Source organism: Sorangium sp. So ce834 (assembly GCF_051521425.1).
Classification (GTDB): domain Bacteria; phylum Myxococcota_A; class Polyangia; order Polyangiales; family Polyangiaceae; genus Sorangium; species Sorangium cellulosum_D.
This window is the reverse complement of sequence record NZ_CP150351.1, coordinates 4426029-4541371: the sequence shown is the minus strand read 5'-3', so window position 1 is coordinate 4541371 and position 115343 is coordinate 4426029. Positions and strand designations below refer to the sequence as shown.

The following is a 115343-nucleotide window of genomic DNA, read 5'->3' as shown; positions in this document are numbered from 1 at the left end:
ACGATGGACTCGGACGCCGTCGGCGAGGAGTTCGAGCTGCGCGACGTCCCCTACGTGCAGTACTTCGAGGAGGGGTACGCGCTGCACGGCGCCTATTGGCACGACAAGTTCGGCCGGCCCAAGAGCCACGGCTGCATCAACCTGTCTCCGGAGGACGCCCGCCGCCTCTTCTTCTGGACCGAGCCGGCCGTCCCGCCGGGATGGCACGGCGCGGCGCGCTCGCTGACCGGAACGGTGGTGTTCGTGCACCCCTGAGCCACGCGCCCCTCGAGCGTCGAGCGCGCGGTCGCGCGCGCGCCCGAGCGTAGGCTCTGCCCTCGGAGGGACGCGCTCGAGGAGCGCGGCTGGCGAGGCCCGCGCCCGGCCCCGCCGCGGGCGCGGGCCTGAGGAGCGGGACCGATCGATCCGGGATCACACTTCGGGCTCCTCCTGGCTCGAACAGCCGCAGAGTCGTGGTAGCGTCCCGCGCATGCAGCTTGCGGTCGTGGGAACAGGGTATGTCGGCCTCGTGGCCGGCGCAGGCTTCGCGGACTTCGGGAACGACGTCGCGTGCGTCGACGTGTCCGCCGCCAAGATCGAGATGCTGAAGCGCGGAGAGATGCCGATCTACGAGCCCGGCCTCGACGTGCTCATCGCCAAGAACACGCGGGACGGCAGGCTCCGGTTCTCCACCGACGTCGCCGGCGCCATCCGCGACGCGGAGATCGTCTTCATCGCCGTCGGGACGCCGCAGGCCGACGACGGCTCCGCCGACCTCTCCGCCGTCGAGGCCGTCGGCGAGACGATCGGCAAGAACCTGAACAACTTCAAGGTGATCGCCACGAAGAGCACGGTCCCGGTCGGGACCGCGGATCGGCTCAAGCAGATCATCGGCGGGCTCACCACCCAGGCGTTCGCCGTCGCGTCGAACCCGGAGTTCCTCAAGGAGGGCGACGCGGTGAACGACTTCATGAAGCCCGACCGCGTGATCATCGGCTCGGACGACCCGAAGGCGCGCGAGATCCTGCGCCACCTCTACAACCCGTTCGTGCGGGCGAGCGACCGCATCCAGCTCATGGACGCCCGCTCGGCCGAGCTCACCAAGTACGCCGCCAACTCCCTGCTCGCGTCGCGCATCTCGTTCATGAACGACCTGGCGGTGCTCGCGGAGAAGCTCGGCGCGGACATCGAGCTCGTGCGCAAGGGCGTCGGGGCCGACCCGCGCATCGGCACGAAGTTCCTCTTCGCGGGCCCGGGGTTCGGCGGGTCGTGCTTCCCCAAGGATCTCTCGGCCATCCTCTACACCGCGAGCGCGGTGGGGCACGACCTGGAGATCGTCCGGGCGACGGAGCGGATCAACGCGCGGCAGAAGCGGCTGCTCGGGAGCAAGGTGAGCGCCCACTTCGACGGCGCGCTCAAGGGCAAGACGATCGCGGTCTGGGGGCTCGCGTTCAAGCCGCAGACCGACGACATCCGCGAGGCGCCCGCGCTCACGCTGATCGACCAGCTGCTCGAGGCGGGCGCGACGGTCCAGGCGCACGATCCGCAGGCGATGCCGAACGTGCGCGCCATCTACGGCAACCGCATCCTCCTGAGCGACGGCATGTACGGCGCGGCCGAGGGCGCGGACGCGCTGGTCGTCGTCACCGAGTGGCACGAGTACCGGCGCCCCGACTTCCACCGGCTGAAGCGCATCCTGAGCTCCCCGACGCTCTTCGACGGGCGCAACGTCTGGGAGCCCGACGAGCTCCGCGGCATGGGGTTCGTCTACACCGGCATCGGCAGGAAGTAGCGCGCCGCCCGGCGCGGCTCAGCCGTCGCCAGCGCCGCCCGGGCGCGGCTCAGCCGTCGCCCGCATCCGACGACGGCAGCGAGAGCCGCCGGCTGCTCGGCGGCTCCTCGCCCAGGTACCGCGGCGCGTTCGCGGGCGAGAGGCGCCGGCTGCTCGGCGGCTCCTCGCCGAGGTACCGCGGCGCGTTCACGGGCGTGACCCGCCGGCTGCTCGGCGGCTCCTCGCCGGTGTGCCGGTCCCAGCGCCGCTCGAGCATCTTCCGATCGACGCCGATGAGCCGCGCCGCGGCCGCCTTGTTGCCGCCGCAGCTCTCGATCGCGTGGTGCAGCACCGCGCGCTCGATCACGCGGAGCTTCGACCCGAGCCGCTCGGGCAGCGCGAGCAGCGCGCGCGCCAGCCGGTCGATCTCCGCCGTGGCGTCCACGATCGGCCGCTCGCGCGCGAGCTCCTCGAGCGTCGGGACGTCGATGAGATCGTCGTCCGCGAGCAGCCCCAGCCGCTCGACGACGTTCCGGAGCTCCCGCACGTTGCCGGGCCAGGGCCGCCGGACGAGCCACGCGATCGCGTCGTCGGTGTAGCGGAGCTTGCGCGGGAGCTCCGCGCTGAAGGCGAGCAAGAGCTCGATGAGATCCGCGTCGCGCTCGGCGAGCGACGGGACGTGCACCGTGACGACGTTGAGCCGGTAGAAGAGATCCTCGCGGAAGCGCCCCTCGCTGATGCGCTTCTCCAGGTCGACGTGGGTCGCCGCGAGGACGCGGGCGCGCAGCGGGATCTCCGACTCGGCGCCGAGCGGGCGGAAGCGGCGATCCTCGAGCACGCGGAGGAGCTTCGCCTGGAGCTCGCCGGGCATCTCGGCGATCTCGTCGAGCAGGATCGTGCCCGCGCCCGCGAGCTCGAGCTGGCCGCGGATGCGCTTCTCGGCGCCGGTGAAGGCGCCGCGCTCGTGCCCGAAGATGAGCGACTCGATGAGCGTCCCCGGCAGCGCCGAGCAGTTGACGGCCACGAACGGCTCGCCGCGGCGCGAGCTCATCTCGTGCAGCGCGCGGGCGACCATCTCCTTGCCGCTGCCGGTCTCGCCGCGGATGAGCACGGTCTTGCTCGACTCGGCGACCCGCTCGACGATCCGCCGCACGCGCTCCATCGCCGCGGACGAGCCGAGCAGCGCCTTCGTCCCGAACGTGCGATCGACCCGCTCGCGCAGCCGCACCACCTCGCCCTTGAGGAGCAGCCGCTCGCGCTGCCCCTCGATGATCGGCAGGAGCATCTCCGGGCAGAGCTCGTCCTTCAGCACGTAGTCCTGCGCGCCGAGCCGCATGGCCTCCCGGATCTCGGACAGCTCGCTGACCGAGGTGACCATCACCGCCGGCGTGCTCCGCCCCGAGGCGCGCACCCGCCGCAGGATCTCCAGGCCGCCGCGGTCGCGCGGATCGTCCGAGAGGCGCACGTCGAGGAGCAGGAGGTCCGGCGCGCTCCGCTCCACCGCCGCCATCGCGTCGTCGAGGCCGACCGCCTCCAACACCTCGACCTCGTCGAGCGCGGCCAGGATCTGCCGGAGCGTGCGGCGGCCGCTCCGCTGATCATCGACGACCAGGATCTTCACGCGACCTCGTCCTCTGCAGTCATGGTGACGTCGGCGGCCGGGATCGCGATCACGAACCGCGTCCTGCCGTCGCGCCGCTCCGGGTTGATCGACCACCCGTGGGCGCGGACGATGCGGTGCGTGATGGCGAGCCCGAGCCCGGTCCCGCGCGGCTTCGTCGTGTACCAGGGCGCGAAGATCCGCGAAGCGTCTCCGGCGAAGCCCGGCCCCGTGTCCCACACGACGAGCTCGGCGCCGCCCTCCGAGGGCTCCCAGGTGACCCCGACCGTCCCCTTGTCGCCGGCGGCGTCGAGGCCGTTCGAGAGGAGGTTGACGAGCACCTGCGTGGCCTGATCCGGGTCGCAGCTGAGCCGCGGCGCCGCGCTCACGCGCGCCTCGATCCGCCGCTTGCCGAGCTGATCGCGCAGGAGCATCTCCGCCCGGCTCACGAGCTCCTCGACCGCGAGGCGGCGGCGCTCGAGCTTCCTGTGCGTCACCCGGCGCAGGCCCATCACGAGCCGCTCGAGGCGCTCGACCTCCTCGCAGCCGATCTCGACCTCCTCGGCGTCCAGGCTCTGGTTGCTCGAGCCGCGCTTGAACACCGAGCGGAAGAAGTTGATCGGGTAGCGCACCTCGTGGGTGATCTCGGCCGCGAGCGTCTCGATGAGCGCCGCGCGCTCGTCCCGCCAGGCCGCGGCCTGCTCGCGCCGCCGCCGCTCCAGCTCGGCGTAGCTGTGCGCGTGCGCGAGGGCGAGCGCGGCCTGGTTGCCGATGGTGCGGAGCAGATCGAGGTCTTCGCTCGTGAACAGGGCGCCGCCGCGCTTCTTGCCCACCTCGAGGACGCCGAGCAGCCGGCCGCGGAACATGACCGTGAGCGAGAGCTCGCTCGCGCTCGCCGGCGGCGGATCGATCCCGATGAGCCGCTCGCCGCTCGCCTCGGCGCCGCGCGGCTCCTGCTCGCCGGGGGCGTCGGCGGCGTCGACCGCGATGCGGCGGAAGGTGACGCGCTCGCAGGACAGCCAGCGCGCCACCGTGCGCTCGACCGCGTCGGCGACCTCGTCGGGACCGGCGACGAGGGTCAGCTCCTCGCTGAGCTGCTCGACGGTGGGCTTGTACTCGGCGCGCGCCGGGAAGAGCTTCCGGTCGCCGGCGCCGAGCGCGAACACGACCAGCGCGGCGCTGACGATCGCGGCGGGCGCGGCGACCTTGATCGCGCCGAGCAGCGGGAGGCCGGCGTACCCCGCGCAGGCGGAGCAGACGATCACCGTGAGCGCGACCATCATGCCCGCGATGATGACCCGCGTGAGCGGGCGCGACAGGAGCGCGCGGCTGCCCCAGAGGTCGTAGCGGATGAACGCGACCACGCTGGAGACGGGCGTGAGGGCGAGCGCCGGGATCGCGAACCACGCGAGCGCCGACCCCGCGACCCCGAGCATGGCCAAGAGGAACCCGACCGCGATCACGACGTGCGGCGGCGCCATGGCGAGGAGCAGCGCGCGCAGCGTGCGGCGGCGGTCCCCCTCCGCCGCGGCGAAGCGGAGGATCAGCGTGATCGCGAAGAAGAGGAACGAGGCGACGACCAGGGTCGCGCAGACGCCCCGGAGCCCGACGGTGGTCCAGCCCATGGCGTGCGAGGCGAGCATGCCGGCGGCGAGCAGGCCGCCGAGCCCATGCGCGATCCGCGCGCAGGCGGGGTAGCGCGCGATGAGCGCGACGTCGTCCGGCAGCCGCAGCGCCAGGGTGAAGAAGCTCATCGGGACGAGCGCGTAGGCGACGTGGAAGAACGGGACGAGGTCGCGCGAGCTGTGGTAGTCGAAGATCGAGAACTGGAAGAGCGCGGTGAACAGCGCGGCCGTCGCGAACGCGCCCGCGAGCTTGCCGCGCGGGCTCGCGCTGAGGGCGATGAGCGCGGCGCCCACGTAGAGCGAGGCGACGACCATCAGCCCGCCGGCGTAGAACCACCACGCGAGCGGATCGAAGGGGACGAGGGAGAGCTCGACGTCGCGCACCCCCTCGCCCGTCTCGACGCGGGCGCGCACCGAGCGCTGCCCCTCGCGCGCCGCCTGCTCGATCGCGGCGTCCCAGGTGCTGGCGCGGTAGCGCCCCTCCGTGCTCTCGAGGTGCCAGCCGTTGACCTCGACGACGCGATCGGGGAACCGGAGGCCCTTCTGGAAGCCCTCCCAGGAAGGCAGGCCCAGGCTCGAGACCACGCCGTCCGGGTCGACGAGGACGCCCGGGAACGGGCGCTCGTACCAGCTCACGGCGCTCCTGATCCCGGAGCCGCCCAGTACGAGCGCCGCGAAGACGACCGCCGCAAGGAGCCAACGCCGATTCTCGATAGCTGGCATCGGGAGACTCGACGGCGCGTAAATTGCGCCACGAGCCACCCACGATACGCTGGAACCCCGGGTGAACCAACGGGGCTCACGCGCCGGACGGCACACCGCGCGGCGATCGCCCGCGCCCCCGGCGGGCCCGGCGGCGCCGTTACGCGATTTTCATTACGTTTTCACGCGTCGATGAGAGGGGGATCACGCCGCGCCGCGGGTGCGGGAGCGCGCTCAGGCCGCGCCCTGGCGCGCGCGGCGCTCCGCGGCGTCCGCGAACACGGCGTCGGCCAGCTCGCCGAAGCGCGACTCGACGGCCTGGACCGCGGCGGCGTCGGTCGCCGAGCGCTCGAGGTCGTCGAGCAGGGCCGCGACCTCGTCGCGCACGCGCGGCGGCGCCTGGCGGCTCGCGGCGAGGCCGCGGACGAGGACCGAGAGCTGCCGCAGCACGACGCCCGCGCCGTGGGCGCGCCGGCGGGCGTCGTCGCCCGCGGTGAGGCGGGCGTGGCGCGCGAGCGCGCAGACGCCGTGGCAGAGGCTCGGGTCGGCGAGCAGCGCCCGGACGGCCCAGCGCGCGAGGCGGCGCGAGTACAGGCCGCGGGCGAGCGGGCCCGCGGCGCGGGCGTCGTGCCAGGCGCGCGCGGCGCGGTCCTCGCCGATGAGCACCAGCGCGAGCGCGACGGGGTCGCCGGCGGCGAGGCAGGCGCGGCCCGCGTCGATGCGGCCGTAGCCGTGCTTGGCGTTGTGGCTGTCGCGATCGCGCCCGTCGGGGAAGAGGTCCCACGGGTCGGCGATCGGCTCGGCCGACGCGGGCGCCGCGGGGGGCACCGGCGCGAGCGTGCGCAGGACCAGGGCGTCGAGCTCGGGCAGGCGCAGCGCGGGGTTGCGCGACAGGACGAGGAGCAGGACGCCCGCGGCGAGGGCCGAGGCCCCGCTCGACTCGGCGTGGCAGAGCCGCTCGGACAGCGGCGCGGCGCCGGATTCGGGCGCGGCGCCGGAGGCGCCGGAGGCGGGCGCCGCGCCGGAGGCGCCGGAGGCGGGCGCCGCGCCGGAGGCGCCGGAGGCGGGCGACGCGCCGGATTCGGGCGCCGCGCCGGAGGCGCTGGAGGCGGGCGCCGCGCCGGATTCGGGCGCCGCGCCGGAGGCGGGCGCCGCGCCGGACGCCGGCGGCAGCGGGCAGGTGAGATCGTCGCCGGGCGCGAGCCATCGCACCGCCGGGCCGCGGTTGGCGAAGGGGCGGCTGCGCCCCCGGCGATCCCGCCAGAGGAACCACCCCTCGCCGCGGGCGCCCGGGCCGACGCAGAACACCCGCGGGTCGCTCGCGGGCTCGCCGAACCCGAGCGAGAAGCTCGCGTGCAGCGACGCGGGGGGGCTCGAGGCCTCGCGACCGGTGGGGAACACGACCGGGCAGCCCCGGCCGCGGCGCCCGAGGCGGGCGGCGAACTCGAGCGCGTCGTCCAGCATGGGCGTCGTCGAGCCCTCGACGTACGCGGCGCAGACCACGACGTCGGCGCCGTCGCTGACGGCCTGGACGATCGCGACCGGGAGGGCCAGGACGCACGAGCCCGGCTTCGGGATCAGGTAGAGCCGCGGCGACGCGTCCGGCGCGACGCCGCGGAAGCCGCCGGGGCGGCGGGATCCGACGGCCCAGGCGACCATGAACGAGCCGTGCGCCTGGCTGCGCGGCGGGTGCTCGAGCATGACGAGCACCTCGCGGTCGAGGCCGAGCTCGTCGGCCGCCCAGGCGTCGTCGTCGATGACCCCGAGGCGCATCCCCGCGCCGCTCCCGCAGCGGCGGCGGTCGACCCCGATCCCGCCCTCCTCGTCGCGGAGGAACCAGCGGCCGGGCGTGACGGGATCCTCCTCGAACGACGCGCCGCGGGCGGTCCACCCGTCGGGGCGCGCCGCGGCGCCCGCGGCCGCGTCGAAGCGCGGCGCCACGGCGGCGCTCGGGCGCCGGGCCGACGCGACGTAGCGCACCGGGAGCGCCGCGGCCGAGAGCGCGGCGGCGACCTCGGCGCGCCGCCCGCGCTCGGGCGACCGGACGCGGACCCAGAAGATGGGCGGCCGCTCGATGACCCGCTCGATCTCGACCGCGGACCAGCGCGCCGAGAGCGCCGCGGCCACGTCGCCGGAGGCCGCGGCGCAGCGCAGGGCCACGACGAGGTCGAGGGGACCGCCGTCGTCGTCGCCCGCGGCGGTGGGCACCGGGGCGTAGCCGAAGTCCCACGGCGGGCGCGGCGGGCGCGCCCTGGGCGAGGCGGTCGACGCGGGGGGCGGCGCGCTCGGGCGGCCGCGCGCCGGGCGAGCGCGCGCGGGCCCCTCCTCCGGAGCGCCCGCTCCCCCCCGCGAGGCCGCGCCGCGGCCCCGGCTCATGCCAGCACGGCCTTGGCCCAGGCGTTGAGCGCGTGGGCGCGGTTGGCGAAGCCCGGGCTCTCGGCCTCGCAGCGCGCGAGTTCCTGCGCGTGCGTCTCCCTCGCCGCCGCCCAGGCGGCGACGCGGCGGGCGCCGAGGGCGGCGGCGCGCCGGCGCGCGGCGCGGAAGCACCGGCGCTCGCCGTCGAGCATCGCCGCGAGCACGCCCGACTCGAGGACCATGCGGCGCACGGGGACGAGCGACGAGGCCGCGCTGGAGGCCGGCGGCTCGCTCTTCGCCCGCGGCGTCGCGGCGATGCCCCAGGGCGGCGTGCCGAGCGGCCCGTACGCGATCGCGCCGCGGTGGTACGACCCGGACGCGCGGTCCTGATCGCGCGCGCCCGTGGACGTCGCGTCGGGCTCCCCCTCCGCCCGCGATCGGAGCTCCGAGGCCAGGACGACGGCCCAGGCGCCGCCTCGCTGGTGGTCGTCCTGCCAGTCCATGACGTCGTCGTGGAGCTGCAGGCCGAGCCACACCGACGAGAGCAGCCGCGCGAGCACCTCGCGCTGCGCGGCGGTCCAGCCCGCGGCGTGCGCCAGGGCGATCGACGCCGGGAAGCCGACGCTCTGCTTGCCGAGGGAGAGCGCGTAGTAGCGGCTGAAGCCGGTGGGCTCGCCGCTCGCGAGGAGGCTGCGCTCGGTCTCGATGGCGAGCAGCGTCGCCTCGTCGGCGCGGGCGAAGTCGATGGCCGGGTCTTCGACGCCGGGCGCGACGCGGCGCAGCGCCTCGTCGCGCGCCCGCCGCGCGTGGGCCAGGATGGCCTCGAGCTGCCAGGTCGGCCGGACCTGCGCGTCCTGGATGCGGTCGGTGCCGAACGCCTCGATGACGGCGAGGAGGTGCGCGAGGAGGGCGTCCTGCACGGTGGCCCCGCGGACCCCGGGCATGGCCTCGGCGAGCAGCGCGGGCGCGGCCAGGGTGATCTCGTTGCGGAACACGGCGCTCCAGGGCACGTCGCGCGACGGGGCCAGGCCGAGCGTGTAGGCCAGCCCCTGCGCCTCGGCGTGGAGCATCCCCGGGAGGGTCCGCCAGAACGCCGTGTAGAGCTCGTCCACCCAGAGCGCTTCATCCATGGGCGGGCACCTCCGTGGCCGGGCGCCGCGCGCGCGGCCCGGCGCTCGCGGCCGAGGCGCGGCGCGAGCGCCGGGCGCCGGGAGATGGGACCGGGGCGGAGCCCCGCCGGTGGGACGTACGCCGATGGCGGTGCAACCCCGCCTGTCGCCTGCGCCGCAGCATCAATAAATGTTCGACTCCTTCCAGGGCGACAGGCACACGTTGATGCGCTCCTCGACCACGATCGCGCGCCACTGGAGCACCTGGGCGGCGCTCAGCCCGTCGAAGAAGCCGCCGATCCAGGAGCGGATGCGGCTGTTGAGCTGCGCGCGGACCCTTGCGGCGTCCACCGGCTCCTCGTCGGCCTCGGGCGTGACGACGTAGAGGGAGAGCAGCTGCTTGAACTCGTCGAAGTGCTCCTGGTTCCGGAGCAGGGAGATGTACAGCGCACGCAGCTGTGCGTGCGGGTCGACCGAATTCACGGTTTGCATGGGCCTCCGTCACCGGTCCGCGCCGGCTTCGGACGGCACATTGCACGTCATGGGCCGCCGCAGGCCAGCGTGTAAACCATTGAAATCATTCGATCGCGGGGAGCGGCCGGAGGCGACCGATACCCGAAACTGACCATCACCTGCCCGGATTCGACCGTTTCCTACGACGTGAGGCCGCTCTCTCCGCGGTGGTGGACATAGAGATGTCCAGCCCCGTGCGCGCCCGATTCGGCACCACCCGGGACCCTGCCATTCCCGACCCCGCGACGGCCCTTAATTCAGATTCAGCCGAATCTGGCAGTAAAGCTGGATCACTTCCCGCCCCCGAAGCTCGGGCTGCCTCCCCCGGTCGGAACGAAGATGACGCCGCCGCCGCCCCCACCACAGTCGCTGAGCGCGATGAGGATGAGGAGGACGATGATCAGGACGACGACGAGGACGATCACCGAGCCGGCGCTCAGGCCCGTCCCGCCGCCGAGCCCGGGTTTCGGCGGGGGCGGCAGGTGGAAGGCGGCGGCGAGCTCCGGGCCAGGCAACGGTGAGCAGAACGACACGCTGACCTCGGTCGGGGCCTGCTCGATGCTGATCTTGCCGCCTTCGCCCTGGTACTCGGTGGCTTGCACCCCCTCGCCGATCTCCACCTTCCAGTAGAATTCGCCGATGACGTATTCCACCTCGGCGTGGACGCTCTGTTTGAGCGCGTACGTCCTCCCCTGGTAGCTCGCGGTCGATCCCATCGGCTGGACCTCGCCGGGCGACAGCGGCGTCACGAGCTGCCAGGCGCCGTCCTCTTCCATCAGCCACAGGTAGCCGACGCTCGGGCCGCCGTAGAGCAGGTACTCCCGCCAGCGGTAACGCTCGCCTTCCACCGTGCAGCCGCGGATGACGAAGCCGATGCAGAGCACGCGCATGCCGCGGAGCTGGCCCTCGGCGCCGAGCGGGACGTACGGCTCCATGGGCGGCCGGGGCACCTGGCCGAGGGCGACGAGGGCGCCGTTCGTCAGGTCGCTCGCCGTGCCGCAGTAGCGGCAGACGATGCGCTCCGCGGTCCCCGGGGCGGCGAGCGGGAGGTTGCCGCCGCAGTTCGGGCAGGCGAGGGCCGTCACCTGCGCGGCGGGCCGCTCCACGGGCGCGCCGGCGTCGAGCTGCATCACGGCCGGGTCGATCTGCCGGCCGAGGTAGAGCTTCGGCGGGAGGGTCCGCCCGTCGCCGTAGTCGAGGGTCCCGAACTCGCCCCGCGGCCCGGCGATGTCGACGAAGCCGGTCACCACCCCCGGCGCGGCGACGTACGGCATCTCCCCCTCGGCCGAGATCACCCGCCGGCGGCCGACCTCGACGACGGTGAACACGCCGTGCCCCTCGAGGTGGACGCGGCCGCCGGGCTGGAGAGAGGCCCACGGGGGCAGCCCGTTCAGCGGGAGCGGCGCCTCGGTGGTCGCGTACCAGCGCCCCTGGGCATAGGCGACCCACGTCCAGCGGCCGCTGGCCGGGAAGGCGATGAAGATCTCCTGCCAGGGCGCGCCCGGCGCGCCGGCGCGATCGAGCTGCACGCGGCCGTCGACCACGAACGGCTCGTTGCCCCAGCGCCCCGTGACCCCGACCTGGAGGGGCGTCGGGATCTCGACGAGGTCCGCGACGCGCCCGACGGCCCGGAGATCCCGGTCGGTGCGGGCGACCACGAACTTGCAGTGCTTGCACACCTGCGCCATCGCGCCCGCGAAGCGAAACGTGATCGGCGCGCCGCACGAGGGGCACGCGGCTGCTCGGTCGAAGGGCGTGCTCACGCGAGCACCATACTAGAAGCGCCGGCCAGGGAAGAGGAAGCGTTTCAAGGCCGCCTCCGCGCCGCGCGCGCGTCGATTCAATCCGCGCGCGAGCCGGCTGTGATCCCGCACGAGCGGTGGTAGGACCGCGCCGATGCCGGCCACCGAGGAGAGCTCGACGAGCGCGCTGGGCGCCCCGCGCGAGGACGCCGGGGCGAGCTCCACTGCGGCGCAGCCCCTGCGCCCCTCTGCGGCGCAGCCGCTGCCCCGCCTCGTGCACCCCGCGCTCCTCGCGAGCGTGTTCGTCATCGCCACGTCGGGGCTCATCTACGAGCTCATCACCGGCACGCTCGCGAGCTACGTCCTCGGCGACTCGGTGACGCAGTTCAGCTTCGTCATCGGCCTCTACCTGTTCGCGATGGGGATCGGCTCGTACCTCTCGCAGTACATCGAGGGCCGCCTCCTCGAGCGCTTCGTCGAGATCGAGCTCGGCCTCGCGCTCGTCGGCGGGCTCTCCGCGCCGATGCTCTTCCGCGTGTACACCGCGCTCGGGGCGTTCCGCGCGCTGCTCTACGCGCTCGTGCTGCTCATCGGCGTGCTCGTCGGCCTCGAGATCCCGCTGCTCATCCGGCTGCTCAACTTCTCCCTGGATCTCAAGCGGCTCGTCGCGCGCGTGCTCACGCTCGATTACATCGGCGCCCTCGCCGCGAGCCTGCTCTTCCCGTCGCTCCTCCTGCCGCGCCTCGGGATCCACCAGACGAGCCTGTTCTTCGGCCTGCTCAACGCGGCGGTCGCGCTCACGAGCACGTTCCTCTTCCCGCTGGAGCGCTCGGTCGTCGTCCGGCTGCGGGCGCTCTGCGTGGTCGTGATGGCGGGGCTCGGCGTCGCCTTCGCGCTCGTCTCGCGGTTCGTCGAGCGCGCGGAGGCGCTCTACTTCGGCGCGCCCATCGTCTACGCGGCGCAGTCGCCGTACCAGCGCCTCGTCATCACGCGGAGCCCGCGCACGACGCGCCTCTTCCTGAACGGCAACCTCCAGTTCTCGTCCGACGACGAGCACCGGTACCACGAGGTGCTCGTGCACCCGGCCGTCGCCGCCCTGGGCCGCGATCCGCGGCGCGCGCTGATCCTCGGCGGCGGCGACGGCCTCGCCGCGCGCGAGCTGCTCCGCTACCCGTCGATCGAGCAGATCCTGCTCGTCGACCTCGACGCCGCCGTCACCGGCGCCTTCCGCGACCTGCCGCTCGCCGCCGAGCTGAACGGGGGCGCGCTCCGCGATCCGCGCGTCGCCGTCCGCAACGAGGACGCGTTCAAGTACCTCGAGGAGTCGACCGAGTCGTTCGATCTCGCGGTCGTCGACTTCCCCGATCCGGGCAACTACGCCGTCGGCAAGCTCTACACCGACGCCTTCTACCACCTGCTCCGGCAGCGGATCTCGGTGCGCGGGCTCGCCGTGATCCAGGCGACGTCGCCGCACTACGCGCGCGAGTCGTTCTGGTGCGTCGTGACGACGCTCGAGGCGGCCGGCTTCAAGGCCGCGCCGCTGCACGTCTACGTGCCGAGCTTCGGCGAGTGGGGGTTCATCCTGGCGGGCGGCGAGGGGCTCGCCGCGCCCGGCGCCCTGCGGATCGACGCGTCGAAGCTCCGCTACCTCGACTCGAGCGGCCTGCCGGAGCTCTTCCGGTTCCCGCGCGATCTCGGCCGCGTCGAGGCGCCGGTCAACCGGCTGAACGACCAGAAGCTCGTCTCCGTGTACACGCGCGAGTGGGCGGAGTGGACGCGGTGATCCGGTGAACCGCCGCGGCTTCCTCAGCTCCGTGGCCGCCGGCTGGCTCGTGCACACGGCCGCGCCGGGGCGGGCGCCGCTCGCCGGCGAGATCGTCGGCGCGGCCCACGGCGCGGGCCACCTGCTCCGCGGCGGCGCGCCGCGCGCCTCGCCGTCCGGCCCGGCCGAGCGCGCGGACGTCGTCATCGTCGGCGGCGGCGTGAGCGGCCTGTCGGCCGCGTGGCGGCTCGCCGACGCCGGGCTCGATCTGCGGGTCCTCGAGCTCGAGCCGCGGCCCGGCGGCACGAGCGCGTGGGGCGAGGACGGCGTCGTGCCCTACCCGTGGGGCGCGCACTACCTCGCCGCGCCGAACGTCGAGGCGCGGGCGACGCTGCGGCTGCTCGAGCAGATGGGCGTCGTCACCGGGTGGGACGCGGCCGGCCGCCCCACGTTCGATCCGCGGCGGCTCTGCCACGCGCCGGGCGAGCGGCTGTTCTACGAGGGCGCCTGGCACGCCGGCCTCGCGCCGGTCGACGCGCTGCCGGCCGACGCGCTCGAGGAGCTCGAGCGGTTCCACGCGCTCGAGGAGGAGCTCACCGAGCTCCGCGGCAGCGACGGGCGCGCGGCGTTCCAGATCCCGCTCGATCGCTCGTCGCGCGATCCGGAGCTGCTCGCGCTCGACCGGATGAGCATGGCGGCCTGGCTCGATCGCGAGGGGTACCGCACGCCGTTTTTGCGCTGGTACGTGCGCTACGCGATGCTCGACGACTTCGGCGGCGAGCCCGAGGAGATCTCGGCCTGGGCGGGGCTGCACTACTTCGCGGGGCGCAAGGTGCGCACCCCGGAGCTCGCGGGCAGCCACTACCTGATCTGGCCCGAGGGCAACGGGCGCCTCGTGAAGGCGCTGCTCGAGCGCGCGGCGCCGCGCGTGTCGCTGGGCGCGCTCGTCACGTCGGTGCGCCCGCGGCCGGGCGGCCGCGTGGAGGTCGACTACGTCGACGTGCAGCGCGGCGAGGCCCGCCGCGTCGAGGCGCGCGCCGCGATCCTCGCGGCGCCGGCGTTCGTCGCGCGCCGCATCTTCGCGGGGGGCGCGGCGGGCGAGCTGCCGGCGCGCGCCGCGTCGGCGTGGCTCGTCGCGAACCTGCACGTCGAGCGGCCCCTCGATCCCAATCACGCGTGGGATTCCGTCCTCTACGGCGCGGAGGGGCTCGGCTACGTGGACGCGCGCCACCAGCTCACCGATCTCGCCGCGGGCGCGACGCAGCGCTCGCGCCTGGAGGCGCCGATGCAGCGCACGGTGCTGACCTACTACCGCGCGTACGGCGGGCCCGACGTCGCCGGCGCGCGCGCGGCGCTGCTCGGCGCGCCGTGGGCGTCGCTCGCCGAGGGCGTGCTGCGCGATCTCGCGCCGGCGCACCCGCACCTGCGCGACGACGTGAGCCGGATGGACGTCATGATCTGGGGCCACGCGATGCCGCGCCCGCGCCCGGGCTTCCTCGGCCCGCGGCCGTTCGAGCCGGTCTGCGCGCTCGACGAGCGCGTCGCCTGGGCGCACGTCGATCAGCCCGGGATGGCGCTCTTCGAGGAGGCGCATGCGTCCGGCGTGCGCGCCGCCGAGACGATCGCGGCCGCGCTCGGGCTCGCGATCGGCGAGAGCTGGCTCTGAGCTCGCGCGCCTGAGCGAAAGCGCGCGGCGCGGGCGCGCTTTGGCGCGCTTTCGCGGCGAGCGGCGCCGCTCGGCGGGGAACCCCACGTCCCCTCTCATCTTTCAAGAGCAAAGTGCGTCCGGCGGGCGGGCGCCTCCGGGAGGGTCCGCCGCCCCCGCCGCCGGCCGCTTCTGCCCCGCGTGGAGCCGCCGCGGTGGGAGATCCGGCCCAGGATTTCAGCTTTGCCCTCGCCTTGAACTTGCGCTGCCCCCCGGCTCCGCGTCTACTCTCTGCCCATGTTGCGGACCCGGTTTGCCGGGATGACGGATACCGGGCTCCTCCGGGACCACAATGAGGACAACCTCCTCGTCAGCGAGGAGTACCGTGTCGTGGCCGTGGCGGATGGAATGGGCGGACACCGCTCGGGCGACGTCGCGAGCCAGCTTGCTGTGAGCACCCTCTCGGACTTCCTGTCCGTGACGGTGGGGAGGGACGCCACCTGGCCGTTCCCCGCCGATCCGAACCTCACCGAGGAGGAGAACTACGTCGTCACCGGCCTCCGGCTGGCGAACCGACGCATCTTCGATCGCTCGCTGAAGACGCTCGCCGACTTCGGCATGGGCACGACGATCGTGGCGGCGATGTTCTCCAAGGACGCCGAGCACGTGACCGTGGGCCACGTGGGCGACAGCCGCTGCTATCGCCTGCGCGACAGCCAGATCACGCAGCTCACCCGCGATCACTCGCTCGTCAGCGACGCGGCGCACATGGCGCCGTGGATGACCGAGGAGGAGGTCCGGCAGCTGCCCGCCAACGTCATCACGCGCGCGCTCGGCATCCGCGAGGACGTCCTCGTCGATCTCGTGACGGACGAGACACGCCACGGTGACGTCTACCTCCTCTGCTCCGACGGCCTGTCCGGCCTCGTGAGCGACGATCAGATCCTCGAGCTCGTGATGTCGAGCGGCTCGCTGGACGCGGCGTGCAAGGCGCTCATCGATCGGGCGAACTACTTCGGCGGCACCGACAACATCACGGTCGTCCTCGCCCGCGTCGAGGAGGTCCCCGACGGCAAGCGCGCCTTCGTCGACGAGCCCACCCAGGAGAGCCGCTAGCCCCTCGCCGATCGCCCGCCCCCTGCTCCAGGAGAGCCCGGGACGGCGAGCGCGGGCGACGCGGCGCAGGCCCACGGCGCCCGGTGGCAGGCGCGCCAGGTAGCGCCTGGCGCGCCGGCGCTAGCCGACGGTAGCCGCGCCAGTTAGCGCCTGGCGCGCGCGCCGGCGCTAGCGGGCGGCTGGCGCGCCGCTACAGGACGAAGTGATCCATGAGCTGAAGGACCTCCAGGTTCAGCCCCTTCAGCGCGGCGCACTCTCGCTCCACCTCGGCCTGGAAGACGGGCTTGATGTGGTAGAGCATCGTCGGCAGATCCTTCGGCGCGCGGAACTTCTGGAGCTCGACGGCGAGCGTCTGCGGCGTGTGGTGGCCGCTCACGGTCGCGAGCCGCTGCTCCCGATCGGGGAAGCTGACCTCCATCAGCAGCGCGCGGAGGTCTTGCTGCTGGTTCAGCACCTCCCAGAGCCGCTCGGTCGGCCCGGTGTCGCCGCTGTACGCGATCGCGCCGCCGCTCCCCTCGATCACGAACGCCGACGCGTCGATCGTGTGCGTCACGTGGACCGCGCGCACGAGCCGCCCGGCGACCATCGTGGGGCGCTCCGGCTTGAGCTCGAGGTACTCGATGGTCGGCTGCGCGGCGGTCGGGATCGCCGCGAAATCGGGCCACAGCACGTTGTTGAAGAAATGCTTCTTCAGCGTGCGCAGCGTCTCGCGCGTGCCCGCGATCACGAGCGGCGGGCACCCGAGCTGGCAGCGGTTGTCCGCGATCGTGGCCAGATCGCGGATGTGGTCGAGGTGCGCGTGGCTCACGAGGCACGCCTCGATCTTCGCCTGCTCCTTCACCTCGAGCCCGCTGGTCAGCGAGCCCGCGTCGATCGCGAGGACGTCGTCCACGACGAACGCGCACGTGCGATGCCGGGGGGTCTCCCCGCCGTGGCAGCCGATGACACGCAGCTCCACTGGCTCAGCTCGCTCCGCCGAACTTCTGCGGCGTCCCCAGGAATTCTATAAAATCCTGAAACTTCCGCATGTCGGTCACCATGATCGCCTCACGCGCAGGGGGCCCTTCCGCGAGGAGCTTCAGCCGGCGGAGCCGCGCCATCACCTCGTCCACCATTCCTTGCTCGACGTCGACCTCGCGCGCGATGTCCGCGGGGGTGGCGCGGAGGCGTATCCCTTCCGGCGTCTCTTCCCCGAACGCCTCGGCGTGGCGGGCGAGCGCGAGCATCACCCGCGCCTTCGGGTCCCGGTGCATGAGGATCTCGACGAGCGCGTCCGCCGCGTCGAGCCGCTTCGCGAGCTTCTTGATGAGCCGGAACGCGATCTCGGTGTCCCGCTGCAGCATGGCCTTGAGCTTTCGCGCGTCGACCACGAGGCAGCGGGACGGCTCGCTGACGGTGGCCGTCGCGTTGCGCGGCTTGCCGTTCAGGATCGCCATCTCGCCGACGAACTCGCCGGGCCCGAGCACGGCGAGCACCTTGTCCTCGCCCTCGACCGATTTGGTGATCCGCACAGCGCCGGACTGGATGACGAACATGACGTCGCCGGGGTCGCCCTCGCGAAACAGGACGTCGCCCGGCACGTACTCGCGGCCATAGCGGGCGAACGACGACTCCGACATTGCCCGAGAGTCTAGCGCCGTGCGTGACCGCGGGTCAAAAACCCAGGCAAAGGCTCTCGGCCTCACAAAACGCGAGGGGCCCTCCAAGCCAGCATGCTTTGGAGGACCCCTCGGCCCGCTTCGTCGGGAGCGGCGCGCGCCACGTCGACCGCCCGGCGTTGCCGGAGAGCGGCGACGACCGGCGCGCGGCCGGACAGGCGATCAACCCATGTCGAAGTCGCCCATGCCGCCCATGCCGCCCATGCCGCCCATGCCGCCCATACCCCCCATGCCGCCCATGCCGCCGGGGGCGCCGCCGGCCGCCGGCTTCTCCTTCTTGGGCTTCTCGGCGACGAGGGCCTCGGTCGTGAGCATCAGGCTCGCGACGCTGGCCGCGTTGGAGAGCGCGTGCCGCACGACCTTGGCCGGGTCGATGACGCCGCCGGCGAGCAGGTCCTCGTACGCGTCGGTCGCGGCGTTGTAGCCGAACGTGGCCGCGCCCGACCGGACCTTCTCCACGACCACCGTCCCGTCGACGCCCGCGTTCTGGGCGATCTGGCGGAGCGGCGCCTCGACGGCGCGGCGCACGAGCCGCACGCCGACGTCGCGCTCGTCGTTGAACTTGAGCTGCTCCAGGGCCGAGGCCGCCCGGAGGAGGGCCACGCCGCCGCCGACCACGATGCCTTCCTCGACGGCCGCGCGGGTCGCGTGCAGCGCGTCCTCGACGCGGGCCTTCTTCTCCTTCATCTCCGTCTCGGTCGCCGCGCCGACCTTCACCACCGCGACGCCGCCGGCGAGCTTCGCCAGCCGCTCCTGGAGCTTCTCGCGATCGTAGTCGCTCGCCGTGTCCGCGATCTGCTTGCGGATCGCCTCGATGCGGCCCTTGATCGCCGCCTTGTCGCCCAGGCCGTCGACGATGACCGTGTTGTCCTTGTCGATCTCGACGCGCTTGGCCGACCCGAGGTCGCGCACCGTGGCGCTCTCGAGCTTCTGGCCGAGGTCCTCCATGAACGCGGTCGCGCCCGTGAGGATCGCGATGTCCTTCAGCATCTCCTTGCGGCGATCGCCGAAGCCGGGCGCCTTCACGGCGGCGACCTTGATGGTGCCGCGCAGCTTGTTCACGACGAGCGTGGCGAGCGCCTCGCCCTCGATGTCCTCGGAGAGGATGAGCAGCTCGCGGCCCTGCTTCACCACCTGCTCGAGCAGCGGCAAGAGGTCGGCCATGGCCGAGATCTTCTTCTCGTGGACGAGGATGAGCGGGTTCGAGAGGACCGCCGTCATCTTCTCGGGATCGGTCACGAAGTAGGGCGAGAGGTAGCCGCGGTCGAACTGCATGCCGTCGACGGTCTCGAGCTCCGTCGTCATGCGCTTGTTCTCCTCGACCGTGATCACGCCCTCCTTGCCGACCTTCTCCATGGCGTCGGCGAGGATCTGGCCGATCTCCTTGTCGCCGTTCGCGCTGACGGTGGCGACCTGGGCGATCTGGTCCTTGTCCTTGGTCGGCTTGGCGGCCTGCTGCACGGACTCGATGACCTTCGCGACGGCCGCGTCGATGCCGCGCTTCAGGTTCATCGGGTTGTGCCCGGCCTCGACGAGCTTGAGGCCCTCGCCGAAGATCGCCTGGGCCAGCACCGTCGCCGTCGTCGTGCCGTCGCCGGCCTTGTCGCTGGTCTTCGAGGCGACCTCGCGGACCATCTGGGCGCCCATGTTCTCGAGCTTGCCGGCGAGCTCGACCTCCTTGGCGACCGTGACGCCGTCCTTCGTGACGACCGGCGCGCCCCAGCTCTTCTCGATGACGACGTTCCGCCCCTTGGGGCCGAGGGTCACCTTGACCGCATCGGCGAGCGTGTTCACGCCCTTCAGGATCGCGGCGCGGGCGCCGCGGCTATAAACGATCTGCTTCGCAGCCATCTCTCAATCCCCTCGCGGCCACACGGCCGCGTCTGCTAGCGCTTGGGTTCGGTTGCCCTCGATCCGGGTCAGGAGGCGGACTCGGTCACGGCGAGCACGTCGTCCTCGCGGATGAGCACGTGCTCCTCGCCGTCGAGCTTCACCTCGGTGCCGCTGTACTTGCCGAACAGCACCTTGTCGCCGACCTTCACCTCGAGCGGGCGCACCTTACCGTCCTTCAGGACCTTGCCGTTGCCCACCGCAACGACGCGCCCCTCGATCGGCTTCTCCTTCGCGGTGTCGGGGATGATGATGCCCCCCTTGGTCTTCGTCTCGCTCTCGACGCGCTTGACGACAATCCGATCCTGCAGCGGCCTGATTTTCATGGTGGCTCCCTCGTCCTCGGCTGGTTGACTGACCATCGGCTCGCCGGAGGTCCCGTTCGCCCCCCCGCAGGGGCCTTCCGCCCACACGACGAGAGCTAAGTGCCCAGGATCACAGTCGCTTGGCACTCTCCTAGGCCGGTGGCTAAACCGCGGCCGAAAGTAAATCAGTCGCCCGGCACGTCAAGGGCGCGCAGCAGACAGTCGCGACTTTTCCGGGGCCGTCGCCCGCACGGAACGGAAAAGGAGTTCCTGGAGACAGCGCCCGGGCAACCGCCGCAATGCCGTGGAGGCCCCCTCCGGAGAGCGGCGGTCGAGGGGGTGAGGGTGAGCGATAACGCTACGGACGGACGGCTGGCGGACGGCTGGCGGGCGGCTGCGAGAGAAGCGGCGGGCTCGCGTGGGGCCGAGGGGGCGGAGCGAACCGCTCGAAACACCGGGCATTTTCGGCCCGGTGACGTTTTCTCGGTCGGGTCCGATTTTGATCGCTTGACAACCCCACCGGTCCGAGTAGATTCCGCGGCCCGTGGCGCTGATGAACACAGCGCTGACCCCTTGGGGGATCGTCTAACGGCAGGACGCAAGATTCTGGCTCTTGCTATCAAGGTTCGAATCCTTGTCCCCCAGCCAGGTCGATCAGCTCTGCTATCGGCCTTCTCGACAGTACAAGGTCCCATCGTCTAGCGGTTAGGACATCGGCCTCTCACGCCGGTAACGCGGGTTCGATTCCCGCTGGGATCGCCAGCATCACCTCACCTCTCCTGGCTACCGGGAGCTGCTCCACGACGCGGTGCGGCTGTGGTTCGCGAGGCCGCTGCGCCCGCGATGCCGCACTGCTGCGCCGCCCGTCTGCACGTCGATGGCGGCGCAGCGACGCTGCTGGAGCAGCGCGTCGCCGGGTGCGTCAACGTCGTCGCCCGGCGCGTCTGCATCATGCTTGATGAAGCACGGCTTCGTCGAGGAGCACGCGGGTAGCAACGGCGCCGCTCCGTTCGACTTGCGCTACCCTCCGGGCCCATGGCGGCGCAGGACGGGGACGAGCTGTTCGACATCTTCGATCGCAGCGGCAAGCCGCTCGGCGTGCGCAAGGCGCGCAAGCTCGTTCACCGCGACGGCGACTGGCACCGGAGCGTCCACGTGTGGGTGGTCCTCGAGCGCGAGCCCGACGGCCGCCGGAGCAGCGCGGAGCCCTGGGTGCTCTTCCAGCAGCGCAGCCCGGACAAGGACACCTGGCCCGGCGCGTTCGAGGTCGCCGTGTCGGGGCACTACCGCGCCGGCGAGGATCTCGCGGAGGCGCTGCGCGAGGCCGAGGAGGAGATCGGCCTGCCGCTCGCGCCGGGCGACGTGATCCGGCTCGGCACGTGCCGCCACATGGACGACCACGCGCCCGGCATCATCGACTGCGAGCTGGTGGACGTGCTGCTCGCGACCACCCGCCGCACGCTCGCGGCGTTCCGCCCCGATCCGGCCGAGGTCACCGCGCTGCTGTCGCTCCCGCTCCACGCGGCGCTGCGCCTCGTCCGGGGCGAGGTGCCCAGCGTGACCGGCCTGATGCGGCAAGCGCCGGACGAGAGCGGCGCCGTGACGATCGCGCCGCGCGACGTGCAGCTCGACGAGTTCGTGGCCGCGCGCGACGGCTATTACGAGTGCGCGCTCGAGAGCATCCGCCGCCGCGCCGCGGGCGAGACGCCGGCCCCGTGGACGCTCGGCTAGCGCTCCAGCCGAGCTCGTCCTGGCGCCGGGCGCGCGGGCGCCGATTTCTTGGGCATCCGCGCCGGGCGGGGCAGAGTCGCGGCCGGAGGCACCCGATGAACCGACAGAAGACTCCGAGCGCTGTCCCTCGAGATGCCGTGGGGCGCTATCTGGCGAAGGCCACGCAGGGGAGCGGCGTGCGCGCCGTCGCCCTCGCCGGCGAGGAGGGCGCGCTCCTCGGCGGCGCGCGCTCCGCGGGCGCCGCGGCGAGCGACGACGATCTCGCGCTGCTCGCCGCGCTGGGCGCCGGCTGCGCCGACAGGATCGCCGGCTACGCCGAGCTCGACGAGCTCGTCGATGCGGTCGCCGGCGACGACGACTTCTACGCGACGCGGCTCACGGTGTGCGAACGGACGCTCTACCTCGCGTCGATCGGCGCGCGCGTCCCGCAGCAGAAGAAGATCGCCGCGGAGCTCGGCCAGCTCCTCGCGCCCGTGCTCTCCGCCTGAGACGGCGCCCGCCACCGGATCCCCGCGCCGGAGCTGTCCGCCCGAGGCGCGGCGCGCTCGGCCAGGTCCTCGCGCCCGTGCGGTCAGCCCGAGGCGCGGCGCCCCGCCGCCGGCCGCCGTGCCCTCTCGGCGGGGCCCGCCGTCGCGACGAGGAACCCCTCGGCCCGGTGCGGGGCGAGGCCGCAGCGCGCGTCCATGCGCTTCGCGATCTCGTCGCCGGCCCGGACGAGCGCGTAGAACCACCGGATCCCGAAGCGATCGTGCCCCTCCCGGAGCGCCGCGGCCTGGAGCGGGGCGCCGAGCCCGCGGCCGCGATACTCCTCGCGCAGGCAGGTGCAGATCGGCATGCCCGTCCACGAGGGCGCCTCGCCGACGTCGGAGATCCAGAGCGGCGGGGCGCCCAGGAGCCCGAGCTGGGAGAGCGCCCTGGGCCCGCCGTCCTCGGCGGCCTCGGGCCGCGTCAGGACGCACAGGGTCGTGCAGCCGATCAGCGCGCCCCGGCCGTCGCGCAGCGCGAGGGTCACGGAGCGCCCCTCGGCGCCGCGAAGGGTCCAGCCAGGGAGCGGCGCGTGGCCGCTCTCGGCCTGGAGCTCCTGGATCGACCGGATCGTGGCGTCGTCGTCGTCCGGCGACACCCGGGAGAGGCGGAGGCCCGCCGGAAAGGAGCGAAACCGGCCGAGCCCCTGCACGGCGGCGCGCACCTCGCCGGCCGGGGCGCCCATCACCGAGAGCCCCTCGTCCACGGAGAGCCCGGCCTGGCGCAGCGACGCGGCGAGCGCGGGGAGCTCCGGCCGGGGGGCGTGCAGGAGCACCCGTTCGAAGCAGCGCACGAGCGCCTCGCGCCGCTCCGGCGACGTCCGCTGGGCGTGCAGCAGGATGAGCGAGCGCCCGTCCGTGGTGATGCCGTCCTGCTCCGCGATCCAGCCGCGCGCGGCGTAGAGGATCCGCTGAGCCCGGTAATCCGCTGCCTCACCGAAGCAGCCCGGCCCGTCCGCCGGAGCGGGGCCGCGCTGCTGCGGGGCGTCGTCGCGATCGAGGTCGAAGGCAAGCATCATGGCGGCATTCCTCCTGTCGAGAGCGGACGGCGGCTCCCACGAGAGCCGAAAGGCGGCGCGGGGCGCCCGCGCCCTGCGCCCGGGCGAGCCCCTGCCGCGCCGCCGAGGTCCACGGCGAGATGGCCTGAAGCGGCGGTGCGTGAATTCGGGAGAACCCCGCTTTGCCGGCGGCTGTTCAGCCCGCGTGTCGAGACTTCAACTTATCCCCGCTCGGCGATCACGCAAGCCGCGACATGCCATGATCCGGGCAGCGCTCGCGCCGGGACACGCGCGCTCACGCCCACTTACAAGCAATTGAATTTGTTCATAAAATTGACCAACATCCACGTTTGCCCACAAGACATCTCGCCGTCCGGAGGCGCCGGGGTGTGGACATAGAACGACCTAGCCTGGAGCGATGCGTGGCGCGGGACGTCGCGCGGGGGAACGCGCGCCGCGGGCGGACCGGCGGGGGCCCTGGACCAGGGAGGTCGCCGGCATGACCTCGGTGGTTGAGGACGATCGCGCGCCCTGGTAGGTTGGCGTCCAGTATTGCGCGATGACCACCGCCCTTGTCACCGAAGCCGACAGCGCCGCGCCCCTGCTGCCACGTCCGTTCCTCAAATGGGCGGGCGGCAAGGGCCAGCTGCTCCGGCAGTTCCAGCCGCTCCTGCCCGCGTCGTACGGGCGCTACTTCGAGCCCTTCGTCGGGGGGGCCGCGCTCTTCTTCTGCCTGCAGCCGAAACGCGCGACGCTGACGGACGTCAACGCCGAGCTCATCGACTGCTACCGGGCGGTGCGCGACCGGGTCGAGGAGGTCATCGACGCGCTGGGCAGCCACGCCTACGAGGAGGCGCATTACTACCGGGTTCGCGATCTCGACCCCGCCTCGCTCACGCTGCCCGAGCGCGCCGCGCGGACCATCTTCCTGAACAGGACGGGGTTCAACGGGCTCTACCGGGTCAACAGCGCCGGCCGCTTCAACGTGCCTTTCGGCCGCTACGTCAACCCGTCGATCTGCAACGCGCCCCAGCTGCGGGCCTGCTCGGCGGCGCTGCAGGGCGTCGAGCTCGAGGTCCGCGACTTCGAGCGCGTGCTCGACCACGCCAGCGAGGGCGACTTCGTCTACCTCGACCCGCCGTACTCGCCCGTCTCGCCGACCGCGAACTTCACCTCGTACAGCGCGGGCGGCTTCGGCTTCCGCGACCAGGAGCGCCTCGCGGCGCTGTTCGCGGCGCTCGACGAGCGGGGGGTCCAGGTGATGCTCTCGAACTCCGATGTTCCCGAGATCCCGCCGCTCTACAAGCGGTTCAAGATCGACCGCGTCGCGGCGCTCCGGAGCATCAACGCGAAGAGCGACGCCCGGGGCCGCGTGGGAGAGATCGTGATCCGGAATTACGCGACCCGGCGGAGCCGCAAGGCGGCCGCGGACAAGGCGGGCTGAGCGCCGCGCCGCCGCGGGGCGCGCGCCTCAGTCGATGGTCTTCGACCCGTGCTTCTTCGGATCGGGGGCCGCGCGCTCCTCGGCGTACGCCATCGCCACCTCGATCTCCTCGTGGATCTCGCTCGAGGCGACCTTGTTCCCCGACGGATCGACGGCCTCCCACACGAAGCCACGGAGCTCGCCAGGGCGCTCCGGTCTCCAGCGGACCCGCAAGGTCCAGCCGTTGATCTCGGCGGTATACCCACCTTCCTCGTGATCGCGCTGCCATGCCGAGACGGTCGGGTGCTTCAGCATCGCGAGGTCCCCGGAACAGCGAGGCGAGAGGACAAAAGAACTGTTCCCGAATGGCCGCGCTCCCCCCCCGAGCAACGCCGCCGTCCGGGAACACGGGGAAGATAGCAGGCGCCCCGGGCCGGGCGATCAGGCAGGCGTGTGTTCCTCATGGGGGTGCACCTTACTCCAGTCCCAGCGCGCGCCGAAAGGCCTCGCAGGCACGGGTGGGATGTCGGCAGGGGCAGCGTGAACAGCGCAGGCGTCATCGCGCGGACGGGCGGCGCCGGCGACAGGCGCCCCATGCTACGAAGCCTTCATGGGGGCAGGAATCGTCGTCTTTTTCGGGCTCGCGCTCGCCGGCTATCTCCTGGTTGCCCCGCTGGTGGCCTTCGTGTTCGCCGTCCGGGCCAACCGGCGCAACGAGGATTTGCTGCTGCGGATCCACGCGCTCGAGCACCGGCTGGCCGAGCTCTCCGGGCAGCGCGGCCGCCCCGAGCCGACCGCCGCGGTGGAGAGCCCGCGCAGCGCGCAGCCCCTGGAGCCGGAGCGAACTGCCCAGGACGCCCTCACGCCCCCGTCGGTCGCGCCCCCAGCGGCCACCGGGGGCGCGGGCGCGCTGCCCGCGATCGACGAGGGGTCCGCCGGCGCGCCGCCGGGCATCGCGTTCCCGGACGCCGCCACCAACGCCGCCGGCGCGCCGCCGGGCATCGCGTTCCCGGACGACGCCGCCGGCGCGCCGCCTGCGATCGCGCTCCCGGAGACCGTCGCCGCTCTCCAGCCTCTCCCCGCGGCGACGCTCGACGAGAGCGCCGCCGGCGCCGCCTCGGCCGCGCGCCACGGAGGCCCAGAGACACCCACCATCGAGGAGAGGCTCGGCCTCACCTGGCTCACCCGCGCAGGCGCGGCGACCTTCCTGCTCGGCGCGCTCTTCTTCTTCAAATACGCCTCGGACAACGCCTGGATCGGGCCCCTCGGGCGCGTCGCGATCGGCGCCGTGACCGGCGCCGCGCTCCTCGCGGCGGCCGAGGTGCTCCGCGGGCGCACGCAGCGCCGCTTCGTCCACGCGCTCATCGGCCTCGGGCTCGCGGTCCTGATCGTGTCGGTGTGGGCGAGCGCGGCGCTGTACGAGCTCATTCCGATCCCCGCCGCCTTCGCGGCGGACACGGTGCTCCTCCTGCTCGGCGCCGCGCTCGCGCTCCGCCACCGCGGCGAGGCGATCCTGATCCTCTCCCTCGTCGCCGGGTTCCTCAACCCGGTCGTGCTGTCGACCGGGCAGGACCGGCCGCTCGTCCTGTTCAGCTACCTCCTGCTCATGACCAGCGTCGTCCACGCGGTGGCCGCGAAGCTCGGCTTCCGCGTCGCGCCCTGGCTCGCGCTCGCGGGCCACACGGCGCTGTTCTGGGGCTGGTACGATCGGCACTTCGACGCGAGCGTTCCCCCGGACGGCGGAGACCCGAGCGCGCTGCCCTGGCTCGACACGCCGGCCCAGGCGCTCCCAGGGCCCTACCTCCCGCTCGCCGCCCGCGCCGTGCCGCTCGCGTTCGTCGGGCTCGCGGCCTTGCAGGGCGTCCTGCGCGCGCTGTGGGCGCGCCGCGCGAACGCCGCCGCCGGCGTCGCGCCTGCCCCGACCGCCGCCAGCGGCGCTGCGTCCGCCCCGGGCGCCGCTCCCGACGCCGCGCCTGCCCCGACCGCCGCCAGCGGCGCCGCGCCCGCCCGGACCGCCGCCAGCGGCCCGGCCGCGACCGTCCCCGCGCCGGCCGGCGGCGCCCCCGGAGCGGCGCCCCCGGACGCCGCCGCGCTCGCGGCCGCCTCGCTCGCGCTCGCGCACGCAGGCGCGGGCGCGCTGCTCTTCGACGCCCCGCGCGCGCTCGCCGCCGCCGCCATCGCGCTCGCGGTCGCGGCGACCGTCGCGCTGCGCGCGCTCGGCGAGAGCGGCTGGCTGCTGGCGCCGATGGGCTCCGCCTTCCTCGCCTTCGCCGCGACGTTCGCGGACGCGCCGACGCCGCACCGGACGACGGTCGCCGCGCTGATCGCGCTCTGGGCGCTCGTCTACCTCGCCGGCTGGCTCCGCGGCGCCGGGGCCTCCGGCCGCCTCGATCGGAGGACCGCCGTCGCGTGCTCGGCCGGCGCGGCGCTCTTCGCCTGCACCGCGGGCATGCTGTTGCTCGAGACCGACGCGGCGCTCTTCGCGGTCGCGATCGCGGGCGCCGCCGCCGTCGCGGCGTGGATGGCCGCGCGCGCCGAGCTCCCTGCCCTGCTCCTCGTCGCCGCGGTCGCCTCGGCGGGCGCGCTCGCGGCGGCGGCGCCGGGCGCGCTCGCGCCGGACGACGCGGCCGCGCCGGCGGTCGTCGACGCGGGCTTCCTCGGCGCGTCGTCGCTCGTCATGCTCGTGTTCCTCGGCGCCGTGGGCGCCTCCGCGCGGCGCCCGCGCGAGCCCGGCGCGACGGCGCTCCCCTGGTCCGGCGCGCTCGCCGCGAGCGTGGCGACGCTCGGGTTCGTCGCGGCCGCGCTGGGCGCGACGCCGGAGGAGACGCCGACGCTCCGCGCGCTGCTCACCGCAGCCGCCGGCGCCCTGGACCTCGCGCTCGGCGCGGCGCTCCTGCGCGCCGTCGCGCCGCCCGCCACCGCCGCGCCGTCCGCCGCCGCCGCGCCGCCCACCGCCGCGCCGCCCGCCGCCGCCGCGCCGCCCGCCGCCGCGCCGCCCGCCGCCGTCGCGCCGCCCGCCGCCGATCGCATCGCCCTGCTCCTCGGGCAGGCGCTCGCGCTGTTCGCCGCGGCCGTCGCCTTCGGGCTCGGCGGGGCCACCGTCACCGTGGTCTGGGGCATCCTCGCGGCGGTCGCGGCGGCCATCGCCGCGCGCACCGGCGAGCGCGCCTGGCTCGTCGTCACCTCGCTGCTCTTCCTCGCCGCCCTCGCGCGGGCGCTCGGCGTCGATCGGGTCGAGACCGAGGCGCTCGTGACGACCTGGTTCGACACGCGCGGCCGCGACGGCGCCATGGCCGTCCCCGTCCTGCTCAACGCGAGGGCGTACGCGTTCGCGGGCGTGAGCGCGGCCCTGCTGGCCGCCGGCCGCCTGCTCTCCCGCGCCGGGGTCGCGCGCGCCGAGGCCGCCGAGCGCGCCACGAGCGCCGCCCGCCCCTCGCGCGCCGGCCTGCGCGCCGCGGGGCTCACGGCGCTCGGCGCGGGGTACGCCTTGCTCCTCGCGACCGTCGTCATCGAGGTGCGGAGCGCGCTCACCGCGCTGCCCCCCGCGCCCCCCGCCCCGCTCGACGCGGCCGAGTTCGCCGAGCTCGCCGTGGAGCATCGCGCCGCCCTCGAGGGCCAGCAGGGCAGCCTCGCCATGGCGACCACGCTCGTGCTCGCGCTCGCCGCCATCGCGCTGCTCACGGCGGGGTTCGCGGCGCGCGACGCCTTCCACCGGTACGCCGGGCTCTCGCTGTTCGCCGTCACGATCGCGAAGCTCGTGGTGTGGGACGTCTGGCACGTGGAGCGCATCTACCAGATCGCGCTCTTCACCGGCGTCGGCGCGCTGCTCGTCGGCGGCGGGTTCCTCTACGCGCGGTTCGGCCGGCGCCTCGTGACGCTCCTGCGCGCCGGGCCGAAGAGCGCGGCCGGGCTCTGCGCGCTGCTCGCGGCGACCGGCCTCGCGCGGCCCTCCGAGGCGCAGACCGGCGCGCCGCTGCGGACCGAGAAGCACGCGCTCGTCCGGCCCATCGACGGCGTGGACGCGGCCGGCGACCACCGCATCGACGTCGATCTCGACCTCTACCGCGAGAGCCGCGCCGAGGACCTGCTCGCCGACGTCCGCATCGCCGGACCCGACGGCGCCGAGGTGCCGTACGTGCTGCGCGAGGCGGGCGCCGCCCCCTCCTCCGGGCGGATCGCCGCCACGATGCTCGACCCGGGCGTCGACGCCGCCGGCGTGGCGCACGCGACCTGGGCCCTCGACGCGCCCGGTACGCGCCACTGCCGGGTCGAGCTCAGCGTCCTCGGCAGCAGCTTCCTCCGCGAGGCGCGCGTCGACACCGGCGCGGACCCGGGATCGCTCAGCGAGGTGGCGCGCGGCGCCTACGTGTACCGGATCCCGCAGGATGCGGAGGCCGTCGAGCACCTCGCGGTCGCCTATCCCCTCTCGCGCGCCGCCCTGGTCCGGATCCGCCTCGTCCCCGAGGGCGCCCCGGCGCCCGGCGGGGCCGCGGACGTCCGGATCACGGGCGGCACCGTCGCGTGCGAGCCGCCGGCCGCCGCCGAGAAGGCCGCGCTGCTGCCGCTCGCGATCGTCGAGACGCGGCGGGACGACGACGCGCAGGCGACCCTGGTCACGCTCGACGCCGGCGCCCACGGCGCGCCGCTGCACGCCGTCCTCCTCGACGTCGCCACGCCGGAGTTCAGCCGCCGGGTCGACGTCGCCTCGACCACCTACCGCGCGGTCTGGCCTGCCGTGGGGAGCGGCCGGATCCATCGAATCCGCCCGCGCGGCGAGGCCGGGCCGGCGCTCGCGTCGACGCGGATCCCGCTGAGCCCCACCCGGAAGCGCTTCCTCCGCCTCACGATCCACGACGGCGACTCGGCGCCGCTCTCCCTCTCGGGCGCGCAGGGCGAGGTGCGGGCCCGCGAGATCGTGTTCCGCGCCGCTCAGCCCGGCCCGCACCGGCTCTACGTCGGCGACGCGCTCGGCAAGCGCCCCCGCTACGACCTCGGCGACGTGCTCGACCGCGTCGAGCGCGAGCGTCCGCCCGTCGCCGCGAGGCTCGGCGCCGCGCAGGCCAACCCTGGCTTCGGCGCCGCCCCGGTCGCGCGCGACCTCCCGTTCACGGAGCGACACCGCGCGCCGATCGGGGCCGCGCTGGCCCTCGGGCTGCTGGCGCTCTCGGCGTGGGCCGCGCGGCTCCTGCGGCGAGGGGCCGAGCCGCCCGACGGCGGGTCCGTGCCCTCGCGGCACGGAACGGCAGACAGAGAGCCACGGCCATGATGGGATTGGATGTGCGAAAAGGAGCCGGGAACGCGAGGGCCCTCCGGCGATCCGAGCGATCATCGAGGAGATGCACCGTGAGAGGCCGGCGCTTCATCTACCTGGGTCTCTGTGCGAGCGTCGGGGCGGCGCTCTGGTCGTCGAGCGGGTGCTCCGCGGCGTCGCGCGACGAGCAGGCGCCCGGCGCGGCCGGCAGCGGCGGGGGCGCGACAAGCGCCACGACGGCGGAGGCCGGCGCTGGCGGGAGCCCCGCGGGGGCGAGCTCGGGGGGCGATTTCGGCCACGGCGGCGCGCCGAGCGGCGAGATCGAGCAGCCCGACAAGGACGGCGACGGGTTCACCGTCGAGGACGGCGACTGCAACGACGACGACGCGAACGTCAACCCGGGCGCCCTCGAGGTCGCGATCACGGAGCCTGACGACACCGGCGTCGTGCCCGAGCCGGCCGACGAGGACTGCGACGGCGAGATCGACAACGTGCTGCCGACGTGCGACCGGAACATCGCGCCCGCCGACTTCGACGCCATGCACGGGGCTCACGCCGTCGACCTCTGCGCCAAGGCGTCGCCCGGCGACAGGCGGTGGGGCGTGCTGAGCGCTGAGTACGTGCGCGGCGACGGCTCGCGCGCGGCGCCCACGCCGGCGGTCGGCGTGCTCGACTCGTTCGGCCCCAACGTGCACGTGCAGGGCGGGGACCGCATGCTCGTCCTGTCCACGGGCCGCGCCCGGCTCGCCCACTGGCCGGGCGCGTGCAACACGCCGAGCTGCACGAACTACGGCGCGGGGGAGGCGCCGCCCGGCTTCCCGCAGGACAACCCGGATTGCCCGCCTTCGTCGAACATCAACGACGACATCGGCCTCGAGCTCGTCATCCGCACGCCGACGAACGCGACCGGCTACGAGTTCGCGTTCAAGTTCTACACCTTCGAATACCCGGAGTTCATCTGCCAGCACTTCAACGATCAGTTCCTCGCGCTGGCGACGCCGGCCCCGCCCGGGTCGCTCAACGGCAATCTCTCGTTCGATAGCCTGGGCAACCCGGTCAGCGTCAACATCGGCTTCTTCGATGTCTGTGAAGGCTGCGCCCTCGGGGCGGACGAGCTCGATGGCACCGGCTTCGGGCTGTGGGACGACGCCGGCGCGACCGGCTGGCTCCGCACGCAGGCCCCGGTGAAAGGCGGCGAGGAGCTCAAGCTGCGGTTCATGATCTTCGACACCGGCGACGATGCGCTCGACTCGACCGCGCTCGTCGACGGCTTCAAGTGGATCGCGAACGGCGGCACGGTCGCGGTCGGGACCGCGCCCGTCGAGGATCCCCGGTAGCGTCTGCGGCCATCTCCCGGCCGCACCCCTGCGCCGCCCCGCGCGCCTGCGGCCGTCTCCCGGGCGCGCCCGCGGCGCGCCGCGCGACCGGGAGGCCGCGCCCCACGACCGCGCCAGCGGCTCGCGCGCCCGCGGCTCGCGGAACGATATTTCGCAGCCAGGACTGTTGCGCTGGACGATACAATGCGGCCATGCGGCTCCCGTCCTTGGAGAACCTCGCCTGCTTCGAGGCCGCGGCGAGGACGCTGAACTTCCGGACCGCGGCGCGCGCCGTCGCGCTCAGCCCCGCGGCGTTCGGCCAGCGCATCCGGCAGATCGAGGAGCAGGTGGGCGCCCCGCTGTTCGAGCGGACCACCCGGCGGGTGCACCTCACGCCGCAGGGGCTCGCCTTGCTGCCGCGCGCCCGCCAGTGCCTGGCCCTTGCCGAGGACTGCCTCCGCAGCGCGATGAGCCCCGCCCCCGCCCCGGTCGAGCTGACGCTCGGCACGCGCTTCGAGCTCGGGATGTCGTGGATCGTCCCCCAGCTCGGCGCGCTGACGCGGAGGCGCCCCGAGCTGATCCTCCACCTCTACTTCGGCGCCTCCGACGATCTGCTGAGGCGCCTCTCCGACCGCAGCGTCGATTGCGTGGTCACGAGCGCCCGCTGGAGCGCCGCGAGCCTCGCGGCGGAGACGCTGCACGAGGAGCGCTACGCGTTCGTGGCCTCGCCCAGGCTGCTGCGGCGCGAGCCGTTCTCCCGCGCCGAGCACGCGTCGCGGCACTGCCTGCTCGACATCGACGCGACCATGCCGCTGTTCCGGTACCTCGCGGACCAGACGGGCGGCGTGGGCCGCTTCGCGTTCGCGCGCCATCGCTGGGTGGGGCTCGGCGCCGCGATGAAGACGCTGGTGCTCGCCGGCGAGGGCGTGGCCGTGCTGCCGCTCCACATGGTCGCCGCCGAGCTCCGCGGCGGCAAGCTGAAGCGGCTCCTCCCGTCGGCGTCGCTCGCGCGCGATCATTTCCGGCTCGTCTACCGGCGCGACGACCCGCGGAGCTCGCTCTACGCGAAGCTCGCCGAGTCGCTGCGCGCCGTGCCGGTCCAGTGAGCGCGCCGGCCCCGGCGCGGCGCGGCCTCGGGTAGACTCCCGGCCGAGGATCATGAGCGAGCTCCCCCACGGCGACGCGTGCTGCCGCAGGACGCCGATCACCGCGCAGGACATCAACGGCGGACCGGACCCGACCCGCCGTGTCCCCTTCGTCATCACGGCGCCTGGCCAGTACGCGCTGGTCGAGGACGTCGACTGGGTGGCGGCGGACGAGGACGCGCGGGCGATCACGATCGCCAGCGACGATGTCACGCTGGACCTGTGCGGGAGGACGCTGCGGCAGATCGACCCTCCGGCGCCCGCCCGCGCCCAGGATCCGAGCGCGCGGCCGTGCCGGGGCGAGGTCGTCTCCGGCAACGTGGGCGTCTACGCCGAGGGGCATCGGCGGCTCGTCATCAAGAACGGCAGCGTGCTCGGGATCCAGGGGGTGGGGATCGTCGCCAGGGCGTGCAGCCAGGTGGATCTCATCGGCCTGTCGGTCACGCGGTGCGGCGGCGACGGGGTGATCGACACGACCTTCCTGTGCCGCAACGGCGGGATCTTCGTGATGGGCGCGCAGGACGCCGAGGGCAACATCGCCTTTGCGTCCGACATCCGGATGCTCGACTGCGTGTGCTCGGAGAACACGAGCCGGCTCGATTTCGTGGTGACGCTGGGCGCGCTCGTCCTGTTCTGCGACGACGTGGAGGTCAAGCGGTGCGTGTTCAACCGCACGGCGAACACCAGCGCTGAGCCGAGCGGGGTGCAGTTCAACGTCGTCGGCGCCGACTTCGTCGTCTGCCGGAACGTGCTCGTGGAGGACTGCGAGGCGCACGACAACACGTCGGGCGGCGAGCCCGCCGGCTTCTTCGCGTGGGGCGAGAACTACAAGTTCCTGCGCTGCCGGGCGAACCGGAACTTCACGCTCACCGGCAACCGGGCGTGCGGATTCAACATCTCGACGACGAGCAACCTCGAGATGGTCGATTGCGAGGCGGACGGGAACTACAACGCGAACCCGGACGCGTCCGCCGATGCGGTCCGCGATTTCTCCGCGCTCGGCTTCCGCATCGGCCGGGCGGTGTTCCGCGCGTCGATCGAGGGCTGCCGCGCGCTGGGCAACCACAGCGTGGGCGCGAACGCGCCCGCCGCCGGCTTCGCGCTCCACGCGACCGGCCAGGTGGTGCTGCGGCGCTGCGTGGCCGTGGGCAACAGGAACGCGAGCGGGACGGCCGAGGATGACGGGCTCGCGGCCGGGTTCATCGCGTCGGCGCCGCTCGCGGCCCCGGAGGGCGGCCTCGTGGGCGGCGAGGGCAATGCGTTCATCGACTGCATCGCCGACGGCAACACGGTCCACCGCGCCCCCCTGTTCGTGCAGCCGCCGGCCCCGCCGGTCGACGCCGGTCCGTCGCGCGGCGACCCACGGAAGGGGGCGGGGTTCCTGCTCGATCGACAGAAGGATGCGCGGATCGTCGGGTGCCAGTCCGCCAACAACGACGGAAAAGGGATCTGGCTGCGGGGCTGCGCGCGCGCGCTGGTCGAGGGAAACACGCTGTCGGGGAACACGCTTTACGGCATCCAGAACGAGGATCCCGCCGGGCTGAGCGCCTTCGTGGGCAACCGCGCGCACCTGAACGGGTCCCGCCACCGTCACAACTACGTCGGCCTGCCCCCCGGGACGCCGGTCCGCAAGTGGACGCTCGGCGCCCCGCCCCCGGAGGGCCCGTGGACGCCGGTGGACAACCTCAGCGTCCGGATGCCCTGACGAGCGGCGCGGGCGGCGAGCGCCCCTGGGAGCGCGCCCCGCCGGCCTCGCTCCGGCGAGCGTCAGCGGCTCCCGTCCTGCGCCTGCTCGGCGCGCGCCCGGACGGCCGCGACGGCGCGCGCCGAGCCGTCCAGGTTCTCTGCGTTGAGGAGGCTCTTCGGCAGCGGCAGCTTCGGCTGGAGGAAGACCTCGAGGGACACGCGCGTCGTCCGGCCGTCGATCTTCTCCAGCTGCCAGGTGGCCTGGAGGTCTTTCACGTTGCCGGCGACGAAGCGTGACGAGTAGGTCTCGACCCCCTCCACGAGGGCGCGCTTCTGGATCTCGATGCGGGCCCACATCGTGACGGCGCCCTGCAGCGCCGAGACCTCCATGTAGATATCCCATCCGCCTGCTGGCGTGCGCCCGAGCACTCGGCACTTCTTGTAGTGGGGCATGAACTCCGGATAGCGCTCGAACGAGAGCACGGTGGCGCGCACGCGCTCCAGCGGCGCCTTGACGACCGCCGTCGACCTTCCGCGCGAGAGCCCGGTGCTGCCGATCGGGACCGCCACGCTCGCGATCCCTGCCGCGTCGGGCGCCGGCGCCGCGCGCTCGCTCCCGTCGTCGCTCGCGGCGGCCGGCACGACATCGCCGCTGTCGCGCTCTGCCAGCGGCAGACTCGGTGCATCCAGGGTGCTCCCCCGTTCACCGGCGCCGCACGCGGCGGTCGCGAGCGCGAGTCCTCCGGAGACCGCGGTCCGGATCAGGGCGCGATGGGCGATTGTTGTCGAGCGAGTTCTCCCCATGACCGCCGAGCTTGCCAGCGACGTGCCCGCCGCCGCCCCCCGGCGCTGATCCCGCTCCGCACATCAACGCTCAGGCCCCACCCCACCCCGCCGCCAAGAACGGATCCCCACCCCCCCGCGCGCCGCTCGCCCCCCGAGAACAGCGACACCTCCCCGCCCCCTCGATCGCCCCGCGCGCACACCCTCGTCCCCCCGCAAACCCCTCCGAATCCCGCCGACTCTCTCCCCCCCCAATTCCGTCCACCCCCTCTCTCTCCCCCCTCTCCCTCTCTCCCCCAACCGTTGCCGGGGCACACCCGCACAGGAGACGGGCCCAGATCGGCGTTTTCGGCGCGCAGGCGTACTTCCTGTACGCCGAGCACCGAAAACGTCGAGATGGGCCCGTATCCGAAGCGGGTGTGCCCCTAAGTCTACCAGCACCGAAAACGTCGAGATGGGCCCGTATCCGAAGCGGGTGTGCCCCTAAGATTAAGACTCACCGGAGAGATAGGCGGTTAGGCTGGGGATGGGGACGCCGGTGGGGCGGCCGAACTGCCAGTCTGCGGACTCGACGCTGACGCCGCCGATGTCGAGGTGGATGAACGGGAGCGTCCCCCCCTTGAGCCCCGAGGCGATGTCGAGGAACGCGAAGGGGAACTGGTGGCCGCGCGGCGTGTTCACCGAGGCGAGGCGGTTCGACGAGACCACGTCCTCGGCGCTCGACCGCGGCGCGACGAACGCGTAGTCCTCGCGCCGCGGCCGCACGCGCTCCATCGGCTCGCCCCAGCGCTCCGCGAGGACGTCGAGCCGGTCGAGCTCGGGCCGCGCGGCGGCGTTGCCGATCGCGCCCGTGTACGGGCCGTGGGCGCGGTAGACGTGCCCCGTCAGCGTCGCGACCGAGAACAGGATCGGGTCGGCGGCGCCGCTCATCGCGAGCTCCCGCGCGAGCGCGAGCAGGTCGGCCAGGATGAGCCGCCCCTCGGCGTCGGTGTTGCCGATCCGCACGCGCACGCCGGCGCGGCTGCGGATGATCTCGTCGCTGACGTACGACTCCTCGCCGATGCTGTTGCGCGCGAGCCCGAGCAGCCCGACGATGCGCACGCCCTCCAGGCCGAGCGCCGCGGCCGCGCGCACGAGCCCGGCGACCGCGCCGGCGCCGCCCTTGTCGCGGGACATCCCGGCCATGTGCCCGTCGGTCTTCAGGTCGACGCCGCCGGTGTCGTAGGTGACGCCCTTGCCCGCGAGCAGCACGGTGCGCCGGATCTCCCCGCGAGGCCGGTAGTCGAGCCGCACGACGCACGGCCGGTGCCGCTCGACCACCCGCGACGCCCGCGAGACCGCGCTGATCAGCGGGTAGTCGTCGACGTTGCGCTCGATCTTGACGAGCACGCCCGTCCTCGCGAACGCCGCCTCGCACATCTCGGCGACGCGGCGGGGCGCCATCCGCTCCGGCTCGGTGCCGGTGATGTCGCGGCAGAGCGCGCGGCCGACCTCGATGGCCGCGATCTCGCGGGCGCGCGACTCGGGCAGCCCGAGCACCGCGAGCGACTCGGCCGAGCGCGGGGCCATCTCCGCCTCGCGCGCCTCCAGCGGGGTCCACTGGCTCCCGAGCGCCGCCAGGGCGCCGACCTCGATCGCCCGCGCGAACCGCGGCGCGGACGGCGCGCGCACGACGAGCAGCGGCCGGCTCGCCCCCGCCTCCACCGCCCGCGCGAAGCCGGCGGCCGCCGCCTCCGCGATGGAGCGGACGTCATCGACGTCCTCCGAGAGCGCCCCTGTCGGCGCGAGCACCAGGCGCCCGCCGGGCACGCCGGGCGCCGGCAGGACGAGCGGCGCACACTTGCCCTCCAGCGCGCAGTCGACGCGCGCGGCCGCATCGACCACCGCGCCGACCGTGGGCCCGAGCCCCCCTGCGTGCTTCGCGATCGGCGACGGCGCGACGAGGACGACAGCATCGCAGGCCGCGGTCCCCGAGGTCGACTCGGCGAGGGCGTTGGCGGGCAACCCCGCCAGGGAAGTGACATGGACCATGGCGGCGGATGATGTCACAGGGGTCAGCATTTTTGCAGCACCCGTCGGCGCCGGCAGGGCACCGACACCTGCCCCCGATGGCCGCTGACCGGACGTGGCCGGCCGCCGCGCGCCCGCGCCGCGGCCAAGGCGAGCTCGCCCGCAGGCGCGATGGCGCGCGCGTCCGCCCCGACGGTCACGCTCGCGGCCGAGCGCCGCGGCCGGCCGCGCTCCCTCCTCGCGCGGCGCGGGAGAGCGCGCGTGATCGGGAATGGAAGGGAATGAGAGGGACTCGGAGGGAGAAGCGCGACGGAGAGGCGCGCTTCAGGAGAAGAGCACGACGCTGCGGATCGACTCGCCGCTGTGCATGAGGTCGAGCGAGCGGTTGATGTCGTCGAGCGGCATCGTGTGGGTGATGAGCTCGTCGATCTTGATCTTGCCCTCCATGTACCAGTCGACGATCTTGGGGACGTCGGTGCGCCCCCTGGCGCCGCCGAACGCGGTGCCCTTCCAGACGCGCCCGGTGACGAGCTGGAACGGGCGCGTGGAGATCTCCTCGCCGGCCCCGGCGACGCCGATGATGATGCTCGTCCCCCAGCCCTTGTGGCAGCACTCGAGCGCCTGGCGCATCACCTTGACGTTGCCGATGCACTCGAAGCTGAAATCGGCGCCGCCCCGGGTCAGGTCGACGAGGTAGGGCACGAGATCTCCCTGCACCTCGTTCGGGTTGACGAAGTGGGTCATGCCGAACTTCTCGGCCAGCTCACGGCGCTTCGGGTTGATGTCGACGCCGATGATGAGGTCGGCGCCGGCCATCCGGGCGCCCTGGATCACGTTGAGCCCGATGCCGCCGAGGCCGAAGACCACCACGTTGTCGCCGGGCCGCACCTGCGCGGTGTTGATGACGGCGCCGATCCCCGTCGTCACGCCGCAGCCGATGTAGCAGACCTTGTCGAACGGCGCGTCCTCGCGGATCTTGGCGACGGCGATCTCGGGCAGGACGGTGAAGCTCGAGAACGTCGACGTGCCCATGTAATGGTGAATCCGCTCGTTGCCGATCGAGAAGCGGCTCGTTCCGTCCGGCATGAGCCCTCGGCCCTGCGTGGCGCGGATGGCCTGGCAGAGGTTGGTTTTTCCGCTGGTGCAGTAAGAGCACTGCCGGCATTCGGGCGTGTAGAGGGGGATGACGTGATCGCCCTTCTTGACGCTCTTCACCGACGGGCCGACGTCGACGACGACGCCCGCGCCCTCGTGGCCGAGGATCGCGGGGAAGAGGCCTTCCGGATCCTTGCCCGAGAGGGTGTAAGCGTCGGTGTGACAGACGCCGGTGGCCTTGATCTCGATGAGGACCTCGCCTTCGCGAGGGCCCTCCACCTGGACGTCCTCGACCGTGAGCTTCTCGCCGGCCTTGTGGGCCACGGCTGCGCGCGCTTTCATGATCGGTGGTTCTCCTCCCGCAAGCGGGGCGTTCGGGGCCCGAGCGGCGCCCGAGCCCCTCCAATAGCCGGCCGGGGAAGCAGGTTTCAAGGGGGACCCGGCCGGCGCCGCGCCGCGCCCCCGCCCGGCCTGCTCGCGTCGCGGCGCCCGCCGGCGCGGCCCGCTCGCCCCCATTTCGGCGGCCCCGCCCGCGCGCCTGGCTTCGCGTGCTCCCACTCCACCCCACAGGCGGCGCGCGCGGCTCGTGGGGCAGACGACCTCTGTCGTACAGAGGCATTGCACGCCGCTCACGCGATCTCGCGAAAGGCTGCTCTCGGCCGGCGAGGCAGGGATTCGGATGGCGCTCGTGGACCGGCGAGCGTACCATCGCTCCGTTATCCTTATGCGCACCGCTCGTTGCATACCCGGTCACCGCGCCCTCACCGCAGCAGCCGCGCTGTTCCTCGCCGCCTGTTCGGCGGGCAGATCGCCTGGAGGCGCGGCGGCGGGCAAGGACGGCGGCGGGGGGAGCGCCCCCTCCGAGGGCGGTCACGGGGGCCAGGGCGGCGGGCAGGGCGGCCAGGGCGGCCAGGGCGGCGTCGTGGAGTGTGTCGACGAGTGCCCTGCGGAGAAGGGTGGAATCAAGATCGGCTGCAAGACGCGCTTCATGTTCGGAATGAACTATGCGTGGCACAACTTCGCCGGCGATTTCGGCGGCATTGCCGCGTGGGACAAGCGCGGCGTCGCGGCCGAGGCGGAGACGCATGCGAAGAACCTCGCCGGCATCCGCGCGCACGGGGCGAGCTTCGTGCGGTGGTGGATGTTGCCGGAGCTCCGGGGTGAGGGCGTCGTCTTCGACGCGAACGACACCCCGACCGGCCTCGGCGGGACGACGCGGGGCGACGTCGAGAAGGCGCTCGAGCTCGCCGAGCAGGCGGACGTGCACCTCATGTTCTGTCTCTTCTCCTTCGACAACTTCCATGCGACCCGGGTCGACGCCGGCGTGAGGACGGTCGGCATTGCCCCGCTCGTGACGGACGCCGAGCGGCGCGCGGCGCTCCTGGAGAACGTCGTCAGGCCGCTCGCCCAGGCGGTCGAGCAGAGCCCGTACCGGCACCGGATGGTCGCCTGGGACGTCATCAACGAGCCCGAGCTGGCCATGACCGGCCCGAGCCCGTACGGCGACCCCGACTACGACCCGGATCCCCAGGTGGAGCCGATCGCGCACGAGCAGATGGAGGCCTTCCTCCGCGACACGATCGGGGTATTGCGCGCGGAGAGCAGGGCGCTCGTCACGATCGGCTCGGCCTCGATGAAGTGGGCGCGCGCATGGACGACCACCGACGTCGATTTCTACACATTTCACATGAACGATCGGGTCAACCGCTACTGGCCTTACAACCAGTCGCCCGCGGATTACGGCATCACGGACAAGCCGGTCGTCATGGCCGATTTCCCCATCGCCGGCCTGGCCACGGCCACCCTGTCGACGCTCCTGGAGAGCTGGTACAACCAGGGTTATGCCGGCGCGATCAGCTGGGCCTACGGCGACGCGACCCCGACCGAGCTCGAGACCCTGAAGGCCTTCGCCGATTCGAAAGGCTGCGACCTGCAGTACTGAGCCGGCCCGAGGAGAGGCGGCCCTTCGCGCGGCGCGGGGAGGGCCGATGTCTGGAGATCAGGAAGAGGGCAGCCAGTAATCGACGAGCGAAGCCCCCGTCACGTCGTGGGCGACCCCGGCCGCGATCGCCCACTGGGCCAGCGCCCGCCCCAGCGCCGCCATCGCGGGAAACCGCCCGTCGGGGGACTTGGCCAGCCCCCGCTCGACGATCTCCCAGAGCCGCGGGTGCGCCTCGAACACCTCCGGGCGCGGCGGATCGACCCGCAGCACGTCGTGCACGATGGAGATGCTCCCCGGCCCGCCGAACGGCCGCCGGCCGGTCACGAGCTCGTAGAGCACCACGCACACGCTCCACACGTCGGAGCGCGCGTCCGACTCCTGCCCGCCGCGGACCTGCTCGGGCGCCATATACGCCGGGCTCCCGACCAGCGCCTCCTTCTGCCCGCCGTCCACCGCGCGCGTCGCCGTGAAGGCGATCCCGAAATCGATCAGCTTGGGGACCATCCGGCGGCCGTCGCGCACGAGCACGATGTTCGCGGGCTTCACGTCCCGGTGCACGACCCCCGCGCCGTGCGCGGCGCTGAGCGCCCCGATCACGGGCAAGAGCAGCTGGACCGCGGAGATGGGCGACATCGCGCCCGACTCGGCCAGCACCTGGGCCAGCGACCGGCCCTGGAGGAGCTCCATCACGACGAACGGCTCCCCTTCCTCGGTGAAGCTGAGATCGAACACCCGCACCGCCGCGCGGTGCGACACCCGCGCCGTCGCCTGCGCCTCCTTGAGCAGCCGCGAAGCAGCCTCCGGGACCGCGCAGTCACGACGGATGAGCTTCAGCGCGACATCGAGGTTCAGGGCGACGTTCCGCGCCTTCCAGACGGCGCCCATGCTGCCCTCGCCGATCAGCTCCGTGAGGCGATAGCGCCCCGCCAGGACGTCGCCTGGGGCGTAGCGCCGCAGCGCGGCGGCCGGCGCGTCGGTCGCCGGAGCCGGCAGGGCGACAGCAGGCGACACGCCGGCGAGCCCCGCCCGCAGCGTGGCAGGCGGCACGCTCGCCGGCGCGGCCGGGGTGTCGCTCGCCGGCTCCAGCGGCACGACCTCGCCGCCAGGACGCCTTACCGAGGCGGACGGCCGCGACAGCCGGCCTGACGTCCGGAGATCGACGGGATCGAACGGTGGGCGGTGCGCCGATGACCAGCGCGGAGATCGCGGCGAGCGGTACGCGCGCGGAGAAGAAGCTCTGCCCCCGCTCGGGGGACGAGATCGATTCGAGGCGGGATCCATCGATGCGCCATGTGGCGTCGTGGAGCTGTCGGTTCGTCGGGTGTCCATGACCTTGCTCTGGCCCTCTGGCCCACGGGTACTGCAAGGATCAGGCCGACAAAAACCGCCGTAAATGCGCCTCTTTCGCGCCCGTCTCGGCGCCGAGGTGCGGGGTCGAGGCCTCAGATCCGGCGCCCCTCGCCATCAGCGCGCCTCACGCCCTCGGGGCGCCGCCGCCTGGAGCGGCCCCGGGCAGCGCGCGACGGCCGGCGCAAGGGTTGTAGCAGAGCGCATTCCCTGCGCACGGCGCCTGGGGGCGACGAGCACATCGGCGTCGGGTGTCAGCCCCCCTGCCCCTCGCGGCGCAGCCGGGGCCGATCAGCGCGCGGCGCGCGCGCCGGCCTCCCCGCGCGCCTCGCGCGGCTCAGCGCGCGGAGCCGGAGACGACGCGCCCCTTGAACGCGATCGGCACCTCCAGCGCCCCCGCCGCCTCGACGAGCAGCGCGTGCTCGCTCTCGTGGATCACGCCGTCGGCGGCGACCAGCCGGACCGCCAGCTCGATCGCGGCCTCGCGCATCCGCACGTCGGGCAGGCGCGCGCGGAGCGCCGCGAAGCGGCCATTCCTGCCCTCCTCGCGCACCGAGCGCTCGATGATCGAGATGAGCGCCTCGACGACCTCCGCCCCGAGGCGGCCCGCGCTCATCGCCGCCGCGTGCGCCGTGAGCTCGGCGCGCTCGGCCTCGTTGATGGATCCGTCAGCGTACGCGGCGAGGAACATGATCTCGACCATCGCCTCGAGCTTGGTGATCTCGAGGTGAGGAAAGGACAGCTGCGTCTCGTCCATCATGCGATCCGAGGCTAGCGTATCACGGCCCCACCGGACACAGCGCCACCACGCCGCCCGCCCGCTCGCCGCCGCGGCGCTCGGCCCGGCCGATCCGGCGGCGCGCTGCCTCGGTCTGCCCGCCTCGCCGCGCCTCGCTCGCCCTGGGGATCCAGGGATCCCGGGAGCGCGCGGCGAAACTTCTCATCGAGCGCAGCGCCGGTTGGCGCTCAACTCCACGTCCGGATAGATCAGCCCCGCCACCGCGGTCCTCACCCCCTACCCGACTCCACCCCCTACCCGACCCTCCCCCACCCCGACGCCCCGACCATGAGCTCCACCACCCCGACCGACCTCTTCCTCTCGCTGACCCCGCACAAGGTGATCGAGGCCGTCGAGGCCGCAGGCGTCTTCTGCAACCGCGTCTGCTATCCGCTGAACTCGTTCGAGAACCGCGTCTACGAGGTCGAGCTCGAGGACCGCACCCGCATCGTCGCGAAGTTCTACCGGCCAGGGCGCTGGACCCGCGAGCAGATCCTCGAAGAGCACCGGTTCCTCGCCGAGCTCGCGGACGCCGAGATCCCCGTCTGCCCGACGCGCCCGTTCCCCGACGGCGAGACGCTCAAGCAGATCGACCACATCCAGTACTGCCTCTTCGAGCGCATGGGCGGCCGCGCCCCCGACGAGCTCGGAGACGAGCTGTTCGTGCGCCTCGGCAGGCTCGCCGCCCGCATCCACAACGTGGGCGCGCAGCGGACCGCCGAGCACCGCGTCCGGCTCTCCGCCGACTCGTACGCGCGCGAGGACCTCGGCTGGCTCGCCGAGCGCAACGTCATCCCCGCCGCCGTCGCGCCGCGGTACCTCGCGGCCGCGCGCGCCGTCGCCGACGCGGCCGAGGAGCGCCTGCGCGGCGTCGACGTGCACCGCATCCACGGCGACCTGCACCCGGGCAACCTGCTCCTCCGCGACGGCGCCCTCCGCGTGCTCGACTTCGATGACATGGTCGTCGGCCCCGCCGTGCAAGACCTCTGGCTCCTCCTCCCCGGCCGCGACGCGACCGCCCGCCGGCAGCGCGAGCTCTTCATCGAGGGCTACGAGGAGCTCCGCCGCTTCGACCGCTCGACCCTCGGCCTGATCGAGCCGCTGCGAGGGCTCCGCCTGATCCACTACGCCGCCTGGATCGCGCGGCGGTGGCACGATCCCATTTTCCCGAGGACCTTCCCGCACTTCGGCACAGAAGCGTACTGGCGCGACGAGGCGAGCTCGCTCGAGGAAGTGATGCACATCACGAGGTCTGGGGACGGCGGCGGGCCCGAGGGGGGCGAGGACGAGCCGCCGCCGAGCGGGGGCAAGTACTTCTGGGACCTGAACTGAGCGGCGCGCCGGCCGGGGGCGCCGCGCGGCGCCGGGGGGCGATCAGAGGCGCTTCAGCACGAGGATCAGCCGCCACGCGGCGACGTGCTCGAACGGCACGTCGACGTTGAAGTCGCCGAGCGTCGCGACCAGCGAGAGCTCCGGCACCCGCTCCGCGACGCGCCGCCAGCCGGCCAGGTCCGGGATGTACCAGGTCGCCTCCTGCCGGAACGACGAGAGCTCCCGCGGCGCGCCGCCGTTGCGCCGGGCCGAGCAGACCACCTCGAGGCTCACCGGCACCGCGCGATCGGGCGTGGCCCGCTCGATGTGGATGCGGAACCGGGCGTCGAGCGACTGGTCGCCGCGCAGCTCGGTCCACTCGGTCCGGTTCACGCCGGACGGCGTGAGATCGGCCGGGTGCGTCGCCTCGATGACGTGGACGCCGCCCGGCAAGAGGAGCGAGGCCGCGAGCCGGAGGTGGCGCTCGAGCGCCGCCGGCGTGGCCAGCTGGTGGATCGCCGAGAGCGGCACGAACGAGAGATCGACCGGCGCGACGTCGGGGCGCTCGTCGAGCTCCGCGCAGCAGAAGCGGATGCCGGCGCCGCGGGCGCGCGCGGCGCGCTCGGCGTAGGCGATCATCGCCGCGGAGCCGTCCGCGCCGGCGCAGCCGACGCCGAGCTCGGCGAACGCCTCCAGGTGCCGCGCAGGCCCGCACGCCCACGAGAGCACGCGCTGCACCGGGCGGGCGCCGAAGCGGCGCGCGCACGCGAGCAGGAAGTCGCGCTCCGCGGCGTAGTCGCGGTAGCCGAAGGCCGCGTCGTAGAGCGCCGGCTCGCACGGCGCGGGCGTCTCGCCCGGCGCGGCCGGCGAGGCGGCGCGCGCCCCCTTGCCGGCCGGGGGCGCGGCCGAGGCGCGCGCCGGGGCGACCCGCTTCGTGTAGACGATGAGATCGTCGCCCGGCGCGTAGAAGTCCTCGATGACCGCCGCCCGCGCGAACTGCACCGCGTCGTAGAAGCGCACCGCCGCGCCGTGCCCCTCCCGGCTGCCCGTCTCCACGCGCACGAGGCCGCCGCCCTCGCGCGCGATCTCGCTCTCCATCGTGGCGACGAGCCCGCGCGCCACCCCCGAGCGCGCGAAGTCCGGCGAGGTCGCGATCCAGTACAGGTCGTACGTGGACTGCGTCATCGGCGTGCGGCCGTAGCAGAGGTACCCCGCCAGCCGGGGCGCTCCGCCGCCGCCCGGCGCGCCGTGGAAGCTCAGCACGAACCGGTAGCCGTCCGACGAGGGCTGGGCCAGCGTCACGTCGACGAGCTCCAGCGCCACCGCGCGCTCGTCGGCCGTGAACGCCGGGAGCGACTCGAGCAGCTCCGCGATGAGCGGCCGGTCTTCGGGGCGGAGGCCGCGCTGCGCGATCACGGCGCCTCGGGCGCGGCGGCGAGGGCGCCGCGCGCAGCGGAGCGCGCCCCTACGCGAGCGCGGCCCCGCGCCGGAGCGCGGCCGCGCGCGCGCAGGAGATCGCCGTGGCGCGGGCCGCGGGCGAGCGCGGCGCGGAGGATCTCCCCGATCACGTCGGCGTAGGAGAGGCCGGCGCGCGCCGCCGCGCGCGCGAAGCCGGCGTCCGGCGAGAGGTCGCAGTTCGGGTTGACGTCGATGACGTACGGCGTCCCGCGCTCGTCGAGCCGCACGTCGACGCGGCCGTAGTCGCGCAGCCCGAGCACCTCGAAGGCGCGGCGGCCGACGGCGACCACCCGGCGCAGCTCGAGCGGCCGCAGGACCGCCGCGGTGGAGGGCGTGCCGATCGACGCGGCCGTCTCCGGGCGCCACTTCGACTCGTACGTGACGACGTGCGGGTGCCCCTCGGGCAGGCCCTGGAAGGTGATCTCGCCGGGCGGCAGCACGCGCGGCGTGGGCCAGCCGAGCAGCGAGACCGAGAGCTCCCGCCCGTGCACGTAGCGCTGCACCACGACCGGCTGGCGGCACTGCGCGACGACCGCGGCCACCTGGTCGCGGAGCGCGGCGCGATCGCGGACGACGGAGCCCCGGTCGATCCCGGTCGAGCCGTCCTCGCGCTCCGGCTTGACGATGGCCGGGAAGGCGACGTCCGGGATGCGATCCGGGCCGTCGACCCGCACCGTCTCGGGCACGCGCACGCCGGCGCGCGCGAGGATGCGGTTCGCCTCGCCCTTGTGCAGGCAGCTCCGGAGCGCGACGTGATCGCTGCCCGTGAAGGGGAGGTCGAGCCCCGCGAGCAGCCACGCGCACATGACCTCGTGGCGGCTGTCGCCGTCGAGCGCCTCGCACAGGTTGAAGATCACGTCGGGGCGATGATCGCCGATGGCCGCGAGCACCTCGCTCGGCCGGAGCACGGGCCGGTGCGCCACGCGCGCGCCCGGGGCCGCGGCGAGGGTCGCGAGGACGCTCTCGGCGACGGCCGCGCTGCCGTCCGCCCGGCCGAGCCGGAGCCGGCCGCTCCCCACCCGCTGCGCCAGTGGTGGCTCGTCGACGGCCTCCTCCGGGTCCCTGTTGGACAGGAGCAGTATCCGGGGCTCAGGCACTGCGCGCCTCCGGGCCACGGCGCCGCGCGCCCGCGCAGGGCACATGAGCGCGCGACAGCGGCGCCGCGCTCGGAGAGCGACGCGGAGCCCGGCCGTTCGCGCCGGAAGTTGGAGAGAGCGCCCCGTCGAAGGAGATGCGAAGGCGACGGAATCCGTGCATGCAAGTGGCGCCACTTCACCAGCTTGCCCGGCAATCGCAAGGGGAGATTTGCGCCCTCAGGACGGAATGAGCGATGCAACGCGCCATGGCATCCCGGACACCGCGCCGCATCCCCTCCGGCGCGCCGCGCCCGCGGGCGAGCTCTTCCAGACGGGGAGGCCCCGGATACCTTATGTCCGGTGAGCCAGCCGTCAGTCCGGGCGCCTGCGCGACGCTTCCGGGAGCGCCCGTAGCGAGAGAGGGATGGATTGCAGAGAGAGGGGCGCCCGGAGGAGCGCGGGCGAGCGACCGTGAGGCGGGGTGGATCCCGAAGAGGACCCGGGGGCGCCAGAAAGAGCTTTCCTTTCCGGCGCCCTCGAGCCTGCGCGGCTCAGGCGTCCGCGTGGGCGGCGCGCGGCCGTCGATCGGCCGGGAAGCAGGCCTGGATCTCGTCCATGCCGAGCGTCTCCTTCTGGAGGAGCGCCTTGACGAGCGCGTCGATCTCGCTCCGCCGGGACTTCACGATGTCGACGGCGCGCGCGAGCTGGGCGTCGGTGAGCGCCCGCGCCGTCTCGTCGACGCGGTCGAGCAGGGCCGGGCTCCGCGCGGGGTGCCCCTCGCCGACGCAGATGGGGCCGAGGTGGCTCATGCCGAGCTCCGCGACCATCTTCCACGCGATCGTCGAGGCGCGCTGGATGTCGTCCGAGGCGCCGGCCGTCATCGTCCCGAGGATGACCATCTCGGCGGCGCGGCCGCCCATCAGCATGCAGATCTGATCCTCGAGGTACTCTTTCCGGTACATCAGCCGATCCTTCTCGGGCAGCGCCTGGGTGACGCCGAGCGCGCGGCCCCGCGGCAGGATCGACACCTTGTGCACCGGATCGCAGCTCGGCGCGAGCAGCCCGACCGCGACGTGACCGGCCTCGTGCACCGCGGTCGCGTAGCGCTCGTCCTCGTCGATCAGCACCCCTTTGCGCTCGAGCCCCATGAGCACCCGGTCGCGCGCGCGGTCGATGTGCGTCGGATCCACCGCGTCGGCGCCCTCGCGGGCCGCGAGGATGGCCGCCTCGTTCAGGAGGTTGGCCAGGTCGGCGCCCGAGAAGCCCGGCGTGCTGCGGGCGATGTACCCGAGATCGACCTCGCCCTCGAGCGGGATCGGCCCGGCGTGGACGTTGAGGATCTCCTCGCGGCCGCGCACGTCGGGCAGCGGCACCGTGACCTTGCGGTCGAACCGCCCCGGCCGGAGCAGCGCGGGATCGAGCATGTCGACGCGGTTGGTCGACGCGATCACCACGATGCCGGTCGCGTGGTCGAACCCGTCCATCTCGACGAGCAGCTGGTTCAGCGTCTGATCGTGCTCCGCGGACGCGGAGTCGCCGTGCCCCTTCGCGCGGGCCCGCCCGACGGCGTCGATCTCGTCGATGAAGACGATGCACGGGGCGGCCTTGCGCGCCTCGGCGAAGAGCGCGCGGACGCGGGAGGCGCCGACGCCGACGAACATCTCCTGGAAGCTCGACCCCGACGCCGAGAGGAACCGCACGCCCGCCTCGCACGCGACCGCGCGCGCCAGCAGCGTCTTGCCGGTCCCCGGCTCGCCCGTGAGCAGCACGCCGCGCGGCGGGCGGCCGCCGAGGCGCGCGAAGCGCTGGGGGTTCTTCAGGAACTCGACCGTCTCGGCGAGCTCCTGCTTGACCTCGTGCATCCCGGCCACGTCGGCGAAGCGCACGGGCGCGCGCACGACCCCGGCCTTGGCGTCGGAGAACACCTTCGGGCTGCGGCGCCGGCTCACCGTGAAGAGCGCGAACCCGACCGCGGCGAGGACGACCACCGGCAGCGCGGTGGACGCGGCGCGCGACGGCTCCTCCCGGGAGGCGAAGTCGACCGAGGCGCCGGCGCCCGCGAACCGGGAGACCAGCTCCTGCCGGAGCGTCGGCTCGTCGACGACGGCGGTCACCGTCACGCCGCCCGCCTGGCGCACGAAGAAGCGATCGCCGCTCACCTCGACCGCGGTCGCCTGCCCCGCCTGCGCGATCTGGAGCAGCTCGGTGTACGTCGCCGCGCGCTCCCTCGGGGCTGCGCGGAGAGCGAGCCCGAGAGTCACCGCCAGCACCACCCCCATGATCCCGAGCACCCAAAGCCGGCGCCCCGCGGGCCCCAGCCGCCTACCCACCTGCAAGAACCAGGAATTCACTGCTGCGCCACCTTACTGCCCCGACGTCGGGCCGGAGCGGACCTCAGGTGTAGCAAGGATAAGCACCTCAGGAAGTTCCTTCTGCGATCATTCTGAGCGGCCTGAGCACAGAATACTGCGAAAGGATGGTGGCGCCGTAAAACGGAACGCGGAGAACGACGTTCGGTGTAATAAAACTCGCCGGATCGACTGCCCAGCTCGTCAATTCGAACTGCCGAGCTCGCTGGCCGAATTGTGGAGCTCGCCGCGGGTTCTCTCGCGAAGATGAGATCCGCGGCAGGGCAGGAGACCCGCTGCTGCGCTACGCGCCGGCGGCGGGCGCGGGCTCCGCGAGCGGCAGCGAGAAGCGGAACGTCGTCGCGCCGCCAGGGGTGCTCTCGACAGCGATGCTGCCGCCGTGCGCCTCCACGAGCCCCTTCGTGATGTAGAGGCCGAGGCCCACGCCGCGGACGCGGCGAGGATCGCCCTCGGTCGCGCGCGAGAAGCGCTTGAACAGGTGCGGCAGCCACGCCTCCGCGATCCCGGGGCCCCAGTTGGTCACGGCGATCTGCGCGAAGGAGCGGTCGGCGCTGACGGCCACCGCGATGTCGCCGCTCGGCTGGCCGTACTTGGCCGCGTTGGAGAGCAGGTTGGTGACGATCTGCTCGAGCCGGCCGGGGTCCGCCAGGACGGCGGGCACGTCGCCGCGCACCTCCAGGCGCACGGCGTGGCCCGCCGTCGCCGCGGCCGACTTCTCGAGGATCTCTCCGAGCTGCGCGCGGAGATCGACCGGGGAGCGATCCAGCGTCAGCTGCCGCGCCTCGAGGCGCGAGGCGTCGAGGAGGTCGTCGATCATGCGGCGCAGCCGCTCGACGGACGAGGCGATCCTCCCGAGCTGCTTCTGGCCGTCCGCGGCGAGCGGCTCGCCGGACCGGGAGCGCAAGAGATGGCTCGCCGTTGCGATGACCTGGATGGGCTGGCGGAGGTCGTGCGCGATGATGCTGATCCACTCCTGGCGCTGCCGCTCCATCTCCTTGAGCGCCGAGATGTCCTGGAAGACGGCGACGGCGCCCTCGATCTCGCCGTCGTCCGAGCGCACCGGCGCGGCGTTGACCAGCACCGGGACGAAGACGCCGCCCTCGCAACAGAGCAGCCCTTCGGCGCCCGTCACGACCTCCCCGCGATGCAGGGCCCGGGTCAGCGGGCGCTCGGCCCAGCCGACCGGCGCTCTTCCCGGGGTCCTCTGGTCGAAGAGCACCGCGTTGCCCCACGGATCCAGCTCGCCCGCCGCGCGCGAGGCGTACTGGAGCGCCAGCCTGTTGCACGTGATGAACCGCCCCTCGGCGTCGACCAGGATCGCCGCCTCGGGCATCTGCTCGACGACCGCCTCGATCCGCCTTCGCTCGTTCGCCTCGACGCGGCAGAGGCGCGCGGTCTCGATCGCGCTGCAGGTCCGGTCGGCGAGCAGCGTCGCGACGCGCTCGTCGTCCTCGGTGAACGGCGGGCGGCCGGGGCGCTTGCCGAGGTACAGGTTGCCCACGCTCCGGTCGTGGAAGCGGAGCGGCACGCCCAGGAACGCCTCGATCGGGGGGTGGTGCTCCGGCAGCCCGATGAAGTCGGGGTGAGCGCGGACCTCGTCGAGCCGGATCGGCCGGCCGTCGCGGGCCACCGCGCCGAGGACGCCGACGGGGCGCGGGATCGCGCCGATCCGCGCGACCTGCTCCGCGGGGACGCCGCTCGGGACCCAGGCGTCGAACGGCCGCCGGCCGTCCTCTCCGACGCCGAGCGCCGCGTAGTCGGCGCCCGAGATCTCCTTCGCGTGCCGCGTGATGACCTCCAGCACGGCGCGCATCCCCGACTCGGAGCGCGGCAGGTTCGCCAGCGTCTCCGAGACCGCCGCGCACGCGGCGCCGACGGCCTCGAGCTGCGCGCGGATGCGCCGCTCCGCCTCGTGGGCGCTCTCGATCGCCGCCTCCATCGCCTTGCGGCGCCCGATGTCGCGGCAGATCGTCGAGACGCCGGTGATGCGGCCCGAGGCGTCCGCGATCGACGAGACCGTGACCTCGATGTCGATGTCCCTGCCGTCCTTGGTCCGGCTCACGGCCTCGAAGCGCTCGATGCGCTCGCCGCGGCGCAGGCGCGCGACGATCGCCTCGGTCTCGCCGGCGCGCTCGGGCGGGCACAGGATGGGCAGCTTCTTCCCGATCACCTCGCCGGCGCTGTAGCCGTAGAGGAGCTCCGCGGCCGGGTTCCAGCTCAGGATGGTCCCGTCGAGGGCGCTTCCGATCACGGCGTCGTCGGAGGACTGCGCGACGGCCGCCAGGTGGGCGCGCGCCCCCTCGGCTTGGCGCCGGGCCTCGTCGAGCAGGTTCAGGCGCGCCGCGCTGACCCAGAGCGAGGCCCCGAGCAGGAGCGTCGAGATGGCCGACGCGAGCGAGAACGACGCGGCGAGAGGGTAGGCCCCGAGATCTGCGCCGATCAGGAAGAGGCGGCCGATCGCGAGCGGGGCCAGGACGACGAACGGCAGGAAGCGCCGCAACAGGACGCCTCCAGGCCCGCTGGCCGTCAGAACGGCGAACGCCCCGCCGTCGGGCCGCGCCATGAGGAGCCCGACGCAGAGCGCGAGGAACGCGATCGCGGCGTGGAGCGCCATGCCCGTGAACGGGAACAGCGGCGGCAGCCCGTAGAAGTAGCCGACGCCGAACACGTAACCGGTCAGCGCGGTCAGCGCGAGCGCCGCGGCCGAGAGCGCGCCGCCGTCCGAGAGCCGGCAGGCCCGCCGCGTCTCCACCGGCAGCGAGAGGAGCGCCGCGCCGATCAGGACGCAGCAGAGCGCGGTGTTCGGCGGCGGCCTGCCGGGGAACTTGCTCGGGAACGCCACGCGCGCCGGGAAGACCAGGCGATCGAGGCCGAGATCCCACCCGGAGACGTACTGGACGAGGGCCGCGAGGCCGAACGCGACGACGGCGGCGGCGCACGCCTGCCCGAGCCGGCGGCGCGGCGCCGGACGCCCCCGCCCGCCCAGCGCCCAGAGCGACACCGCCGCGAGGACGAGGGCGATCGCGGTGTTGGGCACCATGATCGGCAGGCCGTCCGCGATGGAGACGAGGGGGGTCGACTGGATCGACCAGCCGACCAGCGCCACGGACCCGAGGGCGAACGAACAGGCTGCCGCGATAGCAACACCGCGCGGCGCGCCGTTCGAGAGCGCCTTCGCCCCGCCGTCGTTCATCGAGCCCTCCCAGCGGCAGCATAGTGCCGGGGCTACCGGGACGGCCTCGCTTTATCGGCGCAACCAGGGGCGACGCGCTCGCTGTCCGACCTCGATGGAACCGCGGGCCCCTGGGGTCCCCGCCTCATGCGCCGGGCCGGAGGGATCCGCCGGCGAGGCTCAGGCGTGCCGCCGGAGCGCCGGCGGCGACGCGAGCGCGCGCGTCGGGCGAGCGCGCGCGTCGGGCGAGCGCGCGCGGAGCCGCTCAGCGCTTCGGCCCGAAGATCGCCGCGTCGGCGGAGAGCCTCCCCGGCCCGAGCAGGAGCAGCACGAGGGAGATGCTGAAGTAGACCGCCGCGACCTCGTAGGAGGCGGCGCCCATCGCGAAGAACGGATCGCCGTTCATCAAGTGCACCGAGACGGCGACGGCCATGGTGATGGCGATCCCGAGCGACGCGAGCGGCGTCAGGAGGCCGAGGATCCAGGCGATGCCGCCGCCGACCTCGGCGATGGCGGCCAGCGCCTGCAAGAACCCTGGAACGGGCGCGGTGGGCCCCATCCAGCTGAAGGGGGCCTGGATCTTCCCCCAGCCGTGAAAGATGAAAGCAATGCCTGTGACGACGCGAAGCGCGAGCAGCGCGACCGAGCCGGGAAGCGGCACGTCGGTCACCCGCAGGAATCTAGTGAGCATCGGGGATCACTCCTCTCGCTCGGTAGTAAGGAAAAATGCAGGGAACATCAAGATTGCGCTCCTGATCTCGGCCCGCTGCGCGCCGCGACCCGACGCGCCGCCCCTCACCGCGTCGGCGCGGCGCGCGCCGGGCGAGCCGCCGCGCCGGTCCGCGCTTCACGCTGTCGGGCGCTGGTCGCGGCCACGCGCGGGGGTCGCCGCGATCGAGCGCCCGTCGTTCAGGGCGTCGAGGCACCGCCGCTTGATCGCGGCGAACTCGCCCGAGCCCACGATCGCGGCGCTCCTCGGCCGCTCGAACGGCACCGCGAGCTGCGCGCCGACGCGGCACGGCCGGCGGGTCATGAGGGCGATGCGGTCGGACAGGAAGATCGCCTCGTCGATGTCGTGCGTGACGAACAGCACCGTCGTGCGCACGTGGCGGATGACGTCGAGGAGCAGCGCCTGCATCGAGAGCCGGGTCTGCGCGTCGAGCGCGCTGAACGGCTCGTCCATCAGGACGACGCGCGGCTCCGTGATCAGCACGCGCGCGATCTCGACCCGCTGCTGCATGCCGCCGGAGAGCTGCGCCGGATAGGCGTCCTCGAACCCCGACAGCCCGACGAGATCGAGCAGGCGGCGGGACGCGTCCCGGCGCTCGCGCTCCGGGACGCCGCGCATCTTGAGGCCGAAGCCGACGTTGTTCAGCACCGTCTTCCAGGGGAGCAGCGAGGACTGCTGGAAGACCATGCCGCGCTCCGGCCCGGGCGCCTCGACCGGCTCGCCGCCGACGACGATGCTGCCGCGCTCCGGCGCCACGTACCCGGCGACGGCGTTCAGGATCGTCGATTTGCCGCACCCGGACGGGCCGAGCAGGCTCACGAGCTCGCCGCCCTCGACGGTCAGATCGAGATCCCGCACCACCTCGACGCGGCGGGGGCCCGCCCCCAGGGCCACGGACAGGCCGCGGATCTCGACGGCGCCCCCCGGGCTCTCCGGGCGCGGCGCGCTCGCGGCGGGCGTCATCGGCCCTTCTCCTGCGGCCGGTGCCAGGGCGTGAGCCACGCGCCGATCCGCTGGACGAGCGCGCTGCTGAGCATGCCCATCAGGCCGATGAGCAGCATGCCGAGGACGATGTCCGGGTAGCGCTGCAAGTTGTACGACTCCCAGGTGAAGTAGCCGATGCCGTACTGGCCGCCGATCATCTCGGCGGTGACGAGGCAGAACCAGGACGTGCCCATGCCGATGCTCATCCCCGTGATGATGCTGGGCAGCGCGCCCGGGAGGACCACCTCGAGGAAGAGGCGGAAGGGGCGCGCGCCGAGGCTGCGCGAGCTCGCGATGAGCCGCGGATCGAGGGCGCCGACGCCATGGATCGTCGCGAGCAGGATCGGGAACAGCGCGCCCATATACGTGATGAAGATCATGCTCAGCTCGGCCGACGGGAACATCAGGATCGCGAGCGGGAGCCAGGCGACGCCGGGGATGGGGCGCAGGACCTCGAGCGGCGGCAGGAGCGTGTCCTCGGCGAGCCGCGAGCGGCCGATGACGAGCCCGAGCACGACGCCCGTGACGCCCGCGGCGGCGAAGCCCGCGAGGACGCGGAGCACGCTGCTCCAGAGGTGCAGCCAGAGCTTCGGCGAGCCGAAGAGCTCCCGCGCCGCGACGAGGACCTCGGTCGGCGCGGGCACGTTGACGAACGTGACGAGGCCGAGGTCGACGCGCGACATCGACGCCCACTGCCAGAGGGCGACGCACGCGGCCACGGACAGGACGCGCAGCGCGACGCGGCCGAGATCGCGCCGCGGGCGCCGCTCGCCGCCCGGCGCCGGGGACGCGCGCCGCCGGGACGCGCTCGCCGGCACCGGCGCGGGCGCGAAGGTCGCGCGGCCGCCGAGGGCCGGCCCGGCCGGCGCGCTGCGCTCCGAGATCATCGTCATGGCGCCGCCGCCGTGAGCTTGGTGACGTCGCCCCGCAGGGTCGCGAAGTCGACGACCGCCGCGGCGTTCTCCGCGGCCCACCGCTCGGCGTCCTCCTTCGCGAGGAACGCCGCGAGGCTCCCGTCGGGGCGCCGCGCGTACCACGCGCGATCGGCGAGGAGCTTCACCCCGCTGATCCGGTCGTGCACGAAGGCGGCGCGGATCTCCTTGCCCTCGGCCGTGAGCTGCTTCAGCGCGGCGAGCGCGGAGCCCGGGCTCGCGTACGCGCGCACCTTCGGCTCGCCCCCGACCCAGATCTGCGCGGCCAGCGCCGGCTCGCCGATCGGCTCGCCGGACAGGGCGTCGCTCCCGGAGAGCGGGAGCTTGGCGTAGCTCGCGAGCCGCGCCTCGTAGTCGAGCCCGAGCTCCTGGGCCGCGCGCCGGATGTACCGGTCGTCCACGAACGCGCCGACGTCGAGCGTCGTGTCGGTGCGCTTGAGCAGCGTGAGCGTGTCGACGGCCACCTGGAGCGCGCGGCGGACCTCGGGCTTGATGGTGAAGTCGCGCGTCTGGATGCCGAGCGGCCCGTGGAACATGGTTGCGACCTCGGCGTCCACGCCGGTCACCTTCTCGATGAGCTCGCTGTACTTCTCGGGCTCCTCCGCGAACAGCCGATCGGCCTCGAGCGCCGCCTTGAGGAAGGCGACGACGATCTCCGGGTGCTCCTCCGCGTACGCCGCGCGCACCAGGACGCCGTGCGCCGTCGGCACCTCGACGCTGGAGCCGTCGTAGATTTTCCGGGCGAAGCCGCGGAACGGGAACAGCTCGGCGAACGGGACGAAATCGGCGTGCGCGTCGATCTTCTTCGCCTTCAGCGAGGAGCCGCCGACCTCGGGCGACTGCGACACGAGCGTCACGTCCTTGTCCGGATCCCAGCCGAGATCGCGGATCGCCCGGAGCAGCATGCCGTGGGCGGACGAGCCGAACGGGACCGAGATCTGCTTGCCCTTGAGGTCCTTCAGGCCCTGGGCCGGCGAGTCGAGCGGCACGACGACGCCGTTGCCGCTCCCGAGCGCGCTGCCGGAGAGCGTGGCGATGTAGAGGCTGCGGCTCCCCTGCTTCTGGTGGGCGACGCCGTTCAGCACGCCGGGGAAGTCGGCCATCGCGCCGATGTCGAGCTTCCCGGCCACCATCTCGGTCGTCAGCGGCGGCCCCGAGGTGAAGTCCTTCCACTCGATCTCGTAGGAGACGTCCTTGTACTTGCCGTCCCTCGGGAGGTGCTTCTCGAGCAGCTCGAGCTCCCGGATCAGGAGCCCGCCGGTGGCGCAGTTGATCGTCGTGTCCTGCGTCCCGATGGCGATGCGGATCGTCCGCTTCTCCTCCTTCGTGCACGACAGGCCGACGAGGACCGCCACGAGGAGCAAGAGCGCGCGCGCTGCCTGGATCATCGGCTCAATCCCTCGCGAAGGTTCCATGGCGCCCGGCCCCTGCCCGGATGGCGTCGAGGGCGCGGGACGCCGCCTTCCGCACCTCGACGTCGGCGTCGCCGAGCAGCCGCCCGAGCGGCGCCTCGGCCGACGCCGCCGCGAGCTCGCCGAGCGCCTGGGCGGCGGCCTTGCGCAGATCGGGCAGCTCGCTCCCGAGCAGGGCGACGAGATCCGCCGCGGCCGAGGCCGCCCGGAGCCGCCCGAGCGCGAGCGCCGCCTCCTTCCGCACCTGCCAGGCCGCGTCGTCGAGCGCGGTCCGGAGGTGCGGCGCGGCGAGGCCGTGCGCCGAGCGCCCGAGCACGATCGCGGCCTCGACGCGCACCCGCCAGTCGGGGTCGGACAGCAGCGCGACGAGCTCCTCGACGAGCGCCGGCGCGCCGAGCGACTCGAGCGCGCCGATCGCGACCTGCCGCACCCGCGCGTCGGGATCGCGCAGGCTCCCGCGCAGGGCGCGCGCGGTCTCGGGCCGCCGCAGGTAGGCCAAGGCGAGCACCGCCTCGCGCCGCACCTCGGGCGAAGGGTCGAGGAGCGCGCCCTCGAGGTGCTCGAGCGCCCGCGGATCGCGGATCTCACGGAGCGCCACGATCACCGACATGCGCACGAACGGGCTGTCGTGACGCATCGCGTCGATCAGGTGGGTGGCCGCCTCGGCCCCGCGGAGCTCGCGGAGCGCCGTGGCGGCGGCCTCGCGCACGTGGGTCTCGTCGTCGTCGAGCGCCCGGAGGATGGCGGGCACGGCGCGCGGGTCGCCGAGATCCTCGAGGTGCCCGAGCGCGAGCGCCCGCACCGTGGGGTCCTCGTCGCGGGCGGCCTCGATGAGCGGGTGGAGGATCTCCGGGTCCGAGAGGTCCTCGATCTGGGTCAGCGCGAGCTGGCGCGCGCCGGGGTCGGGATCCCGGAGCACGCTCACGAGCTCCTGTGCGAGCGATGGCTGTGTCATGTCGTCTCTCCGCCTCGAGGCCGCTACCGGATGAGGAAAGGGATCTTCACGGTGATGGCCTCTTTCGGGCAGTCGATCTCGCAGGCGAGGCAATACCAGCACTCGTCGTAGGCCATGTGCGCCTTCTTCGTCTCTGGATGGATGGCGAGGCAGTCCACCGGGCACGAGTCGATGCAGATGCGGCACCCCTTGATGCAGGACGCCTCGTCGATGACGACCGGCAGATCGAGCCGGACGGAGGCCTCGGCGTGGCCCACGGCCCTGGCGCGCTGCGCCTTGACGGATTCGCGGTTGAGAAGGTGACCCATGGATTGACCTCGTTGCTCGTCAGAGCGGCGCGCGCTGCTCTTCGGCCGGGATGCGCAGCCGGTGGTAGGTTTTGAGCTCGCCGTCGTCGATCGGGAAGAGATAAGGCTCCACGGGACGCTTGAAGGCGACCATCTCGCCGTCGTCGCCCTTCTTCAGGTTCACGTGGGTGAACCAGCGGCGGTCATCCATCTCGGGGTAATCGAGCCGGTAATGGTAGAGGCCCCAGCGGCTCTCGGTCCGGAACAGCGAGGCGCGCGCGGCCATCTCCGCGCAATCGCGGATGAAGTGGCACTCCATCACGCGCATGAGCTCGTGGGGGCTCGCCGCCGTGACCTCGTCGAGCTCGTCCTTCGCGCGCAGGAAGTACTCGAGCCCGAGGGTCATCCGGTTGCCCGTCTTCGGCGGCTGCAGGTAGTCGTTCACGAGGCGCCGCACCTTGTATTCGTACTGGTGGGGCGCGACGCCGCTCTTCCGGGAGAGCGGGGCGAGGATGCGCTCGCGCTCGGCGTCCACGTCGGTCGCGAGCGGCTCGACGGCGGGCGCGCGATCGAGGTAGTCGAGCGCGTTCTGGGCGCAGATCTTCCCGTAGGTGAGCGCGCCGAGGAGGTAGTTGTGCGGCACGCACGCCATGTCGCCGGCGGCGTAGAGCCCGGGCACCGTGGTCTCGCCCTTCTCGTTGACCCAGACGCCCGAGGCGCTGTGGCCGCTGCACAGGCCGATCTCGGAGATGTGCATCTCGACGAGATCGCTCGCGTAGCTGTGCCCCCTCCCCTCGTGGAAGCGGCCGCGGCTCGGGCGCTCCGTCTGGTGGAGGACCCGCTCGACCTCGGTGATCGTCTCCGGGGCGAGGTGCGTGAGCTTGAGGTAGACAGGGCCGTTCGCCGAGTGGAGCTCCCGGTGGAACTCGAGCATCATCTGCCCGCTCCAGTAGTCGCTCTCGATGAAGCGGTGCCCCCGCGCGTTCACCGTGTGCCCGCCGAGCGGGCCGGTGACGTAGGCGCACGCCGGACCGTTGTAGTCCTTGATGAGCGGGTTGATCTGGAAGCACTCGATGCCCGTGAGCTCGGCGCCCGCGTGATAGGCCATCGAGTAGCCGTCTCCAGCGTTCGAGGGGTTCTCGTACGTCCCGTGGAGATAGCCGGACGCCGGCAGCCCGAGCCGCCCCGAGGCGCCGCAGCAGAGGATGACCGCCCTGGCCTTGATGATCTCGATGTGACCCTCCCGGGTGTCGAAGCCGATCACGCCGGCGACCTGCCCCTCGGTCACGAGGATCCGTGTGGCCATGACGCGGTTGATCACCCGCACCCCGGCGCGCTTCACCATGCGCGTGAGGATCTTCTTGAGATCGTAGCCCTCCGGCATCGGGAGGACGTAGCTCCCGTTGTGGTGGACCTTCTTGACGTCGAAATCGCCCGAGCGCGTCTTCTGGAACTTGACGCCCCAGGAGTCGAGCTCCTGGAGCATCGCGAAGCTGTTCCGCGCGTATTCGTAGATGGCGCGCTGGTTCACGATGCCGTCGTTGGCCACCGTGATCTCTTTCACGTACTGCTCCGGCGTCGCGTGTCCGGGGATGATCGCGTTGTTCAGCCCGTCCATGCCGATCGCGATGGCGCCGCTCCGCTTGATATGCGCCTTCTCGAGGAGCACCACCCGCCCCCGCGGCAGCCGCTGCTGCGCCTCCACCGCTGCAGTCGACCCTGCGCTTCCGCCGCCCACGACGACGACGTCCGCCTCTGTCACGCGAATGTCCATGTCGAACCCCTCGAGGTCTCCAGCGCGCACACGACGACCCCGCCGCCGATCAGCCCGGCTGCCAGGGTCGGATGCCCGGCATCTCCTATGACGGACGACGCATCCGCTGTACCGGATCCGCTTTAACAGACGGTGACACCCTGGGCAATCGCTTTGTTGCCCTCGTCCGGCCGCGGCGGCGGGCCCTCGCGTGAGGCCGCCTTGCAAGCGAAAATTCAGCGTCGATGGTGGACGGCCGCGCGGCCGTGGAGCCGCGGCGCGCGGGCGGGCTCACCGGGCGCGCCGACCCCCGACCCGCCCAGAAAGATTCGCCTTTCCACCATGGTTGTCTCCCCGAAGACGCGGGCGGGACGCTACCATGCGGGTCAACCCATCGTCCTCCCATGGATCGGGGGGAACCGCGCGCGGTCCTTCTTTCATCGGTGTCCCTGATCCACCGCGCCCGGCGCCTCCCAGCCGCGGCGCCCGCGCGCGCCGCTTCGCTGCATGGCCAAGCACCCGTCCCAGCTCGCCGACCTAGAGATCCAGCGCCGCCTGGGCGCTGGCGGCATGGCGGAGGTCTTCCTCGCCAAGAAGCGCGGCGCCGAGGGGACCTACAAGCTCCTCGTCGTCAAGCGGATCCTCCCCGCGCACGGGGCCTCGCGGCGCTTCCGCGCGATGTTCGTCGAGGAGGCCCACCTCGCGACGCGCCTGAACCACCCGAACATCGTCCAGGTCTACGAGTTCTCGGACCACGGCGAGGACGGGCTGCTCCTCTCGATGGAGTACGTCGAGGGCTTCGACCTCGGCAAGCTGATGCGCGCCGCGCAGCAGAAGGAGTCGCGGATCCCGCCCCTCGTGTCCGCGTTCATCGTCTCCGAGGCGGCGAAGGGGCTGCACTACGCCCACGAGCGCAAGGACGAGGGCGGCATGCCGCTCGCCATCGTCCACCGCGACGTCTCGCCGCAGAACATCCTCCTGTCGTTCGAGGGCGTCGTGAAGATCGCCGACTTCGGCATCGCCAGCGCGAACCTCTTCCGCGAGGAGCCCGGCGTGCTGAAGGGCAAGTTCGGGTACATGTCGCCCGAGCAGGCGCGCGGCGAGCGCGTCGACCGGCGGAGCGACATCTACGCCCTCGGCGTCGTGCTCTACGAGCTGCTCGCCATGCGCTCGCCCTACGGCAAGCTCGACGACGAGGCGCTCCTCCAGGCCGTCAAGGAGGGCCTGTTCGACCCCCCGTCGGCCCACGCGCGCGACATCCCGGCGGAGCTCGAGGCGCTCGTGATGCGCGCCATGGCGCACGCGCCCGAGGACCGCTTCCAGACCGCGCGCGATCTCGCCGGCGCGATCGCGCGCGTCCTGCTCGCGAAGCAGGAGCTCGTCGACAACGCGTCGGTCGAGCAGACCGTGGCCCACCTGCTCGGCCGCGATCGCCACGAGGACGCGCGCGACAACGCCGCGGGCGGCGCGGAGGAGCAGCCCCCGGACAGCGGCTCCATGGCGCAGCCGCAGACGCTCGCGGCGGTGCCGGCCGCGCGCACGGGCGGCGAGGCCGAGAACACCGGGGCGCCGCGGATCGTGCGCGAGGTGCGCCACGTCGCCGTGGTGACGCTGCGCATCGAGGGGGTGGACGAGCTGCTCGGGGCGCAGGGGCGGCTCGCCGGCAAGCGCAGCGGGCGCTCGATCCGCACGACCCTCGACGCGATCGCCTTCAAGCACGGGGCGATCTGGTCCTGGGAGTCGCACGCGAGCGCGCGCGCCGTCGTGGGGCTGCTCGCGAACCCGTCGCGCGCCGCGGCCGACGCGGCCTCGCTGGCCGTCGACGTGCACGAGGCGCTCGCCGGCGCGTCGGAGGACCTGCCCGTCGAGCTCCGCGCCGCGATCGGCATCGTCCGCGGCATCGCGTACGGCGAGCGCGACGAGCAGGGGCACCTCATCAACCACGTGCTCAAGGAGCCCGCGAACTTCTTGGCCGAGCGCCTCGGCAGCCGCACCCCGTTCGGCAAGACCTGGGTCGCGGGCGGCGTCTACCGCCTCGTCCGGCGCGACTTCCGCTGGGGCGACGCGCCGTCGCTCGATCTCAACGACGCCGGCGGCTACCAGGTCCCGCACCAGATGCGGCTCTACGCGCTGCAGCGCCCGCTCACCCGCGAGGAGCGGATGGCGGAGATCGCGCTGTCGCCGAACGACCTCGTGGGGCGCGACGCGGAGCGCGCGGACCTGCACGCCGCCTACCACCGCGCGGTGTCGCCGCCCGTGAAGGGCCTCGCCGAGCCGCCGGCGCGCTACGGCGAGAGCGAGCCGCCGCCGCCGAGCCGGCAGAGCAAGCCGCCGAGCCCGCCGGGCGGCGCGCTCCGGGGCCAGTCGGTGGCGCGCGTCATCGTCGGCGAGATGGGGATCGGCAAGAGCGCGCTCATCTCGACGTTCCTCTCGGAGCTCCCCGGCGAGGCGCGCGTGCTCCACGTCGAGTGCTCGCCGGTGAAGAGCGAGCTGCCGCTCGCCACGGTCTGCGACGTGCTCCGCGACGTCACCGGGATGGGGCTCGATCACTCGATCGACGACGCCGCCCACGTGATCCGCGCGCTGCTCGGGTCGATCGCGCGCTCGCCGCTCGGGGCGCGCATCGTCACGCGCCTCGCCGAGCTGGTCACGGGCAAGCAGCTCGACCACCCCGAGGAGGACGCGTCGGCCTACGGCCGCGACGTGGTGGTGCGCGGCGTGAAGTACCTGCTCGGCTCGCTGGCGCGCCACCAGCCGCTCGTCGTCGTCATCGACGGCCTCCAGTGGGCCGATCGCCCGAGCCTGGAGCTCATCTCGGAGCTCCTCAAGCAGCGCTCGGAGCGGCTCCCGATCCTCGTGCTGCTGCTCACGCGCCCCGAGGAGCGCGTGACGCCGTTCATCGAGGGGCTCGTGCGGATCGAGCTCCGCGGCCTCAGCGCCGAGGAGCAGATGCGCCTCGTGGAGGCGCGCCTCGGCGTGCGCGAGGGCGTGGCGGCCGTCTGCGGCGAGCTCGTGCCGCGCGTCGCCGGCAACCCGTTCTTCCTGCTCGAGATGGTCGACGCGCTGCTCGAGCGGGGCACGCTGGAGATCGTCGAGCACCCGGACGGGCGGCACGAGCTCGTCCGCCACGACCGGACCGGGGACCGCGGCGAGCCGCTCCCGTCGACCCTGGAGCAGCTCATCGGCGACCGGCTGCGCGAGCTGCCGCCCGCGGAGCACGACGTCGTGAACTGGCTCGCGGTCGCCGGGGGCCCGCTGCTCAAGGACGACATCCTGAACCTGACGCGGCTCGCGGACGACGAGGCGGTGACGCGCCTCTGCGCGCGCGGCCTGTGCGATCGCCGCGCCGGGGCGGTGGACTTCCGGCACCCGCTCGTGCGCGACGTCGCCTACCTCGCGCTCGACAGCGCGAGCCGCGTGCGCATGCACCGGCGGCTCGGCGAGCACCTGTCGACGACGCCGCTCGCGCAGGGGCTCTCGGCCGCGATCGTGGCGCAGCACCTCGCGCGCGGCGAGGCGCCCGGGCCGGCGGCGGAGCTCTACCTCGACGCGGCGCGGGCCGCGCGCGCCGGGCACCAGGCGCAGCTGTCGCGCCGGTACTACGAGCGCGCGCTGTCGCTCCTGCCGACCGGCGACACCCGCCGGATGATCGCGCACGAGGCGCTGGAGGCGATCTTCCGCCACCTCGGCCGCCGCCGCGAGCGGAAGAAGCACCTCACGGCGCTGCGCCAGCTCGCGAAGGAGAGCGGGCAGGCGCGGTGGGCCGCGCTCGCGCTCGTGCGCACCGCGCGGCTCGACCTCGACGACGGCCACCTCGCCCGCGGCCTGCCGGTGGCGCAGCGGGCCGCCGAGATCGCCCGCATCGCGCGGCGCCCGGCGCTCGAGGTCGAGGCGCTGACGATCCTCTCGGAGGTGCTGCGCGAGCTCGGCGACGTCCAGGGCGCGATCAGCGCGGCCGACCGGGCGCTCCGGGTGACGCACATGGGCGGGCTGACGCCGCGGGCGCGCGCGGAGGTGCTGCGCACGAAGGGGGTGCTGCTGCGCCGGGTCGGCCGCGTGCAGGAGGCGGTCGAGGCCTACGCCGAGGCGATCGCGGTGTTCCGCGCGGTGGGCGCGCGCCGCAGCGAGGCGCGCGCGAAGAACTCGCTCGCGGTGGCGATGTTCGTGCTCGAGCGCTTCGAGGACGCGATCGCGGTCGGGCTCTCGTCGATTTCCATCGATCTCGCGATCGGCGGGAGGTTCCAGATCGCGAAGACGCTGAGCAACATCGGCCACGCGTACGCCAAGCTCGGGGACATCCCGCGCAGCCTCGCGTACATGAAGCGGGCGCGCGAGGCGCACGAGCGCTATGACGATCAGGATGCGCGCGCCGACACGCTCCTCTGCGCGGCGGGGATCCTCCTCGAAGCGGGCGACGCCGACGCCGCGCACACCCTCTGCGCCGATGCGGGCGCGCTCATCGCGGTGACCGGCAGCGTGTACGACATGATCCACGAGCGCAACGTGCGCGGCCTCCTCGCGAAGGCGCAGGGCGACGTCCAGGCCGCCATCGCGAACGCCTCGGAGGCGCGGCAGCTCGCCGAGTCGCAGGGGCTGATGAGCTACCACGCGTACGCGACGGCGATCGAGGCGGCGGCGCGGGTGGACGCGGGCGAGGTGCACTCCGGGGTGCTGCTCGCGCGGACGGCGCTCGGCGCGGTCGAGGCGGGCAGCTCGGAGTACGGCATCGAGGTGCGCGACCTCTGCTGCGAGGCGCTGCAGAAGGGCGCGCCGGCGAGCGCGGCGGACGCGTACCACCGCGCCGCGCTCCACGTGCAGAAGGTGGCGAGCTACATCCGCGACGCGCGGCTCAGGGCGCTGTTCCTGGAGCGCGCCGTGGTGCGGCGCATCCTGGCCGTGGAGGCCGAGGGTCCGGCGGCGGGGCACGACCCGCTCCGCCGCGGGGAGATGGCATGACGGGTACCGGCGGAAGGACAGGGACGAAGCCGCGGCGCAAGGTCGCGGTGATCCTCTCGGGCGGCGGCGCGCGGGGGGCGTACGAGGTCGGGGTGATGTCGTACGTGCTCGACGCGTTCGCCCGGCTGCGGGGCGCGCCGCCGCGGATCGACATCCTGTGCGGGACGTCGGTGGGGGCGGTGAACGCGTGCTACCTCGCGGCGCACCTCGACGATCCGACGCTCGGGGTGCGGCGGCTCGTCAACCTGTGGACGCAGCTGAAGCTCGAGACGGTGCTCGGCTTCGGGGTGCGGCAGGCGGTCTCCTTGCCGAAGCTCGTGTTCGGCGGCGGCTCGGAGGGCGTGGGCCTGTTCGACGTCTCGCCGATGCAGCGGCTCGTCGAGCGGGAGATCCCGTGGCGCGCGATCGCGCGCACGCTGCGCCACGGGTACCTGTCGGCGGTCAGCGTGTCGGCGACCGAGATCGCGACGGGCCGCACGGTGATCTTCATGCAGACCGGCCCGGACGGCGCGCTGCCGACGACGGCGCCGCCGCGGACGATCATCCGCGGGGCGCTGATCGGCCCGCCGCACGCGCTCGCGTCGGCGGCGATCCCGATCCTGTTCCCGCCGGTGCGCATCGGCCGGGATCTGTACATGGACGGCGGGGTGCGGCAGAACACGCCGATCGCGCCGGCGCTCCGGCTGGGGGCGACGCACGTGCTGGCGATCGGGCTGTCGCGGGAGGTGCGGAGCATCGACGCGGGGGACAGCGGCAAGCCGCCGGGGATGGCGCTGGTGCTCGGCAAGGTGCTGAACGCGTTCCTGCTCGACCACATCCAGACGGATTTCGAGGTCCTGACGCGGGTCAACCACATGATCGAGGACGGGGAGCGGGCGTTCGGGCCGGATTTCCTGCACTCGATCAACGGGGCGGCGGCGCAGCGCGGGGCGCTGCCGTACCGGCGGGTGGAGACGCTGGTGGTGCGGCCGAGCGTGGATCTCGGGCGGCTGGCGGCGGAGCACGTGAGGGCGGGCAAGGTGCAGGGGGGGCCGGCGATGATGCGGCGGCTGCTCTCGCTGGTGGACGTGGGGGCGGAGAACGACGCGGACCTGGCGAGCTACCTCCTGTTCGACGGGTCGTTCACGCGGAAGCTGATCGAGCTCGGGCGGGCGGACGCGGAGGCGAGGCGGCACGACGTGGCGGATTTCTTCGGGAGCGCGGCGGAGGAGGCGGAGCCGAGGCTCTCGGACAGCGCGGAGTGGTCGATTCCGCCTCCGGTGGGGCCGGGAGGGTCCATCTAGCTCGTCTAGAGCTGCCCGGCCCTCGGAGGGGGTGTTCGTCGCGCGGTGTGGGGCCCCGCCGAACTCGCCTGGGTCATGGATGCTCCGGCAAGCCGGAGCATCCATGACCCAGGCTCAAACATCGGCCCGTCCCCACACCGCGCGACGAACACCCCCTCCGAGGGCCTACGGTCCCTTCGATCCGCGTTGGATTGCATCGGCCCGTCCCCACACCGCGCGACGAACACCCCCTCCGAGGGCCTACGGTTTCTTCTCTTCGCGTTAAACAGAGCTGCTGCGGCAGCAGCAGCGGGGGCGAGGAGCTGCTCGAATCGGTGCAGCGACCACGGGACGGGAGCGCGCCGGCTGAGCGCGAAAGCGCGATTTGGGAGAGATGCGGTGGCGCAGGGCGACGGCATGTGTGTTGCTACCGCGGCCGATGGGGCGGCGACGTGCCGGCTACCTCCATCCCTCGAACGAGACGAGAACCATTATGCCGACACGAGCGACTCGCGGCGAGACAGCTCCCCTCCGGGGCTCCCCTGAGGCGCCGACGCGCGGGCGCGGCGCGCTGACGCTCCTCTCGGCGCTCCTCGCCCTCATCGCAAGCGCCTGTAGCAAAGCTGAACCCACACGGGCGTGGCACGACGGTCGTGAAATCGAGACGCTGGAGCTCCGGTATCAGGGCTCCCCGGGATCGGTGTCGCCGCCCGAGCTGGCGGAGGACCTCGGGTACCTCGCGCCCATCCGCCTTGTGCACGTGGGCGACGTGCTCGGCGGACCGCAGAGCATCCAGGCCGTCGTCACCGGGGACACGGATTTCGGGAGCGCGTTCAACGGAGCCATCATCAAGCTGATCGCCGCCAAGGCGCCCCTCCGATCGGTCCTCGGCTCGTACGGCGTGAACGAGCAGTTCTGGAGCGGGCTCTACGTGCTCGACGACAGCCCGATCCGCGGAGCGCGAGACCTCATCGGCAAGAAGATCTCCATGAACACGCTCGGCGCCCACAGCGAGTTCATGACGAAGGAATACCTCTTCCGCAACGGGCTCGGCGCTGAAGCGCGGCAGGTCACCCTGGTCGTCATTCCGCCGGTCAACGGCGAACAGGCGCTCCGGCAAAAGCAGGTCGAGGTCGCGATCGTCGGGAACGTCTACCGCGATCGGGCCCTCGAGCGCGGCGGCGTCCGGGCGATCGCCACGGATTACGAGCTGTTCGGCGCCTTCACCGCGGGGAGCTACGTCATGAGCACGAAGTTCATCGAGAAGCACCCGAACGCCACGCGCAAGTTCGTCGAGGCCACGGCGAAGGCGATCGCCTGGACCCAGACCACGCCGCGGGAAGAGGTGCTCGCGCGCTTCGCATCGATCCTTCGCAAGCGGAACCGCAACGAAGATGACAGCATCCTCAAGTACTGGCGCAGCTACGGCGTCGCAGGAAAGGGCGGCGTGCTGGACGACAGGGACTTTCAGATCTGGATCGACTGGCTGATCAGAGACGGAGAGCTCCGCCCGGGACAGGTGAACGCCCGCGACCTGTACACGAACGACCTCAACCCCTACGCCTCCGGCAAGCCGACCGACGAGCCTCCTCACGATCGAGGCCAGACGCCCGCGGCCACGCCGTGATGTTGCGGTTTCGCTCGTTCGTCGTCACCCTTCGATGCGACGGGAGACAGACGAGCCGTCGTGGGCGGCGTGCGCTCATCCTTCGAGCGAACGCATGCCCGGCGCCCTGGCCTGGACGAGCGCGGCCATGTTCCCAGGCTCGTGGAGGTTCTGCCTCATCTTCATGTGCGCCTTCGGGATCTCGTGCCACGAGAACGTCTCCGAGAGGACCGGGCGGACGCGCCCCTCCAGGACCAGGCGGTGCGCCTGGCTCGCCTGCATCAACGTCGCGATATGGCTCCCCTGGATGCGCTTCTGACGCATCCACACGAACCGCGCATCCATCGTGAAGTTGTACCCGGTCGTGCCGGCGCAGAACACCACCATGCCCCCGCGCTTCACCACGAAGCAGCTCACCGGGAACGTCGACTCGCCGGGGTGCTCGAGCACCAGATCGACGTCGGTCTTCTGGCCCGTGATCGACCAGATGGCCTTCCCGAACCGGCGCACCTCGCTCATGTACGCTGCATAGGCCGCGTCGTCGAGCGCGCGCAACGGCCCCCAGCACCTGAACCGGGTGCGGTCGATGACGCCCTTGGCGCCCAGCGACATGACGAAATCGCGCTTCTTCTCGTCCGAGATCACGCCGATCGCGTTCGCCCCCGTCGCGGCGACGAGCTGGACGGCCATCGAGCCCAGGCCGCCGGCCGCGCCCCAGACGAGCACGTTCTGCCCCGGCCGCAGGATGTGCGGGGCGTGCCCGAACAGCATGCGGTACGAGGTCGCCAGCGAGGCGAGGTAAGAGGCGCTCTCTTCCCAGGTCAAGCCCCGGGGCCGCGCGAGCAGCTGCCGCCCCTTCACGACCGTGAACTGGGCGAACGAGCCGTGAGGCGTCTCGTATCCCCAGATCCGCTGCGTCGGAGAGAGCAGCGGATCGCCGCCGTTGCACTCCTCGTCCTCGCCGTCGTCCTGGCTGCCGAGCACGATGACCTCGTCGCCGACGCGCCATCGCTTGACCATGCTGCCGACCGCCCACACGACGCCCGCCGCGTCGGAGCCGCACACGTGATAGTCGTGCCGATGCACGTCGAACACCGAGACGGGCTTCCCCAGCGAGGCCCAGATGCCATTGTAGTTGATCCCGGCGGCCATGACCGCGACGAGGACCTCATCCGGGCCGATGCGCGGCGTCGGCACGACCTCGACCTGCATGGCGGTGCTCGGCTCGCCATGGCGATCGCGCCGGATCACCCACGCGACCATGCTCCGCGGCACGTGTCCGAGCGGAGGCATTTCACCCAGCTCATACAGATCCTTTTCTGCGTACGAGGTGCTCTCGCAATACGATGCGTCCGCCATCGCGCTCTCCTGATGCTCGTCGTTTGAAATCGCGCCCCCCCGCTGGCGCTTCCGGAGAGGAAGGGCCTGCCCACAGGGCGAGCGCGTCACGCTGACGAAGCGTGTCGGTCAATCTGAAATCGAATGGATGTGATCGGCCGCGAGCAAGCATCGCCTCAGCCTCTCGGCCAGGACCTGGACATGGGGCTCCCGGACCATCGTCCAGTGCGAGCCAGGGACCTCGTACAGCTCGACAGGCTGCGACGAGAACCGTGAGATCGGGTAATAGAGCGTCCCGTAGGGCTCCGCCACCTCCGCGGAGCCGCCGCGCGACGGCTGCTCGGCGGACCGGAAATACGTGAAGGCGCCCGGGTACGTGGGCGCGACGTACGCGCGGAGCGCCCTCTCGTGCGCCGTGAAGAGCCGCCTGACCGAGCTCGTGAAGCCAGCGATGTTCGACCGCAGGACGCCGTCGACGAGGACCCTCGTCAGCTCCCCCTCGCCGAGCCGGCGGAGCTCCGCGTGCGAGCTCTCCGGGTACAGCATGCTCGCGAGCTCGACGTACTCCCTCAGCCTCGACTCGGGGTCGTCGTCGACGCTGAGCAAGCTGTCGATCAGCGTCAACGAAGCGACGCGGCTGCCCTCCCCCACGAGCCGGCGGGCCATCTCGAACGCGACGAGGCCTCCGAGCGACCAGCCGCCCAGCAGGTAAGGGCCCGTCGGCTGGACGGCGCGGAGCGCCTCGAGATAACGCGCGGCCATGACCTCGATGCGGTCGTCCGGCTCGCCGTCGTCGTCGAGGCCCCTGGCCTGGATCGCATAGAAAGGGCGATCGTTTCCGAGGTGGCGCGCGAGATCGGCGTAACACAGGACCGGCCCGCCCGCCGGATGCACGCAAAAGAACGGCGTCCCCTGGCCGGAGAGCTGGAGCGGGACCAGGAGCGGGTGGAGCCGCGGCCGCGCGGCCTCGCGAGCGCCCTCCGCCGGCAGCCCCAGCCTGTCCGCGACGTGCTCGGCGAGCGACGCCAGCGTCGGGCAGCTGAAGCTCCAGTGGATCGAGAGCTTGAGCTCGAGCGCGGCGCAGAGTCGCCCGCGGAGCTCGAGGCCCATCATCGAGTCCATCCCCAGGTCCGAGAGGCTCGCCGCGCGGTCCACGCGCGCGGGATCCTCGAAGCCCAGCGTCCGCGCGACGGCCTCCTGCAACCATCGCTCGAGCACGCGCCGGCGCTCGAACGCAGCGGCGCCGTTCAGCTGCTCGAGGATCGCGGGCGCAGTCACCTCCGGCCGAGGCTCGATCCGAGCGGGCGCCGGGCGCGGCGCCGCCTCCGAGGGCTCGATCCAGTACCGCTGCCGCTGCCAGGGATAGGCCGGCAGAGGCACACACCGCCCTCCCGAAGGATAGAGGCGCTTCCAGTCGATCGCGTGGCCGTGGGCGTAGAGGGCGCCGAGCGACTGCAGCAGACAGCGCCGCTCGTCCTGGCCTCGCCGCAGCGTGGGCAGCGCGATCCCCTGCTCTCCCCGGTCGAGGAGGCATTGCTCGAGGTTGCCCGTGAGCGCCGGATGCGGCCCGACCTCCAGGAAATCGCGGTGGCCATCCGCGATGGCCCGCGCGATCGCGCCCGCGAAGCGCACCGGCTCTCGAATGCTCCTCGCCCAGTACGCGGCGTCGAGATCGCCGCCGGCGACGCGCGCCTGCGTGACCGTGCTGTACATCGCGAGCGCGGGGGGGCGGGGCGCGAGCCAGGAGAGAGCGCGCGCGAGCTCGCCCTGGAAGGCGGCCATCTGCTCGCTGTGAAACGCGTAGTTGACCCGGAGCATGCGGCAAGGCACCTGCCGCAGCGCGAGGCGCTGGACGACCTCGGCGAGGGCGTCGTCGTCGCCCGCCAGCACGACCGAGCCAGGGTCGTTGATCGCCGCGATGGAGAGCCGGCCCGCGTGGCCCTCGATGACGCGCGCCGCCTCGTCGGCGGGCATCGCCACGGAGGCCATCCTGCCCCGGCCCGTCGCCTGCTGCATGACGCGCCCGCGGAGCACGACGAGCCGAGCCGCCTCGTCGAGGCCGAGGGCGCCCGCGACGTGCGCGGCCGCCAGCTCGCCGACGCTGTGGCCGACCACCGCGCCCGGCGAGACTCCCCACGATCCCCAGAGCCGGGCGAGCGCCACCTGCACCGCGAAGATCGCCGGCTGGGCCACCTCGGTCTCCGCGAGGCGAGACCTCTCCTCGGGCGCCGTGAGCTCGCCGAGGAGCGAGAAGCCGGCGTGGCGCCGCACGAGCTCATCGCACTCCTCGAGCGCGGCGCGGAAGACCCGCTCCTCCGCGAAGAGCCTTTGACCCATGCCCGCCCATTGCGAGCCCTGTCCGGAGAACACGAAGAGGGCCGGGGCGCGCGCTCCCCCCTTGGCCACCCCGCGCGCGAGGCCGGGGCGCGCCTCCCCTCGCACGAACGCGCCCAGCAGCTCCGAGGCCTCCTCGCGCGACGAGGCGACGACGGTGAGCCGGTGCTCGTGATGGCTGCGCCGCGCGCTCGCGGTGTACGCGACGTCCCCGAGGCTCGCCGGCGCCTCGCGCCCGGCGTCCGAGAAGGAGCTCCGGTACGATTGCGCCATGGCCGAGAGCGCCTCTCCGGTCTTCGCGGACAGGGGCAGGAGCACGCTCGACACGTCGTCCGCGGGCGCCGGCAACGCGCTCTCCGGCGCCTCTTCCACGATGACGTGGGCGTTGGTGCCGCTCATGCCGAAGGCGCTGACCCCCGCCAGCCGCGCGCGGGCGCCCGCGCTCCAGGCGCGCTTGTGCGCCGGGATGACGAGCGGCGTCCCTTCGAGCGAGCTGCGCGGATTCAGCGTGTTGAAATGCAGGTTCGCGGGGATCGCGCGGTGCCGGAGCGAGAGCACCGCCTTGATCAGGCCGATCACGCCGGAGGCGGCCTCGGCGTGCCCGAGGTTCGTCTTCGCCGCCCCCAGCACGCACGGATACCCATCGTCGCGCGGCGCGCCGAGGACGGCCGCGAGCGCCTCGAGCTCGATCGGATCGCCGAGGGGCGTCCCCGTACCGTGCGTCTCGACGTACCCGATCTCCGAGGGCGAGACCCGGGCGCTCTCCAGCGCTCGCCGCAACATCGACTGCTGCGAGAGGACGTTCGGCGCCGTCAGCCCGGTCGAGCGGCCATCCTGGTTCACGGCCGAGCCCCGGATCGTCGCCAGGATGGGATCGCCCGACGAGAGCGCGTCGGAGAGGCGCTTCAGCGCGACGATCCCGCAGCCCTCGGCGCGCACGAAGCCGTTCGCCTCGGCGTCGAACGCCTTGCAGCGCCCGTCGGGCGAGAGGGCGCCCATCTTGGCGAGCAGGCGCGTCGTCGCGGAGGAGAGGATCACGTTGACCCCGCCCGCCAGGGCGAGCGAGCTCTCGCCGCCCCGCAGGCTCTGGCAGGCGAGGTGAACGGCGACGAGCGCCGACGAGCACGCCGTGTCCACGGCGAGGCTCGGACCGTTGAGCCCGAGCGCGTAGGACAGCCTCCCGGCTGGAAAGCAGTGGCCGTTGCCCGTCGCCGTGTAGACGTCCTGCTCGGAGGCGTCGAGGGCCCCGCACAGCTGGGCATAGTCGTTGCCGGTCAAGCCGATGAACACCCCCGTGGACGTCCCCACGAGCTCCTCGGGGACCTGTCCGGCGTTCTCCAGCGCCTCCCAGGCGACCTCCAGCAGGAGGCGCTGCTGAGGATCCATGGCCCTCGCCTCCCGGGGCGAGATCCCGAAGAAGTGCGGGTCGAACCGATCCACGTCCCTCAGGAAACCGCCCCAGCGGAGCCCGCGCGCCGCAGGATCCGCGGCGCCACCCGCGGGGGCGGCGAGGCCAGGGCGCTCGGCAGGGACCTCGGTCACCGCGTCGAGGCCCTCGTCGAGCAGCCGCCAGAACGCCTCCGGGCTGTCGATTCCGCCCGGGATCCGGCACGCCATGCCGATGATGGCGATCGGCTCTGTCTTCTGCCGCTCCAGGGCGTCGCGCTCGGCGCGCAGCGTCTTGAGGGCTGCGAGCAGCTCGCGCAGGCGGGTCGTCACGTCGTGCTCAGGCATGCTCATCTCGATGTTCCCCTTCTGGCGAGCGACAGCTCTGCATCGACGGCGGCGAGCAGCTCATCCATGGCGAGCGGCGGCTCGTCGCCGGGAGGAGCGCCGGCCGCGATGCCTCCCGGCGGCTCCGGAGGTCCGCCGCTCAATGCCATCCTCCCGAGCAGGTGCTCGGCCAGCGATGCGACGTCGGGGTAGGCGAAGAGCAACGTCGCCGAGAGCTTGATCCCCAGGCTGGACTCGAGGCGATTGCGCAGCTCGAGGCTCATCAGAGAGTCCATGCCCAGGCCGCTGAACGGGGCTCTCCGCTCGATCCGCGCCGCGTCGAGGCGCAGCACCCGGCCGAGCTGCTGCCCGAGGTGCTTCTCGAGGAGCGACAGCCGCGCGGGGGGGCTCTCCCGCTCGAGCGCCTGCCGGAAGCCGGCGGCGTCCGCGGCGCTCGGCCTGCCGCGCTCGCGCTCCTCCTCCTGGAGCTCGGCCCACAGGGGCGAACGAGCCGCGGACGGGTAGGTTTCCAGCCACTGCCGCAGACTCCATTGCATCGCCAGGATCTGGGCGCCGTCCTGGGCGAGGAGGCGATCCAGCGCGCCCAGCGCCTGCGCCTCGGTCAGGCCGGGCATGCCGCGGCTCGCCAGCCGCTCGGCGACCCCCGACCTCGCGGCCGCGCCCACGTCCGAGAACAGCCCCCAATTGATGCTCGTCGCCGCCAGCCCCTGCGCCCGACGGTGGTGCGCCAGCGCGTCCAGAAACGCGTCCGCCGCCGCGTAATTCACGCTGCCGGGAGGGCCCAGCACCGACATCGCCGACGAATACAGCACGAAGAAGTCCAGCGCCGGCGACTCCTCCCCTGCCCTCGCCGACAGCAATGAATGCAGGTTCCACGCTCCCTGCACCTTCGGCGCAAGCGCGCGGAACAACCGCTCTTCCGTCTCCTCCTCCACCGTGCCGTCCACCGCCACGCCCGCCGCGTGCACCACACCGCGCAGCGCCGGCAGCCGCTGGCCGAGCTCCGACAGCAGCCCGGCCACGCTCGCCCGCCGCGACACGTCCGCCTGCACCGCGAGCACCTGCGCCCCCTGGCCCTCCATCTCCCTCATCGCCGCGCGCGCCGGCTCCGTCGGCACGCTGCGGCCCACCAGCACAAGGTGCCGCGCCCCTCGCTCCACCATCCACCGCCCCAACGACAGCCCGAGCCCACCGAGCCCGCCGGTGATCAGGTAGCTGCCGTCCGGCCGCAGCCGCACCCCGCCGCCGTCTCCACCGCCCCGCGCCGGCCCCCGCACCAGCCGCGCCACGTACCGCCCCGACGCCCGCAGCGCCACCTCCGGCTCCCGAGCCCGCGCCATCAGCTCGTCCACCAGCGCCTCCACCCCGTGCTCCGCCGCCCCCTCCCCCAGGTCCACCCGCGTGCACCCGAGCTCCGGGTGCTCCGCTCCCACCGCTCGACCCGCGCCCCACAGCGGCGCTTGCGACACCCGCACCGACTGCGCCTCGGGCCCCGCCGACTGCGCTCCTCGCGTCACCAGGTACAGCCGCGGCGTGTCCCGGAAGCCCCGGCCCACGAGCGCCTTGGCCAAGAGCAGCGCGCTCAGGCTGCCGAGCCGCTGGTCCTCAACGAGCGTCTCGGCGCTCGTCGCCTCCGGCGCCGTCGCGTCCAGCCCGAACAGGTGCACCACGCCACGACACGGGTGCTCCTCGCTGAACGCGTCGGCCAGCAGCGCCGCGTACCCCGACGCGTCCGACGGGTCGAGCCGGTATCGCCTCGGCTCCACCCGCTCATAGCGCTCGGCGGCCACCGCGCGCACCGTCGCCTCCCCCCGCCGCTCCAGCTGCGCGCTCAGCGCTGCACCCGTACCCGCTCGGTCCGACAGCAACAGCCACGCTCCGCGCGACTGGCCTCTTCCGCCGCCCTCTCCTCCGAGCTCCTTTCTCCGCCACTCCAGCCGATACAGCAGCTCTGCCGCCCCATCGCTCCTCGCCGCGCGCGCGCCGGGCGCGAGCCGCTCTGCGCGCAGCCCGAGCACCTCGACGAGCACCTGCCCCTCGTCGTCGATCAGGTGCAGATCCCCCACGATCCACTCCGGGCCGGCGCCCTGCGCAGGCCGCATACGACCGTGCACCCACACGTCCCGCCCGGGCCGGCGATGGACGAGGACGCGCTCGACCGACGCGAGCACATACGCCTCTCCCGCGTCGAGCGCCGCCCCCGGCAGCAGCCCGCTCAGGACCTGGAGACACGCGTCCAGCAGCGCAGGGTGCAGCCCGTAAAGCCCCATCTGCGCGCTCACCTCGTCCGGAGCGCGCACCCGGCCCAGCACCTCCGTCGCGCCTATCCACAGCTGTTCGACGCCGCGGAAGCTCGCGCCGAGCGACAACCCGCGCGCCTCGAGGCGCTCGTAGTGCTCGCCGCCTGTCATCACCCGCGACCGGGGCGCCTCGGTCGCCGCGTCCTCCAGCCCTGCGCATCGGGCCATGATCTCCCGAGGAGACCCGCCCGACCGCGGCCGCCCGGCGCCCTCCGGCGCGGCCCGCACGGTCCCCGTCGCGTGCCGTATCCATGCCTCGCCCTCGAGGCTCGAGATCTGGATCGACGACCGGCCAGGCTCCTCCTCCGCGAGGACCACCTGCACCGTCCGCTCGCCCTCCTCCGGGAGGACGAGCACCCGCTCGAACGCCACGTGCTCCAGCGACAGCGCCGCCCCGCCGTGGACCTCGGCCGCCGCCGCGAGCGCCATCTCCAGGTACGCGGTCCCCGACAGCACCGCGTCGCCGAGGATGCGGTGCTCCGAGAGGTAGGGCAGCGCCTCGAGGCTCAGCGCGCGCTGCCAGAACCAGGTGCCAGGGTGCGCCGACGACGACAGCGGCGCGCCGAGGAGCGGATGGCCCACCGCGCCGCCCGGCGAGGACCTCGCCTGCGCCCGCCGGCCCGAGGCGCCGCGCTCACGATCCTCCGGGAGCCAGTGGCGCTCTCGCTGCCACGGATACGACGGCAGCGAGACGCAGCGGCCCCCGCGCGGATGGAGCCGGCCCCAGTCCACCGGAGCCCCGTGGACGTACAGGGCGGCGAACGCCTCCAGGAGGCAGCGCCGCTCGTCCTGCTCCCGCCGCAGCGAGGCCAGCGCCGCCCCGCGGCGACCCCGCTCGCGCAGGACTTCGTCGATCGCGGGCACCAGGATGGGGTGCGGGCTGAGCTCGAGGAACAGCGCGCCCGGGCCCTCGCTCAGCCGCTCGATGACCGGCGAGAACAGCACCGGCTCGCGCAGGTTCCGCGCCCAGTAGCCGGCGCCGAGCTCCGCGCCGCCAGAGGGGCTCCCCGTCACGGTCGAGCACAGCGGGATCTGCGCGGCCCTCGGGGAGAGCCCGCCCAGCAGGTCCCGGAGCTCCGCGAGGAGCGGGTCCATCTGCGGGCTGTGCGACGCCACGTCCACCTTGACGCGACGGCAGAACACGCGCGCTCGCTCGAGCTCGACGAGGATCTCCTCCAGCGGCCCCGGCTCCCCGGACAGCACCGTCGATCGCGGGCTGTTGCTCACCGCGATCGACACCTGGCGCTCCCGGCCGCGGAGCGCGCGCGCCGCCTCCTCCAAGGGCAGCTCCACGAGCGCCATCGCCCCGAGGCCGCTCACCCGCCGCAGCAGCCTGCTGCGGCCGCAGACGACCCGCGCCGCGTCCTCCAGCGTGAGCGCGCCGGCGACGTGCGCCGCGGCCACCTCGCCCATGCTGTGGCCCACCACGGCGCTCGGCTCCACCCCCCACCCGCGCCACAGGGCCGCGAGCGCCACCTCGATCGCGAACAGCACCGGCTGGACGACGTCGATGCGACCGAGCCTCGAGCGGTCCTCGGCCGCGGCGAGCTCCTCGAGCACCGAGAAGCCCGCCTCCTCGCGGACGGCGCGGTCGCAGGCCTCGAGCGCCGCGCGGAAGGCCGGCGCCTCGACCAGGAGCCGGCGCCCCATGCCGAGCCACTGCGAGCCCTGGCCCGGGAACACGAAGACCACCCGCGTCGGGCGCTCGCCGCCCGCGTCGCCGCGCGCCACCCCGGGGGGCGCCTCGCCGCGCGCGACGGCCTCCAGCTGCTCGATCAGCTGCTGCCGCGAGGAGGCCACGAGGGCCATGCGGCGCTCATGGTGGCCGCGCCGGACGCCCGCGGTGTAGGCGACGTCCTCGAGGCTCGCCGCCCCGCCGGCCGCCGCGTCGCGCAGGAAGCCGAGGTGCGCCTGCGCCAGCGCGGAGAGCGCCTCCGGCGTCTTCGCCGACAGGGGCACGAGCGCCGCGGCCCCCTCGCCGGCGGAGGTCGCCGGCGCGCACGGGGGCGCCTCCTCCAGCACCACGTGCGCGTTCGTGCCGCTGGCGCCGAAGGAGCTCACCCCGGCGAACCGCGGCGAGCCGCCGGTCCAGGCCAGCTCCTGCGCGGGGATCACGAACGGCGTGCCTTGCAGGGAAACCCTCGGGTTCAGCGTCCGGAAATGCAGGTGGCGCGGGATCACCCGGTGATGCAGCGAGAGCACGGCCTTGATGAGCCCCGCGACGCCCGCCGCCGCCTCGAGGTGCCCCAGGTTGGTCTTCACCGAGCCGATGGCGCAGATCGAGCCGTTCGCGCGGGGCTGGCCCAGCACCTCCTTCAAGGCCTCGAGCTCGATCGGATCGCCGAGCGACGTGCCGGTGCCGTGCGCCTCGACGTAGCCGACCTCCGCGGGCGAGACGCCGGCGCTCTCCAGCGCCTGCCGGAGCAGCGCCTGCTGCGCGAGCACGTTGGGCGCCGTCAGCCCCGTCGAGCGGCCGTCCTGGTTGATCGCCGAGCCGCGGATGACGGCCCAGACGCGGTCGCCGTCCCGCTGCGCGTCCGAGAGCCGCTTGAGCACCACGACGCCGCAGCCTTCGGCGCGCACATAGCCATTGGCCGCCGCGTCGAACGTCTTGCACCGGCCGTCCGGCGAGAGCGCCTGCGTCTCGCTGACCATGCACATGGTCGCCGGGGACAGGATCAGGCTGACCCCGCCCGCCAGCGCGAGCTCGCTCTCGCCGCCGCGCAGGCTCTGGCAGGCGAGGTGGACGGCGACCAGCGAGGACGAGCAGGCCGTGTCGACGGAGAGACAGGGCCCCTGGAGCCCGAGGACATAGGAGAGGCGGCCGGCCGCCGTGCTGGCCAGATTGCCAGTCCCGCAATAAGCGTCGATGTCCTCCGGGCGCAGCGAGGTGACCCGCTGCTGGTAGTCGAGGGTCGCCAGCCCCATGAACACGCCCGATCGGCTGCCCGTCAGCCGTTCGGCGGGCAGGCCCGCGTCCTCCAGGGCCTCCCAGGCCACCTCGAGCAGGAGGCGTTGCTGCGGGTCGAGGCTCGCGGCCTCGCGGGGCGCGATGCCGAAGAACCTGGCGTCGAACCCGTCGACCGCGTCGAGCAGCCCCGCCCAGCGCGCGCCGTGCTTCTCCGACGGGATCGCCTCCGCCGGCCACCGGGTCGGGGGGATCGCCCGGATCGCGTCGACGCCGCCCCGGAGGGCCTGCCAGAAGGCGCCAGGGCTCGTCCCGCCGCCGGGGAAGCGGCAGCCGAGGCCGACGATGGCGATCGGCTCGCTCCTCGAGAGCTCGAGGTGCCTCAGCCTCGATTTCAGCTCTCGAATCTTCAGCAGAGAGTCCCGCAAGAGACCCTCCAGGTGCTTGTCGCCGCGAGCGTCGCCGCCGCTCGCCGCGAGCTCCCGCTCGTCACGCTCACTCACGACCGAGCTCCCTCGCCAGCTCGTCGAGCAGCGCGTCCGCCGACAGCTGCGCGACCTCCTCCGCCCCCGCGGGGGCCCCCTCGCCCTCCGCCTGCCGCGGCGCATGACCGGGCCCGCCCCCGAGATCCAGCTTGCCGAGCAGGTACGTCGAGAGCGCCGCGATGTGCGGATAGGTCCAGACCAAGGTCGCCGGCAAGGCGACGGAGAGCCCCGCTTCGAGGCGGTTTCGCAGCTCGAGCCCCATCAGGGAGTCGAACCCGAGGCTCATGAAGGGCGTGTCTCGCTCGATCCGGCCCGGATCCAGCCGGAGGATGAGCGCCGCCTGCTCCCTGACGAGCTGCTGCAGCGCCGCCGGGCGGTCCTCGGGCCTCATCGCCGCGAGCGCCTTCCGGAGCTCGGCCGCGCGGCCGGCGCCGGGCGCCGCCTCGACGCGCTCGTTGCGGAGCTCCTCCCAGAGCGGGGACGTGGCGGCGCTCGGGTAGAGCTCGATCCAGTGCCGCAGGCTGAACTTCATCGCGAGCGCCTGGGCCTCGCCTCCAGCGAGCATGCGCGCGAGCACCTCTCTGCCTTGCGCCTCGGTGAGGCCGGGCATGCCGCGGCTCGCCAGCCGCTCGGCGACCCCCGCTCTCGCGGCCGCGCCCACGTCCGAGAACAGCCCCCAATTGATGCTCGTCGCCGCCAGCCCCTGCGCCCGACGGTGGTGCGCCAGCGCGTCCAGAAACGCGTCCGCCGCCGCGTAGCTCACGCTGCCGGGAGGGCCCAGCACCGACATCGCCGACGAATACAGCACGAAGAAGTCCAGCGCCGGCGACTCCTCCCCTGCCCTCGCCGACAGCAATGAATGCAGGTTCCACGCTCCCTGCATCTTCGGCGCAAGCGCGCGGAACAACCGCTCTTCCGTCTGCTCCTCCACCGTGCCGTCCACCGCCACGCCCGCCGCGTGCACCACACCGCGCAGCGGCGGCAGCCGCTGGCCGAGCTCCGACAGCAGCCCGGCCACGCTCGCCCGCTGCGACACGTCCGCCTGCACCGCGAGCACCTGCGCCCCCTGACCCTCCATCTCCCTCATCGCCGCGCGCGCCGGCTCCGTCGGCACGCTGCGGCCCACCAGCACCAGGTGCCGCGCTCCTCGCTCCACCATCCACCGCCCCAACGACAGCCCGAGCCCCCCGAGCCCGCCGGTGATCAGGTAGCTGCCGTCCGGCCGCAGCCGCACCCCGCCGCCGTCTCCACCGGCCCGCGCCGGCTCCCGCACCAGCCGCGCCACGTACCGCCCCGACCCCCGCAGCGCCACCTCCGGCTCCCGAGCCCGCGCCAGCAGCTCGTCCACCAGCGCCTCCACCCCGTGCTCCGCCGCCCCCTCCCCCAGGTCCACCCGCGTGCACCCGAGCTCCGGGTGCTCCGCGCCCACCGCTCGACCCGCGCCCCACAGCGGCGCTTGCGACACCCGCACCGGCTGCGCCTCGGGCCCCGCCGACTGCACACCTCGCGTCACCAGGTACAGCCGCGGCGTGTCCCGAAAGCCCCGGCCCACAAGCGCCCTCGCCAAGAGCAGCGCGCTCAGGCTGCCGAGCCGCTGGTCCTCAAGGAGCGTCTCGGCGCTCGTCGCCTCCGGCGCCATCGCATCCAGCCCGAACAGGTGCACCACGCCCCGACACGGATGCTCCTCGCTGAACGCGTCGGCCAGCAGCGCCGCGTACCCCGATGCGTCCGACGGGTCGAGCCGGTATCGCCTCGGCTCCACCCGCTCGTAGCGCTCGGCCGCCACCGCGCGCACCGTCGCCTCCCCCCGCCGCTCCAGCTGCGCGCTCAGCGCTGCACCCGTACCCGCTCGGTCCGACAGCACGAGCCACGCTCCGCGCGACTGGCCTCCTTCGCCACCCTCGGCTCCGAGCTCCTTTCTCCGCCACTCCAGCCGATACAAGAGCTCTTCCGCCCCATCGCTCCTCTCCGCGCGCCGGGCGCCGCAGCCACCGCCGCCCGGAAGCCAGTACGGCGCTCGCTGCCACGGATAGCCGGGCAGCGACACGCACCGCCCCCCCGAGGGATAGAGCCGCTTCCAGTCGACCGGGTGGCCGTGAGCGTGCAGGGCGCCGAGCGACTCCAGGAGAGATCGCCGCGCGTCCTGCGCCCGCCGCAGCGACGCGAGCGAGACGCCCTCGCGCTGCCCGTCCCGCAGCGCCTCCTCGACGGAGTGCACCAGGACGGGGTGCGGGCTGATCTCCAGGAACATCGCGTGATCGCCCTCGATGAGCCGCTCGACCGCCGGCGAGAACAGCACCGGACGCCGCATGTTCTGCGCCCAGTACTCGGCCCCGAGCTCCGGCCCGTCGCAGACCTCCCCGCTCACCGTCGAGCGCATCGGGACGCGGCAGGGCGCCGGCGAGAGCCCCGCGAGCGCCTCTCGGAGCTCGTCCATGAGCGGATCCACCTGCGGGCTGTGCCCGGCGCCGTCGGTCCTCACCCGGCGGACGAAGACCTGCTCCCGCTCGAGCCGCGCAAGGAGCTCGTCCATGGCGGCGGGCTCTCCGGAGAGCACCGTCGACCTCCGGCTGTTGCTGACGGCCACCGCGAGCCGGCGCTCGCGGCCGCGGATCGCCTCCTCCGCCCGCGCGAGCGGCAGCTCGACCACCGCCATGGCCCCCTTGCCGCTCAGCCGCGAGAGCAGCCGGCTGCGGTGGACGATGATCCGCGCGCCGTCCTCCAGCGTCAGCGCTCCGGCCGCGCACGCGGCCGCGACCTCGCCCATGCTGTGCCCGACGATCGCGTCGGGCTCCACGCCCCACGAGCGCCACAGGGCCGTGAGCGCCACGCCGATCGCGAAGAGCGCGGGCTGCACCACGTCCACACGCCCGAGCGCGATCGGCCGGCCCTCGGCGCGCAGCGCTTCGAGGAGCGAGAACCCGGCCTCCTCGCGCACGGCCGCGTCGCACGCCTCCATCGCCTCGCGGAAGACCGGCTCCTCGCCGAGGAGCGAGAGGCCCATCCCCGCCCACTGGGAGCCCCACCCCGAGAACACGAAGACGATCTTCGGCTGGACCGCGGGCGCCGCTCGCCCCCGCGCCACGCCCGGCCGCGCCTCGCCGCGCGCGAACGCGTCGAGCGACGCCGCGAGCTCCTCCCGCGAGCTGCCCAGCACCGCCAGGCGATGCTCGTGATGGCTGCGCCGCACGCTCGCGGTGTAGGCGATGTCCCGCAGCGACGCGCCCGCCTCGGCCGGGGCCTGGCGCAGGAAGCGCCCGTAAGCGTCGGCCATCGCGGAGAGCGCCTCGGGCGTCCTCGCCGACAGGGGCAGGAGCGTCAGGAGATCGCCGGTCGCAGGCACGTCCGCGGCGCCCTCGGGCGCCTCCGCGACGCCCTCGGGCGCCTCCGCGACGCCCTCGGGCGCCTCCTCGAGCAGCACGTGGGCGTTCGTGCCGCTCATCCCGAACGAGCTCACGCCCGCGCGCCGCCGCCGGCCCTCGCCGCGCCACGCTGCGGCCTTCGTGGTCACCTCGACCGGCAGCTCGGACCAGGGAATGCGCGGGTTCAGCGCGCTGGCGTGCAGGTGCGCCGGCAGCTCGCCGCGCTGGAGCGAGAGCACGACCTTCATGAGCCCCGCGATGCCGGCCGCCGCCTCCAGGTGGCCGATGTTTGTCTTCACCGCGCCAAGCCGGAGCGGCCGCCCCGCGGGCCGGCCGGCGCCATACACCGCCGCGAGCGCCTCGACCTCGATCGGGTCGCCCAGCGGCGTCCCCGTCCCGTGGGCCTCGACGTAATCGACGTCGCCGGGAGACAGCCGCGCGTCCGAGAGCGCCTTCCGGATCACCGCCTGCTGCGCCTGGCCGTTGGGCACGGTCAGGCCGCTGCTATGACCGTCGTTGTTCACCGCCGATCCGCGGATCACGGCGAGGATGCGATCGCCGTCCCGCCGCGCGTCCGAGAGCCGCTTGAGCACCACCATGCCGCAGCCTTCGCCGCGGCCGTAGCCGTTCGCCTCGGCGGAGAACGTCTTGCAGCGGCCGTCCGGCGCGAGCGCGCGGGCGCGCGCCAGGTACACGTACATGAGCGGGGCGAGCATCAGCTGCACGCCGCCCGCCACGGCCACGTTGCACTCGGACGCCCGCAGGCTCTGGCACGCCAGGTGGACCGCCACGAGCGACGAGGAGCACGCCGTGTCCACCGCCGCGCTGGGGCCCTGCAGCCCGAGCACGTACGACAGCCGACCTGCCGAGAAGCTCGTGAAGGTGCCGGACATCGTGTAAGCGTCCATCGCCTCCAGGCGCTCGGACTCGCGCTGCAGGACGCCGTAGTCGCTCAGGCCGATCCCGACGAAGACCCCCGTCAGCGGATCGCTGCCAGGCACGAGGCCGGCGTGCTCGAACGCCTCCCAGATCACCTCCATCAGCAGCCGGTGCTGCGGGTCGATGTTCGCCGCCTCGCGCGGCGAGATCCCGAAGAACCGCGCGTCGAACAGATCCGGCGAGGTCGAGAGGAACGCCCCCTCCCGCGCATACGTCTTGCCGGGAGCGTCCGGGTCCGGATCGTAATACGCGTCCGCGTCCCATCGCTCCTTCGGGATCGGCCCCACGGCGTCGACGCCGTCCGCGAGCAGCCGCCAGAACCCCTCCGCGTCCGCGACGCCGCCCGGGAGCCGGCAGCCCAGGCCGACGATCGCGATCGGCTCATGATCGCGGTCGAGCGCTGGCTCGCCGCCCGCATCCCCGGCGCGGCGCAGCGCCTCGCCGACGCCTGCCGGGGCCGCGGCCGGCTCGCCCAGGGAGAGCCGATCGAGCAGGTGCTCGGCCAGGGCGACCACGTTCGGGTGGTTGAACGTCACGCTCGACGGCAGCGGGAGACCGAGCGCCTGATGCAAGCGCCTGCGGAGCTCCACCGCCATCAGCGAGTCCATGCCGAGGTCGAAGAAGCCGCGCGTCGGGTCGACCCGCTCGGCGTCGCCGAACCCGAGCGTCTGCGCGACCGCCCCCTGCAGCCACCGCTGCATCCGCCGCCGGCGCTCGCGCGGGGGAGCCGCCCCGAGCTCGTCGAGCAAGGCCGCCTCGGCCGGTCCGGACGCCGCCTCCGCCGGCCGCGGCATCTCCGAGAGGAGCGGGCGAGGCCCGCCGGTCTCGACGACCGCGCGGAACCGGGGCCAGTCCACGTCGGCCACCACGACCTGCGCCGCGTCGGCCTCGAGGATCCGGCCCAGGATCGCGAGCGCGACGCCGGGGCCGAGGGCCTTCACCCCTCGCCGCTCGAGGGCGGCGAGCCCCCGCTCGGTCATCATGCCGCCGCCCTGCCAGGGCCCCCAGTTGACGGCGAACACGGGCGCCCCGGCGGCGCGCCGCGCCGTCACCCACGCGTCCAGGAACGCGTTGGCCGCCGCATAGCCGGCCTGCCCGCCCGAGCCCCACACCGAGGCGATCGACGAGAAGCAGACGAAGGCGGTCAGCGGGCGATCGCGCGTCAGCGCGTCCAGCACCAGGGTGCCGTGGACCTTCGGGGCCAGCACCTCGGCGAGCCGGGCGCCGTCCAGGGCCGCGAGCGGCGTGTGATCCTCGACGCCGGCCGCATGGAAGACCGCCGAGAGCGGCGGGAGCCGCGCGTCGATGTCCGCGAGCACCGCGGCCATGGCGCCCGCGTCCGCGACGTCGGCCCGGGCCACCGTGACGGAGGCGCCGAGCGCCTCGAGCGCCGCGATCGACGACCGCGCCTGCTCGGTCGACGCGCCCCGCCGGCCCGTGAGGACCAGGTGCCGGACCCCGCGCCGCGCGAGCCACTCGGCCACGCGGAGCCCGAGCGCGCCCAGGCCCCCGGTGATCAGCGCCGTGCCCGGGGTGGACCACCGCGCCGCGCGCGACCGAAGCCCGCGGTGGCGCACGAGCCGCTGAACGAAGCGGCCCGACGGCCGCAGCGCCACGAGGTCCTCGCCGTCGGGCGCGAGGATCTGGCTCACCAGCGCGGCCACGGTGTCCTGGCCGATCTCGGCCGGAAGATCGGCCGGAAGCTCGGCCGGCAGATCGATGAGCCCGCCCCAGAGCGCCGGGCGCTCGAGCGACATCGCCCGGCCGAGCCCCCAGAGCGTCGCGTGCTCGGGCGCGGTCAGCCGATCCCCCGGCCCGACGGACACGGCGCCGCGGGTCACGAGCCAGAGCTTCGGCGCGCCGCGCATCTCCGACCTCGACGCGGGCCCGCGATCCGCGCTCGCCGCGGCCTCGCCCGCGGCCTGGATCCAGGCCAGCGCGCTCTGGACGCCCCGCTCGAGGGCCGCGTCGGTGCCCTCCGCGCGGTCCAGGCTGGCGAGGTGGATCACGGCGCGCGCCGGCCCCCGCTCTCGCCGGAGCTCCGCCCAGAGGCGCGCGAGCGCCTCCGTCGGGCCCGGGTCGAGCGCGCCCTCGCCCGCCGATCCGCGCGCGCGGACGCCGGCCGCGCGGATCCGCGAGCAGACGCCGCCCGCCGACTCCAGCGCGTCCGCGACCCGGTCCCCGACCCCGCCCTCGTCGACCAGCACCACCCAGTGCCCCGCGGCCGGCGACCGCGGGGCGAGGGCATGCCGGCGCTGCCACTCCAGCGCGTACACCGCGTCGCCGCGCTCCGCGTCGGCGTCGAGGCGGGCCTGCTCCGCGGTCTTCCGCAGCGCTTCGAGGGCCCGCGCGACCACCGGCAGCTCCTCGGCCGAGAGCCCCGCCTCGGCCGCGACCGACGCGGCGAGGGCCGCCGCGCCCTTCGGGTCGAGCAGCGACGCCAGCGCCGTCGAGCGCGCCTCCGCCTCGCGCGGGCCGCGGAGCGCCGGCGCCGGCGCTCCGCGAGGGTCGTCCACCCAGCAGCGCTCCCGCTGCCACGGATAGGCAGGGAGCGCCACGCAGCGCGCGCCGCCCGGGTAGAGCTGCCGCCATTCCACCGGATGGCCCTGGACGTACAGGGCGCCGAGCGACTGGAGCAGACACAACCGCTCCTCCTGCGCCCGCCGCAGCGTGGAGACGGCGTGGCCCTCCTGCGCCCGCGCGGCCAGGCACAGCTCGACGTTGGCCGAGAGCACCGGGTGCGGACCGAGCTCCAGGAACGTGCGGTATCCGTCGAGGATGGCGGCGTCCACGGCGCCCGCGAACAGCACCGGCTCGCGGATGTTCCTCGACCAGTACGCGCCGTCGAGCGGCGCTCCGCCGACCTTCGCCCCGGTGACCGTGCTGTACATCGGGAGCGCCGGGCAGGCCGCGTCGAGCTGCTCGAGCGCCGCCGCGAGCTCGCCCTGGAAGGGCGCCATCTGCGGGCTATGGAAGGCATAGTTGACCCTGAGCTCGCGGCACTGCACGCCCTCCCGCCTCAGGCGCTCCAGGACCTCGGCGAGCGCCCCGGCCTCGCCGGAGAGCACGACGGATCCCGGGTCGTTCACCGCCGCCAGCGAGAGCTCGCCCTCGAGGCCGCGCAGCAGGCGCGCCGCCTGCTCGGGGGAGATCTCCGCCGAGGCCATTTTCCCGAGGCCGGTGGACCGCTGCATCAGGCGGCTCCGGTGGTGGACGACGCGCACGGCGTCCGGGAGGCTCAGCGCCCCGGCGACGTGCGCCGCCGCCACCTCCCCGACGCTGTGCCCGATCACGGCGTCGGGGACGACGCCCCAGGATCGCGCGAGCTCCGCGAGCGCGACCTCGAGCGCGAAGAGCGCCGGCTGCGCCACCTCGGTCTCGTGCACGCGCGAGACCGGCCCGGGGGTGGAGAGCTGCTCGAGGAGCGACCAGCCCGAGAGCGGCTGCAAGAGCCGGTCGCAGGCCTCGACGACCTCGCGGAAGACCGGCTCCTCGTCGAGCAGCGCGCGGCCCATGCCGGCCCACTGCGACCCCTGCCCGGGAAACACGAAGACGACCTTCGGCCGCCCGCCCCGCTGCGCCTCGCCGGACGCGACGCCGGGGCGCGCCTCGCCGCGCAGGAAGGACGAGATCGCCTCGCCGAGCTCATCGGCCGACCGCCCCACGACGGCCAGCCGATGCTCGTGATGGCTGCGCCGGACGCTCGCCGTGTAGCAGACATCGCGCATGGAGAGATCCGGCTGCGCGAGCGTCGAGGACAGGACGGAGCGCGCCGCGTCCGCGAGCGCCGCCCGCGATCGCGCCGAGAGCACGAGCAGCTCGAACGGCCGCGGCGCGGCCGCCTCCGGGGCGCGCGGCTCGGCCGCCGGCGCGCCGCGATCGACGCCGGGCAGGGCGCGCGAGGGCGACGCCGGACCCGGGTACACCGCGCCCCAGCACACGGGCGCTCCGCGCGTGTAGAGCGCCCCGAGCGCGTCCAGGAGGACCGCGCGTCCGGCCTCCTCGCGCCGCAGCGACGGCAGCACCGTGCCTCCTCGACCCCGGTGGGCGAGGCTCCGCTCGACCGCGTGCGCCAGCAGCGGGTGGGGGCTGAGCTCGAGGAACGCGTCGTACCCGTCGTCGAGGAGGCGATCGATCGCAGGCGCGAAGCGGACCGGCTCGCTCAGGTTGCGCCCCCAGTAGGCGGCGTCGAGCGCTTCGCCGTCGAGCGCGGCCGCGGCCACCGAGGAGTAGAACGGAGTCGAGCAGCGCGCGGGCCGCAGCCCCTCGAGCGCGCGTACCAGCTCGCCGCGCAGCGCGTCCATCGAGGGCCCGTGCGGCGCGTAGTTCATCGCGATCCGCCGCGCGAAGGTCCCTCGCTCGCGCAGCTCCGCGAGGAGCTCGTCCAGCGCCGCGGCGTCGCCGGACACGATCGTGGAGCTCGGGCCCGTCGTGCCCGCCACCGCCAGGCGGCCCGCGCGGCCCGCGACCGCGCGCCGCGCCTCGTCCAGCGGGAGCTCGAGGAGCGCCGCGCCCCCGCGGCCGCTCACCCGCAGGGCGAGCCGACCCATGCGGCAGATGACCCTCGCGGCGTCCTCGAGCGTCAGCGCGCCTGCCGCGTGGGCGGCCGCGACCTCGCCGATGCTCTGCCCGACCACGGCGTCGGGCCGCACGCCCCACGAGCGCCAGAGCGCGGCGAGCGCGACCTGCACCGCGAAGATCGCGGGCTGGACGACGTCGCTGTCCTCGAGCGATCGGGCGTCGCCGCGGGTGAGGACCTCCAGCACGGACCAGCCCGCGTGGGGCCGCATCGCCCGCGCGCATCGCTCGATCGCCGACCGGAACACGATCTCCTGACGGAGGAGATCCCGGCCCATGCCGAGCCACTGCGATCCGTGGCCCCCGAACATGAACACGAGCCTCGGCCGCCGCTCGCCCGCGCGCCCGCTGGCCAGCCCGGGCAGGGCGCGCCCCTCGAGGAAGCTCGAGAGGCGCGCGGACAGCTCCTCGTGGGAGCGGGCCGTGATGGCCAATCGATGCGCCTCGCCGCTCAGCCGGGCCGCGGCCGACGAGCAGAGCTCCGCGAGCGGCGGACGACCGGCGGCCCGACCCGACAGCTCGCCGAACGACGTCGCGAGCGCCTGGAGCGCATCGGCGCTGTGCGCCGACAGCGGGAGGAGGTGCGCCGCCGGGCCCTCGCGGACGCCCTCGACGACGACATGGCAGTTGGTGCCGCCGAAGCCGAAGGCGCTCACCCCGGCCACGACCGGCGCCCCGTCGTCCGGCCAGGGCTCCCTGCGCTGCGCCACGTTCAAGCGCAGCTCCTCGAAGGCGATATGCGGGTTCGGCTGCTCGAAATGGAGGCTCGGCGGGATCTCGAGGTGCCGGACCATGAGGGCCGCCTTGATCAACCCGGCCACGCCCGCGGCGGCCTCGAGGTGGCCGATGTTCGTCTTGACGGAGCCGATGAGCAGCGGCCGCTCGGCGGGGCGATCCGCGCAGAGGACCGCGGCGAGGGCCCTCGCCTCGATCGGATCGCCGAGGTTCGTGCCGGTGCCGTGGGCCTCGACGTACCTCACCTGGTCCGGCCTGATCCCGGCCCGCGCGTACGCGTCGCGGAGCAACGCCTCCTGCGCCGCGGGGTTCGGCGCCGTCAGGCCGTTGCTGAACCCGTCGTTGTTCACCGCGCTGCCGCGGATGACGCCGTGGATGGGATCGCCGTCGAGCAGCGCCTGCGCCAGGGGCTTGAGCACCACCACGCCCGCCCCCTCGCCGCGCACGTAGCCGTTCGCGCGGGCGTCGAACGCCTTGGAGCGACCGTCGGGCGAGAGGACCCCCAGCCTCGACATCGCCACGGCGCTCTCGGGGGCGAGCATCAGGTTGACCCCTCCGGCGAGCGCGAGCTCGGACTCTCCGCGGAGCAGGCTCTGGCAGGCGAGGTGGACGGCGACGAGGGAGGACGAGCACGCCGTGTTCACCGCCATGCTCGGCCCCTCCAGGCCGAGCACATAGGAGACCCGCGCGGCGAGGATGCTCAGGTCCTGGCCCGTGGCCGAGTGCTGCGCGATCCGGTCGGCCGAGCCCCCCGCCACCTTCCCGTAATCGCTCCACATCGCGCCGAAGAACACCCCGGACCGGCTGCCCCTCATCCCGCGCGGCGGTATCCCGGCGTCCTCGAGCGCCTCCCACGAGAGCTCGAGCATCAGCCGCTGCTGCGGGTCCATCTGGACGGCCTCTCGCGGCGAGATGTCGAAGAACTGCGGATCGAACCGATCCACCTGCTCCAGGAATCCCCCCCAGCGCGCGCCCGCGGCGCCGGCGTCGTCGCCGTGGAGCGCCTCGACGTCCCACCGGTCCGCGGGGACCTCCGTGATCGCGTCGCCACCGTCGCACAGGAGCTGCCAGAAGGCCGAGAGGCTCGGCGCCCCCGGGAAGCGGCACGCCATCCCGACGATCGCGATGGGCTCGTCCGCGAGCGCCGCGGCGGGCGACGCGCGCGGCCGAGCGGGCGGCGGGCTCTCGCCCCCGTCCAGGTGAAGCGCGAGCGCCTCGATGGTCGGATATCTCCAGACGAGGGTCGGCGAGAGCGGTCTCCCGAGCGCGGCGCCGAGGCCCGCGAGGAGCTCCGCCGCGTCGCGAGAGCCGAGCCCATAACGGCTGAATCGCTCGCGGACGTCGATCGACCCGGGCGCCACGCCCGAGCGCTCCGACAGCCGGAGGACGAGCCATTCCTGGATGTCCTCCCTCTTGAGAGACGTCCCCGAGCTTCCCTGCGTGCTCATCCTTCGAGTCCTCACCCCGCCGAGCGACACACCGCGAGCGGGAAACGCCGCCTCGGCCCAATACGCACCAGCGCGCGTCACCACCGCGTCAGCATGCGCAATTACGCAATGCGCGTGCCGTCATTCTCCGTCCTGGATTGGCCTTCGACTACGCCAGCACGGCAATGCCCCGGCGACGAAGTGAGCCGCTGCGCGACGCCCTGCGTTGTCGCGGCGCTCTTCGCGTCGCTTTCCTGCCATGGCACAGCGCCCGCGGTGCCATGGCACAATGCCTCGGTGCCATGGCACCGTGCCTGTCGCGCCGGCGCCGCGACTCGTCACGGGCGCGGCGACCGCGGCGGATTCAATCGTGCGGCGACGGGAATCGAATTTGCACTGTCAGCGATCGTGACCGCATGTTATGAGAGCGCCCGCGAGGACCCGACGCGCAGCGATCGAGCCGCCATGCTCGAAGGAACGGCCCGATCATGAACACGGCAGCACGCGACACGTCCCCGGCGCGGGGAGAAGGAAGACCGGCCTCGGACGCCTTCGGCTCATCCACCGAGAGGGCCCTGTGGAGGTTGTACGACCTCTGGGTGCCGACGATCGCCTCCGAGCATCTCTGGGGCTGTCCCTCGGAGAGGATCTTGGATCTTTACCGGCGATACACCTCCGCGGACCACCTCGAGGCGGGGGTCGGCAGCGGTTATTTCCTCGATCGGTGCGCGTTTCCCGTCGCCGATCCCTCGCTCACCCTGCTCGACGTGAACCGGAGCGCCATCGACGTGTCGCTCGATCGGCTGCGCAGGTACCGTGTCACCGGGCTCGTCGCGAGCCTCCTCGAGCCGCTCCCGCTCCCCGGGTCCGCCTTCGGGTCCGTGGGCATGAACTATGTCGTGCACTGCATCCCCGGGGCCCTGCGCGACAAGATGGACATCATCCTGGGACACCTCTTGCCCTGCATGAAGGACGGCGGCGTGCTGTTCGGGACGACGGTCCTCGGCAAAGGGGTCCGCCACAACGCGGCGGGCGGCCCGTTCGCCGCGGCGATGCAGCGCCTCGGGATCTTCAAGAACCAGGAGGACGATCTGCCTGGGCTGGAGGCGGCGCTGAAGCGGCACGTGTCGGACTACGCGATCGAGCCTGTCGGGCGAACGGCCGTGTTCATCGCCCGGAAGCGGGGCCGCGCCGAGAAGACGCCCGGTTGAGCAGCACCGGGAGGCGCGCCGCCGCGCCGGTCGAGGCGCGAGCGGCGACGTCGTCCACCTTCAGGGTCGCGATGTCCCCGCGGAGCTCTCCTCGGGAGACGGAGTGACTCCCACCCACGTGACGAGGAGACGGACTGTGGTCGATGCGACGGTGACCGAGTCGGACAATCTTCCCTTCCTGGACGTGCTGAGCCCGGAGTTCGTCCGCGACCCGGGGCCCATGCTGCGCGCGTGCCGGCGCGAGCACTGGATGGCGCGCAGCCCGATCGGCTTCGAGGTGCTGGGGTTCCCCGAGTCCGTGATGATGCTGCGCGACGAGCGGATCAGGCCCGGCTTCGACAAGCTGCTGGAGATCCTCGGCATCACCTCCGGCCCGGCGTACGAGCACATGTCCCAGCAGGTCGGCTCCCAGGAGGGCGACGCGCACCGGCGCATCCGCCGGCTGATCCAGCCCGCCTTCAGCATCGAGGCGATGGAGCGGCTGCGGGCTCCGGCGCGCCAGGTCGTGGACGCGCTGCTCGACGCCGTGGACGAGCGCGGCGCGGGCGACTTCGTCGCTCACGTCAGCGGTCTGTTCCCGGGCCGCCTGTTCTGCCGGCTCCTGAACGTCTCCGAGGACGACGCGGCGCCCCTCGCGCGGATGAACGGCTCGATCATGAAGATGTTCTGGATGAAGCCGGAATACCGGGGCGAGGTCGAGGCGGCCATCCACGAGCTCGGCGAGTACAGCCTCGCGCTCGTCGAGCGAAGGCGGCGCGAGCCGGGCGAGGACTTCGTCTCCGGGCTGATCCTGGCCGAGGAGCAAGGCGACCGGCTGAGCACGCAGGAGCTGATCGACCTGGTGAGGCTCACGCTCACCGCCGCCGTCGACAACGTGAACCACACCCTGAGCCTCATGGTGCTGCTGCTCGCCGAGCGCCCCGAGGCGTGGCAGCAGCTGCGCGCCCGCCCGGAGCTCATCCCCCGCGCCGTCGACGAGTGCATGCGCTACCGGCCCCGCGTCCTCCGGCTGACGCACTACGCCGCGCAGGACACCGTGCTGGGCGGGGTCCCGATCCCGGCGGGGAGCTGGGTGATGAGCGTCGTCGCCGAGGCGAGCCGGGACGAGCGCGTGTTCGACGACCCCGATCGCTTCGACATCACGCGCGAGCCGGTGCGCCCCAACCTGAACTTCGGCACCGGGCGGCACAACTGCATCGGCGCCTACCTCGCTCAGATCGAGCTGCAGGAGGCGCTCTCGGCGCTCGTCGAGCGCTGGGAGAGCATCGAGATCGCGGGGGAGGTGGTGCCCCAGGCGTCGAATCAGACGAACGGTGTGCTGGAGCTCCCGTTGCGCTGGAAGCGCGCCTGAGACAAGCGGCGCGCTGGAGCTCCCGCTGCGCTGGAGGCGCGCCCGAGGGGCGGGAGCTCCGGCCGGGCGCGCGTCAGCGCTCCCTGTCCTTCTTGTCGCTCTGCTTCTCGCCCTTCTTCTTCTTCTCGTCGGCGGCCTTCGCCTTCGCCTTCTCCTTCTTCGACTTCGACGCCACCTTCTTCGGCTCGTCGCGGCCGAGCGAGATCTCCAGGCGATCGCCGCGCGCCTTGGCCTTGTAGGCGGGCACGCCGTCCTTGAACTGCAGGGTGATCTCGGCGCCGTGCGGCGTGTTGACCACGCGCACCGACGCGATGCGCTTGTCCTTCTGGGCGAGGCCGCTGCCCGAGGACAGCGCGCGCCGGTCGGGCAGCGACACCGTGAAGCCCATCGCGCCGGCCGCGCCGTTCAGCTCCTTGATGGGGCCGTCCATCTTCAGCTTCAGCACGATGGGGCTCCGCACGGACCCGTGGCCCCACTCCTTCAGGCCCTCCCGCTCGTCCTCGTCCGCCTCCGCGTCGTCCTCGTCGCCGGGGCCGCCAGGCGCCGCGGCGGACCGCTCGAGCGGATCGCCGGCCTGGGCGCCCGGATCGGCGGGCGGCGTCGGCGGCACGGGCTCCGTCGTCGACAGCGGCGTCGCGCCGAACAGCGGGACGTTCGCCGTCAGCACGCCGCCCGGCGCGGCCGCCGTCGCCGCGGCCGCCGGCAGGGCGGGCGCGCCGGACGACGCCGGCAGCGCCGACGCGCTCGCGGCCCCCTCCGCGGGCGCGTCGCCGCCGCGCAGGCCGAGGAGGCGCGCGGCCCCGAACACCACGAGCACCGCCGCCAGCCCGAGGAAGCTCCCGGCCGCGGCCGCCTTCTTGTTGAAGCGCGGCGGCTCCGTCCCCTCGCCCGCCGCCTCTTCGGCCTCCTCGCGCACGAGCCGGCGCCCGCCGGACTTCAGCGCGCCGGCCGGCGGCGGCGCCGTCTTGCGGCGCGGGCCGCCGTCCTTGCCCGACCCGTCCTCGCCGGCCGCGCGCGCGGCGCGCCGCGCCTTGATCCGCGCCACCATGCCGGCCATCGCCGTGGCCGCGCGCGCCCCGGCGCCGGCGAGCGCCGGCCCGATCGTGCCCGCCACGGCCTTGCTCGCCATCGCGGCCTTCTCGCCGACGTCGCGCAGCCGGCTCGGCTGCGCGCCGGCCGCCTGCGCGGAGCCCGCCTCGTCCGACCCCTCCTGCGAAGGCGGCGGCGCCGCATCCTGCGCCGAGGCCGGCGCCGCGTCCGCCGCGGGCGCCTCCCGCGCCGAGAGCGCCGGCGGCGACACGTCGCCGTCGTGCTCGTCGTCGGCCGGGGCCGCCGCGCCGCCGCTCGCGCCCGCCGTCGCGCGCTCGCCCTGCGGATCGCGCGGCGGCGCCGACGACGCCCGCGCCGTCGCGCGCTCGCCCTGCGGATCGCGCGGCGGCGCCGACGACGCCCGCGCCGTCGCGCGCTCGCCCTGCGGCGCCGACGACGCCCGCGCGCCCTCGCCCGGCGGCGGCACCGACGGCGCCCGCGCGGGCGCCCCGGCGTCGAGCGCCGCCGCGGACCTCGCCGGGGGCAGCGTCTCGGACGACGCCCGCGGCCGCGACGCCCTGGCCGCGCGGGGCGCCTCGTAGCGAAGCGTGACCACGAGCTGCGGCACGCTCGTCGCCGGGTCGACCTCGACCTTCACGTGGTCGATGTACGCCTCGCGGCGCGTGCCCTGCTCGACCTCCTCCAGCTCGAGGGAGCGGCCCACCTTGAGGAACTCCAGGTTGGAGCCCACCTCGAGGTCGTCGAGCCCACCCGCGCGCACGCGCGCCTTCATGGGCGAGCCCAGCCCGTCGATGTGGAGCCGCACGCGCGCGCCGCGCTGCGCGGTCCCCTGCCCCGCGCCGGACGGGATCGTGAGCGCCGGCGCGGAGCCGGCGGCGCCGGCGTCCATCGACGAGCACATCGCGCGCACCGCCTCCTCCGCCTCCGGATCGAGGCCGGTGAAGCGCAGGCCGAACTCGCCGCCGCGCGCCTGCTCGGCGCGCCAGCAGACCTCGCCCTCGACGACGAGCTCCTTGCCGAGCCCGTCGAAGCGGCAGATCAGCGCGTCGCCGATCCGCGGCAGGTACGCCGTGCGCAGGCGCATCCCCTCGGGCGACATGTCGATCGACTCGGCCTCGAAGCCGCCGCCCGACGTCTCGCCGACCGCGACGAGCGCCTCGATGCGGACCCGCTGCCCGGCGCCGGCGCGCCGCTCGCCGCCCTCGCGATCCTTCTCCAAGGATTCCGGCGCCCTGCGAACGCCATCTCCGTCTGCGCCTCGAACGTTCATACGCCCATTCCTCCGCCTCGGCCGCGAGGCCGCGTCCGCGATCGCGGGACCTCCGCGGTGCAGAGGGCCCACTGGCCGGCAGTACGGCGTAAGCCCCGCGCTGGCCAAATTTTGGAGGCCGCGCGGCGCCGCGGGACGCGGGCGCGGCGTGGATTTTTGGAGGCCCCGCGGCGCCGCGGGACGTGGGTGCCGCGTGGATCCGGCCGCTCGCTTCGCCTGGCGCCCCAGGGGGCAAACGTGGGAAGCTCTGGGTAATGGGCAAGGACGAGCCGCCGCAGAAACACGACAAGCCCGCGCCGCCCGCGAATCAGGACGTCGTCTTCATCCACAGCCCCGTCGAGCAGGGCGAGGGCTTCCGCGTCATCCGGAGCCGGGAGGACCGGCTCGAGATCGGCGAGCTGCGGCCCACCGAGCACGGGCGCCCGCTGGCCGGAGAGCTCGTGAAGCTGACGCAGCGCTCCGAGCACGCCCGGCTCTTCGACGTGGAGGTGCTGCTCCCGGGGCCCCGCGGGGCCGACTCGCCCCGGTCGGGCCCCGCCCAGGTCGCGACCGACGCCTACCGCTCGAACTGGGAGGCGATCTTCGGCCACCGCGAGGAGAACAAGCTCGCCAACTGAACCGCGCTCAGGGGCGGCCGCCGGACGAGCGGCCCCCGAGCCGCGGCGCCTCGCCGGTCCTCCGGATCGCGTAGGCGATCCCGCGCTGGAGCGTCCCCTGGACGACGGTCCCGCCGAGATCGATGTCGAGGCCGACGAGCGTCTGCGACACGCGGGGGCCGATGCCGGTGATCACCGCCTCGGCGCCGAGCAGGCGCAGCGCGGCGGCGGTGCGCAGGAGCGTGGCCGCGACGCTGCTGTCCACGCCCCGCACGCCCGTGATGTCCAGGATGACGACCTGGGCCCCCGTCTCCGACACGCCGCGGAGCGCCGCGGCGAGCGCCTCGTCCGCGCGCTGCGCGTCCATCGTCCCGATGAGCGGCATCACCATGACGCGATTGGTGATCGGGATGAGCGGCGTCGACAGCTCCGCGAGCCGCTCGCGCTGCACGCGGATGAGGTCCTCCTGCAGGCCGGCGCGCTCCTGCTCGGCGCGCGCCCGCTCGGCGAGCTCCTCCTCGAGCCGCGCCATCGCCGACGAGAGCTCCGCGGTGCGGGCGGCGACGGCCGCCTCGAGCGCGTCGTTGGCGCGGCGGAGCTCGTCGCTCGCCGCCTGGACGCGCGCATAGAGCAGCGCGTTGTTCACGGCGATGGCGGCCTGCGCGGCGACGAGCTCGAGCACGTCGAGGCGGGCGGGCGAGAACACGTCGGGCGCGGCGTTGTTCTCCAGATAGAGGATGCCCGAGACCTCCCCCTGGCTCACCATGGGCAGCGCGAGCACCGATCGCGGCTTGCGCGCCGCGACGTAGGGATCGCCATCGAGCCGCGCGTCCTGCGCGGCGTCCGCCACGACGACGGCGCCCCCGGCGCTCATCGCGAGCTCGATCACCCGGGCGGCCGCGGCGCCGCTCTCGCGCACGGGCGTGGACGGGCCGACGCGCACCTCGCCCTCGTCCTCGACGACGGCCTCCACGCGCGGCCCGCCCTCGTGGTCCAGGATCAGCGCGCCCCGCTGGGCGCCGACGCTCTCGACGGCGAGCCGGAGCAGCCGCGCCATGACGCGGCCGAGGTCGATCTCGCGCGCCACCGCCTGCGCGGCGCGGATGAGCGCCGCCGCGTCGAGCAGCGCCACGCGCCGCGCGGCCATCTCCGTGGTCGACGAGGCGACCGAGGTCAGGTTCGACAGGAGGTCCGCGGACGCGGGCTGGCCCGCCGCCGCGCGGGGGAGCAGCTCGACGTAGGCCTCCTCCATCTGCCGCAGCTTGGCCGTGGCGCCCCAGCGCGCGTAGGCCTGGTAGGCCTCGACGAGGCACGACCGCGCGAGCCACGGCACGCGCCTCGAGGCGAGGAACCTGCCGCAGAGCTCGCTGACGAGCGCGCGGTAGCGCACGTACCCCGCCTGCTCCGCGGCGTCGCTCGCCTGCTGGTAGAGCTCGAGGATCGGCTCCAGCGCCTCCCCGGCGACGCGCGCGCGCTCCGCCCGGACGAGCAGCTCCAGGTGCCGGAGCTCGGGGCAATTCCGCGCGAGGACGGCGAGCTTGTCGTGGCTCGACGCGAGCATCTCGGCCAGCGCGCCGCCCTCCTCCCCGCTCGCCCGAGGGCCGAGCGCCAGGATGGTGAGGCAGGTGTAGAGCGGCAGATCGACGATGCCGATGTACTGGCCCGTCAGGGCGCGGGCCCGCTCGTGCGCGCGGCGCGCCATCCGGAGCGCGCCCTCGTGATCGCCGTAGAGGTACGCGAGCGCGAGCTTGTTCGTGTAGTAGAAGCCGGCGACGATCGCGAAGCCCACCGCCTCGAGCTTCGACACGAGGGCGTCCTCGTCGAAGCCGGCGTCGCTCAGCGTGCCGCGGTCCAGCGTGCGCCCCTCGAGGTTCTGGATCACCTGCCGCGCGACGGTCTGGACCGCCGTCGACAGCGCATCCTTCGTGCGGGAGGTGAAGCGCAGGAACCCGCCGACGTCCTCGCGCACGCGCCGGAGCTCGCCTTCCAGGCTGAGCTTCATCTGGGCGAGGATGTTGGAGGACGCCGACGCGAACATGAAGTCGCCGGTCTCCATCCCGGCGACCCGCGCCCGCTGGAGGACCTCGAGCGGCTCGCGCTGCGGCCTCGAGAGGTTCATGACGACCCCGTAGTTGAAGTCGAGCTTCGCCCTGATGGCATCGACCCGGTACCTGTCGTTCAGGGCGACGCCCATCCGCACGATCCTGTAGCCCTCGTGCGGCTGGCCCCAGAACGCGGCCAGGTAGAAGCCGTGGTACACGTACGCCACGCTGGCCATCGGCGAGCTCCCGTGCCGGAGCGACAGGTTCGCCATCCTGACGGCGAGGAGCTGGGCCAGCGGCGGGTTGAGGAAATACGCCGATGGCGAGCCGTAACCGAGCATCTCCACCACGACCCTGACGCGCGGATCGGCGAGCTCCGGGCCCGCGCCGACGTCCTCGCCCCGCCGGGCGGCGAAGCCGCGCTCGGCCTCGGCGAGCTCCGCGCGGAGCGCGGCGGCGAGCGCCTCGCCCTCGGTGGGCACCTCCATGCCGAAGAGGCGCAGGCCCTGGAGCGCCACCGCGAGCGTGTCCGCCCAGCGGTGCTGCGCGTTGTAGAGGACCATCCGCATGCAGTAAAGGCGCGCGCGCTCCACGTCCGAGGCGGCGCGCTCGAGGAGGGCGTCGAAGAGCGCCTCCGCCTCGTCGCAGCGGCCGCTCAGGTGCGCGCACTCGGCCTTCGCGGCATGGATGTCGAAGACGTCGAAGGCGAGGCCCGGCTCGCCGGCCCACGGATCCGGGCCGAGCGCGGACACCGCGGCGCTCAGGTAGCCGAACGCGGCGTCATACGCGGTCGCCGCCTGCGCGCGCCGCCCCGCGGCCAGGTTGAGCCGCACGAGCTCGCCGCGCTCCGCCGCGCCCTCGATCAGGGCCGCCGCGACGTTCAGGTGGCCGACGACGACGAACAGCTCCTCGTCGCTCGGGTCCTCGCCGAGGCTCGCCGCGAGCAGCCGGCCGATGCGGTGGTGCAGCCGCTTCCGCTCCGGCTCGTCGATGAGCGCGTACGCCGCCTGCTGGACGCGATCGTGCAGGAACCGATACGAGACGCGGAACGAGGGGTCCTCGAGCAGCCTGCCCGCGACCGCCGCGTCGCCGGCGTGGACGAAGCGGTACTCGGGATCGAGGGGCACGATAAGGCCCTCCCGCAGGGCGTCCCAGAGCGCCGCGGCCACCTCGCCCGGGGGCTGCTCGGCGACGAGCGCGAGCGTCCTGAGGTCGAAGCGGTGGCCAACGCAGGCGGCGAGCCGGATGGCGCGCTGCGCGCCGGGCGCGAGCCGCCGGATCTTCGCGGACATCAGCTCGACGACGCCCTCCGCGCCCTCCGCGCTCCGGGCGCGCTCGAGGCTCCACGCCCACGCCCCCGCGGCCGGATCGAAGCGCACGATCCCCTCGCCGGCGAGCGCGTGCAGGAGCTGGTGGATGAAGAACGGGTTGCCCGCGGTCCTCTCCAGGATCAGCGCCGCGAAGGCGTCCGTGTCCTCGAGGCGGCAGCGCAGGGCGTCGGCGAGGAGCCGGCGGATGTCCTCGATCTCGAGCGGCCCGAGCCACACATCGGAGGCGGGCGCGTTCGCCGCCCGCAGGTCGCGGACGAGCCTCGCCAGCGGGTGGGCGTCGTCGACCTCCTGGTCGCGGTAAGCGCCGATCACGAGCATCCCGCGGCCGTCGGGATCGGTCATCAGGAGCTCGAGGAGCTTCAGCGAGGCCGGGTCGGCCCACTGGAGGTCGTCGATGAAGAGCACGAGGAGGTGCTCCTCCGTGACGGCGCGGACGAAGGTCTGGAACGCGAGGCTGAAGCGGTTCTTCGACTCGTTCGGCCCGAGCGGCTGCACGGCGGGCTGGGGTCCGACGACGCGCTCGATCTCGGGGATCAGGTCGACGACGACCTGCCCGATCGAGCCGAGCGCGGCGCTCAGCCGGGCCTTCCAGCGCGCCACGGGCTCCTCGCCCTCCGACAGCATGCGCTCGCACAGCTCGCCGAACGCCTGCGCGATGGCCGCGTAAGGGGTGCGCTGCTTGAGCTGGCCGAACTTCCCCGACACGAAGTACCCGGGCCGCCGCGCGAGCACCTTGTAGACCTCGCGGACGAGGGCGGACTTGCCGACGCCGGCGTGGCCGGAGATGAGCAAGAGCTCGACGGCGCCGGCCGCCGCGCGCTCGCACGCGGCCACGACTGCCTGCGTCTCGGCCTCGCGCCCGTAGAGCTTCTCCGGCAGCCAGAGCCGGCCGCCCGCGTCGCGCCCGCCGAGCGGGAAAGGATCGACGCGGCCGTCGGCCTCGTACCTCCGGAGGCACTCCTCGAGATCGGCTCGCAGCGCCTCGGCGCACGGATACCGATCCTCGGCGGCCTTGGAGAGGAGCTTCATGACGAGATCGGAGACGACGCGCGGGATCTCGGCCGACGCTGCGTGCGGCGGCGTCGGCGTCCTGGCCAGGTGGCAGTGAACGAGCTCCATGGCGCTCGGCGCTGTGAACGGGGGAGCGCCCGTGAGCATCTCGTAGAGGGTGACGCCAAGGGAGTAGAGGTCCGTCCGGCAGTCGAGGCTGCGGTTCATCCAGCCCGTCTGCTCGGGCGACATGTACGCCAGGGTCCCCTCCGCGGCGTCCGGGCTCTCGGCCCGCGGCGCCTCCTGCGACAGGCGCGTTGCGATCCCGAAGTCGGAGAGCTTGACCACCAGCGGATCGAGGCGGACGAGGATGTTGTGCGGCTTGACGTCCTTGTGAATGACGCCCGCGTGGTGCAGCGACGCGAGGGCGTCCGCGACGTGGATGCCGATCCGCAGGGTCGTGGCCAGGCTGAGCCTGTTGCTCCGCAGGACGATGTCGAGCGACGCGCCGCCGAAGTCCTCCAGGACCAGCACGGGCCCCCCGTCGCTCTCCTCGACGTCGAGGATACGGAGGACGCCCGGGTGCGCGATCTCGCGCGTGATCACCACCTCGTGACGGAGCCTCGCGATCGCGCGCGGCGACGCCCGCCCGGCGCTCGGTCCTTTCATCACGACGGGCTGCCCGTCCGACACGCGGCGCGCGCGGCGCACGGTGATCATGGTCCCCTGGTGGAGGATGGCCTCCGCGGCGTAGCCCTGCGGCGGGCTCGCTGATCCGGTGGCATGAGCCGCGCCAAGTGTCGTCATGCATACAGGGTACAGCTGATACGGAAGCTACCGTGACGGCGTTCGACGTCGCGTCGGGGGCCGCCGTGGCCGAAATCAATGATTCCGCGCACATCCAATCGATGTTCCTTCTCGTTCCTTGTCGGGAGCTCCTCCGGTGCGCGGGCGTGCCGAATGTTGAGCCGCGGCGGACCTCTGGAGAACACTGCTGGACGTGATCCCAGGCCGTCGGTCGACCGTCCCGCCCTTGACAGCGGTCGCGCCCTCCCCGCACAGGGGGAGCGTGCAGGCGCTACCGCTGTCCGCGACCGACGACGTGGCGCTGGCGCGCGCCGCCGCGCAGGGGCACCCGGGCGCCGCGCCGATCGTGTGGCAGCGGTTCGCGCCGCTCGTGCGCCGGATCCTGAAGCGCACCCTCGGCCCGGGCGACGAGGTCGACGACCACGTGCAGGACACGTTCCTGCGCTTCTTCCGCGTGGCGAAGGACCTGCGCGATCCATCGCTGCTCTCGAGCTTCATCGTCGGCATCGCGGTGCGCGTGGCGCGCGCCGAGCTGCGGCGCCGGCGCCTGCGTCGCTGGCTCCAGCTGTCGCCCTCGGGCGAGCTCCCGGACGTCGGCGGCGCGCAGCAGGATCCGCAGGGGCGCGCGGCGCTCGCGCGGCTCTACGGCATCCTCGACCAGGTGGACGACCGCTCGCGGACGCTCTTCGTCCTGCGGTTCATCGAGGGGCTCGAGCTCACCGAGATCGCCGCCGCGCTCGGGTGCTCCCTGGCCACGACGAAGCGCCACCTCGCGCGCGCGTCCCACCGGATCCTCACCGCCGCGCAGCGCGATCCCGCGCTCTCGGCCTACCTCACGAAGGCCCCGCAAGCGCTCGATCAGCCCGGGAGCCTCCTTGCCTGCGGAGGAGAGCACGATGAATGACGCGGAGAAGTTGAGCCGGCTCGCCGATCTCGCGCGGGAGGGCATCGCCGCCGACGTCGACGCGGCGCACGACGCCGCCGAGCGCGCCCGCTTCGTGGAGGCGGTGAGCCGCGGGGCCGCCCAGCGGCGCGGCGGCGCCCTGGGCTGGGTCGCGAGCCGCGTGACAGCCCTGAGCCGCGTCGACGCGTGGCTCCGCTTCCTCGGCCTCTCGCCCGCGCACGCGGGGCGCGCGCGCTGGGGCCTCGCGCTCGCCGGCGCGGCGGCGCTCGCGGTCGCGCTCGTCGCGCTCTGGCCGGCGCGGCGGCTCGACTACACGGTCGAGGGCGCGCCCGGCGCCGCGGGCGGCTACATCGCCGCGACGATCGAGGAGGCCCGGCTCCGCTTCACGGACGGCACCACCGTCGCGCTCTCGCCGGGCAGCGCGCTGCGCGTGGCGGAGGTCGACGCGGCCGGGGCGCGCATGCTGCTCGAGGACGGCCGGGCGTCGCTGCGCGTGACGCGACGGCCGAAGGCGCGCTGGTCGGTCGAGGCGGGGCCGTTCGCGGTGCTGGTCACCGGCACGGCCTTCGACGTGTCGTGGACGCGCGGCGACGGCACCCTGCGCGTCGATCTGCGCGAGGGGAGCGTGACCGTGCGCGGTCCGCTCGCGCCCGAAGGGCTGCCGCTCCGCGCCGGGCAGCGGCTCGTGGCGCGGATGCGCGAGGGCGACGTGCAGATCTCGAGCGTCGACGCGGCCGGCGCGGTGGGCAGCGCGGCGGGGCCGGCCGAGCGGGCGCCGTCGTCCGCGGGCGCGGCGCCGCCCGGAGGAGAGAGGAACACCGGGCCCGGCGACGTCGATGGCGACGCCGGGGCCGCACGGCCGGAGGGCTCGCGGGCTGAGGGGGCGCCCGCGGGCCCTCCGCCGGACGGTTCGGCGGCGGCGGCGCCCTCCGGCGCCGTCGCGGGGCCGAGCTGGGCGAAGCGCGTGGCGGCGGGGGATTTCCGGTCGGTCCTGGCCGAGGCGGAGCAGCGCGGCCTCGGCGGCGTGCTCGAGCACGGCTCGCTCGACGACCTGGTGGCGCTGGCGGACGCGGCGCGGTACGCGCGGCGCGGCGACGTCGCGCAGCGCGCGCTGACGGCGACGCGCAAGCGGTTCCCCGGCACGAGCCACGGGAAGGCGGCGGCCTTCCTGCTCGGGCGCATGGTCGACGACGGCGGCTCGCCCGGTGCGGCGGTGGCCTGGTACGACGCGTACCTCGCCGAGTCGCCGGGGGGCCCGTTCGCCGCCGAGGCGCTCGGCCGCAAGATGGTCGCCGTCGAGCGCACGGCCGGCCGGGCGGCGGCGCGGCCTGTCGCGGAGCTCTACCTGAAGCGCCACCCGCGCGGCGCGCACGCGCCCGTGGCGCACGACCTCGTGGAGCCGTGACGCGCGGCAGGTGACGCCGGCGGCGGCCGGGGCTGCCAGCGGTCAGCCCCGAAACCCCTAGAAATGAAGCACAGAGGCGCAGAGGACACAGAGGAACAACGAAATTCCTCTGTGCCCTCCGTGCCTCTGTGATTCCAATCTCCTCATCCTCGCGCGTTCCAAGCCGATCGGCGCCCTAGACGCCGTAGAACGCATAGAAACTTTGAATCGGCGCCTCAACGGTCAGGACGGGAAACGGAAAGCAGTCGCCCAGACCAGCGATCGATCGACGCTCGGCGATGGCGTCCAGAAATGTTCGCGCCATCGTCGCCTTCACGCCGCCTCCGTAATCCAGGAACTGGCCCCACAACGGCATGGATCGATAGAGGCCGTGGACCGCGCGGGCCGATGCGGCATAGTCGGGCGGGAAGAGCCTTCGGTAGGCGTTGAGGTTGTACAACCACGAGACTCCCGCGACGACGAGCTCCCGCGCAAACTCAGACTTGATCTGAGCAAATAGCTCCGTCAGCTCGGCGCGTCGCTGTCCATACCGCGCGGCCGAGAGCGGCGAGCACCCTTCGGGGTCGACGTTGCGGAAGTGCAATCGAACCACGTCGCTGTCGAGTACGGCATATGAAAAGCAGCCAACGGTCGCGAGGACAGCCGGCGACGTGTTCGCCTCTGCGTCCATCAGGTAGTAACGATAGGTCCACTCACGAGCGTCCGCCGCGGTCTTCAGTCCAGCCACGTAGGCGCGCCACAGCTCATGCTCGCTGTCGAAGTCGCGTCCGAGACCGAACCGAACATACAGGTTCGTATACTTGAGCAGGGCCAGCTCCAGAGGGATCCCGGACAGCGCTGCGGCTGTCTCTGCGAACGTGAGCTGGAGATCGAAGAATTCTCTCGCGAAGATCGTCCGACCGTCACGCGACGCCACGTTGAGCTCCCGCGAGGGCGCCATCCCAGCGTCGAGCCTGCGACGCTTTCATCGGGCGTGCAAGTCCACGCATGGGTCGCCCATCGCTGGCATCGAGACCTCCTCGGATCCCGGCTTCCGCCGTTCGGAGGCTCGCGGTCCGATGCGTCCGGGAGGGCCACCGCGCCGGCGCCGGCCGCGGCATCGGCGGCGCGCTGGGCGCGCACGGCGGTGCGGTGATCGCGGAGGGGGGAGCAGGCGGAGCGCTGCGTACCTGGCCTCCGGCCCTGCCCGCAGCGTGCCATCGTCGATCCGTCCTGGGACGGACGTGGCGGGCGCAGGTCGGGCCGCTCCGAGCGCGCGATTCTCCTTGGAAATCGTCGGAAACCGCGGCTCGCGGCGCGCGAGCGCCCCTCGTTCGGGGTCGCTTGGAGCCGTGATGCGTCTCCGCGTGCCGGCTGCGATCTGATAAGCCCTGGCGTGTGCGCTCCTTCACCCTCCTGGCCTCGCTCCTGCTCGCCCCGGCGCTCGCCCCCGCGCGGGCGGCGGCGGCGCCGCCTGCGCCGTCGCAGGGGGCCGAGGCGGCCGCCTCGCGGGTCGTGATCGTCGAGGCCGACGCGGACGACCCGCTGGTCCGCGAGGCCGCCACGCGGCTCCGGGCCGAGCTCGGCGCGGCGGGGTTCGAGGTGGTGCGCGTCCCGGGACGGCGCGAGGGCGACACGCGCGCCGCGCTGGAGCGCGCCGCGCTGGACGAGGGCGCGTTCGCGGCCGCGGCGATCTTCCGCTCCCGGGCGGGCGCGACGGCGGACCTCTGGATCGTCGACCGGGTGACGCAGAAGACGGTCGTGCGCACGGTGGAGGTGTCCGGCGCCGCGGCGCCCTCGGTGATGGCCGTGCGCGCCGTGGAGCTCCTGCAGGCGAGCCTGCTGGAGGCGAGCCTGCTCTCGTCGCGCGCGCCGCCCGAGGGCGCGGCGGGCGGCGCGCGCGCCGCCGTCCCCGAGGACGTACAGCGGTGGATGGCGCCGGTGCGGCGGCAGGCCGGCGCCGATCCGGCGCCGGCGGCGGAGCGGCCCGGGCTGCTCGCGGGCTTCGGCGTGGAGGCCGGGCTCGCGGCGCTCCTCGGCGCGGGCGGCATCGGGCCGGCGCTCGGTCCGGCGCTGCGGCTGTCGTATGGCGCCGGCGCCGGCGGGGGCGCGCTGCCGGCGGGGCTCGCGGCGCGGCTGACGTTCGCGGGGCCGGCGCTCGGGCCGGCGCTCGAGGGCGCGCTCGGCGCGGTGTCGGTCCGCCAGGAGATCGCTCTCTTGGAGGCCGTGTGGGCGCCGGAGACGGGCGCCGCGATCTCGCCCGTGCTCTCGGCCGGCGTGGGCGGGGTCCACCTGTTCATCGCCGGCGATCCCCTGCCGCCGCTCCGGAGCGCCACGGGCGAGGTCTGGTCGATCGCCGCGAGCCTCGGCGGGGGCGCCGGGCTGCGCCTCACCGACCGCGCGGCGCTCCTGCTCGACGCGCACGCGATCTTCGCCGAGCCTCGCGCCGTCGTGACGCTGGGGGGCGAGCGGCTCGGCACGGCGGGCAGGCCGACGTTCGCGGGGTTTCTGGGGCTGCTCGTGCGGCTCTGAGCCAGGGCCGCCGCGCAGGCGCCCATCCGGAGACCCGAGGCCGCCGCACACGGCCCCTCCGCCGCACAAATCATCTGTCGCAGCCCCCCTTGTCGATGTTGGAGCAGCGCCGATTCCGTTACTGTCTCGAGATCGGTCGAGGGCGCGCCCGCTGCGGGCCGGGCCTCCTGGCGCGGGAGACATCGATGAAAACGCGAACGATTTCGGCGACTTTGCTCACCACGCTCGCCCTTTCGACAGGGTTCCTCGGTTGCTCTGACGACGCGGACGACGGCGCGGGAGGGAGCTCGACGAGCGCGAGCACCGTTTCCGGGAGCGCCAGCTCGGGCGTGGGCGGCGACGGCGGCTCCGGCGCCGACGGGGGCAGCGGCAACGGCGACGGCGGCAATGGGGGCAGCGGCAACGGCGACGGCGGCGGAAGCGGCGACGGGGGCGACGGCGGCAGCGGCAGCGGCGGCGGCGGCGGCAGCGGCGACGGCGGCAGCGGCGGATACGGCGACGGGGGGCTCGGCGACCGGTGCGAGGTGGACGCCGACTGCGGCCCGAGCGGCATTTGCCTCTCCGCCACGGGCAATGAGTTCTTCGGCGGAGGCCCGGCGGGCGGGTACTGCACGACGTCGTGCGCTGCCGACGGCGATTGCGAGGGCGAGGGCAGCGCGTGCGTCGAAGGCATCTGTCTTCTGGGGTGCCCCCTGGGAGAGCCCCCGCTCGTCACGATCACCGACGAGCTCGATCCGGGGAAGTGCCGCGGCCGCGAGGATCTTCGCTGCGAAAGCATCGGTGACGTATCGGTGTGCATGCCGAGCTGCGGCATGGACAGCCAGTGCGCCGGCCGCGCGTGCGACCCCCGGATCAACCTCTGCGTCGACGAGCCGACGACGGGACTGCCAGCGGGCTCACCCTGCGAGGTCGGGGACGAGGGCACCGATCCCTGCGCGGGGTGGTGCGTCAACTTCGGCCCGGGGCTCGATGCCTGCGCCGGCCTGTGCGCGCTCGGCGGGGACGTCGCGAACGAGGACTGTGGAGGGCTGCGGAGCGGGATGTGCATCTACGCGATCGACAAGGATCCCGGCATCGGCGACACCGGTATCTGCGCCAAGGCGTGCACGACTCACGGCGACTGCCTGATGCCGCGCGCCTCGTGCACGTTCGTGGGGCTGGAGAGCAACGGCTTCTGCATCTTCGGACCGACGAAGTGCCCGCGCGGCCAGAGGGATTGCAGGAGAGCAGGCGAGGTCTGCACCCAGACGCCGGATGGCCCGCTGTGCCTCAATGAGAGATACCCGCTGGACGATGCGGGCGCTGGCGGTGCGGGCGGCGCCGGCGGCACGGAGGGCGCTGGCGGCGCTGGCGGTGCGGCTGGCGCAGGCGGCGCTGGCGGTGCGGGCGGCGCTGGCGGCGCCGGTGGGGCGGGCGGCGCTGGTGGGGCGGGCGGCGCTGGCGGCGCCGGTGGGGCGGGCGGCGCCGGTGGTGCGGCTGGCGCCGGCGGCACGGAGAGCACTGGCGGCGCAGGCGGCGTCGGTGGCGCAGGCGAGGCCGGTGGCGCAGGCGGCGCAGGCGGCGCCGGTGGGGCAGCTGGCGCAGGCGGCGCCGGCGCTCGCCCGTGACTACCTCCCGCCGCCGCCGCCGCCGGCGGGCGCGCCCGCCAGCGATCGAAGGCACATCCGCAGCCCCTCGCGGACGTTCCGCAGCGTGACCACGGCGGCCATGTCGAGGCCGAGCGACGTGATCAGCGCCGCCACCGCCGGGCGCACCCCGGTGATGACCCCCTTGGCGCCGAGCAGCTCGACCGCGCGGACGATCCGGATCACGTGGTCGGCCGTCGCCTCATCCATGCCGTCGACCCCGGTCATATCGAGGATCGCATAGCGGGCGCCGGTCCGGACGATCGCGTCGAGCAGCTCCTCCGTGATCACCCCGGCCCGCACGCCGTCGAGCGTGCCGATCAAGGGGAGCGCCAGCACGCCGTCCCACACCTGGATGATCGGCGTGGCGAGCGCGCGCAGCTCGCGCTGCTGCCGCTCGATGAGCGACAGCTTCTCGCGCAGCTCCTGCTCGGTCCTCTGGAGCTCCTCGGCGATGCGGGCCCGCTCCTCCACCTCGCGCTTGAGCTTGAGCAGCGCGATCGCTAGATCCGCCTTCGTCGCCCGCTCCTCGTCGAGCAGGCGGTTCAGCCGCTCCTCCAGGGTGATCGTGGCGGGGCGCACCGTGAACTCGTCGTGGGGATCGCCCCGCGCCGCGAACGACGTTTGCTCGACCTCGCACTCCTGACCGAACAGCCTCGTGCAATATCCGGCCAGCTTGCCCGCCATCATGCTGCTCCCCCAGCAGACGTCGAGCTCCTTCTGATAGAGCGCCTCCCACCCGTTCATCACGCGGAAGCGCGCCTCCTTCCGCGCTCGGTCGATGGAGACCACCTGCCACAGGCCCCAGCCCGCGGTGGCCGCCCCGATGCCGAGCGCCCTGAAGCCCTCCTCGAACGTCGGATAGCCGGAGAGGAACGTCCAGTCGTCATCGACGCTGAGCCGACCGCCGCTCTCCACGGCCAGGTTGAAGCGCTCGGTCCCCGCCATCCGCTGGAAGCCGGACATGAGCCCGAGCACGCTGCTCGGCACGAACATGGATACCGACGGGACGCCGGCCCAGGTGCACTGCCCGCGCGCGACGTCCCACTCGATCGGCATCCCCCCGACGTCGATGCGGATCTTCTCGTCCAGAAGCTGAGAGCTTGTGCTCATAAATTCTCCGAATCCACGAGCTCACCCGCCCGCCTGCCGCAGTGTACCGGCTCAGCCCGGCGCGCGTCGCCCTCGACGGGCGAGCCGCGATAGGCCCCGATCCGGCCAAGACGGCAGTCCAGGGCTCACGCGGGAGCGCACGTCCGTGACGGCCTCCTCGGGAGGTGAGGCCAAAGCAGCGGTGGATGGATCCCCTCGCCGGGGTCGGCGCGAATCACGGCGGCTCCGGCGGGGCAGCGGGCGCCGCGCGCCGGAGCGTGGATGTGAAGATCGGGCGCGGTGATGGGATGGGGCTCACTCGCACGTCGAGAACTGGGCCGACGCGGTCTGCTCGGCCGTGCTGACCTGGACCGTGGCCTCGATCGCCTCGCCGAAGACGTCGGTCACGCGCACGCGCCACGGCCCAGGCTTCATGCTGCCGTCGCCGACACGCCAGTAGTTGTAGTCCCGCCGCGTGGCCGCCTTCCACACCCCGTCGAGCTGGACCTCGACCTTGTCGATCGGGTTGCGGTGGCCCTGCACCCGGAACTCGTTCCACCAGTTGTTCTGCTCCTTCAGCGAGATGGAGAGGTTCCCCGTGACCGGGCACGGGACGAACTTCCACGAGATCTTGCCCTTCGCCCCGCCGTTGCCGGTCCCGAGATAGCCCTCCTCGGCCGACCCGATCTGCAGGAAGGCGTCCTTGCTCAGATCGATGTGCCCGGCCGTGCACTTCGGGTTGCTGCCGGTCGGACATTGATCGACGACCGTCGCCACGACCTTGCGCCCGTCGTCGCGGCTCACCTCCACGCAGGCCCCGCACGCGGCCGCGGTGTCGTAATCGGCCGTGTTCAGCGCCGCGAAATACCGCCCTCCGCCGGTCGCCACGTGCGCAACCCTGTCCGGGTTGCTCCCGAGCACCGGAAAGCTGCAGTTCACCGCGCCGGAGCCGAGCGTGTACCACGTCGCCGATCCGTTGCCGTTCTCGTAGCTCGGGAGCGGCATCGAGCAGGTGCCGCCGCTCCCGTCGCCGCCCGAGCCGCCGGCGCCGCTCGTCGCGCCCCCGCCGCTCCCGCCGCTCCCGCCGCTCCCGCCGCTCCCCCCGGCCCCGCCCGCGCCGGTCGTGACCCCCGAGCCGGTCGTGCCGCCGGAGCTCGTCGTCGCGCCGGAGCCGGTCGCGCCGGTCTGGGTCATGGACACCATCACCGGCTGGTAGTCGCCCCCGGTCGCGGTCGCGCAGAACCCGAAGCTCGTCGCGCCTCCCACCGGGATCGGCCCGCGCCCGGAAGGAGGGGTCACCGTCAGGAGCGAGCCGCTCCGGCTGGACTGGGCCTCCCACAGGTTGCTCAGGGTCGACTGCCTGAGATCGATGACGACGGTCCACGACGTCACCGGCGTGCTCCCCTCGTTCACCACGTTCACGTTCGCGCAATAGCCGCTGCCCCAGTCGGACGATCTCGTCAGCGCCGCGACCCCGAGCCCGTCGGTCGTCACCACGGCGCTGGTGAGGTCGTCCGCGGCCTCCTCGCCGGGCACCTCGGCGGTGCACGCGGCGGCGAAGAGGCCAGAGAGAGACAGAGCAACAGCGGTTCGATAAGCCAGAGATCGCATCCTAAGTCTCCACGTCTTGGGCGCGCCGAGAGGGCGCGACCGGCAACACCTCCATTAATGCAGATTCATGAGCTCGCCATCGCTCGAGCTCACAGAAACGTCATTTTGATAGACAAGCACCCTGAAATGATCTCCCACGATCGAAGAAATCCGCCGTCCCATCGAAGATTTCAACTCAGGCACAAGCATCCACACAGGCGCCGATTCCCCACATCACTCCCCACGAGCGCCCCTGTCACCACCGGCCCCCCCTCGAGCGATCGACTCCAGCCAACCCGAGCTGGCCTGTCGGTCTCGCGCCGGCGCGCCATCGTCGAGCATCGCGCTTTCGCGGCGGGGATCCCTCCTCTGCGACCCGGAGCTCCGCGCGCCGGGCGCGCGGCTGTCGCGAGTCGCTCGGCTCCCGTAGACTGCGGCGCCCGATGCTCCTCACGCTCACCACCACGCACCGGCCGGCGACCGATCTCGGCTACCTGCTCGTCAAGAACCCGGCGCACACGCAGTCGTTCGCGCTCTCGTTCGGCAAGGCGCACGTGTTCTATCCGGAGGCGACCGAGGAGCGGTGCACAGCGGCGCTCCTGCTCGACGTCGACCCCGTGGACCTCGTGCGCGGGCGCGGCGCCGGCGAGCCGGGGACGCTCGCCCAGTACGTCAACGACCGGCCCTATGCCGCCTCGTCGTTCCTCTCCGTGGCCATCGCGCAGGTCTTCGGCTCGGCGCTCGGCGGCAAGTGCCGCGACCGCCCGGAGCTCGCCGACGCGCCGCTCCCCCTCTCCGCCACCCTCTCGGCGCTGCCGTGCCGCGGCGGCGAGGCGCTGCTCCGGCGGCTCTTCGAGCCGCTCGGCTACGAGGTCGCGGCCGAGCGCCTCCCGCTCGACGAGGCGTTCCCGGACTGGGGCCAGAGCGTCTACCTGCGCGTCTCGCTCGCGAGGACGTGCCGCCTCCGGGAGCTGCTCGCGCACCTCTACGTGCTCGTGCCCGTGCTCGACGACAAGAAGCACTACTACGTGGGCGACGCCGAGGTCGACAACCTCCTCGCCAAGGGCGATGGCTGGCTCGCGGAGCACCCCGAGCGCGAGGCGATCGCGCTCCGCTACCTCAAGCACAGCCGGCCGCTCTTCCGCGCGGCGCTCGCCCGGCTCGTGGCCGACGAGGAGGCGAGCCCCGAGGAGGCCGAGGACGACAAGGCCGCGCCCGAGGACAGGGCCGAGGCGCGGATGAGCCTCGACGAGGAGCGGCGCGCGGCGGTCGTCGCGGCGCTCCGCCGCGCCGAGGCGAGGAGCGTGCTCGACCTCGGCTGCGGCGAGGGCAAGCTGCTGAAGCGCCTCGTCGACGAGCGCGTCTTCGAGCGCGTCGCCGGCGCCGACGTCTCGATGCGCAGCCTCGAGATCGCCAAGGACCGGCTCCGCCTCGACGACCTCCCCGACAAGCAGCGGCGGCGGATCCTGCTCTTCCAGGCGTCGGTCACGTACCGCGACGCCCGCTTCTCGGGCTACGACGCCATCACCCTGATCGAGGTCATCGAGCACGTCGACCCCCCGCGGCTCGGCGCGCTCACCCGCGCCGTCTTCGAGCACGCGCGGCCGCGCGTCGCCGTCGTGACCACGCCGAACGCCGAGTACAACGTGCGGTTCGAGGGGCTCCCGGCCGGCGCGCTCCGCCACGGCGACCACCGCTTCGAGTGGACGCGCGCCGAGTTCCACGCCTTCTGCGCCGGGGTCGCGGGCGCGCACGGCTACGCCGTCGAGCACCTGCCCATCGGCCCGATGGATCCGTCGCTCGGCGCGCCGACGCAGATGGCGATCTTCACGCGCGCGGCCGGAGAGGGCGGCGGCGCCGGGGCGCAGGCGGAGGAGGACGCGTCGTGAGCGAGCCGAAGCCGCTGGTCGTCCCCGCCCTATCGCTGGTCGTGCTCGTCGGCGCCTCCGGCTCCGGCAAGAGCACGTTCGCGCGGGCGCACTTCAAGCCGACCGAGATCCTCTCGTCCGACCACTACCGCGGCGTCGTGTCCGACGACGAGAACGACCAGGCCGCCAGCGCCGACGCGTTCGAGGTCCTGCGCTTCATCGCGGGCAAGCGGCTCGCGGCGGGGCGGCTCACCGTCGTCGACGCGACCAACGTGCAGCCCGACGCGCGCAGGCCGCTCGTGGCGCTCGCGCGCGAGCACCACGTGCTGCCGGTCGCCATCGTGCTCGACCTGCCCGAGAAGCTCTGCCACGCGCGCAACGCCGGCCGCCCGGACCGGCAGTTCGGCCCGCACGTCGTGCGCGGCCAGAGCCGCGAGCTCCGCCGCTCGCTCAAGGATCTCCGGCGCGAGGGCTTCCGCTACGTGCACGTGCTCTCCTCGCCCGAGGAGGTCGCCGCCGCCACCATCGAGCGGCAGCGCCTGTGGACCGATCGCCGCGACGAGCACGGGCCGTTCGACATCATCGGCGACGTCCACGGCTGCTTCGACGAGCTCGTCGAGCTGCTCGAGGCGCTCGGCTACCGCCTGGAGGGGCTGCCGGACGCGCCGCGGGCGTCGCACCCCGAGGGCCGTCGCGCGATCTTCCTCGGCGACCTCGTGGACCGCGGGCCCCGCTCGCCCGACGTGCTGCGCCTCGCGATGGCGATGGTGGCGTCGGGCGCGGCGCTCTGCGTGCCCGGCAACCACGACGTGAAGCTGCTCAAGAAGCTGCGCGGCCGCGACGTGCGGCCGACCCACGGCCTCGAGCTGACGCTCGCGCAGCTCGAGGTGGAGACGGACGAGTTCAAGGCCAAGGCGGCGGATTTCATCGACGGCCTCGTCAGCCATTACGTGCTCGACGACGGCAACCTCGCGGTCGCGCACGCGGGCGTGAAGGAGGCGTTCCAGGGCCGCGGCTCGGGGGCGGTGCGCGAGTTCTGCCTGTACGGCGAGACCACGGGCGAGACCGACGAGTACGGCCTGCCCGTGCGGTACAACTGGGCCTCGGAGTACCGCGGCAAGGCGATGGTGGTCTACGGCCACACGCCGACGACCGTGGCCGAGTGGGAGAACCGCACCCTCTGCATCGACACGGGGTGCGTGTTCGGCGGCGCGCTCACGGCGCTCCGCTACCCGGAGCGCGAGCTCGTCGAGGTCAAGGCGCGCCGGGTGTACTACGAGCCGCAGAAGCCGCTCGCGCCGCGCGGTGGCGAACCGAAGGCCGACGCGCGGGGGCCGGCGGACGACGCGCTCGACATCGACGACGTCCGGGGCCGACGCGCGATCCGGACGCGGGTGCACGGCATGGTGACGATCCGCGAGGAGAACGCCGCGGCGGCGCTCGAGGCGATGAGCCGCTTCGCCGTGGATCCGCGCTGGCTCATCTACCTGCCGCCGACCATGTCGCCGAGCGAGACGGCGAAGGACGGGGGCCTGCTCGAGCACCCGCGCGAGGCGTTCGCGTACTTCCGGCAGAACGGCGTGGGGCGCGTCGTGTGCGAGGAGAAGCACATGGGGTCGCGCGCGGTGCTCGTCGTGTGCCGCGACGAGGCCGCGCGGAGGCGGCGGTTCCGCGTCGACGGCGGGCCGCTCGGCGTGTGCGTCACGCGCACGGGCAGGCCGTTCTTCGCGGACGAGGCGCGGAGCCGGGAGCTCATCGACCGGGTGCGCGCCGCGCTGGACCGCGCGGATCTCTGGGCCGAGCTCCGCACCGACTGGGTCTGCCTCGACGCGGAGCTCCTGCCCTGGTCCGCGAAGGCGCAGGACCTCTTGCGCGGGCAGTACGCCGCCGTGGGCGCGTCAGGCCGCGCGTCGCTCGACGCCGCGGTCCGGGCGCTCGAGATGGCGGCGGCGCGCGACGAGAGCGCGCGGCCCTTGCTCGAGCGCCACGCGGCCCGGAAGGCGGCGATGGACGGGTACGTGGCGGCCTACCGGCGCTACTGCTGGCCGGTGCGGTCGCTCGCCGATCTCCGGCTCGCGCCGTTCCACCTGCTCGCGAGCGAGGGCGCGGTGCACGCCTCGCGGGATCACGGCTTCCACCTGCGGCAGCTCGCGCGGCTCTGCGAGGTCGATCCGGCGTTCTTCGTGCCGACCCCGCACCGCGTCGTCGACCTCTCGGATCCGGCGAGCGAGGCGCAGGCGGTGGCCTTCTGGACGGAGATGGTCGAGCGCGGCGGCGAGGGGATGGTGGTCAAGTCGTGGGAGTGGGTGGTGCGCGGGCCGAGAGGGCTCGTCCAGCCGGCGATCAAGTGCCGCGGGCCGGAGTACCTGCGCATCATCTACGGCCCGGAGTACCTGATGCCGCAGCACCTCGCGCGGCTGCGCCACCGCAGCGTCTCCGCGAAGCGCGCGCTGGCGCTGCGGGAGTACGCGCTCGGGCTGGAGGCGCTCCACCGCTTCGTGGAGGGCGAGCCGCTCTACCGCGTGCACGAGTGCGTGTTCGGGGTGCTCGCGCTGGAGAGCGAGCCCATCGATCCTCGGCTGTGACCGAGGGCGGGAGAGCAAGCCAGAGGGCGATCGAGGTGGTGTCGAGCCGGCAGATCGCCCCGCGGCCGGGCTGCGTCTTTTGGATCGGGGATGCTGCGGGAGAGCCCCCGAGTCTGCGGCGTCACAACGCTTCGTTGGCCGGCCACATGGCCGGCCCTGGCCACCTCCGGGCCTCGGCGGATCAGGCAAGATCACGCCGGCGAGCTGCGCTTCGTGGCGGTCGGCTCCCCGGTGAGCATGGCACCCTCCGTGCTTGGGGCAGCCTGCCGTCGACCGCCGCTCTCAGGTGAAGCTTAGCGCATGGCCGGCACGTGCGCGCGCTCGATCTCGAAGGCGGCCGTCGAGCGGTCGGAGAATCGAAAGGAGCATGTTTGACATGGTGAGCTTAAGGGAGCGGAGCATCCGACGGCCCTTCGTGGCGGTCTGGCCGCTAATTGTCGTCGCCGCGCTCGTGCCGCTCGGCTGCAGCGGCCCATTCAACGCGCCGACGTGCGCGCCCGGTGAGGCGGCGCGCGACGACGGAAAGTGCGAGCCAAAGCCGTGCGGCCCGGCCGAGGTCACCTCAGACACGGGAGAGTGCCAGCCGGCCGGGTCGTCGGAGGCGGCTTGTCCGCCCGGCCAGCTCGCGCTGGAAGGCGGCGGATGCCAGCCGGCTGGGCTGCCGCCCGACATGGCCTGTCCGCCCGGCCAGCTCGCGCTGGAAGGCGGCGGATGCCAGCCGGCTGGGCTGCCGCCCGACATGGCCTGTCCGCCCGGCCAGCTCGCGCTGGAAGGCGGCGGATGCCAGCCGGCTGGGGTACCGCCGGAGGCGTGCGGCGAGGGCTTCATCTCCGATGGCCACGGCGGCTGCGCGGCAATCCTCCCGGAAGAGGAGTGTCCGAAGGGGCGAATGGCCATCCCCGGGGAAACCCGCTGTCGTGAGGTCGCCCCCTGCGGCGCCGGGACGTGGGGCGATATCCCGATCGAGGCCAATACCCAGTTCGTCGACCTGGCCTATGCGGGCGGCGACAGCGACGGAACGAAGGCGAGGCCGTGGAAGAAAATCCAGGACGCGATCGAGCACGCGGAGGACGGCGCCACCGTCGCGGTGGCCGAAGGCTCGTACATCGAAGACGTCGGGATCGCGGGCAAGTCGGTGCGCCTGTGGGGGCGATGCCCTGATCTCGTGGAGATCCAGGGGACCGGGAAGGGGGCCGGCGCCATTCAGGTACTCACGACGGCGGCGAGCGGGACCGAGATCCGGGGCCTCGCCGTGACCGGAGAGGGCCCTGGGCTGATCGTGTCGGGCGTGCGTGACGTCACCATCGAGCAAACATGGGTGCACGACATGAGCAGTCTCGGGATCAGCGCCGTCGACAAGCATGGCCCGACGAGTATCGCGCTCAGAAACTCCCTCGTTGAGCGAAACCATGGCATCGGCGTCGTCGTTGACGCGGAGGCGACGATCGAGGCGAGCGTGATACGCGGCACCCAGCCCAGCGACGAGGTGAAGCTCGGAGGGGGGATCAGCGTCCTGGATGTCGACAACACAGGCGAGCGCGCTGACGTGGCTATCCGCGCATGCCTCGTCGAGCAGAACCACGATGTTGGTGTGCTCGTCTCTGGCTCGGACGCCACGATCGAGGCCAGCGTGGTCCGCGGCACCGAGCACAACAGCGTGACGGAGCTCGGAGGGGGGATCAACATCGTGGATCACGAAGGCGAGCGCGCTGATGTGACTGTCCGCGCATGCCTCGTCGAGCAGAACCAGGATGTTGGCGTGCTCGTCGACGGCTCGGACGCCACGATCGAGGCCAGCGTGGTCCGCGGCACCCAGCCCAGCGAAAATGCGAAGGGAGGATGGGGGATCAGCGTTCAACAGGACAGCGCGGCGTACGGGCGCGCTGACGTGACCGTCCGCGCATGCCTCGTCGAGCAGAACCACGAGATCGGCGTGTTCGTCTCTGGCTCGAACGCCACGATCGAGGCCAGCGTGATCCGCGGCACCCGGCCCAGCAGCACGGCTAAGGGAGGCCGGGGGATCGACGTCGAGAATGACGCCGAGACAGGCGGGCGCGCCGACGTGACCGTCCGCGCATGCCTCGTCGAGCAGAACCACGAGGTCGGCGTGTTCGTCTCTGGCTCGGACGCCGCGATCGAGGCCAGCGTGATCCGCGATACCCAGTCCAGCAACAATACGTCGGGAGGACGAGGGATCGGCGTTCAGCATGGCCGCGAGACAGGCGAGCGTGCAAAAGTGGCTATCCGCGAATGCCTCGTCGAGCAGAACCACGAGGTTGGTGTATACGTCGACGGCTCGGACGCCACGATCGAGGCCAGCGTGGTCCGCGGCACCCAGTCCAGCGACCATGCGACGGGTGGACGGGGGATCGGCGTCCAGGATTACGGCGAGACCGGCGAGCGCGCTGCCGTGACCGTCCGCGCATGCCTCGTCGAGCGGAACCACGAGGTCGGCGTGTTCGTCGCTGGCTCTGACGCCGCGATCGAGGCCAGCGTGGTCCGCGGCACCGAGCGCAGCGAAGATGGGACGGGAGGACGGGGCATCAACGTCCAGAATGACGGCGAGACCGGTGAGCGCGCTGACGTGACCGTCCGCGCATGCCTCGTCGAGCAGAACTACGAGATCGGCGTGTTCGTCGCTGGCTCTGACGCCAGGATCGAGGCCAGCGTGGTCCGCGGCACCGAGCCCAGCGAAGATGGGACGGGAGGACGGGGCATCAACGTCCAGGATGACGGCGAGACAGGCGAGCGAGCTGACGTGACCGTCCGCGTATGCCTCGTCGAGGAGAACCATGACGTCGGCATGTTCGTCGCCAGCTCAGACGCGACGATTGAAGGCACCATCCTCCGCGCCACCCAACCCAACGTAGTCCGCGCCACCCAACCCCAACTCGACGTAGATGATCAGGGA

General features: G+C 73.5%; 65 protein-coding genes and 2 tRNA genes (2 of these 67 cut by a window edge). 29 read left to right on the top strand and 38 right to left on the bottom strand.

Annotation, left to right across the window (positions count from 1 at the left end):
- Both WMF20_RS16510 and WMF20_RS16505 read left to right on the top strand, forming a co-directional pair.
- On the top strand, positions 1-255 hold the 3' portion of the coding sequence (locus tag WMF20_RS16510; protein WP_437614733.1) for a L,D-transpeptidase. The gene continues 1440 nt to the left of window position 1, outside the view; the window shows 255 of its 1695 coding nt (coding positions 1441-1695); the start codon falls outside the window, past its left edge; the stop codon is at positions 253-255.
- A 214-nt stretch (positions 256-469) separates the two neighbouring features.
- Positions 470-1771: a UDP-glucose dehydrogenase family protein gene (locus WMF20_RS16505; protein WP_129575270.1), complete on the top strand. Its 1302-nt coding sequence runs from the start codon at positions 470-472 to the stop codon at positions 1769-1771.
- 49 nt (positions 1772-1820) lie between these two features.
- On the opposite strand, the gene WMF20_RS16500 is transcribed toward WMF20_RS16505, so the two are convergent.
- From WMF20_RS16500 to WMF20_RS16475, 6 genes are all read right to left on the bottom strand, one after another.
- Positions 1821-3371 (bottom strand): sigma-54-dependent transcriptional regulator, encoded by a 1551-nt coding sequence (locus tag WMF20_RS16500; protein WP_129575269.1) that lies wholly within the window; start codon positions 3369-3371, stop codon positions 1821-1823.
- Positions 3368-5611 carry an ATP-binding protein gene (locus WMF20_RS16495; protein ID WP_437614732.1) on the bottom strand — a complete coding sequence of 748 codons (2244 nt, stop codon included), beginning with the start codon at positions 5609-5611 and terminating at the stop codon, positions 3368-3370. The genes WMF20_RS16500 and WMF20_RS16495 overlap by 4 nt, the downstream gene beginning before the upstream one ends.
- Before the next feature lie 300 nt (positions 5612-5911).
- Positions 5912-8053: a S8/S53 family peptidase gene (locus tag WMF20_RS16490; protein ID WP_437614731.1), complete on the bottom strand. Its 2142-nt coding sequence runs from the start codon at positions 8051-8053 to the stop codon at positions 5912-5914.
- Positions 8050-9162: a hypothetical protein gene (locus WMF20_RS16485; RefSeq protein WP_437614729.1), complete on the bottom strand. Its 1113-nt coding sequence runs from the start codon at positions 9160-9162 to the stop codon at positions 8050-8052. Before WMF20_RS16485 ends, WMF20_RS16490 begins: the two co-directional genes overlap by 4 nt.
- 162 nt (positions 9163-9324) lie before the next feature.
- Positions 9325-9633: a hypothetical protein gene (locus WMF20_RS16480; RefSeq protein WP_129575265.1), complete on the bottom strand. Its 309-nt coding sequence runs from the start codon at positions 9631-9633 to the stop codon at positions 9325-9327.
- 311 nt (positions 9634-9944) lie between these two features.
- On the bottom strand, positions 9945-11417 hold the full coding sequence (locus tag WMF20_RS16475; RefSeq protein WP_437614726.1) for a DUF4178 domain-containing protein: 1473 nt from the start codon (positions 11415-11417) through the stop codon (positions 9945-9947).
- A gap of 133 nt (positions 11418-11550) precedes the next feature.
- Here WMF20_RS16475 and WMF20_RS16470 point away from each other — a divergent pair, with 133 nt between their 5' ends.
- From WMF20_RS16470 to WMF20_RS16460, 3 genes are all read left to right on the top strand, one after another.
- On the top strand, positions 11551-13179 hold the full coding sequence (locus tag WMF20_RS16470; protein WP_437614723.1) for a polyamine aminopropyltransferase: 1629 nt from the start codon (positions 11551-11553) through the stop codon (positions 13177-13179).
- Positions 13180-13183: 4 nt separating this feature from the next.
- On the top strand, positions 13184-14824 hold the full coding sequence (locus WMF20_RS16465; protein WP_437614721.1) for an FAD-dependent oxidoreductase: 1641 nt from the start codon (positions 13184-13186) through the stop codon (positions 14822-14824).
- A gap of 276 nt (positions 14825-15100) precedes the next feature.
- Complete coding sequence (locus WMF20_RS16460; RefSeq protein WP_020735368.1) at positions 15101-15919, top strand: PP2C family protein-serine/threonine phosphatase; 819 nt, start codon at positions 15101-15103, stop codon at positions 15917-15919.
- Positions 15920-16109: 190 nt separating this feature from the next.
- Here WMF20_RS16460 and WMF20_RS16455 read toward each other — a convergent pair whose 3' ends face one another.
- The 4 genes from WMF20_RS16455 to groES form a co-directional block, all read right to left on the bottom strand.
- Positions 16110-16877, bottom strand: a complete 768-nt coding sequence (locus WMF20_RS16455) for an MBL fold metallo-hydrolase (protein WP_129575261.1) — start codon at positions 16875-16877, stop codon at positions 16110-16112.
- Positions 16878-16881: 4 nt separating this feature from the next.
- Positions 16882-17538: a Crp/Fnr family transcriptional regulator gene (locus WMF20_RS16450; RefSeq protein WP_129575260.1), complete on the bottom strand. Its 657-nt coding sequence runs from the start codon at positions 17536-17538 to the stop codon at positions 16882-16884.
- 201 nt (positions 17539-17739) lie between these two features.
- Positions 17740-19428: a chaperonin GroEL gene (gene groL, locus WMF20_RS16445; RefSeq protein WP_129575259.1), complete on the bottom strand. Its 1689-nt coding sequence runs from the start codon at positions 19426-19428 to the stop codon at positions 17740-17742.
- 68 nt (positions 19429-19496) lie between these two features.
- A complete protein-coding gene (groES, locus tag WMF20_RS16440; RefSeq protein ID WP_129575258.1) occupies positions 19497-19793 on the bottom strand; it encodes a co-chaperone GroES in 297 nt (98 codons plus the stop codon).
- A 553-nt stretch (positions 19794-20346) separates the two neighbouring features.
- On the opposite strand from groES, the gene WMF20_RS16435 reads away from it, so the two are divergent.
- From WMF20_RS16435 to WMF20_RS16420, 4 genes are all read left to right on the top strand, one after another.
- A tRNA-Gln gene (locus WMF20_RS16435) sits at positions 20347-20420 on the top strand.
- Between the two features lie 39 nt (positions 20421-20459).
- Positions 20460-20534, top strand: a tRNA-Glu gene (locus WMF20_RS16430).
- A 273-nt stretch (positions 20535-20807) separates the two neighbouring features.
- A complete protein-coding gene (locus WMF20_RS16425) occupies positions 20808-21503 on the top strand; it encodes an NUDIX hydrolase (RefSeq protein ID WP_437614717.1) in 696 nt (231 codons plus the stop codon).
- A 137-nt stretch (positions 21504-21640) separates the two neighbouring features.
- On the top strand, positions 21641-21991 hold the full coding sequence (locus WMF20_RS16420; RefSeq protein WP_129575256.1) for a hypothetical protein: 351 nt from the start codon (positions 21641-21643) through the stop codon (positions 21989-21991).
- 83 nt (positions 21992-22074) lie between these two features.
- Here WMF20_RS16420 and WMF20_RS16415 read toward each other — a convergent pair whose 3' ends face one another.
- The gene (locus WMF20_RS16415) at positions 22075-23046 is read right to left on the bottom strand and encodes a hypothetical protein (protein ID WP_437614715.1); all 972 of its coding nucleotides are present in this window, start codon (positions 23044-23046) and stop codon (positions 22075-22077) included.
- 538 nt (positions 23047-23584) lie between these two features.
- Here WMF20_RS16415 and WMF20_RS16410 point away from each other — a divergent pair.
- Positions 23585-24469: a DNA adenine methylase gene (locus WMF20_RS16410; protein ID WP_437614713.1), complete on the top strand. Its 885-nt coding sequence runs from the start codon at positions 23585-23587 to the stop codon at positions 24467-24469.
- 27 nt (positions 24470-24496) lie between these two features.
- Here the strand turns inward: WMF20_RS16410 and WMF20_RS16405 are convergent, their stop codons facing one another.
- Complete coding sequence (locus WMF20_RS16405) at positions 24497-24763, bottom strand: hypothetical protein (protein ID WP_129575253.1); 267 nt, start codon at positions 24761-24763, stop codon at positions 24497-24499.
- A 295-nt stretch (positions 24764-25058) separates the two neighbouring features.
- Between WMF20_RS16405 and WMF20_RS16400 the strand changes: the two genes are divergently transcribed.
- The 4 genes from WMF20_RS16400 to WMF20_RS16385 all read left to right on the top strand — a co-directional run bounded on the left by WMF20_RS16400 (position 25059) and on the right by WMF20_RS16385 (position 33865).
- Positions 25059-29714, top strand: a complete 4656-nt coding sequence (locus tag WMF20_RS16400; RefSeq protein ID WP_437614711.1) for a DUF2339 domain-containing protein — start codon at positions 25059-25061, stop codon at positions 29712-29714.
- A gap of 77 nt (positions 29715-29791) precedes the next feature.
- Complete coding sequence (locus WMF20_RS16395; protein ID WP_437614708.1) at positions 29792-31036, top strand: choice-of-anchor L domain-containing protein; 1245 nt, start codon at positions 29792-29794, stop codon at positions 31034-31036.
- Positions 31037-31227: 191 nt separating this feature from the next.
- Positions 31228-32121, top strand: coding sequence for a LysR family transcriptional regulator (locus WMF20_RS16390; protein ID WP_437614706.1), 894 nt, complete (start codon positions 31228-31230; stop codon positions 32119-32121).
- A gap of 52 nt (positions 32122-32173) precedes the next feature.
- The gene (locus WMF20_RS16385; protein ID WP_437614704.1) at positions 32174-33865 is read left to right on the top strand and encodes a right-handed parallel beta-helix repeat-containing protein; all 1692 of its coding nucleotides are present in this window, start codon (positions 32174-32176) and stop codon (positions 33863-33865) included.
- 62 nt (positions 33866-33927) lie between these two features.
- On the opposite strand, the gene WMF20_RS16380 is transcribed toward WMF20_RS16385, so the two are convergent.
- The 3 genes from WMF20_RS16380 to WMF20_RS16370 form a co-directional block, all read right to left on the bottom strand.
- Positions 33928-34650 (bottom strand): type II toxin-antitoxin system RatA family toxin, encoded by a 723-nt coding sequence (locus tag WMF20_RS16380; RefSeq protein ID WP_437614702.1) that lies wholly within the window; start codon positions 34648-34650, stop codon positions 33928-33930.
- Positions 34651-35118: 468 nt separating this feature from the next.
- Positions 35119-36660: an aminopeptidase gene (locus WMF20_RS16375; RefSeq protein ID WP_237245386.1), complete on the bottom strand. Its 1542-nt coding sequence runs from the start codon at positions 36658-36660 to the stop codon at positions 35119-35121.
- Positions 36661-36963: 303 nt separating this feature from the next.
- Positions 36964-38076: an S-(hydroxymethyl)glutathione dehydrogenase/class III alcohol dehydrogenase gene (locus WMF20_RS16370; RefSeq protein WP_437614700.1), complete on the bottom strand. Its 1113-nt coding sequence runs from the start codon at positions 38074-38076 to the stop codon at positions 36964-36966.
- A 382-nt stretch (positions 38077-38458) separates the two neighbouring features.
- Between WMF20_RS16370 and WMF20_RS16365 the strand changes: the two genes are divergently transcribed.
- Positions 38459-39676, top strand: a complete 1218-nt coding sequence (locus WMF20_RS16365; RefSeq protein WP_437614698.1) for a hypothetical protein — start codon at positions 38459-38461, stop codon at positions 39674-39676.
- A gap of 57 nt (positions 39677-39733) precedes the next feature.
- Here the strand turns inward: WMF20_RS16365 and WMF20_RS16360 are convergent, their stop codons facing one another.
- From WMF20_RS16360 to WMF20_RS16350, 3 genes are all read right to left on the bottom strand, one after another.
- Positions 39734-40768 (bottom strand): serine/threonine-protein kinase, encoded by a 1035-nt coding sequence (locus tag WMF20_RS16360; RefSeq protein ID WP_437614696.1) that lies wholly within the window; start codon positions 40766-40768, stop codon positions 39734-39736.
- A 592-nt stretch (positions 40769-41360) separates the two neighbouring features.
- Complete coding sequence (locus WMF20_RS16355) at positions 41361-41783, bottom strand: TerB family tellurite resistance protein (protein ID WP_129575245.1); 423 nt, start codon at positions 41781-41783, stop codon at positions 41361-41363.
- A 19-nt stretch (positions 41784-41802) separates the two neighbouring features.
- The gene (locus WMF20_RS16350; RefSeq protein WP_437614693.1) at positions 41803-41967 is read right to left on the bottom strand and encodes a hypothetical protein; all 165 of its coding nucleotides are present in this window, start codon (positions 41965-41967) and stop codon (positions 41803-41805) included.
- Positions 41968-42089: 122 nt separating this feature from the next.
- Here WMF20_RS16350 and WMF20_RS16345 point away from each other — a divergent pair, with 122 nt between their 5' ends.
- Complete coding sequence (locus tag WMF20_RS16345; protein ID WP_437614690.1) at positions 42090-43133, top strand: serine/threonine protein kinase; 1044 nt, start codon at positions 42090-42092, stop codon at positions 43131-43133.
- A 42-nt stretch (positions 43134-43175) separates the two neighbouring features.
- On the opposite strand, the gene WMF20_RS16340 is transcribed toward WMF20_RS16345, so the two are convergent.
- The 11 genes from WMF20_RS16340 to WMF20_RS16290 all read right to left on the bottom strand — a co-directional run bounded on the left by WMF20_RS16340 (position 43176) and on the right by WMF20_RS16290 (position 58261).
- The gene (locus WMF20_RS16340) at positions 43176-44528 is read right to left on the bottom strand and encodes a GNAT family N-acetyltransferase (protein WP_129575243.1); all 1353 of its coding nucleotides are present in this window, start codon (positions 44526-44528) and stop codon (positions 43176-43178) included.
- Complete coding sequence (locus tag WMF20_RS16335; protein ID WP_437614688.1) at positions 44525-45667, bottom strand: D-alanine--D-alanine ligase family protein; 1143 nt, start codon at positions 45665-45667, stop codon at positions 44525-44527. Before WMF20_RS16335 ends, WMF20_RS16340 begins: the two co-directional genes overlap by 4 nt.
- Positions 45668-46197: 530 nt before the next feature.
- Positions 46198-47925, bottom strand: coding sequence for an ATP-dependent zinc metalloprotease FtsH (ftsH, locus tag WMF20_RS16330; RefSeq protein WP_437617134.1), 1728 nt, complete (start codon positions 47923-47925; stop codon positions 46198-46200).
- Positions 47926-48298: 373 nt separating this feature from the next.
- Positions 48299-51208 (bottom strand): PAS domain S-box protein, encoded by a 2910-nt coding sequence (locus tag WMF20_RS16325; RefSeq protein WP_437614685.1) that lies wholly within the window; start codon positions 51206-51208, stop codon positions 48299-48301.
- Positions 51209-51452: 244 nt separating this feature from the next.
- Positions 51453-51878 carry a DoxX family protein gene (locus WMF20_RS16320; protein ID WP_129575241.1) on the bottom strand — a complete coding sequence of 142 codons (426 nt, stop codon included), beginning with the start codon at positions 51876-51878 and terminating at the stop codon, positions 51453-51455.
- A gap of 156 nt (positions 51879-52034) precedes the next feature.
- Complete coding sequence (locus tag WMF20_RS16315; protein ID WP_437614683.1) at positions 52035-52880, bottom strand: ABC transporter ATP-binding protein; 846 nt, start codon at positions 52878-52880, stop codon at positions 52035-52037.
- Complete coding sequence (locus WMF20_RS16310) at positions 52877-53794, bottom strand: ABC transporter permease (RefSeq protein WP_437614681.1); 918 nt, start codon at positions 53792-53794, stop codon at positions 52877-52879. The genes WMF20_RS16315 and WMF20_RS16310 overlap by 4 nt, the downstream gene beginning before the upstream one ends.
- Positions 53791-55221, bottom strand: a complete 1431-nt coding sequence (locus tag WMF20_RS16305) for an ABC transporter substrate-binding protein (protein WP_437614679.1) — start codon at positions 55219-55221, stop codon at positions 53791-53793. Before WMF20_RS16305 ends, WMF20_RS16310 begins: the two co-directional genes overlap by 4 nt.
- A 4-nt stretch (positions 55222-55225) precedes the next feature.
- Entirely contained in the window at positions 55226-56200 is a 975-nt protein-coding gene (locus WMF20_RS16300) for a HEAT repeat domain-containing protein (protein WP_437614676.1), read from the bottom strand.
- Positions 56201-56223: 23 nt separating this feature from the next.
- Positions 56224-56508, bottom strand: a complete 285-nt coding sequence (locus tag WMF20_RS16295) for a 4Fe-4S dicluster domain-containing protein (protein ID WP_437614673.1) — start codon at positions 56506-56508, stop codon at positions 56224-56226.
- A gap of 19 nt (positions 56509-56527) precedes the next feature.
- Complete coding sequence (locus WMF20_RS16290) at positions 56528-58261, bottom strand: fumarate reductase/succinate dehydrogenase flavoprotein subunit (RefSeq protein ID WP_437614671.1); 1734 nt, start codon at positions 58259-58261, stop codon at positions 56528-56530.
- 486 nt (positions 58262-58747) lie between these two features.
- On the opposite strand from WMF20_RS16290, the gene WMF20_RS16285 reads away from it, so the two are divergent.
- The 3 genes from WMF20_RS16285 to WMF20_RS16275 all read left to right on the top strand — a co-directional run bounded on the left by WMF20_RS16285 (position 58748) and on the right by WMF20_RS16275 (position 66085).
- Complete coding sequence (locus WMF20_RS16285; RefSeq protein WP_437614668.1) at positions 58748-63196, top strand: serine/threonine-protein kinase; 4449 nt, start codon at positions 58748-58750, stop codon at positions 63194-63196.
- Positions 63193-64479: a patatin-like phospholipase family protein gene (locus WMF20_RS16280; RefSeq protein ID WP_437614665.1), complete on the top strand. Its 1287-nt coding sequence runs from the start codon at positions 63193-63195 to the stop codon at positions 64477-64479. Before WMF20_RS16285 ends, WMF20_RS16280 begins: the two co-directional genes overlap by 4 nt.
- 679 nt (positions 64480-65158) lie before the next feature.
- Entirely contained in the window at positions 65159-66085 is a 927-nt protein-coding gene (locus WMF20_RS16275) for an ABC transporter substrate-binding protein (RefSeq protein ID WP_437614663.1), read from the top strand.
- Positions 66086-66160: 75 nt separating this feature from the next.
- Here the strand turns inward: WMF20_RS16275 and ccrA are convergent, their stop codons facing one another.
- From ccrA to WMF20_RS16255, 4 genes are all read right to left on the bottom strand, one after another.
- A complete protein-coding gene (gene ccrA, locus WMF20_RS16270; RefSeq protein ID WP_437614660.1) occupies positions 66161-67357 on the bottom strand; it encodes a crotonyl-CoA carboxylase/reductase in 1197 nt (398 codons plus the stop codon).
- A gap of 174 nt (positions 67358-67531) precedes the next feature.
- On the bottom strand, positions 67532-71476 hold the full coding sequence (locus WMF20_RS16265) for a type I polyketide synthase (protein WP_437614658.1): 3945 nt from the start codon (positions 71474-71476) through the stop codon (positions 67532-67534).
- Entirely contained in the window at positions 71473-77181 is a 5709-nt protein-coding gene (locus WMF20_RS16260) for a type I polyketide synthase (protein ID WP_437614656.1), read from the bottom strand. The genes WMF20_RS16265 and WMF20_RS16260 overlap by 4 nt, the downstream gene beginning before the upstream one ends.
- A complete protein-coding gene (locus tag WMF20_RS16255; protein WP_437614654.1) occupies positions 77174-88225 on the bottom strand; it encodes an SDR family NAD(P)-dependent oxidoreductase in 11052 nt (3683 codons plus the stop codon). The genes WMF20_RS16260 and WMF20_RS16255 overlap by 8 nt, the downstream gene beginning before the upstream one ends.
- Positions 88226-88692: 467 nt before the next feature.
- On the opposite strand from WMF20_RS16255, the gene WMF20_RS16250 reads away from it, so the two are divergent.
- On the top strand, positions 88693-89415 hold the full coding sequence (locus WMF20_RS16250) for a class I SAM-dependent methyltransferase (RefSeq protein WP_437614652.1): 723 nt from the start codon (positions 88693-88695) through the stop codon (positions 89413-89415).
- A gap of 136 nt (positions 89416-89551) precedes the next feature.
- On the top strand, positions 89552-90766 hold the full coding sequence (locus WMF20_RS16245) for a cytochrome P450 (protein ID WP_437614650.1): 1215 nt from the start codon (positions 89552-89554) through the stop codon (positions 90764-90766).
- Positions 90767-90839: 73 nt separating this feature from the next.
- Here the strand turns inward: WMF20_RS16245 and WMF20_RS16240 are convergent, their stop codons facing one another.
- Entirely contained in the window at positions 90840-93035 is a 2196-nt protein-coding gene (locus tag WMF20_RS16240; RefSeq protein ID WP_437614648.1) for a PilZ domain-containing protein, read from the bottom strand.
- A 305-nt stretch (positions 93036-93340) separates the two neighbouring features.
- Here WMF20_RS16240 and WMF20_RS16235 point away from each other — a divergent pair, with 305 nt between their 5' ends.
- Positions 93341-93703: a hypothetical protein gene (locus WMF20_RS16235; RefSeq protein ID WP_129575224.1), complete on the top strand. Its 363-nt coding sequence runs from the start codon at positions 93341-93343 to the stop codon at positions 93701-93703.
- A 7-nt stretch (positions 93704-93710) separates the two neighbouring features.
- Here the strand turns inward: WMF20_RS16235 and WMF20_RS16230 are convergent, their stop codons facing one another.
- On the bottom strand, positions 93711-98852 hold the full coding sequence (locus WMF20_RS16230) for an AAA family ATPase (RefSeq protein WP_437614646.1): 5142 nt from the start codon (positions 98850-98852) through the stop codon (positions 93711-93713).
- A gap of 262 nt (positions 98853-99114) precedes the next feature.
- Between WMF20_RS16230 and WMF20_RS16225 the strand changes: the two genes are divergently transcribed.
- Both WMF20_RS16225 and WMF20_RS16220 read left to right on the top strand, forming a co-directional pair.
- On the top strand, positions 99115-99756 hold the full coding sequence (locus WMF20_RS16225; protein ID WP_437614644.1) for an RNA polymerase sigma factor: 642 nt from the start codon (positions 99115-99117) through the stop codon (positions 99754-99756).
- Positions 99749-101161: a FecR domain-containing protein gene (locus WMF20_RS16220; RefSeq protein ID WP_437614642.1), complete on the top strand. Its 1413-nt coding sequence runs from the start codon at positions 99749-99751 to the stop codon at positions 101159-101161. The genes WMF20_RS16225 and WMF20_RS16220 overlap by 8 nt, the downstream gene beginning before the upstream one ends.
- A 175-nt stretch (positions 101162-101336) precedes the next feature.
- On the opposite strand, the gene WMF20_RS16215 is transcribed toward WMF20_RS16220, so the two are convergent.
- Positions 101337-102077, bottom strand: coding sequence for a hypothetical protein (locus WMF20_RS16215; RefSeq protein ID WP_437614640.1), 741 nt, complete (start codon positions 102075-102077; stop codon positions 101337-101339).
- Between the two features lie 461 nt (positions 102078-102538).
- Here WMF20_RS16215 and WMF20_RS16210 point away from each other — a divergent pair, with 461 nt between their 5' ends.
- Both WMF20_RS16210 and WMF20_RS16205 read left to right on the top strand, forming a co-directional pair.
- The gene (locus WMF20_RS16210) at positions 102539-103672 is read left to right on the top strand and encodes a hypothetical protein (RefSeq protein ID WP_437614638.1); all 1134 of its coding nucleotides are present in this window, start codon (positions 102539-102541) and stop codon (positions 103670-103672) included.
- A 212-nt stretch (positions 103673-103884) separates the two neighbouring features.
- Complete coding sequence (locus tag WMF20_RS16205) at positions 103885-105279, top strand: hypothetical protein (protein WP_437614636.1); 1395 nt, start codon at positions 103885-103887, stop codon at positions 105277-105279.
- On the opposite strand, the gene WMF20_RS16200 is transcribed toward WMF20_RS16205, so the two are convergent.
- Positions 105280-106410: an STAS domain-containing protein gene (locus tag WMF20_RS16200; RefSeq protein ID WP_437614634.1), complete on the bottom strand. Its 1131-nt coding sequence runs from the start codon at positions 106408-106410 to the stop codon at positions 105280-105282.
- 294 nt (positions 106411-106704) lie between these two features.
- On the bottom strand, positions 106705-108000 hold the full coding sequence (locus WMF20_RS16195; RefSeq protein WP_437614632.1) for an expansin EXLX1 family cellulose-binding protein: 1296 nt from the start codon (positions 107998-108000) through the stop codon (positions 106705-106707).
- A 422-nt stretch (positions 108001-108422) separates the two neighbouring features.
- Here WMF20_RS16195 and WMF20_RS16190 point away from each other — a divergent pair, with 422 nt between their 5' ends.
- The 3 genes from WMF20_RS16190 to WMF20_RS16180 form a co-directional block, all read left to right on the top strand.
- Positions 108423-109868 (top strand): 3' terminal RNA ribose 2'-O-methyltransferase Hen1, encoded by a 1446-nt coding sequence (locus WMF20_RS16190; protein ID WP_437614630.1) that lies wholly within the window; start codon positions 108423-108425, stop codon positions 109866-109868.
- Positions 109865-112432, top strand: coding sequence for a polynucleotide kinase-phosphatase (locus WMF20_RS16185; protein WP_437614628.1), 2568 nt, complete (start codon positions 109865-109867; stop codon positions 112430-112432). Before WMF20_RS16190 ends, WMF20_RS16185 begins: the two co-directional genes overlap by 4 nt.
- A gap of 367 nt (positions 112433-112799) precedes the next feature.
- Positions 112800-115343, top strand: the 5' portion of a protein-coding gene (locus tag WMF20_RS16180) for a right-handed parallel beta-helix repeat-containing protein (protein ID WP_437614626.1). Its footprint extends 480 nt past the window's final position; only the first 2544 of its 3024 coding nucleotides appear in the window; the start codon lies at positions 112800-112802; its stop codon lies beyond the right edge, outside the window.

Excerpts from the sequence above, each read along its gene's own strand:
- ftsH (WP_437617134.1), bottom strand. The coding sequence starts at position 47,925 with ATGGGGGTGGTGCTGGCGGTGACTCTCGGGCTCGCTCTCCGCGCAGCC.
- groL (WP_129575259.1), bottom strand. The coding sequence starts at position 19,428 with ATGGCTGCGAAGCAGATCGTTTATAGCCGCGGCGCCCGCGCCGCGATC.
- WMF20_RS16460 (WP_020735368.1), top strand. The coding sequence starts at position 15,101 with ATGTTGCGGACCCGGTTTGCCGGGATGACGGATACCGGGCTCCTCCGG.
- WMF20_RS16385 (WP_437614704.1), top strand. The coding sequence starts at position 32,174 with ATGAGCGAGCTCCCCCACGGCGACGCGTGCTGCCGCAGGACGCCGATC.
- WMF20_RS16425 (WP_437614717.1), top strand. The coding sequence starts at position 20,808 with ATGGCGGCGCAGGACGGGGACGAGCTGTTCGACATCTTCGATCGCAGC.
- WMF20_RS16190 (WP_437614630.1), top strand. The coding sequence starts at position 108,423 with ATGCTCCTCACGCTCACCACCACGCACCGGCCGGCGACCGATCTCGGC.
- WMF20_RS16280 (WP_437614665.1), top strand. The coding sequence starts at position 63,193 with ATGACGGGTACCGGCGGAAGGACAGGGACGAAGCCGCGGCGCAAGGTC.
- WMF20_RS16290 (WP_437614671.1), bottom strand. The coding sequence starts at position 58,261 with ATGGACATTCGCGTGACAGAGGCGGACGTCGTCGTCGTGGGCGGCGGA.
- WMF20_RS16380 (WP_437614702.1), bottom strand. The coding sequence starts at position 34,650 with ATGGGGAGAACTCGCTCGACAACAATCGCCCATCGCGCCCTGATCCGG.
- WMF20_RS16485 (WP_437614729.1), bottom strand. The coding sequence starts at position 9,162 with ATGGATGAAGCGCTCTGGGTGGACGAGCTCTACACGGCGTTCTGGCGG.
- WMF20_RS16250 (WP_437614652.1), top strand. The coding sequence starts at position 88,693 with ATGAACACGGCAGCACGCGACACGTCCCCGGCGCGGGGAGAAGGAAGA.
- WMF20_RS16230 (WP_437614646.1), bottom strand. The coding sequence starts at position 98,852 with ATGACGACACTTGGCGCGGCTCATGCCACCGGATCAGCGAGCCCGCCG.
- WMF20_RS16480 (WP_129575265.1), bottom strand. The coding sequence starts at position 9,633 with ATGCAAACCGTGAATTCGGTCGACCCGCACGCACAGCTGCGTGCGCTG.
- WMF20_RS16255 (WP_437614654.1), bottom strand. The coding sequence starts at position 88,225 with ATGAGCACGCAGGGAAGCTCGGGGACGTCTCTCAAGAGGGAGGACATC.
- WMF20_RS16355 (WP_129575245.1), bottom strand. The coding sequence starts at position 41,783 with ATGATGGACGAGACGCAGCTGTCCTTTCCTCACCTCGAGATCACCAAG.
- WMF20_RS16200 (WP_437614634.1), bottom strand. The coding sequence starts at position 106,410 with ATGAGCACAAGCTCTCAGCTTCTGGACGAGAAGATCCGCATCGACGTC.
- WMF20_RS16365 (WP_437614698.1), top strand. The coding sequence starts at position 38,459 with ATGCGCACCGCTCGTTGCATACCCGGTCACCGCGCCCTCACCGCAGCA.
- WMF20_RS16490 (WP_437614731.1), bottom strand. The coding sequence starts at position 8,053 with ATGAGCCGGGGCCGCGGCGCGGCCTCGCGGGGGGGAGCGGGCGCTCCG.
- WMF20_RS16415 (WP_437614715.1), bottom strand. The coding sequence starts at position 23,046 with ATGATGCTTGCCTTCGACCTCGATCGCGACGACGCCCCGCAGCAGCGC.
- WMF20_RS16325 (WP_437614685.1), bottom strand. The coding sequence starts at position 51,208 with ATGAACGACGGCGGGGCGAAGGCGCTCTCGAACGGCGCGCCGCGCGGT.
- WMF20_RS16405 (WP_129575253.1), bottom strand. The coding sequence starts at position 24,763 with ATGCTGAAGCACCCGACCGTCTCGGCATGGCAGCGCGATCACGAGGAA.
- WMF20_RS16410 (WP_437614713.1), top strand. The coding sequence starts at position 23,585 with ATGACCACCGCCCTTGTCACCGAAGCCGACAGCGCCGCGCCCCTGCTG.
- WMF20_RS16300 (WP_437614676.1), bottom strand. The coding sequence starts at position 56,200 with ATGACACAGCCATCGCTCGCACAGGAGCTCGTGAGCGTGCTCCGGGAT.
- WMF20_RS16505 (WP_129575270.1), top strand. The coding sequence starts at position 470 with ATGCAGCTTGCGGTCGTGGGAACAGGGTATGTCGGCCTCGTGGCCGGC.
- WMF20_RS16285 (WP_437614668.1), top strand. The coding sequence starts at position 58,748 with ATGGCCAAGCACCCGTCCCAGCTCGCCGACCTAGAGATCCAGCGCCGC.
- WMF20_RS16345 (WP_437614690.1), top strand. The coding sequence starts at position 42,090 with ATGAGCTCCACCACCCCGACCGACCTCTTCCTCTCGCTGACCCCGCAC.
- WMF20_RS16305 (WP_437614679.1), bottom strand. The coding sequence starts at position 55,221 with ATGATCCAGGCAGCGCGCGCGCTCTTGCTCCTCGTGGCGGTCCTCGTC.
- WMF20_RS16195 (WP_437614632.1), bottom strand. The coding sequence starts at position 108,000 with ATGCGATCTCTGGCTTATCGAACCGCTGTTGCTCTGTCTCTCTCTGGC.
- ccrA (WP_437614660.1), bottom strand. The coding sequence starts at position 67,357 with ATGCCTCCGCTCGGACACGTGCCGCGGAGCATGGTCGCGTGGGTGATC.
- groES (WP_129575258.1), bottom strand. The coding sequence starts at position 19,793 with ATGAAAATCAGGCCGCTGCAGGATCGGATTGTCGTCAAGCGCGTCGAG.
- WMF20_RS16375 (WP_237245386.1), bottom strand. The coding sequence starts at position 36,660 with ATGGTCCATGTCACTTCCCTGGCGGGGTTGCCCGCCAACGCCCTCGCC.
- WMF20_RS16400 (WP_437614711.1), top strand. The coding sequence starts at position 25,059 with ATGGGGGCAGGAATCGTCGTCTTTTTCGGGCTCGCGCTCGCCGGCTAT.
- WMF20_RS16235 (WP_129575224.1), top strand. The coding sequence starts at position 93,341 with ATGGGCAAGGACGAGCCGCCGCAGAAACACGACAAGCCCGCGCCGCCC.
- WMF20_RS16350 (WP_437614693.1), bottom strand. The coding sequence starts at position 41,967 with ATGAGAAGTTTCGCCGCGCGCTCCCGGGATCCCTGGATCCCCAGGGCG.
- WMF20_RS16295 (WP_437614673.1), bottom strand. The coding sequence starts at position 56,508 with ATGGGTCACCTTCTCAACCGCGAATCCGTCAAGGCGCAGCGCGCCAGG.
- WMF20_RS16390 (WP_437614706.1), top strand. The coding sequence starts at position 31,228 with ATGCGGCTCCCGTCCTTGGAGAACCTCGCCTGCTTCGAGGCCGCGGCG.
- WMF20_RS16220 (WP_437614642.1), top strand. The coding sequence starts at position 99,749 with ATGAATGACGCGGAGAAGTTGAGCCGGCTCGCCGATCTCGCGCGGGAG.
- WMF20_RS16470 (WP_437614723.1), top strand. The coding sequence starts at position 11,551 with ATGCCGGCCACCGAGGAGAGCTCGACGAGCGCGCTGGGCGCCCCGCGC.
- WMF20_RS16450 (WP_129575260.1), bottom strand. The coding sequence starts at position 17,538 with ATGTCGGAGTCGTCGTTCGCCCGCTATGGCCGCGAGTACGTGCCGGGC.
- WMF20_RS16265 (WP_437614658.1), bottom strand. The coding sequence starts at position 71,476 with ATGAGCATGCCTGAGCACGACGTGACGACCCGCCTGCGCGAGCTGCTC.
- WMF20_RS16320 (WP_129575241.1), bottom strand. The coding sequence starts at position 51,878 with ATGCTCACTAGATTCCTGCGGGTGACCGACGTGCCGCTTCCCGGCTCG.
- WMF20_RS16315 (WP_437614683.1), bottom strand. The coding sequence starts at position 52,880 with ATGACGCCCGCCGCGAGCGCGCCGCGCCCGGAGAGCCCGGGGGGCGCC.
- WMF20_RS16370 (WP_437614700.1), bottom strand. The coding sequence starts at position 38,076 with ATGAAAGCGCGCGCAGCCGTGGCCCACAAGGCCGGCGAGAAGCTCACG.
- WMF20_RS16310 (WP_437614681.1), bottom strand. The coding sequence starts at position 53,794 with ATGACGATGATCTCGGAGCGCAGCGCGCCGGCCGGGCCGGCCCTCGGC.